111 protein-coding genes and 3 pseudogenes (1 of these 114 only partly in view) are annotated in these 111489 nt (G+C 63.6%); 65 read left to right on the top strand and 49 right to left on the bottom strand.

Annotated features, from left to right (window positions below; genetic code table 11):
- Window positions 1–616 precede the first annotated feature (616 nt).
- A complete protein-coding gene (locus tag CIT37_RS13030) occupies window positions 617–1588 on the bottom strand; it encodes an IS110 family RNA-guided transposase (RefSeq protein WP_049801720.1) in 972 nt (323 codons plus the stop codon).
- Window positions 1589–2085: 497 nt separating this feature from the next.
- On the opposite strand from CIT37_RS13030, the gene CIT37_RS13035 reads away from it, so the two are divergent.
- The 4 genes from CIT37_RS13035 (at window position 2086) to uraD (ending at window position 4694) form a co-directional block, all read left to right on the top strand.
- Entirely contained in the window at window positions 2086–2361 is a 276-nt protein-coding gene (locus CIT37_RS13035) for a hypothetical protein (RefSeq protein ID WP_028142663.1), read from the top strand.
- Window positions 2362–2451: 90 nt separating this feature from the next.
- Entirely contained in the window at window positions 2452–2865 is a 414-nt protein-coding gene (locus CIT37_RS13040; RefSeq protein WP_014493672.1) for a DUF3830 family protein, read from the top strand.
- Window positions 2866–3801 (top strand): allantoinase PuuE, encoded by a 936-nt coding sequence (puuE, locus tag CIT37_RS13045; RefSeq protein WP_028142662.1) that lies wholly within the window; start codon window positions 2866–2868, stop codon window positions 3799–3801.
- A gap of 5 nt (window positions 3802–3806) precedes the next feature.
- Window positions 3807–4694 carry a 2-oxo-4-hydroxy-4-carboxy-5-ureidoimidazoline decarboxylase gene (gene uraD, locus CIT37_RS13050; protein WP_095425731.1) on the top strand — a complete coding sequence of 296 codons (888 nt, stop codon included), beginning with the start codon at window positions 3807–3809 and terminating at the stop codon, window positions 4692–4694.
- 182 nt (window positions 4695–4876) lie between these two features.
- On the opposite strand, the gene CIT37_RS13055 is transcribed toward uraD, so the two are convergent.
- A complete protein-coding gene (locus CIT37_RS13055) occupies window positions 4877–7618 on the bottom strand; it encodes a molybdopterin-dependent oxidoreductase (RefSeq protein WP_095425730.1) in 2742 nt (913 codons plus the stop codon).
- On the bottom strand, window positions 7615–8442 hold the full coding sequence (locus CIT37_RS13060; RefSeq protein ID WP_095425729.1) for an FAD binding domain-containing protein: 828 nt from the start codon (window positions 8440–8442) through the stop codon (window positions 7615–7617). Before CIT37_RS13060 ends, CIT37_RS13055 begins: the two co-directional genes overlap by 4 nt.
- 164 nt (window positions 8443–8606) lie before the next feature.
- Here CIT37_RS13060 and CIT37_RS13065 point away from each other — a divergent pair, with 164 nt between their 5' ends.
- Window positions 8607–9956: an 8-oxoguanine deaminase gene (locus tag CIT37_RS13065; protein WP_095425728.1), complete on the top strand. Its 1350-nt coding sequence runs from the start codon at window positions 8607–8609 to the stop codon at window positions 9954–9956.
- A 111-nt stretch (window positions 9957–10067) separates the two neighbouring features.
- On the opposite strand, the gene CIT37_RS13070 is transcribed toward CIT37_RS13065, so the two are convergent.
- The 4 genes and pseudogenes from CIT37_RS13070 to CIT37_RS13085 form a co-directional block, all read right to left on the bottom strand.
- Window positions 10068–11144 carry a BMP family ABC transporter substrate-binding protein gene (locus CIT37_RS13070; protein ID WP_038949189.1) on the bottom strand — a complete coding sequence of 359 codons (1077 nt, stop codon included), beginning with the start codon at window positions 11142–11144 and terminating at the stop codon, window positions 10068–10070.
- Window positions 11145–11221: 77 nt separating this feature from the next.
- On the bottom strand, window positions 11222–12139 hold the full coding sequence (locus CIT37_RS13075) for an ABC transporter permease (protein WP_028142656.1): 918 nt from the start codon (window positions 12137–12139) through the stop codon (window positions 11222–11224).
- Window positions 12126–13216, bottom strand: a pseudogene (locus CIT37_RS13080) (ABC transporter permease). The gene CIT37_RS13075 and the pseudogene CIT37_RS13080 overlap by 14 nt, the downstream one beginning before the upstream one ends.
- Window positions 13200–14771 carry an ABC transporter ATP-binding protein gene (locus tag CIT37_RS13085; RefSeq protein WP_028142654.1) on the bottom strand — a complete coding sequence of 524 codons (1572 nt, stop codon included), beginning with the start codon at window positions 14769–14771 and terminating at the stop codon, window positions 13200–13202. The pseudogene CIT37_RS13080 and the gene CIT37_RS13085 overlap by 17 nt, the downstream one beginning before the upstream one ends.
- A 584-nt stretch (window positions 14772–15355) precedes the next feature.
- Between CIT37_RS13085 and CIT37_RS13090 the strand changes: the two genes are divergently transcribed.
- Window positions 15356–16459 (top strand): hypothetical protein, encoded by a 1104-nt coding sequence (locus CIT37_RS13090; protein ID WP_038971996.1) that lies wholly within the window; start codon window positions 15356–15358, stop codon window positions 16457–16459.
- A gap of 167 nt (window positions 16460–16626) precedes the next feature.
- On the opposite strand, the gene CIT37_RS13095 is transcribed toward CIT37_RS13090, so the two are convergent.
- Window positions 16627–17112 (bottom strand): nucleoside deaminase, encoded by a 486-nt coding sequence (locus CIT37_RS13095; protein WP_038949187.1) that lies wholly within the window; start codon window positions 17110–17112, stop codon window positions 16627–16629.
- A gap of 362 nt (window positions 17113–17474) precedes the next feature.
- Here CIT37_RS13095 and CIT37_RS13100 point away from each other — a divergent pair, with 362 nt between their 5' ends.
- Both CIT37_RS13100 and CIT37_RS13105 read left to right on the top strand, forming a co-directional pair.
- Complete coding sequence (locus tag CIT37_RS13100) at window positions 17475–18734, top strand: allantoate amidohydrolase (protein WP_095425727.1); 1260 nt, start codon at window positions 17475–17477, stop codon at window positions 18732–18734.
- A 101-nt stretch (window positions 18735–18835) separates the two neighbouring features.
- Entirely contained in the window at window positions 18836–20209 is a 1374-nt protein-coding gene (locus tag CIT37_RS13105; RefSeq protein ID WP_095425726.1) for a hypothetical protein, read from the top strand.
- 12 nt (window positions 20210–20221) lie between these two features.
- On the opposite strand, the gene CIT37_RS13110 is transcribed toward CIT37_RS13105, so the two are convergent.
- Both CIT37_RS13110 and CIT37_RS13115 read right to left on the bottom strand, forming a co-directional pair.
- The gene (locus CIT37_RS13110; RefSeq protein WP_095425725.1) at window positions 20222–21541 is read right to left on the bottom strand and encodes a dicarboxylate/amino acid:cation symporter; all 1320 of its coding nucleotides are present in this window, start codon (window positions 21539–21541) and stop codon (window positions 20222–20224) included.
- Between the two features lie 257 nt (window positions 21542–21798).
- A complete protein-coding gene (locus CIT37_RS13115) occupies window positions 21799–22020 on the bottom strand; it encodes a hypothetical protein (RefSeq protein ID WP_028142648.1) in 222 nt (73 codons plus the stop codon).
- A gap of 351 nt (window positions 22021–22371) precedes the next feature.
- On the opposite strand from CIT37_RS13115, the gene CIT37_RS13120 reads away from it, so the two are divergent.
- Complete coding sequence (locus tag CIT37_RS13120) at window positions 22372–22554, top strand: hypothetical protein (protein WP_028142647.1); 183 nt, start codon at window positions 22372–22374, stop codon at window positions 22552–22554.
- 19 nt (window positions 22555–22573) lie between these two features.
- Here the strand turns inward: CIT37_RS13120 and CIT37_RS13125 are convergent, their stop codons facing one another.
- From CIT37_RS13125 to CIT37_RS13135, 3 genes are all read right to left on the bottom strand, one after another.
- On the bottom strand, window positions 22574–23953 hold the full coding sequence (locus tag CIT37_RS13125) for a vWA domain-containing protein (protein WP_095425749.1): 1380 nt from the start codon (window positions 23951–23953) through the stop codon (window positions 22574–22576).
- A gap of 5 nt (window positions 23954–23958) precedes the next feature.
- Entirely contained in the window at window positions 23959–24906 is a 948-nt protein-coding gene (locus tag CIT37_RS13130) for an AAA family ATPase (RefSeq protein WP_038949180.1), read from the bottom strand.
- 163 nt (window positions 24907–25069) lie between these two features.
- Window positions 25070–25270, bottom strand: a complete 201-nt coding sequence (locus CIT37_RS13135; protein WP_028142644.1) for a hypothetical protein — start codon at window positions 25268–25270, stop codon at window positions 25070–25072.
- 223 nt (window positions 25271–25493) lie between these two features.
- On the opposite strand from CIT37_RS13135, the gene CIT37_RS13140 reads away from it, so the two are divergent.
- Window positions 25494–26468: a quinone oxidoreductase family protein gene (locus CIT37_RS13140; RefSeq protein ID WP_028142643.1), complete on the top strand. Its 975-nt coding sequence runs from the start codon at window positions 25494–25496 to the stop codon at window positions 26466–26468.
- A 14-nt stretch (window positions 26469–26482) separates the two neighbouring features.
- Here CIT37_RS13140 and CIT37_RS13145 read toward each other — a convergent pair whose 3' ends face one another.
- Both CIT37_RS13145 and CIT37_RS13150 read right to left on the bottom strand, forming a co-directional pair.
- Window positions 26483–26758 (bottom strand): hypothetical protein, encoded by a 276-nt coding sequence (locus CIT37_RS13145; RefSeq protein WP_028142642.1) that lies wholly within the window; start codon window positions 26756–26758, stop codon window positions 26483–26485.
- Window positions 26759–26871: 113 nt separating this feature from the next.
- Entirely contained in the window at window positions 26872–27480 is a 609-nt protein-coding gene (locus tag CIT37_RS13150; protein WP_018644790.1) for a S24 family peptidase, read from the bottom strand.
- 163 nt (window positions 27481–27643) lie between these two features.
- Between CIT37_RS13150 and CIT37_RS13155 the strand changes: the two genes are divergently transcribed.
- Together CIT37_RS13155 and CIT37_RS13160 are read left to right on the top strand one after the other, a co-directional pair.
- Window positions 27644–28174, top strand: coding sequence for a GcrA family cell cycle regulator (locus CIT37_RS13155; protein ID WP_028142641.1), 531 nt, complete (start codon window positions 27644–27646; stop codon window positions 28172–28174).
- 42 nt (window positions 28175–28216) lie between these two features.
- Window positions 28217–28792, top strand: a complete 576-nt coding sequence (locus tag CIT37_RS13160) for a hypothetical protein (RefSeq protein ID WP_028142640.1) — start codon at window positions 28217–28219, stop codon at window positions 28790–28792.
- Between the two features lie 46 nt (window positions 28793–28838).
- On the opposite strand, the gene CIT37_RS13165 is transcribed toward CIT37_RS13160, so the two are convergent.
- Window positions 28839–29195 (bottom strand): hypothetical protein, encoded by a 357-nt coding sequence (locus tag CIT37_RS13165; protein ID WP_028142639.1) that lies wholly within the window; start codon window positions 29193–29195, stop codon window positions 28839–28841.
- Window positions 29196–29793: 598 nt separating this feature from the next.
- On the opposite strand from CIT37_RS13165, the gene CIT37_RS13170 reads away from it, so the two are divergent.
- Window positions 29794–29979, top strand: a complete 186-nt coding sequence (locus CIT37_RS13170) for a hypothetical protein (protein ID WP_028142638.1) — start codon at window positions 29794–29796, stop codon at window positions 29977–29979.
- 155 nt (window positions 29980–30134) lie between these two features.
- Window positions 30135–30476, top strand: coding sequence for a phasin (locus CIT37_RS13175; RefSeq protein ID WP_028142637.1), 342 nt, complete (start codon window positions 30135–30137; stop codon window positions 30474–30476).
- 186 nt (window positions 30477–30662) lie between these two features.
- Here the strand turns inward: CIT37_RS13175 and CIT37_RS13180 are convergent, their stop codons facing one another.
- From CIT37_RS13180 to CIT37_RS13190, 3 genes are all read right to left on the bottom strand, one after another.
- Entirely contained in the window at window positions 30663–30980 is a 318-nt protein-coding gene (locus CIT37_RS13180; protein ID WP_095425723.1) for a c-type cytochrome, read from the bottom strand.
- A 302-nt stretch (window positions 30981–31282) separates the two neighbouring features.
- Window positions 31283–32113 carry an alpha/beta fold hydrolase gene (locus CIT37_RS13185; protein WP_028142635.1) on the bottom strand — a complete coding sequence of 277 codons (831 nt, stop codon included), beginning with the start codon at window positions 32111–32113 and terminating at the stop codon, window positions 31283–31285.
- Window positions 32114–32243: 130 nt separating this feature from the next.
- Window positions 32244–34040 (bottom strand): ShlB/FhaC/HecB family hemolysin secretion/activation protein, encoded by a 1797-nt coding sequence (locus CIT37_RS13190; RefSeq protein ID WP_095425722.1) that lies wholly within the window; start codon window positions 34038–34040, stop codon window positions 32244–32246.
- 131 nt (window positions 34041–34171) lie between these two features.
- On the opposite strand from CIT37_RS13190, the gene CIT37_RS13195 reads away from it, so the two are divergent.
- Together CIT37_RS13195 and CIT37_RS13200 are read left to right on the top strand one after the other, a co-directional pair.
- The gene (locus CIT37_RS13195) at window positions 34172–35413 is read left to right on the top strand and encodes a FecR domain-containing protein (protein ID WP_161966390.1); all 1242 of its coding nucleotides are present in this window, start codon (window positions 34172–34174) and stop codon (window positions 35411–35413) included.
- A 59-nt stretch (window positions 35414–35472) separates the two neighbouring features.
- The gene (locus CIT37_RS13200) at window positions 35473–38214 is read left to right on the top strand and encodes an EAL domain-containing protein (RefSeq protein WP_095425720.1); all 2742 of its coding nucleotides are present in this window, start codon (window positions 35473–35475) and stop codon (window positions 38212–38214) included.
- Window positions 38215–39079: 865 nt separating this feature from the next.
- Here CIT37_RS13200 and CIT37_RS13205 read toward each other — a convergent pair.
- The gene (locus tag CIT37_RS13205) at window positions 39080–39337 is read right to left on the bottom strand and encodes a hypothetical protein (protein ID WP_095425719.1); all 258 of its coding nucleotides are present in this window, start codon (window positions 39335–39337) and stop codon (window positions 39080–39082) included.
- A 904-nt stretch (window positions 39338–40241) separates the two neighbouring features.
- Here CIT37_RS13205 and CIT37_RS13215 point away from each other — a divergent pair.
- A complete protein-coding gene (locus CIT37_RS13215) occupies window positions 40242–40997 on the top strand; it encodes an outer membrane protein (protein ID WP_095425748.1) in 756 nt (251 codons plus the stop codon).
- Window positions 40998–41265: 268 nt separating this feature from the next.
- Complete coding sequence (locus tag CIT37_RS13220) at window positions 41266–41781, top strand: Spy/CpxP family protein refolding chaperone (RefSeq protein WP_095425717.1); 516 nt, start codon at window positions 41266–41268, stop codon at window positions 41779–41781.
- Window positions 41782–41923: 142 nt separating this feature from the next.
- Here CIT37_RS13220 and CIT37_RS13225 read toward each other — a convergent pair whose 3' ends face one another.
- Window positions 41924–42136, bottom strand: a complete 213-nt coding sequence (locus CIT37_RS13225) for a hypothetical protein (RefSeq protein WP_095425716.1) — start codon at window positions 42134–42136, stop codon at window positions 41924–41926.
- Between the two features lie 99 nt (window positions 42137–42235).
- Here CIT37_RS13225 and CIT37_RS13230 point away from each other — a divergent pair, with 99 nt between their 5' ends.
- The gene (locus CIT37_RS13230; protein ID WP_244611233.1) at window positions 42236–42754 is read left to right on the top strand and encodes a hypothetical protein; all 519 of its coding nucleotides are present in this window, start codon (window positions 42236–42238) and stop codon (window positions 42752–42754) included.
- Between the two features lie 174 nt (window positions 42755–42928).
- Window positions 42929–44314, top strand: a complete 1386-nt coding sequence (locus CIT37_RS13235) for a TAXI family TRAP transporter solute-binding subunit (RefSeq protein ID WP_174719459.1) — start codon at window positions 42929–42931, stop codon at window positions 44312–44314.
- A 437-nt stretch (window positions 44315–44751) separates the two neighbouring features.
- On the opposite strand, the gene CIT37_RS13240 is transcribed toward CIT37_RS13235, so the two are convergent.
- Window positions 44752–45012 carry a hypothetical protein gene (locus CIT37_RS13240; RefSeq protein WP_095425715.1) on the bottom strand — a complete coding sequence of 87 codons (261 nt, stop codon included), beginning with the start codon at window positions 45010–45012 and terminating at the stop codon, window positions 44752–44754.
- A 261-nt stretch (window positions 45013–45273) separates the two neighbouring features.
- Here CIT37_RS13240 and rocF point away from each other — a divergent pair, with 261 nt between their 5' ends.
- The 6 genes from rocF (at window position 45274) to CIT37_RS13270 (ending at window position 49199) form a co-directional block, all read left to right on the top strand.
- The gene (rocF, locus tag CIT37_RS13245; RefSeq protein ID WP_028142630.1) at window positions 45274–46251 is read left to right on the top strand and encodes an arginase; all 978 of its coding nucleotides are present in this window, start codon (window positions 45274–45276) and stop codon (window positions 46249–46251) included.
- A gap of 286 nt (window positions 46252–46537) precedes the next feature.
- A complete protein-coding gene (locus tag CIT37_RS13250) occupies window positions 46538–46876 on the top strand; it encodes a hypothetical protein (RefSeq protein WP_028142629.1) in 339 nt (112 codons plus the stop codon).
- A gap of 127 nt (window positions 46877–47003) precedes the next feature.
- Entirely contained in the window at window positions 47004–47348 is a 345-nt protein-coding gene (locus tag CIT37_RS13255) for a DUF1236 domain-containing protein (protein WP_018319180.1), read from the top strand.
- A gap of 105 nt (window positions 47349–47453) precedes the next feature.
- Entirely contained in the window at window positions 47454–47876 is a 423-nt protein-coding gene (locus tag CIT37_RS13260) for a hypothetical protein (protein WP_152036332.1), read from the top strand.
- Between the two features lie 258 nt (window positions 47877–48134).
- Window positions 48135–48644 (top strand): PRC-barrel domain-containing protein, encoded by a 510-nt coding sequence (locus CIT37_RS13265; RefSeq protein WP_028142627.1) that lies wholly within the window; start codon window positions 48135–48137, stop codon window positions 48642–48644.
- Between the two features lie 270 nt (window positions 48645–48914).
- Entirely contained in the window at window positions 48915–49199 is a 285-nt protein-coding gene (locus CIT37_RS13270; RefSeq protein ID WP_028142626.1) for a hypothetical protein, read from the top strand.
- A 64-nt stretch (window positions 49200–49263) separates the two neighbouring features.
- Here the strand turns inward: CIT37_RS13270 and CIT37_RS13275 are convergent, their stop codons facing one another.
- The 4 genes from CIT37_RS13275 to CIT37_RS13290 all read right to left on the bottom strand — a co-directional run bounded on the left by CIT37_RS13275 (window position 49264) and on the right by CIT37_RS13290 (window position 52198).
- Window positions 49264–50550 carry an NRAMP family divalent metal transporter gene (locus tag CIT37_RS13275; protein ID WP_028142625.1) on the bottom strand — a complete coding sequence of 429 codons (1287 nt, stop codon included), beginning with the start codon at window positions 50548–50550 and terminating at the stop codon, window positions 49264–49266.
- Window positions 50551–50803: 253 nt separating this feature from the next.
- Window positions 50804–50989 (bottom strand): hypothetical protein, encoded by a 186-nt coding sequence (locus CIT37_RS13280; protein WP_028142624.1) that lies wholly within the window; start codon window positions 50987–50989, stop codon window positions 50804–50806.
- Between the two features lie 236 nt (window positions 50990–51225).
- Window positions 51226–51852, bottom strand: coding sequence for a hypothetical protein (locus CIT37_RS13285; protein WP_028142623.1), 627 nt, complete (start codon window positions 51850–51852; stop codon window positions 51226–51228).
- Between the two features lie 25 nt (window positions 51853–51877).
- Entirely contained in the window at window positions 51878–52198 is a 321-nt protein-coding gene (locus tag CIT37_RS13290; protein WP_038947871.1) for a hypothetical protein, read from the bottom strand.
- A 421-nt stretch (window positions 52199–52619) separates the two neighbouring features.
- Between CIT37_RS13290 and CIT37_RS13295 the strand changes: the two genes are divergently transcribed.
- The gene (locus CIT37_RS13295) at window positions 52620–52841 is read left to right on the top strand and encodes a hypothetical protein (RefSeq protein WP_028142621.1); all 222 of its coding nucleotides are present in this window, start codon (window positions 52620–52622) and stop codon (window positions 52839–52841) included.
- Window positions 52842–53042: 201 nt separating this feature from the next.
- Here CIT37_RS13295 and CIT37_RS13300 read toward each other — a convergent pair whose 3' ends face one another.
- Window positions 53043–53237 carry a hypothetical protein gene (locus CIT37_RS13300; protein WP_152036334.1) on the bottom strand — a complete coding sequence of 65 codons (195 nt, stop codon included), beginning with the start codon at window positions 53235–53237 and terminating at the stop codon, window positions 53043–53045.
- A 126-nt stretch (window positions 53238–53363) separates the two neighbouring features.
- Here CIT37_RS13300 and CIT37_RS13305 point away from each other — a divergent pair, with 126 nt between their 5' ends.
- From CIT37_RS13305 to CIT37_RS13315, 3 genes are all read left to right on the top strand, one after another.
- Window positions 53364–53591, top strand: a complete 228-nt coding sequence (locus CIT37_RS13305; protein ID WP_028142620.1) for a hypothetical protein — start codon at window positions 53364–53366, stop codon at window positions 53589–53591.
- Between the two features lie 433 nt (window positions 53592–54024).
- Window positions 54025–54273 carry a hypothetical protein gene (locus CIT37_RS13310; protein WP_028142619.1) on the top strand — a complete coding sequence of 83 codons (249 nt, stop codon included), beginning with the start codon at window positions 54025–54027 and terminating at the stop codon, window positions 54271–54273.
- 155 nt (window positions 54274–54428) lie between these two features.
- A complete protein-coding gene (locus CIT37_RS13315; protein ID WP_028142618.1) occupies window positions 54429–54698 on the top strand; it encodes a DUF6894 family protein in 270 nt (89 codons plus the stop codon).
- Here the strand turns inward: CIT37_RS13315 and CIT37_RS13320 are convergent.
- The 3 genes from CIT37_RS13320 to CIT37_RS13330 form a co-directional block, all read right to left on the bottom strand.
- Window positions 54692–54898, bottom strand: a complete 207-nt coding sequence (locus CIT37_RS13320) for a hypothetical protein (protein ID WP_028142617.1) — start codon at window positions 54896–54898, stop codon at window positions 54692–54694. The genes CIT37_RS13315 and CIT37_RS13320 overlap by 7 nt on opposite strands.
- Window positions 54895–55095, bottom strand: a complete 201-nt coding sequence (locus CIT37_RS13325) for a hypothetical protein (RefSeq protein ID WP_028142616.1) — start codon at window positions 55093–55095, stop codon at window positions 54895–54897. Before CIT37_RS13325 ends, CIT37_RS13320 begins: the two co-directional genes overlap by 4 nt.
- A gap of 334 nt (window positions 55096–55429) precedes the next feature.
- Window positions 55430–55894, bottom strand: coding sequence for a GNAT family N-acetyltransferase (locus CIT37_RS13330; protein WP_095425714.1), 465 nt, complete (start codon window positions 55892–55894; stop codon window positions 55430–55432).
- 170 nt (window positions 55895–56064) lie between these two features.
- On the opposite strand from CIT37_RS13330, the gene CIT37_RS13335 reads away from it, so the two are divergent.
- The 3 genes from CIT37_RS13335 (at window position 56065) to CIT37_RS13345 (ending at window position 59738) form a co-directional block, all read left to right on the top strand.
- Window positions 56065–56844, top strand: a complete 780-nt coding sequence (locus tag CIT37_RS13335; RefSeq protein WP_028142614.1) for a DUF4261 domain-containing protein — start codon at window positions 56065–56067, stop codon at window positions 56842–56844.
- Window positions 56845–56932: 88 nt separating this feature from the next.
- Window positions 56933–57685 carry an imm11 family protein gene (locus CIT37_RS13340; RefSeq protein ID WP_081494332.1) on the top strand — a complete coding sequence of 251 codons (753 nt, stop codon included), beginning with the start codon at window positions 56933–56935 and terminating at the stop codon, window positions 57683–57685.
- A 415-nt stretch (window positions 57686–58100) separates the two neighbouring features.
- Entirely contained in the window at window positions 58101–59738 is a 1638-nt protein-coding gene (locus CIT37_RS13345) for an AHH domain-containing protein (RefSeq protein WP_028142613.1), read from the top strand.
- Between the two features lie 233 nt (window positions 59739–59971).
- Here CIT37_RS13345 and CIT37_RS13350 read toward each other — a convergent pair.
- A pseudogene (locus tag CIT37_RS13350) lies at window positions 59972–60212 on the bottom strand (transposase); the annotation flags it as partial.
- Between the two features lie 413 nt (window positions 60213–60625).
- Here CIT37_RS13350 and CIT37_RS13355 point away from each other — a divergent pair.
- Window positions 60626–61378, top strand: a complete 753-nt coding sequence (locus tag CIT37_RS13355; RefSeq protein ID WP_028142611.1) for a hypothetical protein — start codon at window positions 60626–60628, stop codon at window positions 61376–61378.
- A gap of 118 nt (window positions 61379–61496) precedes the next feature.
- Here the strand turns inward: CIT37_RS13355 and CIT37_RS13360 are convergent, their stop codons facing one another.
- From CIT37_RS13360 to CIT37_RS13370, 3 genes are all read right to left on the bottom strand, one after another.
- On the bottom strand, window positions 61497–63032 hold the full coding sequence (locus CIT37_RS13360) for an FAD-dependent monooxygenase (protein WP_095425713.1): 1536 nt from the start codon (window positions 63030–63032) through the stop codon (window positions 61497–61499).
- A 241-nt stretch (window positions 63033–63273) separates the two neighbouring features.
- Entirely contained in the window at window positions 63274–63618 is a 345-nt protein-coding gene (locus CIT37_RS13365) for a response regulator (protein ID WP_028142609.1), read from the bottom strand.
- 149 nt (window positions 63619–63767) lie between these two features.
- On the bottom strand, window positions 63768–63968 hold the full coding sequence (locus tag CIT37_RS13370) for a hypothetical protein (RefSeq protein WP_028142608.1): 201 nt from the start codon (window positions 63966–63968) through the stop codon (window positions 63768–63770).
- 516 nt (window positions 63969–64484) lie between these two features.
- Between CIT37_RS13370 and CIT37_RS13375 the strand changes: the two are divergent.
- From CIT37_RS13375 to CIT37_RS13400, 6 genes and pseudogenes are all read left to right on the top strand, one after another.
- Window positions 64485–64682 (top strand): annotated as a pseudogene (locus CIT37_RS13375) (hypothetical protein); the annotation flags it as partial.
- Complete coding sequence (locus CIT37_RS13380) at window positions 64679–64978, top strand: hypothetical protein (protein ID WP_095425712.1); 300 nt, start codon at window positions 64679–64681, stop codon at window positions 64976–64978. The pseudogene CIT37_RS13375 and the gene CIT37_RS13380, both read left to right, overlap by 4 nt.
- A 61-nt stretch (window positions 64979–65039) precedes the next feature.
- Complete coding sequence (locus CIT37_RS13385; RefSeq protein WP_028142604.1) at window positions 65040–65468, top strand: GNAT family N-acetyltransferase; 429 nt, start codon at window positions 65040–65042, stop codon at window positions 65466–65468.
- A gap of 240 nt (window positions 65469–65708) precedes the next feature.
- On the top strand, window positions 65709–66977 hold the full coding sequence (locus CIT37_RS13390) for a CaiB/BaiF CoA transferase family protein (RefSeq protein ID WP_161966391.1): 1269 nt from the start codon (window positions 65709–65711) through the stop codon (window positions 66975–66977).
- A gap of 151 nt (window positions 66978–67128) precedes the next feature.
- Window positions 67129–68334, top strand: a complete 1206-nt coding sequence (locus CIT37_RS13395; RefSeq protein ID WP_244611234.1) for an acyl-CoA dehydrogenase family protein — start codon at window positions 67129–67131, stop codon at window positions 68332–68334.
- Between the two features lie 9 nt (window positions 68335–68343).
- On the top strand, window positions 68344–68907 hold the full coding sequence (locus CIT37_RS13400) for a flavin reductase family protein (protein WP_028142601.1): 564 nt from the start codon (window positions 68344–68346) through the stop codon (window positions 68905–68907).
- Window positions 68908–68932: 25 nt separating this feature from the next.
- Here the strand turns inward: CIT37_RS13400 and CIT37_RS13405 are convergent, their stop codons facing one another.
- Entirely contained in the window at window positions 68933–69841 is a 909-nt protein-coding gene (locus CIT37_RS13405; RefSeq protein WP_161966392.1) for an NAD(P)-dependent oxidoreductase, read from the bottom strand.
- Between the two features lie 168 nt (window positions 69842–70009).
- Between CIT37_RS13405 and CIT37_RS13410 the strand changes: the two genes are divergently transcribed.
- From CIT37_RS13410 to CIT37_RS13435, 6 genes are all read left to right on the top strand, one after another.
- The gene (locus CIT37_RS13410; RefSeq protein ID WP_038947161.1) at window positions 70010–70993 is read left to right on the top strand and encodes an ABC transporter substrate-binding protein; all 984 of its coding nucleotides are present in this window, start codon (window positions 70010–70012) and stop codon (window positions 70991–70993) included.
- Window positions 70994–71067: 74 nt separating this feature from the next.
- Window positions 71068–72762 (top strand): dihydroxy-acid dehydratase, encoded by a 1695-nt coding sequence (gene ilvD, locus CIT37_RS13415; RefSeq protein WP_095425709.1) that lies wholly within the window; start codon window positions 71068–71070, stop codon window positions 72760–72762.
- Window positions 72763–72885: 123 nt separating this feature from the next.
- Window positions 72886–73731 (top strand): ABC transporter ATP-binding protein, encoded by an 846-nt coding sequence (locus CIT37_RS13420; RefSeq protein ID WP_049801790.1) that lies wholly within the window; start codon window positions 72886–72888, stop codon window positions 73729–73731.
- The gene (locus CIT37_RS13425; protein WP_028142596.1) at window positions 73728–74513 is read left to right on the top strand and encodes an ABC transporter permease; all 786 of its coding nucleotides are present in this window, start codon (window positions 73728–73730) and stop codon (window positions 74511–74513) included. The genes CIT37_RS13420 and CIT37_RS13425 overlap by 4 nt, the downstream gene beginning before the upstream one ends.
- A complete protein-coding gene (locus CIT37_RS13430; RefSeq protein WP_246553911.1) occupies window positions 74513–75277 on the top strand; it encodes an ABC transporter permease in 765 nt (254 codons plus the stop codon). Before CIT37_RS13425 ends, CIT37_RS13430 begins: the two co-directional genes overlap by 1 nt.
- A gap of 35 nt (window positions 75278–75312) precedes the next feature.
- Window positions 75313–76359 (top strand): 2,5-dihydroxypyridine 5,6-dioxygenase NicX family protein, encoded by a 1047-nt coding sequence (locus CIT37_RS13435; RefSeq protein ID WP_028142594.1) that lies wholly within the window; start codon window positions 75313–75315, stop codon window positions 76357–76359.
- Here the strand turns inward: CIT37_RS13435 and CIT37_RS13440 are convergent.
- Genes CIT37_RS13440 through CIT37_RS13460 form a run of 5 tightly spaced genes read right to left on the bottom strand, consistent with a single transcriptional unit; the run spans window position 76356 to window position 82065 of the window.
- The gene (locus CIT37_RS13440; RefSeq protein ID WP_095425708.1) at window positions 76356–77348 is read right to left on the bottom strand and encodes a 3-hydroxybutyryl-CoA dehydrogenase; all 993 of its coding nucleotides are present in this window, start codon (window positions 77346–77348) and stop codon (window positions 76356–76358) included. The genes CIT37_RS13435 and CIT37_RS13440 overlap by 4 nt on opposite strands.
- Window positions 77349–77351: 3 nt before the next feature.
- Window positions 77352–78440, bottom strand: coding sequence for an NAD/NADP-dependent octopine/nopaline dehydrogenase family protein (locus CIT37_RS13445; RefSeq protein WP_095425707.1), 1089 nt, complete (start codon window positions 78438–78440; stop codon window positions 77352–77354).
- A complete protein-coding gene (locus tag CIT37_RS13450) occupies window positions 78437–79963 on the bottom strand; it encodes a class I adenylate-forming enzyme family protein (RefSeq protein ID WP_038947168.1) in 1527 nt (508 codons plus the stop codon). Before CIT37_RS13450 ends, CIT37_RS13445 begins: the two co-directional genes overlap by 4 nt.
- A gap of 2 nt (window positions 79964–79965) precedes the next feature.
- A complete protein-coding gene (locus CIT37_RS13455) occupies window positions 79966–81255 on the bottom strand; it encodes an acyl-CoA dehydrogenase family protein (RefSeq protein ID WP_038947170.1) in 1290 nt (429 codons plus the stop codon).
- Between the two features lie 12 nt (window positions 81256–81267).
- Window positions 81268–82065 carry an alpha/beta fold hydrolase gene (locus tag CIT37_RS13460; RefSeq protein ID WP_050995659.1) on the bottom strand — a complete coding sequence of 266 codons (798 nt, stop codon included), beginning with the start codon at window positions 82063–82065 and terminating at the stop codon, window positions 81268–81270.
- Between the two features lie 214 nt (window positions 82066–82279).
- Between CIT37_RS13460 and CIT37_RS13465 the strand changes: the two genes are divergently transcribed.
- The 4 genes from CIT37_RS13465 to CIT37_RS13480 all read left to right on the top strand — a co-directional run bounded on the left by CIT37_RS13465 (window position 82280) and on the right by CIT37_RS13480 (window position 87676).
- Window positions 82280–83041, top strand: coding sequence for an SDR family NAD(P)-dependent oxidoreductase (locus tag CIT37_RS13465; RefSeq protein WP_095425706.1), 762 nt, complete (start codon window positions 82280–82282; stop codon window positions 83039–83041).
- A gap of 43 nt (window positions 83042–83084) precedes the next feature.
- Window positions 83085–83921, top strand: coding sequence for an enoyl-CoA hydratase family protein (locus tag CIT37_RS13470; RefSeq protein WP_095425705.1), 837 nt, complete (start codon window positions 83085–83087; stop codon window positions 83919–83921).
- Window positions 83922–84018: 97 nt separating this feature from the next.
- On the top strand, window positions 84019–86370 hold the full coding sequence (locus CIT37_RS13475) for a bifunctional salicylyl-CoA 5-hydroxylase/oxidoreductase (RefSeq protein ID WP_095425704.1): 2352 nt from the start codon (window positions 84019–84021) through the stop codon (window positions 86368–86370).
- A gap of 55 nt (window positions 86371–86425) precedes the next feature.
- Window positions 86426–87676, top strand: a complete 1251-nt coding sequence (locus tag CIT37_RS13480; protein ID WP_028142585.1) for a flavin-dependent oxidoreductase — start codon at window positions 86426–86428, stop codon at window positions 87674–87676.
- 110 nt (window positions 87677–87786) lie between these two features.
- Here CIT37_RS13480 and CIT37_RS13485 read toward each other — a convergent pair whose 3' ends face one another.
- Entirely contained in the window at window positions 87787–88242 is a 456-nt protein-coding gene (locus CIT37_RS13485; protein ID WP_028142584.1) for a cupin domain-containing protein, read from the bottom strand.
- 28 nt (window positions 88243–88270) lie between these two features.
- Window positions 88271–89446, bottom strand: coding sequence for an ABC transporter substrate-binding protein (locus tag CIT37_RS13490; RefSeq protein WP_028142583.1), 1176 nt, complete (start codon window positions 89444–89446; stop codon window positions 88271–88273).
- A 251-nt stretch (window positions 89447–89697) separates the two neighbouring features.
- Between CIT37_RS13490 and CIT37_RS13495 the strand changes: the two genes are divergently transcribed.
- The 3 genes from CIT37_RS13495 to CIT37_RS13505 all read left to right on the top strand — a co-directional run bounded on the left by CIT37_RS13495 (window position 89698) and on the right by CIT37_RS13505 (window position 92525).
- On the top strand, window positions 89698–90216 hold the full coding sequence (locus CIT37_RS13495) for a MarR family winged helix-turn-helix transcriptional regulator (RefSeq protein WP_018319244.1): 519 nt from the start codon (window positions 89698–89700) through the stop codon (window positions 90214–90216).
- A gap of 137 nt (window positions 90217–90353) precedes the next feature.
- Window positions 90354–92045, top strand: coding sequence for a benzoate-CoA ligase family protein (locus CIT37_RS13500; protein WP_095425703.1), 1692 nt, complete (start codon window positions 90354–90356; stop codon window positions 92043–92045).
- A 21-nt stretch (window positions 92046–92066) separates the two neighbouring features.
- A complete protein-coding gene (locus tag CIT37_RS13505) occupies window positions 92067–92525 on the top strand; it encodes a RidA family protein (RefSeq protein ID WP_028142580.1) in 459 nt (152 codons plus the stop codon).
- Between the two features lie 48 nt (window positions 92526–92573).
- Here the strand turns inward: CIT37_RS13505 and CIT37_RS13510 are convergent, their stop codons facing one another.
- Window positions 92574–93302: a CBS domain-containing protein gene (locus CIT37_RS13510; RefSeq protein ID WP_095425702.1), complete on the bottom strand. Its 729-nt coding sequence runs from the start codon at window positions 93300–93302 to the stop codon at window positions 92574–92576.
- A 207-nt stretch (window positions 93303–93509) separates the two neighbouring features.
- On the opposite strand from CIT37_RS13510, the gene CIT37_RS13515 reads away from it, so the two are divergent.
- Window positions 93510–95363: a PHA/PHB synthase family protein gene (locus CIT37_RS13515; RefSeq protein ID WP_095425701.1), complete on the top strand. Its 1854-nt coding sequence runs from the start codon at window positions 93510–93512 to the stop codon at window positions 95361–95363.
- Here CIT37_RS13515 and CIT37_RS13520 read toward each other — a convergent pair.
- Both CIT37_RS13520 and CIT37_RS13525 read right to left on the bottom strand, forming a co-directional pair.
- Window positions 95360–96331, bottom strand: a complete 972-nt coding sequence (locus CIT37_RS13520; protein WP_095425700.1) for a CHAD domain-containing protein — start codon at window positions 96329–96331, stop codon at window positions 95360–95362. The two genes, CIT37_RS13515 and CIT37_RS13520, sit on opposite strands and share 4 nt — an antisense overlap.
- A 25-nt stretch (window positions 96332–96356) precedes the next feature.
- The gene (locus CIT37_RS13525; protein WP_095425699.1) at window positions 96357–97889 is read right to left on the bottom strand and encodes a bifunctional aminoglycoside phosphotransferase/ATP-binding protein; all 1533 of its coding nucleotides are present in this window, start codon (window positions 97887–97889) and stop codon (window positions 96357–96359) included.
- A gap of 194 nt (window positions 97890–98083) precedes the next feature.
- On the opposite strand from CIT37_RS13525, the gene CIT37_RS13530 reads away from it, so the two are divergent.
- Window positions 98084–98923, top strand: coding sequence for a universal stress protein (locus CIT37_RS13530; RefSeq protein ID WP_095425698.1), 840 nt, complete (start codon window positions 98084–98086; stop codon window positions 98921–98923).
- 67 nt (window positions 98924–98990) lie between these two features.
- Window positions 98991–101684, top strand: a complete 2694-nt coding sequence (locus CIT37_RS13535; RefSeq protein WP_095425697.1) for a bifunctional acetate--CoA ligase family protein/GNAT family N-acetyltransferase — start codon at window positions 98991–98993, stop codon at window positions 101682–101684.
- Between the two features lie 11 nt (window positions 101685–101695).
- Here CIT37_RS13535 and CIT37_RS13540 read toward each other — a convergent pair whose 3' ends face one another.
- Entirely contained in the window at window positions 101696–102184 is a 489-nt protein-coding gene (locus CIT37_RS13540; protein WP_095425696.1) for a hypothetical protein, read from the bottom strand.
- Window positions 102185–102460, bottom strand: a complete 276-nt coding sequence (locus CIT37_RS13545) for an acetate and sugar kinases/Hsc70/actin family protein (RefSeq protein WP_095425695.1) — start codon at window positions 102458–102460, stop codon at window positions 102185–102187.
- Window positions 102461–102635: 175 nt separating this feature from the next.
- On the opposite strand from CIT37_RS13545, the gene CIT37_RS13550 reads away from it, so the two are divergent.
- The 3 genes from CIT37_RS13550 to CIT37_RS13560 are packed head-to-tail and all read left to right on the top strand — an operon-like array spanning window position 102636 to window position 105649.
- Window positions 102636–103772, top strand: a complete 1137-nt coding sequence (locus tag CIT37_RS13550) for an ABC transporter permease (RefSeq protein WP_028142570.1) — start codon at window positions 102636–102638, stop codon at window positions 103770–103772.
- 2 nt (window positions 103773–103774) lie between these two features.
- Entirely contained in the window at window positions 103775–104542 is a 768-nt protein-coding gene (locus CIT37_RS13555; RefSeq protein WP_028142569.1) for an ABC transporter ATP-binding protein, read from the top strand.
- A 3-nt stretch (window positions 104543–104545) separates the two neighbouring features.
- Window positions 104546–105649 (top strand): ABC-type transport auxiliary lipoprotein family protein, encoded by a 1104-nt coding sequence (locus tag CIT37_RS13560; RefSeq protein ID WP_095425694.1) that lies wholly within the window; start codon window positions 104546–104548, stop codon window positions 105647–105649.
- 6 nt (window positions 105650–105655) lie between these two features.
- On the opposite strand, the gene CIT37_RS13565 is transcribed toward CIT37_RS13560, so the two are convergent.
- Window positions 105656–105973, bottom strand: coding sequence for a c-type cytochrome (locus CIT37_RS13565; protein WP_028142567.1), 318 nt, complete (start codon window positions 105971–105973; stop codon window positions 105656–105658).
- Window positions 105974–106126: 153 nt separating this feature from the next.
- On the opposite strand from CIT37_RS13565, the gene CIT37_RS13570 reads away from it, so the two are divergent.
- The 3 genes from CIT37_RS13570 to CIT37_RS13580 all read left to right on the top strand — a co-directional run bounded on the left by CIT37_RS13570 (window position 106127) and on the right by CIT37_RS13580 (window position 108063).
- Window positions 106127–106840: a helix-turn-helix domain-containing protein gene (locus CIT37_RS13570; RefSeq protein WP_028142566.1), complete on the top strand. Its 714-nt coding sequence runs from the start codon at window positions 106127–106129 to the stop codon at window positions 106838–106840.
- A gap of 94 nt (window positions 106841–106934) precedes the next feature.
- Entirely contained in the window at window positions 106935–107060 is a 126-nt protein-coding gene (locus CIT37_RS13575; protein ID WP_256379459.1) for a hypothetical protein, read from the top strand.
- A gap of 274 nt (window positions 107061–107334) precedes the next feature.
- Complete coding sequence (locus CIT37_RS13580) at window positions 107335–108063, top strand: Crp/Fnr family transcriptional regulator (protein WP_028142565.1); 729 nt, start codon at window positions 107335–107337, stop codon at window positions 108061–108063.
- A gap of 10 nt (window positions 108064–108073) precedes the next feature.
- Here CIT37_RS13580 and CIT37_RS13585 read toward each other — a convergent pair whose 3' ends face one another.
- Window positions 108074–108850 (bottom strand): cyclase family protein, encoded by a 777-nt coding sequence (locus tag CIT37_RS13585; protein WP_028142564.1) that lies wholly within the window; start codon window positions 108848–108850, stop codon window positions 108074–108076.
- Between the two features lie 292 nt (window positions 108851–109142).
- On the opposite strand from CIT37_RS13585, the gene CIT37_RS13590 reads away from it, so the two are divergent.
- From CIT37_RS13590 to CIT37_RS13600, 3 genes are all read left to right on the top strand, one after another.
- Window positions 109143–110114 (top strand): TRAP transporter substrate-binding protein, encoded by a 972-nt coding sequence (locus CIT37_RS13590; protein WP_028142563.1) that lies wholly within the window; start codon window positions 109143–109145, stop codon window positions 110112–110114.
- Between the two features lie 64 nt (window positions 110115–110178).
- Window positions 110179–110730, top strand: a complete 552-nt coding sequence (locus CIT37_RS13595; RefSeq protein WP_028142562.1) for a TRAP transporter small permease — start codon at window positions 110179–110181, stop codon at window positions 110728–110730.
- On the top strand, window positions 110721–111489 hold the 5' portion of the coding sequence (locus CIT37_RS13600; RefSeq protein ID WP_028142561.1) for a TRAP transporter large permease. 524 nt of this gene lie beyond the right edge of the window; only the first 769 of its 1293 coding nucleotides appear in the window; its start codon is at window positions 110721–110723; the stop codon falls past the right edge of the window. Before CIT37_RS13595 ends, CIT37_RS13600 begins: the two co-directional genes overlap by 10 nt.

Genomic DNA, 111489 nt, shown 5'->3' on the forward strand with positions numbered 1-111489 from the left:
GGCCCGGGAAAACTGCGGCGAAATGGCGGGCCGCGCGTACGGCAAAACCGTGTGGTCCTGGCCGTCGTTGCTACGGTCAAGTCCTGCGAAGGTGCGAGCGAGCCCAACCGGGCGGACGGCATCATCCAATTCGCGGGGTGAGGGAGGCCAGAAGGAATGGTCGGCTCCCGGGAGATCACGGCATAAGCCGTCCAACCATCGCGCAGGGAAGGCCGAGTGATCGGCGCCACCTGTATGCTGCTGTGCGGTTCTTTCTGCGTGTGCTTTTCGCGCAGCGGACCGCGGGTGCGAGCTGGCACCCGGCCTTCCCTGCGCCCTCTTGGATTAGAGGGTGGAGAGTTGAAGCAAAGCTCGGGCGAAATGCGCCGCGAGGCCGAAGAGGCGTGTCTGCGAGCTGAGCTACGTGCCACAAGCTCGATCTCGTAGCAACCATTAAAGCACGCCCGATTTCCGCGAGCATGACGCCGTGCTTGCGGCCGTCAAGGCGTGGCCTGGCGGCAGTCGACGTGAGGTGAGACGAGCGCGACGGCCATCCTTGACGGCCGCGGCGCGCGGCGTCGTCTTGACGGCAGGTCGGGACGAAGAAACGGTCGCCTGATCGAACAAAGAAACGAGATCAGGTGACGGACACACTCGCGGTTCTGGGCGGTTCGGCGACCCACGGTGTTCCGCGGGCGACGACGGCGTTGATGATGACGATCAGCTTCCTGGCACAGGCGACCAGCGCGCGCTTGTGGCCCTTGCCGGCGGCGATCAGCCGGCTGTACAGGGCCATGAGCTGCGGATTCCAGCGGAAGGATGCCGGAAGAGCTGCGGTGTAGAGCGCCTGACGCAAGCGCTGGCGTCCGCCGTCAATCCTGCGGGCGCCGACATGCTTGCCGCTGTCGTCATCGTACGGCGCAAGCCCGGTGAGGGCTGCGGCTTGCTCGCGGGTGATCTGACCGATCTCGGGCATCCTGATCAAGATGGCAACCGCGGTCGGCAAGCCGCTGCCGCCAACGCTGTAGATCAGATCGAGCCGTGCGGCGAGATCGCGATGCTTGCGGATCGCTGCCACCAGGGCCTTGAACTCGGCTCGTCTGTGCTTGGCCAACAGAGCGATCTGCTCCTTCCAGAACTTCTGGATACGTTCGTCAGGGCAGCTCTCCAGCCGATTCTTGAGCTTTGCGATGTCCTCCTTGATCTGGTCGATCATCGTCAGATGCACGGCAAAAGGCTGCAGCCGGGGGTCTGGAGCGGGATGGATCTTCTTGACCGCGGCGGTGCAGGCCGCAATCAATGCGGCATCCATTTTGTCGTTCTTGGCCCGTTGCAAATGGAACGTGGCATAGGCGCGGACCTGGATCGGCTGAAACACGATGACGACAAACCGCTGGCGTCGCAGTTCGGCGACCGCCGCCTGCTCGTAACCACCGCTTGCCTCGATCCCAACCCGCTTGACCTTGTGGCGCTTCAGCCACTCCACCAGCTCCTGGTGGCCTTCCGCCGTGTTCTTGACCTGCAGCTCCTCCGAACTGCCATCGAGCGCCACGTCGAGCTTATCTTTGCTGGTATCGATTCCAGCACAGATCGTGTTACGTTTGGCCATCTTCCTCGACCCTCCCTTGTGATGCGAACCTGAAGTTCGTTCAACCATGCGGGTCCCGATGAAGTGCCGACCGCGATCTTGCTACAAAACGCAGCCCTCAAGGCTTCGGTGGGCATCGATCCGATCGATCGGCGGCCCAGCTCGGGCGGCCACCCGGGCTGGGCCATTCCTCACGGAACCAGGCCATTCTAATCCGGCGCGCTAATACAAGGGTGGGCAAAGCGCAGCGTGCCCACGCAGAGCCGGGGCACATCCATCCGCATCGCGCCCTATCGCCTTCTGGGTCCCGGCTCTGCGAAGCAGCGCTTCGCGCTGCATCGCGTCCGGGACACGAGAGGGAAGCGATGGAGCTTGCCCCGTCTTTGCGCGCCGGCAGTCCCTTGCGAAGTCGCCCGGCCCAGCCCGGCTAAATATTCGGCAATCGCGCCCTCCGGTGCCGATGGACTTGCCCGCGGCAATCCAGTTCAATGGGCCAATCGAGCTTTCAGGCGACAACGATGTCGAGATATCTGCTGGTCCTGCTGCTGTTGGCGTCACCGGCGGCCGCGCAAGTCAAGTTGGCGCCGAAGACCGCGGCCGGACATCCCGATCCCTGTGTCCCGATCGGGCGTACCGCCGACGGCAAGCTGGTCTACTCCATGACATGCGAGATCCTGCCGGCACCGCCCCCGCCGCCGCGGGCGGAACTGAAGGAAGCCCCTCCGCCGGCCGCCGAGCCGGAACCGGAGACGCGGCGGAGCGGCATTTTCGGCTGGTCCTACGACCGCAGGTGACGCGTCCGCGCCCCTTGCGCGAAACTGTCGGGAGTGCTCTTTGCTTGAAAATTATCCGTGGGGCCACCGGCCCCGATCCAGAGAGATGAGATGAGCAAACTCGTTATCCGTGCCGGCGACTTCACCTTCGATGCCCGCTTCGAGGAGCAGCTGGCACCCAAGACCGTCGCCGCCTTCCGCAAGGCATTGCCGTTCGAAAGCCACATCATCCATGTGCGCTGGAGCGGCGAGGGCGTGTGGATGCCGCTCGGCGATCTCGATTTCGGCGTCGGCTACGAGAACCACACCAGCTATCCCGCGCCGGGCCAGATCATCCTCTATCCCGGCGGCATCAGCGAGACCGAGATCCTGCTGGCCTATGGCGGCGTTCACTTCGCCAGCAAGATGGGCCAGCTCGCCGGCAACCACTTCATCACGCTGACCTCGGGCCTGGAGAATCTGGCGACGCTGGGCAAGAGCGTGCTGTGGAAGGGCGCGCTGCCGATCCGCTTCGAGGAAGTCTGAGTGGCTGACACACGCTACCCGCGCGATCTCCGCGGTTACGGCCGCAACCCGCCGCACCCCGAGTGGCCCGGCAACGCGCGGGTCGCGGTGCAGTTCGTCGTCAATTTCGAAGAAGGCGGCGAAAACAACATCCTGCACGGCGATCGCGCCTCGGAAGCGTTCCTGTCCGACGTGCTCGGCGCGCAGCCCTGGCCGGGCCAGCGCCACGCCAATATCGAATCGATGTTCGAATATGGCTCGCGGGCCGGCTTCTGGCGGCTGTGGCGGATGTTCACCGCGCGCAACTGGCCGACCACCGTGTTCGGCGTCGCCACCGCGCTGAAGCGCAACCCCGAGATCGTCGCCGCCATGAAGGAGGCGGGCTGGGATATCGCCAGCCACAGCCTGAAATGGATCGAGCACAAGGACATGACCGAGGCACAGGAGCGCGCCGAGATCGCGGAAGCGATCCGCGTCCACACTGAGGCCACCGGATCGCGGCCGCTCGGCTGGTACACCGGGCGCTCCTCGATCAACACCAACCGTCTGCTGATGGAGGAGGGCGGCTTCCTCTATCTCTGCGACTCCTATGCCGACGATCTGCCCTATTGGGTCAAGAGCGCGGGCGGCAAGCAGCTCGTCATTCCCTATACGCTAGACGCCAACGACATGCGCTTCATCAACCCGCAAGGCTTTGCCGAGGGCGAGCAGTTCTTCACCTATCTGAAGGACGCCTTCGACGTGCTCTATGCGGAAGGCGAAACTGCGCCGAAGATGATGTCGGTTGGCCTTCATTGCCGCCTCGCAGGCCGGCCCGGACGCGCTGCGGGGCTGATGCGCTTCCTCGATTATATCGGCAAGCACGAACGCGTCTGGGTGCCGACGCGATTGCAGATCGCCCAGCACTGGCACGACAAGCATGCGCATCTCGCGGCCACTGCGTTCGAGATCGGTTGAGGACGATGTCGCAGATATCGCTGTCCGACCTCAATGCCGCAAGCAAGGCCGACTTCGTCGCGGCGCTCGCCAATGTCGTCGAATATTCGCCGTGGATCGCCGAGCAGCTCGCCGACAAGCGACCGTTTGCCGGCATCAATCAGTTGCACACGGCGCTGATGGCGGCGATCCAGAGCGCCGAGCCCGACGTGCAATTGGCGTTGATCCGGGCGCATCCGGATCTCGCCAGCAAGACCCAGCGCGCGGCGGGGCTGACAGTGGAATCGACCGACGAGCAGAACAGCGCCGGCCTCGATAGGTTGTCGGATGCCGAATACGCGGCGTTCGAGCGCGTCAACAGCGCCTATCGGGACAAGTTCGGCTTCCCCTATATCGTCTGCGTGCGCCGCCACACCCGGGATTCCGTGCTGCGCGACTTCGAGACGCGGTTACGCAATATCGCCAAGACCGAGACGCGGCGCGCGATCGAGGAGATCGGCCGGATCTCCGCGCTGCGGCTGGATCAGCTCGTCATGGCCGACGACAGGCTGAAGGTGCACGGCCGGCTCTCGACCCATGTGCTGGACAACCACGCCGGCAAGCCCGCGTCCGGCATCCCGGTCGAGCTCGTGGAGCTCGCAAGCCTCGGCGAGAGCCGTGTGATCGCGCGCGCGGTGACCAATGCGGACGGTCGCACCGATCAGCCGTTGATCGGCGGTCGCCCGCTGCCGATCGGCCGCTATGAGCTCAAATTCAGCGTTGCCAGATACTACGCCGAGCGCAACGTACCGCTGTCGGATCCGCCGTTCCTCGACGAGATCCCGCTGCGCTTCGCCGTCAGCGAGCCAGAGGGGCACTATCACGTGCCGCTGTTGGTCACGCCATGGAGCTATTCGACCTATCGCGGCAGCTAAATGCAAGGCGCGCTCTTCACCTCGCCCCGCTTGCGGGGAGAGGTCGAATTCGATCGTAGATCGAATTCGGGTGAGGGGGACTCTCGACGCGTCCAACTGTCACCGTCCTTGCGGAGACTTCCCCTCACCCCAACCCTCTCCCCGCAAGCGGGGCGAGTGAGAACAGCGTCGCCGTGGTCGAGCTATCGCGTCCCAGTGGAGTTGCCGAACTTCGCGTGCAGCGCCGGAAACAGCCGGTCCGGCTTGAACGGCGGCGCGGTGAAGCGGATGCCGGTGGCGTTCGCGATCGCGTTGCCGAGTGCGGCCGCGACCGGATTGTACGGACTCTCGCTCATCGACTTCGCCCCTAACGGTCCGATCGTGTCGGACGTCTCGGCGAAGAACACCTCGGTGCGGGGCACGTCCGCGAAGGAGGGCAGGTGGTAGTCGCGGAATTTCGGGTTGGTGACGCGCCCCTCGGCGTCGATCACCATCTCCTCGTAGAGCGCGGCGCCGAGCGCCTGCGCCACGCCGCCTTCGACCTGACCGCGGCACTGCATGGGATTGGCGACCACTCCAGCGTCCGCGGCGTGCACGCTCCTGAGAATCCTGAGCTCGCCGGTGGCCTTGTTCACGGCGATACGAAAACCCTGGATGTTGAAGCCGACCGAACGCGGTGTTCCCTCGGAATTGCCGCTGCCTGCGAACGGCTGCCCGCGCTCGCGCGCGAGCTTCACCAGCTCCGCAAAAGACATGCGCCGGACGCCGCTGACGACGGCGTTGTCCTCGAGCGCGCAGCTCCCGATGTCACACAGCCACGCGCCGGCGGCGGCCGCCTTCAATTCGGTCGCAAGCTGCAGGGAAGCCGCATGGGTCGCCTTGCCGGCGACGAACATGCCCGCGCTGCCATAGGCGCCGGTGTCGTGGCCGCCATGGGCGGTGTCGGACTGGCGCAGTCGGATTCTGTCGACGGTGGTCGCGAGCGTGGTCGCGGCGATCTGCCGGTGCACGGTGCTGGTGCCGTTGCCGAATTCGGCGGTGCCGACGGTGAGATCGAAACCGCCGTCATCGTTGAGCGTAATCGTCGCGTCGGCGAGGTGGCCCGCCGGCGGCGCGGTGTCGATCATGGTCAGCGCGACGCCGTCACCGATCAGCCAGTCCGGCGACAGGTCCGGCTGCGGGCTATCGGCCTGCATCGCGCGCTCGACGAGGTCGAGGCACTGGTCGAGCCCGTAGGAGCCGTAGAGCACGTCGTGAAATTCGGACGGCGGCGGCGACAGCATGGGATCGCCATCCCTCACGATGTTGCGCCGGCGCATCTCGTAGGGGTTGATGCCGAGCTGCCGGCCCAGCTCGTCAATCGCGGCCTCGATCGCGATCAGTGTCTGCGGCAGGCCATAGCCGCGAAACGCGCCCGCCGGCACCGTGTTGGTGTAGACCGCGTAACCGTCGACCCGCTTGTTCGGGCAATTGTAGACCGCGATGGACTCCGACAGCGAATGGAACATCACCGGGCCGGCGTGATTGCCGTAAGCTCCGGTGTTGGAGAGCACGTCGAGCTGGAGCGCGGTGAGCTTGCCGTCGGCATCCGCTCCGGCCTTGATGTGGACCCGCATCGGGTGCCGCGTCGAGGTCGCGATGAACTGCTCCTCGCGGGTGAGCTCCAGCTTCACCGGACGTCCCGTCTTGAGCGCAGCGAGCGCCAGAATGTCCTCGACGAACATCTCCTGCTTGCCGCCAAAGCCGCCGCCAACGCGCTCGCAGAACACGCGGACCTTGTCGGGAGGAAGCTTGAAGATGTCGGACAGCGCGCGCCGGGTCAGGAACGGCACCTGGGTCGAGGTGCGGACATTGAGCACGCCCGAGGCATCGAGCCAGGCGAGGCCGCCATGGGTCTCCAGTGCCGCGTGCTGCACGCGATGACTGTGGAAGGTGCCCTCGAAGGTGACGGCAGCTATCGCGAGCGCCGCCGCGACGTCGCCGAACTCGCCATGCGTCTCCGCAGCGAGGTTGCGCTGAGCGTCGGCGATGCGGTTCGCGGTGGTGCGGTCGGGATGAATGACGGGCGCACCGGGCGCCATCGCCTGCTCCGGATCGATCAGCGCAGGCAAAATCTCATAATCGAGCTTCAGCCGGCGGCAGGCCTCCTCGGCGGCGGTTTCGCTTTCGGCAACGATGGCGGCAACCCTCTGGCCAATGAAGCGGACGACGTCGTCGAGAACGCGGGTGTCCTCGGGGTCCATCCAGTCCATCTCGTGCCGCGCGGTCGAGATCAGCATCGAAGGTGCGTCTTCATGCGTCAGCACCGCGTGCACGCCGGGAACCTTCAGCGCCTCCGACTTGTCGATTGCGACGATCCTGGTGTGGGCATGAGGCGAACGCACCAGCTTGACGTGAAGCAGGCCCTCGATGGCGGTGTCGAAGGTGTAGCGCGCGTCGCCGCGCACGATGTCGGGGCCTGCCGGCGCCGGCAGGCTGCGGCCAAACGCGGCTCCGGGCTCGACGCTCGCCTCGACATTGGTCTTGCCGAGCAATGCATCCTCGATCGAGCGATAGCCGGTGCAGCGGCAGATATTGCCCTTCAGCGCCGCGCCGAGATCGGTCCGCTGCGCCTGGTTCAGCGAGGCGCAGGTCAGGATCATGCCGGCGGTGCAGAAGCCGCATTGAAAGCCCTGCGCGTCAAGGAAAGCCTGCTGCATCGGATGCGTGCCGTGGTCTCCGCCCAGACCTTCGATCGTGGTCACACTGCGTCCCTCGACGCGGAACGCCGGGATCAGGCAGCTGTGCACCGGCTCCCCGTCGAGCAGCACGGTGCAGGCGCCGCAGTCACCGGCGTCGCAGCCCTTCTTCACGCCGAAATGGCCGAGCTCGCGCAGGAATGTGCGCAGGCACTGGCCGGCGCGCGGCTCCTGCGCAAACGGTTTGCCGTTGACCTCGAAGCTCATGACGGCATTGCCCCCAGCAGCTCGCGGCGAACCTCTTCGGCGAGCCGCAATGTCATGTGCTTGCGCCAGAGCGGCCGGCCGTGGATGTCGGTGTGGTACAGATCGTCCGTGATCTGCTGGGCGATCGCGTCGCCCAGCGCGCTCGCGTCCGGGGCCCGGCGAAAGGACAGCTGGATCGGCCGCACCGTCGACGCGGTGACCGTGAGCGTCAGCGTGCCGTCGGCATCGAGGCTGCCGATCAGGAGCGCCGCCGAGCGGCCGACCGGCGCCAGCGAGATCTGGCGATATGCCGTGCGGCGTTTCAGCGCGGCAATCCCAATATCGATCTGGCGAAGCAGGTCGCCCGGTGTCAGGCGATTTCGCTGGTTGCCGGTGACGAAGTCGACGACAGGAATCCTCTGCTCGCCGCCGCCGGCCTTCCAGATGGTGCAGACGCCGCCCAGCGCTGCAGTGAGCGAGATCATCGGTCCGGCCGGCAGCGACATGCAGAGATTGCCGCCGACAGTCGCGGACTTCCAGATCTTGAAGGACGCAAGGAAGGCGCGGCAACACTGGTTGATCAGCGGCGCGGCGAGCCAGTCGGGCGGGCAGGCAAGTCCATCGAGCTGCGCGACCGTGCAGGTGGCGGCGATGGAGAGATGTTTGTCCGTGATCGTCAGCGCCGGCCATTTCAGGTCGGTCAGATCGATCAGCCGCTTCAGATGCACCTGCGGCTCCGAGAACAACCACGTGCCGCCCGCGAGCCAGGCGTCGCCTGCCGTCCAGGCCGGCAATTGCGCTCGCGTTTGCGGATGGGCGACCGTCGTGATGGTGTTCAAATCCATGGCTGCGCCAAAGCTTCCGCCGGTGAATCGTGCCGATGAGTCTTGCAAGACCGGAGCCAAGTGGCAACAAACAAGTCGCAATAAAACAAGTCCTGGCGCGAAGGTGGCTGGGCCAGCGTTTTACCTGGCTGGCCTGTCAGCGGATGTAAAGGAGAAGCGGGATCATGAGCGACGCAAAGCCGATCTGGATCAGGGATCCCCTGGCCATCCTCGCCGACGGTGCCGAGCGCGGGATCGTGGTAAAGGACGGCCGCATCGTTGAGCTCGTGCCGGCTGGCGCCGCGCCAGCGACCGCTGATGTCGTGGTGTTCGATGCGAGCGAACATGTCGTGCTGCCGGGCCTGATCAACACCCATCATCATTTTTACCAGACGCTGACCCGGGCGCTGCCGGCGGCGATGGATCGGGAGCTGTTCCCCTGGCTCCAGGCGCTCTACCCGGTGTGGGCGAGGCTGACGCCCGAGGCGCTCGAGCTCGGCGTCACCGTGGCGATGTCCGAGCTGCTGCTGTCGGGCTGCACCACCACGACCGATCATCACTACGTCTTCCCCGCGGGCCTCGAAGACGCCGTCGATATCGAGGTCGCCGTGGCGAAGCGTCTGGGCGTGCGGGTGCTGCTGACGCGCGGCTCGATGAACCTGTCGCAGCGCGACGGCGGCCTGCCGCCTGACAGCGTGGTGCAGGACGAGGACACGATTCTCGCAGACAGCGCGCGCGTGGTTGCCAGGCACCACCAGCGCGGCCTGGACGCGATGGTGCAGATCGCGCTGGCGCCGTGCTCGCCGTTCTCGGTGACGACGTCGCTGATGCGCGCCACCTCCGATCTCGCTGATAAGCTCGACGTGCGCCTGCACACCCATCTCGCCGAAACAGAGGACGAAAACAGATTCTGCCAGCAGATGTATGGCTGCCGTCCGCTCGACTATCTCGAGCAATGCGGCTGGCTCAATGCGCGGACCTGGCTCGCCCACGGCATATTTTTCAACGCCGATGAGATGAAGCGGCTCGGCAAGGCGAAGACGACCATCAGCCATTGCGCGTGCAGCAACCAGCTGCTGGCGTCCGGCTGCTGTCCTGTCTGCGAGATGGAGGAGGCCGGCGTCGGGATCGGGATCGGTGTCGACGGCTCAGCCTCGAACGACGGCTCCAACCTGATGCAGGAGGTCCGCGCCGCCTTCCTGCTGCAACGGGCGCGTTACGGGGTGTCCAAGGTCAGCCACAAGGATGCTTTGCGCTGGGCGACCAAGGGGTCGGCAGCCTGCGTCGGCCGGCCGGAACTCGGCGAGATCGCCGTCGGCAAGGCTGCGGACCTCGGGCTGTTCAGGCTCGACGAATTGCGCTTCTCCGGTCATGGCGACCCCTTGGCCGCATTGGTGCTGTGCGGAGCGCATCGGGCCGACCGGGTGATGGTGGCGGGAAAATGGGCCGTGATCGACGGTGCGATCCCGGGCCTCGACGTGGCAGACCTCATCAGCCGCCACAGTTCGGCGGCGCAGGCCATGCGGGCCGGATAACGCCAAGGCAGGATAGAAAGAGGGGGCGACCACAAGTGCCGGGTGCTTCTGGCCACCCCCTCCGAACCTCCTCCGGGAGGAGCAGGTGATCTAGCCTAAGCAAGAAGCGTGCTACTTGCCCGGCAGCTTGTCGTCGATGCCCTTGACGTAGAAATTCATGCCGAGGATCTGGCCGTCGTCGAGGTGATCGCCGCCCTTGCACTCGACCGGCTTGCCGTCCTGCCCAACGATCGGGCATTTGAACGGATGCAGCTTGCCTGCAGTGATCGCGGCTTGGGCATCCTCAGCCAATTTTTTCACGTCGTCAGGCATGTTGGTATAGGGCGCCATCGCGAACATGTGACTGTCGAGGCCGCCCCAGCTGTCCTGGGACTTCCAGGTGCCGGCAAGCTCGGCCTTGACCCGCTCGATGTAGTAGGGGCCCCAGGTGTCGAGGATCGAGGTCAGCTGGGTCTTGGGCCCGAACTTGATCATCTCGGAATCCTGGCCGAAGGCGAGCTTGCCGCGTTCGCTGGCGATCTGCATCGCGGCGGGCGAATCCGTGTGCTGCATGATCACGTCGGCGCCCTGGTCGATCAGCGCCTTGGCGGCGTCGGCCTCCTTGCCCGGGTCGAACCAGGTGTTGGCCCAGATGATCTTGACCTTGATGTCAGGCTTGATGGTCTGCGCGGCCAGCATCGTCGCGTTGATGCCGGAGACGACCTCCGGAATCGGGAACGAGCCGATATAGCCGAGCACGCCGGACTTCGTCATCTTGGCCGCGATCAAGCCCTGGATGTAGCGGCCCTGCCACCATCTGGCCGAATAGGTCGACATGTTCGGGTTGCGCTTGTAGCCGGTGGCGTGCTCGAAATGCACGTTCGGATATTTTTTCGCGACCTTCAGCGTCGGATCCATGTAGCCGAACGACGTCGTGAAGATCAGCTTGTTGCCGGCGCGGACGAGCTGCTCGATGGAGCGCTCGGCGTCGGGGCCTTCAGGCACGTTCTCCAGATAGGTGGTCTCGATCTGGTCGCCCAGCTCCTTGACCAGCGCCTGCCGGGCGAGATCGTGCTGATAGGTCCAGCCCAAATCTCCGATCGGACCCAGATAGATGAAGCCGACCTTGAGCTTGTCGGCGGCGGAGGTTGCACTGACGCTTCCGGCCAGCAAAAGCCCGGCAGCCAGCGCAAGAAGGGATTTCCTCATCATCGATCTCCAAACATCAGGGGAAAGCCACGATGCGCAACGCGCGCGCCCCATCGCGCGCGCCGCGGAAATGAAATTCAGCGGTCAGGTACGAACACGGTGCCGAGCGCGGCCGGGGCGGTCGAGCCGCCGCTGCGCGCGCGGGAGAGCAGGACCAGCACGATGACGGTCGCAAGATAAGGCAGCGCCGACATGAATTGCGAGGGAATGCCGATGCCCCAGCCTTGCGCGTGCAATTGCAGGATCGTCACTGCCCCGAAGAGATAGGCGCCGACCACGAGCCGGCCCGGCCGCCAGGACGAGAACACCACCAGCGCCAGCGCGATCCAGCCGCGGCCCGCGGTCATGCCGGGTATGAAGAACGGCGTATAGGCGAGCGGCAGATAAGAGCCGGCAAGGCCTGCGCAGGCACCGCCAAACATCACGGCGAAGGTGCGGATGCGCAGCACGGGATAGCCGAGGGCGTGCGCAGAGGCGTGGTTGTCGCCGCAGGCGCGCAGGATCAATCCCGCCCGCGTGCGGTACAGGAACCACCAGACGCCGACGACGAGTGCAATCGAGAAGTAGACGAAGCCGTCCTCGCCGAACAGCACGCGCCCGACCAGCGGGATGTCAGTGAGGCCCGGAATGGCGAGATGGACTGCCGGCGTGATGCGCTCGCCGACGAAGCCGGCGCCGATCAGCCCGGACAGCCCGACGCCGAGGATGGTGAGCGCAAGACCCGTCGCGACCTGGTTGACGGCGAACCCGAGGGCCATCAATGCGAAGATCAGCGACATCATCGTTCCCGCGATGATGCCGAACAGCGCGCCAATGAAGATCGATCCGGTGAGCCATGCGCCGGCAAAGCCGCAGGCCGCGCCAACGATCATCATGCCCTCGACGCCGAGATTGAGCACGCCGGAGCGCTCGGTCACGAGCTCTCCGGTCGCGGCGATCAGCAGCGGCGTTGACGCGGCGAGCACCGAGAGGATGATGGCTTCAATGAGTTCCACGGGCCACCTGACGGTTCGGGAAGCTCAACTTGAAGCGGTAGAGGATCAGGGAATCGCAGGCGAGCACGTAGAACAGCAGAATGCCCTGAAAGACCTTGGTGACATCCAATGGAATCTTCATCGCGATCTGCGCCTGCTCGCCGCCGATAAAGGTCAGTGCAAGGAACAGGCCTGCAATTAATATTCCAAGCGGATTCAGCCGGCCGAGGAAGGCGACGATGATCGCAGTAAAACCGTAGCCCGGGGAGATGCCAGGCTGGAGATGTCCGATTGGACCTGCGACCTCGATGATGCCGGCGAGACCTGCGAGCGCGCCTGATACCGCGAAGGTCAGGATGATCAGCTGATTGGCGTTGAAGCCGCCGAACCGCGCGGCACGGGGGGCTGCGCCCACGACGCGGATCTCGAAACCCTTGATGGTTCGCCCGAGCAGGATTGCGGCCGCCGCGACGACAAGAAGCGCAATGATCGAGCCGAGATGCAGCCGCCCGCCCTCGATCAGCAACGGGACAGTCGCCACCGGATCGAACTCGGCCGTGGTCGGGAAGTTGAAGCCGTTGGGGTCGCGCCAGGGCCCGCGCACGAGATAGTCGAGAAAGAGGTCGGCGACATAGACCAGCATCAGGCTGGTCAGGATCTCGCTGGCGCCGAACTTCACCTTGCAGATCGCCGGGATCAGCGCATAGAGCGCGCCCGCGGCGGCTGCGAGCAGAGCATCGCCGGCAGCACCCAGGCGCCGGCATCGGTGCCCTGCGTCTTCACCGCGATCCAGCTTCCGGCAACTGCGCCGATCAGGAATTGGCCCTCTGCGCCGATGTTCCAGGCATTGGCGAGATAGCAGAGCGACAGCCCGATCGCGATCATCACCAGCGGCGTCGCCTTCACCGCGATCTCCTGGAGCGAATAGCCGTCGGTCAAGGGCGCAATGAAATAGGCGTGCAAGGCGAGCAGCGGATTCTTGCCGAGGATCGCGAACAGGATGACCATGGTGACGACCGTCAGGCCGATCGCGATCAGCGGCGAGACCAGCGCGATCGTGCCCGAGCGTTCGGCGCGCTTCTCAAGCACCAATTGCATGCGCGGCCTCCCTTGGCTCGAGGCTGCTGCCGCCCATGAGAAGGCCGAGCTTTTCGCGCGTCGCCTCGCGGGTCGCGAGCGGTGCTGACAGCTTGCCGTGGAACATCACGGCGATGCGGTCGGCGATCTCAGCGAGCTCGTCGAGATCCTGGCTGGTCACGAGAACGGCGGCGCCCGCGGTTGCCAGATCCAGCAGCGCCTGGCGAATGACGGCGGCGGCGCCGGCATCGACGCCCCAGGTCGGCTGGCTCACCACCAGCACCGCGGGGTTGCGCAGGATTTCGCGTCCCACGATGAACTTCTGCAAATTGCCGCCGGAGAGGGATGCGGCTTCCGGATCGCGCTTGGCCTTGCGGACGTCGAACGTCTCGGTCGCACGGTCGACGGTCTTCAGCGTGGCCGCCGTATTGATGAAGCCGCGATGGACCATGCCGCTGGCGGCGTGTCCGGTGAGCAGCGCGTTCTCCGAGAGCTTCATGCGCGGTGCGGTGCCATGACCGAGCCGCTCCTCGGGAACGAACGCAGCACCCAGCTTGCGCCGCTGCGTGATGGAGAGATGGCCGGCGGCAATGCCTTCGATCACCACCGTGCCCGGGTCCTTCGACAGGCGCTCGCCGGACAGCGCGGCGAACAGTTCGTCCTGGCCGTTGCCGGCGACGCCCGCGATGCCGAGGATCTCGCCGCCCTTCAGCTCGAACGAGATGTGCTCGAGCCGTACGCCGTGCGCTTCGCCTGGTGCGAGCGAAAGATCGTTGACGACGAGCCGCGGAACGGTGGTCTTCCGGCCGGATGCCGCCTTCAGTTGCTTGATCTCGCCGCCGACCATCATGCGGGCGAGCGAGGCCGCGGTCTCGCGCCGGGGATCGCAGGTCTCGACCTTCCTGCCGCCGCGCAGGATCGTGGCGGTGTCGCAGAGCCGCTTCACCTCCTCGAGCTTGTGGCTGATGTAGAGGATGGCGCGGCCTTCGGCCTTGAGCCGCTCCAGCACGACGAACAGTTGATCGGCTTCCTGCGGCGTCAGGACGGCGGTGGGCTCGTCCAGGATCAGGAATTTCGGATCCTGCATCAGCGCGCGGACGATCTCGATGCGCTGGCGCTCGCCGACCGACAATTGCCAGACCTCGCGTTTGGGATCGAGCGGAAGGCCGTAAGTCTTCGACATCTGCTCCAGTCGCGCCGACATGTCCCTGAAGGACTCCCGTCCGTCGAGGCCGAGCGCGACGTTCTCGGCGACGGTGAGATTGTCGAACAGCGAGAAGTGCTGGAACACCATGCCGATGCCGCGGCTGCGGGCTTCGGAGGGACCGGACAGCACGACCTGTTGGCCCTGCCAGCGAATCTCGCCGGCGCTGGGCTGGATCAGCCCGTAGATCGCCTTGACCAGCGTCGACTTGCCGGCACCGTTCTCGCCGAGCAGCGCGTGGATTTCGCCGGGCCAAATATCGATGTCGATGGAATCGTTGGCGAGGAAATCGCCATAGCGTTTGGTGAGTCCGATCGTCCGCAGCAGCGGGGGCTCGCCGGAATTCAGGTCGTCAGGTGTCGAATCCAACATTCGCTGATGCGCTTGCATGGTGAAATGCCGCGATAGTGGGCCAGTTTGAGCCCCGGCGTAAGGTGTGAAAATGCGTCATCCCTTGCTCAACGCTGTGGCAGGCACCTTGTGTCGGTGCGCCTGCGCCGGCCGAGACGAAGCCCCCCTGCTCAAACGCCCACGCTCGGCCATGCCGGCTTGGCTGTCGCCGGCGCCTGTTGCAGATTTGTGACGGTCCAAGCCAAATCGGAACCCGCTATGCAGACCTGACGTCGCAGTGAGCAAAGTTGCGCCATCGCGCTTATGCAATGCGGATCGACGCAACATTGGCTCCCGACCATCGCGCCTGCAATATCCGCTCGGCATGAAAGAAGAGCGAAATCAAACGGGAATGTCCGGCAACAGCCGGCGTCGCCGGCAACAGCCGGCGTCGCCGGCCGCATGCCGGCTGCAGAAAGCCTGCTAAATCCTACGAAGAGACGCCGCCCCTTGCCGAAACAAGCGGCATGCCTTGAAAAAAGTTGAGGCTTCTCCCTCCGGGAGATCGGCGCAAGTCTCGCACCCAAGGGCGTTCATTGACGTGTCCACACTTGGGGGTATTCAGGATGTCGTTTCGTTTCAGGGCAATTGCAGCAGCGGCGCTGTCACTTGCTACGCTCGCCACCGGTGGCTTGGCTTTCGCGGCGGATCTGCCGGTCAAGGCTGCCAAGAAGGCGGCGGATCTCCCGTTCTTCCTGGTGATCGATAACCGCGTCACCTTCTCCTACATCTTCAACGCCTCGCAGCCCGGTGCATGGTCGTTCCGGCCGGATGGATCGATCGACAGCAAGACCACCAAGCAGGTCTACTCGTTCACGCATTTCGATCTCTGGGCATACGGCACGAACTTCTTCACCATCTCGATGTTCAAGTCCGATCACAATGATCCGTCCGGGCCCTGCACCAACGCGGGCACGATCTTCGGCGCGCCGGCAATTTGCGCCGGTGCAACGGAGATCTACGGACTGTTCCGCTCGACGTTCGGTTGGAATGAGCTCTTCGACACCAAGGCCTTCACCGCGGGGCCGCTTCACAACATCTCGTTCGAGGTTGGCATGGATGCCAACACGGAGAACCGGTATTTCGGCGCCGCCAAGCGCGACGTCGTCGGCGGTCTGCAGTTTGCGTTCGATCTGCCCTACAAGGGTTACATCAACGTCGCACCGCTGGTGTACTGGGAGTTCGCCAACCACAACTCGTTCAGCCAGTGCGGACTGTTCGGTGCCGGCGTTCCCGGCGTGACCTGTCTTGCAGACGGCAATACCTCGTTCAAGCCGACCTGGGCGGTCGAGGTCAATTACTATATGGATCTCGGCTTCCTGCCGCCGAACATGCAATATTTCTCGATCAGCGGCCGCGCCGGCTGGTACGGCAAGAAGGGCACCGACACCCAACCGCTTCCCTACAGCCCGGCGAACGGCGTCTACAACACGGCGGTCGAGTTGAATTCGGAGCCCATCCGCCTGACCTTCGATGCCTCGAAGGCCGCCTGGGGTGACAAGTATTCGCACTTCGTGGACGTCTGGGTGGCTTACCGCTACTGGCAGAACAAGTTCGGTCTCGATCACAACCTTGCCGTCGGCTGCACCACGGCGGTCGGTGGCCGGACGGTGAGCACGGGATCGTGCACCGAGTCCTCGCTCTACTCCGGCATCACCGTGAAGTTCTAGCTGCCTGACGCTCGGCAGCTGTAGGGTGGGCAAAGCGACTTGTCCGACGTGGCTCGAAGAGCGAAGGCGGAAGCGTGCCCACCACTTCTGCTTCCGTAGGACTCCGATGGTGGGCACGGCGCAGGCGCGCCTTTGCCCACCCTACGATTTCAAGCTTGTGGTTACGCCTACTTCGTCCAGACACCGTCGTGCAGCGCTGCGGCTTCGTCCTCGAGCAGCGGACCAACGACTTCGGTCAGCCGCTGGCCGCTGGCAAAGACCTCGCGGCACGGCAGGTCGAGGGTCGGGTTCTCCGGATGGTTGCCGGTGACGCCGCGCAGGCGATGCTCGCTGAGGCCGTAGACGACGCGGCCGATGCCGGCCCAGTAGATCGCGCCGGCGCACATCGCGCAGGGCTCTGCCGAGGAATAGAGCGTCGCTGTCGCCAGCACTTCGCGGCCGAGTGTGCGGCAGGCCTGGGTGGCCGCGAGACGTTCGGCATGCGCGGTGCCGTCATGATCCGGCATGTAGCCGTTCTCGGTCTCGATCAGAACCTTGCCGCTCGCATCGACGACGATGCAGCCGAACGGGTGGTTGCCATGGGTGAGGGAGCGGCGGGCGACCGCGAAGGACAAACGCAGAAAATGCTCGTCACGCTCGGATGCGTTGGCCATCGATCCTCCGCCGTCAGTGCCCCGCCATGCGCCGGCCGATCGTCGCATGACCAGCTTCGCTGGCCCGTCCTTCATACACGAATTCGCCGTGGAACATCTCCACCAGCCGGCTGGGTTCATTGACGGTACCTTCCGGATAACCGATTGAAAATATTGATTATGCGGGCCGTTCGGGTCCTGATAAAGGTGAAACTATTGGTGCGCCTGTGCATGACCGGCGTGACGCAGCCTGCCGCGTACGCGCATTCATGCTAACCACGCGCAGGTTGGGACGGGCGCCGGTGCGTGACTGGCCGCCGAACGTGTACCGATGGTCGCCAGACAGCCGCTGCCGCGGTCCAGAGAAGAGAAAGCTCGTCGAGATGAGTGCCGTCAACGCCGTTCAAAATGCATCGCTCGGCGAAGAGATCGTGCGAGGGATCAACGATCTGGCTGCGATCTCGGAAGCAGGCGACAACCTCACCCGCATCTATCTCACCAAGGAGTTGCGCAAGGCGGCGGACCTCCTGCTGAGCTGGATGCGCGATGCCGGCATGAGCGCGCGTCTTGACGCGATCGGCAATGTCTGCGGCCGCTACGAAGGCGAGCGGCCGGGTGCGCCCTGCCTGATGCTCGGCTCGCACTACGACACCGTACGCGATGCCGGCAAATGGGACGGGCCGTTGGGCGTGATCACGGCCATTGCCTGCGTTGCCGATCTCAATCGCCGTGGCAAGCGCCTGCCGTTCGCGATCGAGATCGTCGGCTTCGCCGACGAGGAGGGCGTGCGGTTTGCTTCGACCTTGCTGGGCAGCCGTGCGGTGGCCGGCACCTTCGACGAGAGTGTCTTGAATGCGCGCGACCGCGACGGTGTGTCGATGCGCGATGCGCTCGTGCAGTTCGGCCTCGACCCCGATCATATCGGAGCGGCCGCGCGGACGCGGCGCGAGCTGCTTGCCTATCTCGAATTGCACATCGAGCAAGGGCCGGTGCTGGAAGCGCAGGACCTGCCTGTCGGGGTCGTCACCGCGATTGCCGGTGCCACGCGGCTTGCCGCGCGGCTGACCGGCATGGCCGGGCACGCCGGCACGGTGCCAATGGCGCTTCGGCGTGATGCGCTCGCGGGCGCGGCCGAATGCATCGGGGCGATCGAGCAGTTTTGCCGCACCGACGCGAGTGGGCTTGTCGGCACGGTCGGCTACATCCAGGCGAGGCCCGGGGCGACCAATGTCATTCCGGGTGAGGTGTCCTTCACCATCGACATGCGCGCGCCGACCGATATGCACCGCAAGCGCGCGGTGGCTGACGTCGTCCGCCAGATCGAGGCGATCGCCAGGCGCCGGCACTTGGCCCTCCAGCTCGACGTCACTCACGAGAACCGCACCGCGCCTTGCGCGCCGTGGCTCAAGGGCCAGATCGCGCAGGCGATCGAAGCGGAGGGGTTCTCGGTGTTCGAGCTGCCGAGCGGGGCAGGGCACGACGGCATGGCCATGATCGACATCGCCGATGTCGGCATGGTCTTCGTCCGCTGCCGCGGCGGCATCAGCCACCACCCGGACGAGCATGTGGAGCTCGCCGATGCCGACGCCGGTGCGCGGGTGCTGCTGCGGGTGATCGAGAATTTCAGGCCCCGGGAAGGGTAGGCTGAAGGAGCCCCGCTGGAAGCCGGTGCGTCATCTGGACGAAATACGAATCAGCCATGCTTTGGGTGGTGGCCGCACCGTCGGAGTTACCCTAGCCACATATGAATAGCGATATCTCGTTGCCCTCAGATCGCGGAAACCGATTTTACCAAGGCGTGGCCGCAACCTTTTTCGCCAACGCCCTCCAGGCGGTCAATTTTCTCGGTGATCGATTCCTGAGAAAGTCGCACCATTCGTTGTCGGCCATCGAGGACCTTTACCGGCACTCGATGGACAGCGCCTTTTCGGTGACCGAGGCCTTCCTCGTCACCGGCGCGCCGCACGCATCCGCCTATTATCCCCGTGACTTCGCCTGGTTCTATTCTGATGTCCTCGACCCCGAGACCATCATGGATGCGCAGGACGCGGTGCGGCGGGCCCGGCTGCTCGACAAGAGTATCCGTCTGTTGCTCGAGGCGGTTCGCGCCGATGTCGTCACGACCACCATCGTCCCGGCGGGACGCGGTCGGTACCTCGGCGTGAACTATTTTTCGCGCCCGTCGGATACGCTGCTCGGCATTCTGGCCGGCCTGCAGCAGATGATCTCGGCCGATCAGAGGGCGCCGTCCTATCTGGCGATGGCACAATGCGCGCATGCCGGCCGGCTGCTGCTGGCCGAATATGGCGGTGACCTGAAGCGTGTGGTCCTGCAGCTCGCAAGCGAGCTCGAGCCGTTCGACGATGACGGCACCAGGTATTTGCTGTGCGATGCCCGTGGCCCTCGCTCCGCTGCAACGGATACCCGTGCGGAACGCAGGCGCTTTGTCACCAATGCCTGCGTCTACACAACCTTCCTGTGGAGCGTGCAGCTCGGCATCGTGGACGAGAACGAGCTGAAGCGGCTGCTCGGACGCGGCCTTGCGCAGTACAAGAAGGCCCTGCTCCGTCTGTTCGGCAGGGACGGCTACATCAGGCATTCGCTGGATGGTCCGAAGGGATTGCCGGTGTCCTCGGTCGCGCTGGATTTCGTCAGCGTGCATCGCGGCTTCTGGGAAATGAACGATGCGAGCGAGCGGGCGCTGTTCGCGGCGACGGCGGATCTGATCATCGCGGAGCCGCGCTTTCGCATACCCTCTACGTTCCACTTCCTGGTGTCCGCGGATAATCCGCGGAACAAGATGATCCACAAGATTGCGGCTCCCGCCTATCAAGGGCGCTCGTCCTGGCCGACGTTCAACGTCGAGTTCGCGGACCGGATGCTCGACTACGACGAGGTCTCCGGCGGCGATCACTACCGGGCCTGCGCGCAAGGGATATTGAAGGACATTCGCACCGCGACCGAAGTGCACGGCGGATATCAGGAGCTGATCTCGGAACAGGGGCTGAAGTATCGCACCTGGGCCTACAAGGGCGCCGTGGCCCATTCCTGGTTTCCGCGCTTCCTGTCGGTCTGGAGGAGGGCGTATGGAACGCCGCTCCTGCAATGGAATGACTGATCCGCGGGGGCGCTATCCCGCCGTCACGTCCACCAGCTCACCGCCCTCCAGCACCTTGGCCGCCTTGGCGCGGTCGAGATCGCCTTCCCAGGCCGCGACCACGACCGTCGCGACGCAGTTGCCGACGAGGTTGCCGAGCGCGCGGGCCATGCCGATGAACCAGTCGACCGACAGCACCAGCACGAGGCCGATCGCGGGAATGCTCGGCACCGCATTGAGCGTCGCCGCCAGGATCACGATGGCCGAACCCGGCACGCCATGCGCGCCCTTCGAGGTGATCAGGGAGACGCCGAGAACCAGCAGGAGATCGCCGAAGGACAGCGGCGTGTTGGTCGCCTGCGCGATGAAGACGACGGCGAGCGTCAGATAGATCGAGAAGGCGTCGAGGTTGAAGGAATAGCCGGTCGGAATCACGAGACCGACCACGGAATCCTTCACGCCCATCCGCTCCAGCTTCTTCATGATCTGCGGCAGCACGGCATCGGAGGAGGCGGTCGCGAGCACGATGGTCAGCTCTTCGCGCAGGTAGGCGAGGAATTTGAGGATGTTGATCCCGGCGAGCGCCATCACGCCGCCGAGCACGCCCAGCACGAAGATGGCGACCGAGATGTAGAACAGCATCACCAGCGACACGAGCTGCTTGAGCGAGCCGACCCCGTATTTGCCGACGGTGTAGGCGACCGCGCCGAGCACGCCGAGCGGGGCAACGCGGACAATCAGGCCCATGACGCGGAACAGCACGGTGGAGGCGGCATCGATCATGCTGGTGACGAGCTTGCCCTTTTCGCCGCCGACGAGCGCGAGCCCGACGCCGAACAGGACCGCGAAGAACAGCACCTGGAGCACGTCGTTGCGCGACAGCGCATCGAAGGAGGTGGTCGGGATCACGTTCATCAGAAAGGCGCCGATGCCGCCGCCTGACAGCTTGTGGGCGTTGTCGGCGTAGGTGTTGAGCGCTTTGGCATCCAGCGTGGAGGGATCGATGTTCATGCCGTGGCCGGGCCCGAAGAGGTAAGCAAGCAACAGGCCGACGACGAGCGCGACGGTCGTCATGATCTCGAAATAGACCAGCGCCTTGACGCCGACCCGGCCGACCTTCTTGAGGTCGCCGGCGCCGGCAATCCCGTGCACGACGACGCAGAACACGATCGGCGCCACGATCATCGAGATCAGCTTCAGGAAAGCGTCGCTGAGGATCTTGAGCCCGATCGCGAAGTCCGGGACGGCCATGCCCAGGATGACGCCAAGCACCAGCGCGGCCAGGACCTGGACGAACAGCGAGGTGTAGAGCGGCTTCGGCTCGGCGGCGGGCGCCGCGGTGATGGTCGACATGGTGGATTTCCCCGGTTTGACGCGACTTGGACGTCAAAAAGGAGCAACAACCGTGCCAGATTGTCGCGGTATTTCCGGAAAGCGGCCTGGAGGTCGCCCTGTTATCCCGGGCGGCGCGACGCAACGCTTCAGGAGCGCTGTGTCGGGGGGCGCGGAACCCATCACTCCACGCCTTCGCTATCTCGCCGAACAGTCGCGTGGGGAGGAAGCCGCGGGACCCGTCAGTCGTTATGCCTACGCCGAAACGAAAGGCAACCTCATGCCGCAAGATCCAGCAGCCGGCATGATCCGCGCACGAGCGCCTTGCGTCCCGTGGGCGTCATCACAGGTATGCCGTCATTGACGACAACGAGACCGAACTTGACGAGACTTTCGATAAGATAGGCCTTCGAGAGGCGACCGCCCGACACCGGGTTGCGAAGTGTGCGCAGGGCTTCCCACTGGTCCGGCGAGAGATCGAAGTCGACGTCGTTGCTCATGTTGCCTCAAGCGATAGTACCATTCGCGCGCCTCTGTTAGCGGGGCTGCATGAAGACCATGCGACGACAATGAGTCGGGAATTCGGTGCGCTGTTTAGAACGTCTCTTCACGAATTGCCGCACTTCATTGCGCCACAAGAGTAAAGATCGCTCGTTGGCGAATATTGTCCCGAGCTTCGATCACATATTGATGAATTCGGTTTGATGCTGCACTGCAAGTTGTCGCGGTGCACGGGAAGCGCTGCTGTCCCATTCTGCGTCGCAATAGGCACAGAAATCGTGAAGCGAAAGGTTGAGGATTCTGTTACGGTGATCCCCGGGGAATGACTTCACGCTGCAGGAGTGGAGTGCATGAACAGGCTGGTCAAAATTCGCAGTCAGGAATCCCTGTGCCGGGAGCGCGCCGCGCTCGATTTCGATCGCCGGGTTTTCTGGCTCGCGCAAGCCGAGGAATGGGAGCAGCGCGCGCTCGACGAAATTGCCTATCACTTCCGGGAGTGCAATATCGGCCAGGCGGAGCTTGCACGGAACTGACGCTGGCCGCGAGCAAGACCTACTGATAAGTCGCCACGATATCTGACACCGCGCGCTCAAGCTGCTGCGCGGTGGCGCATTGGCGCACGACCGTACAGAAGGTCGCATAGCGCGGCATCTCGGAATCGCCAAAGCCCCAGGCGAGCCGTCCTTCGGGATTGAGCCAGACCAGCCGCTTCGAGCGTTCGGAGATGCGGCGCAGGATGTCGGCACGCGGGTCGAGGTTGTTGCTGCGGGCATCGCCGAGCACGATCACCGTGGTCTGCGGCGTCAGCGTGCTCATGAAGTCCTTCTCGAAATCGACCAGCGAAGAGCCGTAATCGGACGAGCCGAAGCCGACCTTGGACATGATCTCGGCCATCGCCTCTTCCGGCGATTTCTTTTCCAGGATCTCGCTGACCTCGATCATGTGCGAGGAGAAGGCAAAGGAGCGGACGTCGTCGACCACCTCGTGCAGCGAGTGGATCAGCAGCAGGAAGAAATCGGAGACTTGCGCGACCGATCCTGAGACGTCGCAGAGCGCCACGATCTTCGGCCGGTCGCGATGCTTGCGCTTCCATGCGGTGAGGAAGGGCACGCCGCCCCAGGCCGCATTGCGGCGGAGTGTGCGGCGGACGTCGAGATGACCGCGGCGCTGGCGCTTGCGCGGCTTCGAATAGCGCTCGCGCAGGCGGCGCGCGATCTGGCGGATGAGGGCGCGCATCTCCGCGACCTGGCGCCGCTCGATGCGGGCGAGCGGCGCGTTGCGAAGGATCTCGTTGCGGAGATTTTCGGCCTCCTCGCGGGCGTAGAGCGCGAGCCCCTGCGAGACGGTGTCGCGCACCGCTTCGCGCAAGGCGTCGAGCGCGGCGCGCAGACGCTCGGCCAGTGCCGGGTTGGTCGCGGTCAGCGCGTCGAGATCGTCGCGCAGGCGCTGGAGGCCCATGGCATCGAGGATGCGGCTGGAAAAGATCCCGCGCTGGGTGGAATAGCGGATATCCGACAGGGAGGCCGTGCCGGAAGCGCTGGCAATCGCCGCTGCGATCGTGTTGCGGTCCTGCGACAGCAGCATCTGCGCGAGCGGGCCCAAGCCCTCGGGAGGCTGTCCTTCGCCCGCTTCGCTGGCCGAGCCGGAGGAGGGGGACTGATCCGGATCCTGCGAGGCGGTCTCCTCGCTGCCCGCTTCGGTCTGATCCTGTCGCGGCTCCGGCTGGCTGAAGAACAGATCAAAGCAGTCGGCGAGCGCGAGCTTCTCGTCCTGCGATTTGGCGAGCGTCAGAAGCAGCGCGTCGCGCAGGATGGTTCGATCGGAGAGGCCGACCTGCGCGACCGCGCGCATCGCATCGATGCTCTCGGCAGGCGAGACATGAACGCCGACGCCGCGTGCTGCCCGAAAGAAACGATGGAGGTTCTCGCGCATCGGCGTCAACCGAAGACGTTGGACCGTGCCGCCTTGGCAATGAAGGTCGTCACCTGCGGCGCTGCTGCCTCGATGTCGGCTTCGTATTTCAGCAGCACGTTGAGCGTGTCCTTGACGACCTCGGTATCGAGCTCCGTGGCCTGGAGCAGCACCAGGACACGCGCCCAGTCGATGGTCTCGCTGACCGAGGGCAGCTTCTTCAGATCCAGCGAGCGGATCTCGTGAATGAAGCCGACCATCTGCCGGCGCAGTGCCTGCGAGATGCCGGGCACCCGGCTTTCGACGATGCGCTCCTCGAGCCGCTGCTCGGGGAAGCCGATATGCAGATGCAGGCAGCGACGCTTCAGGGCGTCGCCGAGGTCGCGCTCGCTGTTGGAGGTGAGGATCACCGTCGGCGGCGTGATCGCCGAGACGGTGCCGAGCTCGGGGATCGTGACCTGGAAATCGGACAGGATCTCCAGCAGCAGCGATTCGAATTCGGCGTCCGACTTGTCGATCTCGTCGATCAGGAGCACGCAGCCGCCCGGCTGCTCCAGCGCCTGGAGCAAGGGGCGCGGCTCGACGAATTCCTTGGAGAAGAACACGTCGCCGAAATCGTGCAACTGGTCGAGCGCGGCGTGCAGCGTCTGCGCGCCGCCGAGGACTTCGCCGAGCTTGTCCTTGAGGATCTGCGTATAGAGGAGCTGCTTGGCGTATTTCCACTCGTAGAGCGCCTTGGCCTCGTCGAGACCCTCGTAGCATTGCAGGCGGATCATCTTCATGCCGCGCCAGGCCGCGATCGCCTTGGCAAGCTCGGTCTTGCCGACGCCCGCGGGGCCCTCGACGAGGATCGGCTTCTCGATCTGCTGCGACAAATAGACGGCGGTCGCGATCTGCCGGCTCGCGATGTAGCCCTGCGCGGCGAGGCCGCTCTCCACTGCCTCGATCGAGGTCGAGGCCTTCTGATCAGCCACGAAAGGGCGCTCCCAAAGGTCTTGCTTGGGGCTTGTTCTGCCTGCGTTCCCGGCAAAGAACAAGCCTCGTTTGGGAGGCATCAGACCCGCACGGACGGCGCTTTTTCCGCTCGACGCAAATACGTGTCGGCGCGGATATTTGCGCGGCTCGCCGTTCGCGCGATCAGTGCCGCAGCAGCTCCGGCTTGCGGATCGTCTGTCTGACCTCGGCGCCGCAATCGGCGCATTCATAGACAAAGTCGATCTTGGCAAGGCTCCAATGCGGCTCGACCTCGCGCACATACATCGGCAGGAACCCCATGCATGCCGGGCAATTCACAGGCGCGATCTCGATGTCCTGATGATGCTGTACATAAGCTGGCATCTCGGCTCTCCTTCGCAGGCGACAACCAAACCCCGCGCAGAAGCTACTGCCGGTCGCTCCAGGCACGTCATCAACTCTATCGAACGGAGATGGAACGGCGGACGTTTGTCGCGCGCTGTGACATTCTTGTTACGTGTCTGTACTGTAACGGGCGGACTGAGTGCCTATTTCTGCGGCCGATCCGGTTTTCGGAGCCTCAACCAACGATAAGGGAGTAACGCCCATGACGCATGCCATTCGTTTTCACAAGACCGGCGGTCCGGAAGTCCTGGTCTGGGAGGAGGTCAGCGTCGGCAAGCCCGGACCGGGCGAAGCGCGCATCCGCCACACCGCCGTCGGCCTCAATTTCGTCGACATCTACAACCGCTCCGGCCTGTATCCGGCGCAACTGCCGAGCGGGCTCGGCAGCGAGGCCGCCGGTGTCGTCGAGGAGGTCGGGCCCGGTGTCACCGATCTAAAGCCGGGCGACCGTGTCGCTTATGGCGCCTCGCCGCTCGGCGCCTATTCCGAGGCGCGGCTGATCCCCGCGGACCGCCTGCTGAAGCTGCCTGAGGGGGTCGACGACAGGACCGCGGCGGCGATGATGCTGAAGGGTCTCACCACGCAATATCTGATCCGGCAGACCTATCGGGTGAAGGCGGGCGATACAATCCTGCTGCATGCCGCGGCCGGTGGCGTCGGTCTGATCCTGAGCCAGTGGGCCAAGCACCTCGGCGCGACCGTGATCGGCACCGTCAGCAACGACGAGAAGGCCAAGCTCGCGAAGGCGCATGGCTGCGACCACGTCATCATCTACACCCGCGAGGATTTCGTGAAGCGGGTCGACGAGATCACGGGCGGCAAGAAGGTCCCGGTGGTTTATGACTCCGTCGGCAAGGACACATTCCTGAAATCGCTGGATTGCCTCGCGCCGCTCGGCGTCGCCGCGCTGTTCGGTCAGTCCTCCGGCGCGGTCGAGCCGCTCAATCTCGGCCTGCTGGCCCAGAAGGGCTCGCTCTACGTCACGCGGCCGACATTGTTCACCTACGCCGCCAAGCGCGAAAATCTGGTCGCGATGGCGAACGAGCTGTTCGACGTCGTCAAGTCCGGTGCGGTCAAGATCGAGGTGCACCAGACCTATCCGTTGAAGGACGCCGCCAAGGCGCATGCCGATCTCGCCGCACGCAAGACCACGGGATCGACCGTCCTTCTGGTGTGATGTCCGGGCCTGCGTCACGTCCGTTCATGCTTGCGCACATCGCGGGCGTGATCGAGGTGAATTGCTTGGAGGTCGACGTCTTCGGGCGGGATCCGGGGCAGGGCGGCCTCGGTCAGGATCGCCTCGGTGACGTCCTCGACCGAACTCCCGGCGATCTCGTGTATGAACGAGACATTCCGGTATTCGCCCGAGGCGATGCGGGAGATGACCTCACGCCTTGTGATTTCGGGGTCGACGACCGCCTCGCGGCCCCGCCGTCCATAGTCGATCATCACGACGAAATATTGCATCAAAACGACTCTGCCGCGCCCCCTATTGCGGGCGCGCGGCAGATTATTTCCGAAAAACAGAATCAAGTCAAGGCCGATTTCGAAAAAGCGAAATCGGCGGCCGTGCCGATGCCCTACTTGCCCTTCTTGCGGGGGCGCGCCGACTTGGCGCGCAGCCGCTCGAGTTGGCCCTTGGGCATGGACAGGCAGATCTCACCCACCCAATCGAGCTTCACGCCGACGATCGGCTTGGCGTTGAAGCTGGTGAGATTGACGACGGACGGGCTTTTCCCCCGCTCGATCGTTTTCAAATAACGCTCGCCGGTCTTGAGCCGGACCACGGCCTCCTCGCCGTAGAAGCTCGACAGCGGATGGCGCTGATCCTTGTAGACCACGATCACGTCGCCGCTCTCGTATTTGGGCAGCATCGAATCACCCACGATCTCGAAGGCGACAGTCTCTTCCATGATCGGGAAGGGCAGCGCGATGTCGCCGAGACCCTCCGGGGGGACCTGCTCGTAATCGGGCTCGATCACGGCGCCGGCACCGACGCGGCCCATGATCGGCGCGAGATTGAGCTCGAGATATTCCATGATCGGAATGATTTCCGAGGCCTTCACCAGGCGTTCGCCGCCGAGGATCTCCGAGACCGCGCCGGGCCGCACGCCCATGGCCGCCGCGAGGCCGCCCTTGCTCTTGCCTGTCTTTTCCAGGCCCCGCTCGATCATTGCAACGTCCAACATGGTGATTCCCTCGATTACCCATCGTCTCGCTCTTGTAATCCGAAATTCGGAATTATTGCAATTATGAATATCAGAATTATCGCTTGACTTGTGCTTCGGAATACCGGAATGTCTGTTTCGCCCCGGTCGTGCGATCGGAGGAGACGCATCACAGGACAGCAGCATGGAACCGGGTCATTGGCCGTCGGAGCACTCCGACGCGCTTCGCGACTATTTTCTCAAAGGCATGTCTTATGCGGAAATCGGAAGGCAGATTAACGCAAGGTTTGGAACGGCTTACACGCGCAATGCGGTGATCGGCCGCGCCAAGCGGCTCGGGCTCGTCATGCCGGAATGGATCGTGAGCCCATCGGTCGCGCCATATTTGCCGGGTGAGGCCCCGGTTTCGCCGCGCCGCGCGGTGCTACCGAATCTGAACGTGCCGCCGAAGTCCGCAATGAAGCCTGCGGTGCGGGTGAAGCTGCGCTGCGTCGGCGTTCAGCCGCGCCTGATCCAACTGGTGGACCTCGATCCGGCCGACTGCCGCTATCCCTATGGCGGCGACAAGGACGGGGAGGAGATCGCCTTCTGCGGCCATCCGCGCCAGCCGGGCTCCAGCTATTGCGCCCCGCATGCGGGCCTGACGCGTCGCTCCGGGGCTGCGTCCGCCCGTGTCCCCGGTCCCGTCGTGCTGAAGCTGGTCTTCGCGGCCTGAACTCTCACCCGTTTCATCGTCGATTTCGCAAGGAGTATCCAAGTGGCTCGTGTCCGACGCAACAAGTCCTACAAATTGGCGCAGATCCACGACCGGCGGTCCCGCGACGTGCCATTCAATGCCGAAGTGGCGGAGGTCGAGGTCGACAATCCGCTGGCGCTCGATGCTGGTGAGAAGATCGTGGCCATCCGGTCGATCCGTGGCGATCCGCTGGGACGGCTGCATGCACACCACCAGATCGATGAGGCGCAATTTCTCGGCGGGCGCGCCTTCCAGAACGATTGGGAGAGAGCGGAGCGGGGCCCTCAGGCGATGGACCCGACCCGCGAATATGTCGATGGCGCGCGCACGCGCGAGCCGGTCACCGAGAGCCAGCGCCAGGCGGTGCTGCGGCTGAACCAGGTCGAGCGCGAACTCGGGACCGACGGCGCTGCGCTGGTGCACGACGTGCTGGTGCTGGGCCTGACCATGGATCAGATCGGGCAGCGTCGTGCTGTCCGTACGCAGCGCTGGAACGACTATTTTGCGCGACGCTTTCGCGAGTGCCTCGACCGGCTGGCGCTGATCTACGGTTTTGCGACGGAAACGGGGACACGGCAGGCAGGGCGGCGCAGATGACAACGGCACGCCTGCGGTTTGGGCCGCGGGCGCGCCAGTTTGCCGCTCACGGATGCGGGACGATCTGGTAGGGCGTCGAATAGGGTTCGACGCGGAGCGAGGCGTTGGCCAAAAGCCCGATCCTGGCGGTCGGCGCCTGCTGCAATTCACCGTTCGGGCCGCGATGCACGTTATATTGCCAGACCGTGAGATCGCCCTTCTGCGCCAGCGCGTGCGCAACCGCGCTCGCATCATTGCCGCCGAGCGCCTGAAGCTCCTCCGCCGACAACCCGACGACGATCTCGTCCTTGATGGTGACGATCTTGAACAGGTTCATCTTGGTCTCCTGCGCCCATGCGCCTTGTATCGAGAGGGTGAAAAGCGCGACCGCGGCGCCCTTGATGAGATCGCAGCGAGAAAGCATGCCGTCGTCCTTTGGTGCTGAGGCGCGCCCGAATCGAAGAGTTTTCAGCCATGGCGCCCGTTGTCTGCGTGGCCGTGTCGCAACGGCTTGGTCGTTCGTTCATGGACAACGGTTCACCGGCGGAAACATATCCGGCTTGCGAGATCGATCGTTATTCTGCCGTTAATACAACCGCCGAGGTCGCACTCAACAATTACGTGTAGGCACTGAGAAGGGCTCATTCGCAGCCGAATGTCCGTTCATATCGGAAACAAGCAGAAACGTTGTGCCGATCGACGGCGATTGGAGCTGCGTGCGTGATTGATGACGCTTCTTGACGCAGGTGGGTGACGGCGGTCGATATACCTGTTATCCGGAATTGCCGTGGTGCGATGCAGACGAAGCATCGCTTTAGGCACTGTTGGGCTTGCCGGACGGGTTGTTCCTTGACATAATTGCAACCAGATGGTTGAGCCTGTCGTTTGGACATGTCATTCGGCGTGCCAACCCGCCGGGGCCACCCGGCCGAGAGTTCGTCGCCATGGGTCCTGTATGGCGTCTTGTTATGGCGTTCGGTTCTTGAGCGGGTCACGAAGCCGATGCTTGTCATAGGTGCGAGATGAAAAACCTCAATTTCGCGGCTGAACTGCACCTCAAGCTCGGCGCGCCGGCGAGCGGCACGGTCGAAAGCCTGCGCCTGCTCCGCGCGTTCCTGAAGCTCGCGCCTCGACAGCGTTTCGAGGTCATCAAGCTGGTCGAAGACCTCGCCACCGAAGAAATTCTGCCCGAGCACCCCTTGTCCTGAGCCCGGCCGAGCGCCGGCCTTACGCCGTCTCTCTCGTTTTCCCGTTCGTTTTCCCGCCGGAGCCGGACCGCCGGCGACGTTTCCACGCGGGCTGGCCGCTGGAAGGCGATCCGGCAAGTGTGGTATTCAATTGGGAAAACGGGAGGAGTGCGACCATGATCGAACCGAAGCTCGAAGTTCCGGCCGAACTGCGCGACCTGGCCGAGAAGACAATTGATCAGGCGGAGAAGGCATTCGGCATGTTTTTCGACGCCGCCACCAAATCGATGTCGTCCGTTCCAGGACCGGGGACGGAGGTGTCGAAGCAGGCGCTGGTTTTCACTGAGCAGAACATGAAGTCGGCCTTCGAGCATGCGCGCAAGCTGGTTCATGCCACCGACCTTCAGGAAGCGATGCGAATCCAGTCCGATTTCCTGCGCAGCCAATTCACCAGCGCCGGAGATCACATGCGCCAGATGACCGGCAGTCTCATGCAACAGGGCAAAGGGAAGTCCTGATTCTCCGCGCGCGCAGCATGCCCACAATTGAACTTGCGCGGCGTGGCGATCCGAACCTCGATGCCGGCTCAGATCTATGACGGGCCACCGAATGACCACATTCGCCGTCTGTCGTCCTTCTGCTGATCCCTGCCGGTCCTCCGGCGGGGATTTGCATGTGTGGCGAGCGTCGTGCTCGGCGTGCCACTAGCGCAGCGAAGCGATGTAGGCCGCGATGTCGCCGGCTTCGGTTCGGCTCAGGGGAAAATTCGGCATCTTCGGGTGGGGATCAAGCAGGAAGAAGGCGAGCCTCTCCGGACTGAAGTCCGGCCTGCGCGCGACGGAGGCAAAGGAGGGGACGTCAGCGCTCGCCTGGGTTTGGCCGTTCGCGACGACATGGCAGCTTGCGCACCAGCGTTTGGCGAGGTCCGCACCGTGTTCGGCATTGGCCGCGAGAGCCGACGATGTGCCGAAGCTCGAGGTTACGGCAAGCAGCAGGCAAATTCGTCTCAAATGCTGGTGCATAGGGTAACTTTCATGCATCGATTAGCGGCCGCCATGCTTATCCGCAGCACGATCCCGGAAATTGCGAGAGATCAATCCGGGCGATGATCGACCGCAGCAGCTTGCGGGCCGAACGATAGAGATGCCGTAGGAAAGCCGGCATCCTCGCCGCGGGCAGGCCAAGACTTCTCGTGAGACTTCTCGTATCGAGATTTCTCGTATCCAGACTTTCAATGTAGTGCGACACGTGACTCTCCGAGGCTATATCGCCCTTTTATCCCGGCGCCTCGGAGCCGCCTTGATCTGCCGCAAAGCGTTCCGGGCTAATAGTCGCCCGGATTCATGATCATCGGGGTTTTCGTATCAGCCGGCGCAAGCGCGCTGCTGGCGCTGTCGCGCAGGAAACGGTCGAGCGTTTCCTGGATCTTCTCCTTGACCGAGTTGGGACCGCGATCGCTCATTTCCGTGTGCTGCGCGCCAGTGTGGACGATATCGATACCGCGCGCCTTGGCTTCTTCCGGCGTCGGCAGCACGCCGGGATCGGTCAGGAAATGCGGATCCTTTGACCGGAACGACAGGATCTTCATGCCGTCGCTGACCACGAAGGGCACCCGCAGATTGTCGAGCGTGATCACCTTCGACACCAGCTCCGGGTGCTGATGGGCAACATACATGGAGACATCGCCGCCGTTGGAGTGACCGACGAGGGTGATGTGGTCGTAATCGACGTTTTCGTGCTGCTTCTTCAGCTTGTCCAGCGCGAACAGAATGTTGGCTTCGCAGCGGATATAAACCTCGCGCCGGCCGACATATTGCTGACCGACATGGGTCATCAGCGGCGGATCGCTCGGCAGGTCCTGCTGGATGCTGGCAACCAGATAGCCGCGCGCGGCAAGCACGTTGGCAAGGAAGGAGTATTCGGTGGCCTTGACGGTGTTGCCGTTGCTGATGATGGCGAGCGGGAGTTTCCAGAGGCCGAGATTCGCCTTGGTCTCGTAATCGCGCCGCACCGCCACGTCGACCGAGATCGGCCGCTGCCGCGAGGCGTCGAACAGCGCCAAAGTCTCATGGCGGATCGCGAACCGACTAACGACGAAATATTCCCCGACGCCGAGGACGCAGAGAAACGCCAGGATTGCAAACACCCTCTTCATGGTTTCATCTCAAATCACATTTGACTGAACATGGTCATTGGGAACTCCCGGATCGAGCGATCGTGAGCAGCTTACGGGATTAAATTTAGGCAAGTCTGTGAGCAAGCCCGCAAAAAGGACCGCGGGGTGGCTACGAACAGCCGGACTTGCCGCGTTCGGGGCAGAGCCGGAACGCGCTCGACAGGGTGAACAGGAAGCGGGGGCTGCGGCGCTCGTTGTCCGGTGCCCGGTAGCTCAAGGGCACCGCTACGCCGAGATCGGCCTGGATATCCTCTGGCAGGAAGAAGCGCACACCGGCCCCGGCCGATGCGAGCGACAGGCCGTCACTCAGGCGGTAACCGTCGTTCCAGACGGCGCCGCCGTCGCCAAAGGCGTAGAGCTGATAGCCGGTCCAGTAGCGGAAATTGAGCTTCTGGTCGAAGCGCAGTTCGAGCGAGCCGGCAAGGCCGTTGTCGCCGCTGATCTCGGCTGCGCCATAGCCCCGGCCGAAGGCCACGCCGCCGAGATAGAATTGCTGCGAGGTGAACAGTGGCCGCGATGCGGTCTGGCTCGCCGCGGAGAGCCTGAGCGACCAGGTATCGTTGAGCGTCTGGTAGCGCGTGAACCAGAGGTTCAGCACCGAGAAGTTCGAAGATGCGCCGTCGCGCGACAACAGGTCGTCGTCGAAATGCGAGGCGCCGAAGATGTCGAGGCCCTGGCGGTAGGTCAGCGTCGCAAGATTGGTGCCACCGAAGCGATCCTGTAGCCGGTAGTCGGCGGTCAGGCTCGCGGTCCTGATATGATCGTTGTACCAGGGACCGTAACGGTCGTGCTCGGACACATTGCTGAAGGTCGTCGCCGCAGTCAGCGTGAGCGTGGAGGATTGCGATTGCAGCGGGACGACGCTGGCGCGCAGCTCGAACGCCTCGGTCGTCGTGATATCGCTGTCGAGGCGGCGGGCATCGCCCGGCCGGACCGCGCTGTACAGGGCGGAAGCGCCGAGGCGCACGCCGTCGACGCCGACGGGCGTGTCGTAGGACAGCCGCGCAAAGCCGAGCTGGCGAGGATCGTTGGCAATCGTCGACAGGTTGACTGCCAGCGTGTCGCCGGGCGTGAGGTAGGAGTTGAACGCGCCGGTGGCGTAGCTCTGCCACGGGCCAACGGAAGATGATCCGAGATTGTCCAGACCGAACGAGGAGAAGGCGTGCCAGGTCTTCAAAACGACTGTGAGACGGAAGCGGCCGGTCGTGCCACCGATCTCCTCCAGCGCGGTATCGGTGATCCGGACGCCCGGCCTGCCGTTGATGAGGAAGAGCTGGCGTTCGAGTGTTGCAAGGCGCGACGGCTGCTCGGCCAGAACCGGCCCGAGCATCGGCCTTACGCCGAACTGCTCGGCGCCGTCGCCTTTCAGCTCGGCCTGTACGATGGCGCCTTCGATCACCTGGATCCGTACCCGGCCGTCGGCAATGTCCTGCGGCGGCACGATGGCCCGGCTCAGATGGAACCCCTCGGCGCGGTAGAGATCGCTGATCGCGCCGGCGATCGCGGCGAGATCCGCCTGCGAGACCTGCTTGCCGAGATAGGGCTGATAGATCGCGGCGATCCGATCTTGGGATACGGTGTGTGCGCCGCTGACGTTGACGCCGCGCAGCACGAATTGCGGTTTGGTATCGCCGCCGGTGTTGGGCTGTCCGACACCCGGGAGCCGGACCGGAGGCCGGCTCAGCGATTCCCGCTCGGTTTGGTTATCGAAATATTTCTCGGGCTGGCGCGGATCGAAACCCGGCTGGTTCGCCTGTTGTGCGAACGCCTGGGAAATTCCCGCAAAGATCGGTACCACCATCACCAACGCGGTAATGAGATGCCGCTGCTCAACGTACGTCGCGAATCTCTCTCCGTAGTTTGACGGAGACTTTGCGATGGGGCGGTAAGGGTTCGTTATCCGCATGATTTTTCATAGTTTTTTATGGTCAATGATTGGTTAATGCTGCCACTGCACGGGCCGCTTCCCGCTAATCCTCTCTTGAGTGATTTCCGGATACCCCTCAGCTCCGGCTGTAACGCGGACTGAGGATCGTGATGCTTGGCAGAATTGGAATGCGGTGTGCCCTCGTGGCGGCGCTGACCCTTGGAACGGCTTCCGCTGCGTTTACCGCGGAGGATGGCGTCTGGTCGGTCAGCAAGGCCACCGGCGAGGTGTGGGTCGCGACCGACGGCGCGCAACAGGTCTCGCTGAACCAGGAAGCGACGCTCAAGCCCGGCAATACCATCCGCACCGGACGCAACGGCCGGGTGCTGCTCGTCCGCGGCGAGGAGACCATTCTGATCTCTCCCAACTCCGTGATCGGCTTGCCCTCGGAGAAGAAGGAGGGGCTCTCGACCACCATCATCCAGCGGGCGGGATCGATCCTGCTCGAGGTCGAGAAGCGCAACGTCAAGCATTTCGAGGTCGAGACGCCCTATCTCGCCGCCGTGGTCAAGGGAACGCAGTTCAGCGTCACGGTGGGAGCTGGCAGCACCAAGGTCGGCGTGCTCCGCGGCCAGGTCGAAGTCTCCGACTTCAAGACGGGACAGATTGCCCAGGTCATGCCGGGACAAGCGGCCACCGTGTTTGAGCACGGCAAGCCTGGACTCAGCTTGAGCGGCGCGGGGACGTTCAATCCGATCGAGCATGGCAAGCCGCGCGCCTCGACGATCGAGCGTGTCCCCGTCCCGAAATCGGGCCTGTCGGCGCCGCGCAATGCCGCGAGCGGCCATGCGATCCATGCGCTCGGTCCCATCGACAAGGGGGCCAAGGCGGCTGGCGTGCCGAAGCCGTCGCATCAGGCGGCTGGAGGTCATGTTTCCAAGGCCGGCGTCGTGCGCATCTCGAGCTCGCTCGGCGAAGTCAGGCTGAATGTCCACAAGGTCACGAATGGGCTCGCCCACGGCGCGGTTGCTCCCGGACAGGTGCGCAACGCGAACGCCAACGCCGGTCCTGACACGGTGTGGAGCGACGGCAAATCCAATACGCCGGCATCCAACAGCTCCGTCCAGACTGCGGCAACGACGAGCGGTGCGGCAGCTGCTGGCAACAGCGCCTCGGCTGCGAGTGCGGCGATCGCGGCAGCGGCAGCCGGTGCATCCAGCGACAGCCCCGGCGCCAACAACGGAAACTCCGGCGGCAACGGCAATTCCGGCAACAACGGCAACGGAAATAGCGGGAACAACGGCAACGGCAACCATGGTGCCACCGGCAACGGCAGGGGCAACAACGGCAACGGCAGTGGGAACGGCGGCGGCAACGGCCATGGCAATGCCTACGGCCACAACAGGCGCTGAGGCGGTTTCCCAGGGGATGAGGGGGCGCATCCGTTGAAGCGGGTGCGCGGGAGGATCGGGTGAAACGTTATCGGCCGCATATTCTCGTCGTGATCGCGCTTGCGATCGTGCTGTCCACGGGATGGCATGGTGCGCTTCGCAACGCGCTCACCGATCTGCGGTTCAGCTGGCAATCGCGTGCGGCCAGCGGCAATGTCGTCGTGGTGGCCATCGACGCACCGTCCATCGATCAGATCGGGGTGTGGCCGTGGCCGCGCCGGCTCCACGCGGAGCTGTTGCGCAGGCTCGAGGCGGCGGGCGCGGGGGACATCGCGTTCGACGTCGATTTCAGCACGCCGTCCGATCCGGCGTCCGACGAGGCCTTCGTCAAGGCGCTCCGCGATGTCGGCGGCTCGACGATCCTGCCGTCCTTCAAGCAGCCGACGCCGAATGGCGGCACGGCGCACATCAATCGCCCCCTGAAGGGTTTCAGCAACCAGTCGTGGCCGGCCGTCGTCAACGTCGCGGTCGAACCCGACGGGCTCGTTCGTCGTTATCCGTTCGGCGAGAAGCTCGGCGATGCCTTGATGCCGTCGATGGCCGTCGTGCTGGCCGGGCAGGATGCCAACCGGCGGCCGCCCTTCCTGATCGACTTCAGCCTTCGTGCAACCTCCATTCCGAGCGTCTCCTATGTCGACGCGCTGCGCGGCGATGCCGCGGCTCTCGACAAGGTGAGAGGCAAGAAGATCATCGTCGGCGCCACCGCGCTCGAGCTCGGTGACCGGTTCAGCGTTCCCAACGGCAGGATCGTCTCGGGGCCGGTCCTCCAGGCGCTGGCCGCAGAATCGATCCTCCAGGGCCGGATGCTGCACTGGACATCCGATATCGGCATGATCCTGGGTCTGGGCGTGATCTGCCTGCTGATGATGTATGCGTGGCGTCGCCTCGCGCCAGGAATTCGCGTCGCGGTCCTGATCGCCTCCGGGTTGGCTATCGAGCTGGTCGCGGCCCTCGTGCAGGCAAGATGGCCCCTCGTCATCGACACATCGCTATTTCACATCGCGATCGTCGCCTATCTGGCCGCGATTGCGCTGGACGAAATCGATTTCCGCAGTCTCCTGGGACGCATCGCCGAGAGCCGCTTTCACCGCATCGCGATGTCGCTTGGCGATGGTCTCGTCTGCACCGACGAGGATCACCGGATCACGGTCTGGAATCCCGGCGCGAGCACGATCTTCGGCTACGCGCCGGCGGAGATGATCGGCCGTCCGTTCGAAACGCTATGCGCCGTGCCGGTGGACGGCGATGCAAGGCCGTCCATGCACGACGCCGCGCGCCAGGCGCTGCTGGTTCCGGGCGGGGCGGTCGTCGTCGAGTTCGAGGGCCGGCGCAAGAATGGCGAAACCTTCGCCGTCGAGGCGAGCTTCTCGGGCTGGCAGGGAACGGACGGCTTTCAGTACGGCGCGATCCTGCGCGACATCTCGGTCCGCAAGCGGGAAGCCGAACGCGTCAAATATCTTGCCGAACACGACGCGCTGACCGGTCTTGCCAATCGCAACACGCTGCATGCCGGACTGGCCGGCATGATTGCGAATGCAGAGCGACGGCCTCGCGAAGTCGCGTTGCTCGTCATCGGGCTCGACGGCTTCCAGGGCATCAACGACAGGTTGGGGCATTCGGCGGGAGATCTGGTGCTGCAGGCGGTCGCCATTCGCCTGGAGGGTCAGGCCGGAGATCGGGCGATCGTCGCCCGGCTCGGCGGAGATGAATTCGCCATTGTGCGCGAAGCCGCAGATGGCGGTGAGCCGATCGCGAAGTTCGCCGAGCGGATCGCGCGTGCATTCGAAACGCCGCTTGCGACGGGCACGCGCCAGCATCGTGTCAGGATCAGCATCGGCGTCGCGGTCTACGGCGAAGGCGGACAGAGCGCCGACGAACTCCTCAGCAATGCTCATCTGGCGTTGAGCAAGGCCAAGATGACGCGGCGCGGCAGCCATGTGATCTTCGAGGCTGCGATCAGGCAGGAGCTGGAGAACCGGCTGACGCTGGAGAGCGAGTTGGCGCTTGCGGCGGATCGCGGCGAGTTCGAACTGTTCTACCAGCCCCAGGTTCGTCTGATCGACGGCAGCCTTATCGGGGCCGAAGCGCTGATCCGTTGGCGGCATCCGGTGCGCGGCTACGTCTCGCCCGGAGAATTCATGCCGGTGGTCAACACCTCGGCACTGTCAGAGCGGATCGCGAACTGGGTGATGGAGACCGCCTGCCGTCAGGCGCGTGACTGGGAAATATCCGGCAACGGCGTGCGTGTTGCGATCAACCTGTCGCCCTCGCAGCTTCACTCCGGCGATCTCGCGCATTCGGTTGCGGCGTTGCTCGAAGCGACGGGGCTTACCCCGTCACTGCTCGAAATCGAGGTGACCGAAGACATCCTGATCCAGGACGAACGCCGCGTGCTCGACATGTTCAAGCGAATTCAGGAGCTCGGGGTGCGCGTCCTGTTCGACGATTTCGGCACCGGTTATGCGAGCCTCAGCTATCTGAAGAAGTTTCCGCTCGACGGGCTCAAGATCGACCGCTCGTTCGTGCTCGATCTGCTCGCCGATTCCGACGATGCCGCGATCGTCGGCTCGACCATCGGCCTCAGCAAGCAGCTCGGCCTCACGGTCGTGGCCGAAGGCATCGAGAACCGCGCGACTGCCGACTTCCTGGTCAGCATGGGATGCGCGGAAGGACAGGGTTATTTCTTCGGCCGTCCGATGCCTGCCGAGGCGTTCGAAAAACAGTTCCTGGCGGCTGAACTCCAGACTGTCAGCGCCGCCTGAGCGAGCGGCTTTCGCCTGCGCGTTGACACCAGCATTCCGAATGGAGGTTTGGTGTTTTGGCGAGCGGCGTCCGCGGGTCACCATCGATCTGGTATTCGGCGTCCAGCGACGGTGCGCACATTCCTTGCTTCCTGCGAGGTCGCAGCGCAATTTGAGCGCGGAAATGCTCCACGGGGATTGGCCTCGCATTGTCTGCTTTCGAAAGCTGAGCGGAAAGGCCTCTTGAAGCTGCTCAAGGGCAGCTTTTGACCCGAAGCGGACTCGGCGACAGATCGTCACCAATATCTAAAGCCAAACCAAGCAACCGGTCCTTGCCGCGCCGCCAGAACGATCGGCGGCTCTGCATGCCGTCTTCCAGCATATTTCCTGCTCGGTTGTCGCTTCCGCTGTTCAAGCGATGCTGCGCGATGCGATCCGGGCAGAGGCAGCCGCGCAAATGCGCCGCGCACTCTGGCATCATCGATAGGACCGGCCGGTATAGTGCCAGGCGGAGCCGGAGGGTTCGTGTCCCATGGCGCCGGTGTAGGCGCCGCAAGGATCGCCTGTGTTGTGTCGAAGACGACGAGCGCGGGTAATTTCCGCTCCGAGTGGATGCGTATGACAGGCGGATTAGCTGCCGCTCTTTGGGCGATGGGCGAGGTTGGCAGATAGAAGCCCGCAATCAACAGCAGCGCGAGCAACACCGCGCCGACGCTGCGGAAGTAGGCCAACAAAGGCATCTGTCGCTCCGCGCCCCCAAACTACTCGGGCCCAATGCGCGACGCACGTTGACAAAGGCCGGGCCCTTCCGGGAGCAGGTTGCTCGTCGCCAGACCCGGCTTTCTTCGGCCTGAGCGCGAGTTGCGCTCAACCATCCTGCCTCACCTTAGCGACCAGCCCCAATGCGATTGACGCCGCCATTGGCATTGCCACCGACATTATGACGGACCGCAGCGCGAGCCACCGGTCGGGGCCTCAGCACCACTCCCGCGCGCGCAACGCAACCGGCTGGATAGCCGACGTACGTGCAGTACACGACCGCACCTGCCGGCTCGCTGCTGAACGTTGCGCCCGCAATTCCCAGCAACGCGCTGCATGCGAAACCCGCGAATGTAAGTTTTGTAAGAGAGGGAAACTGCAGCATAGGCGCCTCCTGATCTCATGTAGGCTTGATCGCATGCCGTCGGGTGCGATCAGCGCCTGACATTGGTGGGCTGCCGACGCATAGCCGCCTTTGACCTAGGTCAAGCCCTAAGGCCGATTTGCGAATGTCGGAGACTCGCGAAAAGAAAGACACAAATATTGTCCCATCGGTGCACACTGAGCAGCCGAGGCTACTTCCATTACGAAGACCCCGCGGCGCTGTCCTGCTCCTCGGCAAGCCAAGCGGTAATGCCGGATGTTGGAATGAGCCGCCGGGGAAGGTGGGGATTTATCGTTCCCGCGAAGATAGCAAGGCCTTCGTCTAGCTTTGCACGAGCGAAGGCCTTGGCTTCTGCTTCCGTGGTGAAAGTCCTTGTTTCTCGAGGGCTCCGCTGCTTCGGCAGCGTGCCGCGTTTGCGAATCTCGAAGGTGACGTACCAAGTCGGCGTCATTGCAGGCACCACTTGATCATCCAGCCCCGATTTTGGCCCTCATTGTGGTGTGCTGTCGGGTAGCGGGTTGATCCAAATCAAGATCGAGCGTCGCGCTATGAGACATCAATCAGGGCGACCGGCAAGGAAGACAGATCGCTGCGCTGACGCGTCATTCACCTGATCCACCCGTGCATCGCGTTGTCGGCGCCGACGATCTTGTTTTAGCCTCTAGCAGATATTTTGGCGCTGGCTGTCGCGCTCTGCGATGGCGCTACCCCTTGCCTCTTCCTGACAACGAATGAGCGCTGCGGCTCGCACGCGTGCGCGTCGGATTGCGCTTGGGTGTTGCCATTCTGTTACATGGGCATGAGACGGTCGCGACTAAACTCCCAATTGTTATGAAGTACTTATGCACGATTACGTGCACAAGAGTTGTCGATCAACAATAAGCTTGGATACGGAGACAATCTCATGAGGAAACTCCTGCTTGCCGCTGTCAGCGTCGCATCCATGGGCCTGGCGGCCCCTGCAACGGCTGCCGACATGGCCGTCAAGGCCCCGCCACCAGCACCGGTCGTGACGATCTACAACTGGAGCGGGTTCTACATCGGCGCTAACGGCGGTTGGGGACGAGCCGAAAGCTGCGTGGATTTCGTGACGCTCGCCGGGACAGTGGCGGCCGGTTGTGCTGATCGCAACGGTGGTCTGATCGGCGGTCAGATCGGCTATCGCTGGCAGACCAATCAGTTCGTCTTCGGCCTCGAAGCACAGGGCGATTGGGCCGACATCAAGAGAACGCGTGTGAGCCTGGTCGATCCGCTTATTTCGACCACGGGCAAAACCGATGGCATCGGCCTATTCACTGCCCAGCTTGGTTGGGCGTGGGATGCGTCCCTGTTCTACGTGAAGGGGGGCGCGGCCGTCACTCACAATCGCTTTGACATCTTCAACAACGTCACCGGTGTAGGCCTCGCCTCGGCTGGCCACACGCGCTGGGGCGGTGCCCTTGGTGTCGGCTGGGAATATGGCTTCGCGCCGAACTGGTCGTTCGGCGTTGAATACGACCATCTCTGGATGGGGCGCGACAGCGGTACCTTCGCCGGCGTGGTCACGCCCGGAGGCTTGACGCTTACGGGCAGCGGGGTCAGCCAGGACGTCGATATGATCACCCTACGCCTCAATTATCGCTTCGGCGGTTACACGGCCCCGGTCGCAGCACGTTACTAGTCCACTAGTGGGACTCAGCAGCTGGCCCCGGGTTTCCCCCCGGGGCCTTCTGTTGCTCGTCCGACGAACGCCGCGTCGCGCTGTGCTGCGATGAAAGGTTGAGGGCCGCGCGTCCGAATGGGGGCGCAAGAACGGACATGTCGGAGTTACCGCCTGGCCTGTGCGCCGCAATTCTTTCTCCAAGTCTCTTGATTTGAATCAACGCGACTTCGTCCTGCCGACGATTGTTTGCGCGGTGCCTGGGGGTCACTAACCGAGGAGGTCGCCGATGATGAAGATAGTAGCGATCGGAACAGTAGCACTCCTTCTTGTCGCACCGTCGATTGCCAGGGCGCAAGCTAACTCCGCTGCAACGCCAGAACGGCTAAACGCAGTAGACCGAAATACACTGATGGACATGCGGATCGATTTGACCAAGGCCGCCTTGCAGCTGACACCTGACCAGGAAAAACTCTGGCCGCCTGTCGAGAGCGCCATTCGTGCCAGGGCGGAGGATCGGAAGGCCCGGGTTGCAAAGATTTCGGAAACAGTGGGCAGACGGACCGACCAAAATGCCGTCGAAACCATCCGCAATCGTGACCCCATCGCCTTCCTGCAACGACGCTCGGAGGCATTGGCTCAACGATCAGCCGATTTGGATAAACTCGCCGAGGCGTGGCAGCCACTTTACAAGACCCTCAATCCCGAACAGAGGCAGCGCATGGGGGCCATCGCGGTCCTTGTACTTCACGACATGAGTGATGTCGTGGAGCGACGTCGTGCGCAGGCCGACGACGAAGACTGAGTTTGATTCATACCTGCCGCGTGATGGTCTGAACATGCGCGGCTAACTGACTTAGGCCTGGGCGATGTCCCCTTTGCCAAAGCCGACATCCCCGGGCCAACGTCTACGTGATGGGGCTCTTGGAAAGCCAATGATTGGGAAGTCACCCCATCGATCCGTACGTGCACGGTTCTGACAGGGGCGGCAGGCTCATCCACTTAGCTCTGGCCAACTCTCGCTCCAAAGCTGGGGAAGGTCGATCCGTTGCCGCCCAGACCTTCACCATCCGGCGGGCAAACACCTCCGTCAGGATCGTACTGAGAACGGAGGTAACGACCATCAGCACCAGTTCCGCATTGAAAATTTCCGCGGTCAACAGCCGCTCCCCGGCGGAGGAACCGTTGATCTAGCGCAACGCCCGCCTAGCACGGGAGGGTGCATCATCGAGCGGGCAGGAAACCGTGGAGTAAGGTCCATGATGCAGATGAATGTACGAAACGTTGCATTAGCAGCCTCGACGTTCACTTGTGCGATGCTGCTCTCCTTCAGTTGGTCCGAGCAAGGCGGCGCTTCGCTTTCTACCGATAGCGCACAAGCACGGGTCGGTCGTCCCCTGACACCAGTGAGCGTTGCGGGTGTTGCACGCCGACAAAACCGGCGGGCTGCATATGGATACGGGGCGGGCGTCGTCGGCGCCGGCATTGGCGCGGCAGCGGTTGGCACCGCCGCGGCGGTCGCGGCCACCCAACCCTGGAACTGGGGTGGTACCGGTTACTATGGCAGGCCATACGTGGGTGGCGGCGCGTTGGCGGCCAACGCCTATTATGGCGGTCCGATTGAAACCAGTCCCTACTATCTCCAAAAGGCCTACCCGGCGAATGGTCCCTGGCATGGCTTTAGCGGATGGGCCGACTACAAGGCTCGCGCCGGCATTGTCTGCGATCCCGGCACCATGATCAAAGGCCCTGATGGCCTGATGCATGTCTGCCAGTAAAGCTTGAGCGCGGATGAGGAGGAGGCGGCTCAAGAGCCGCCTCCTGGTGGCAGAAATACAACTCGAGCGAATTTGGAGAGTTCGTCCCGCTGTTCGAGTAGCTAACCTTGACCAATCGGCGGTGCTCGGAAGTCTGCAGGGTCTGCCGTTGGGACGAAAGGCCAGCCGGGTACCATGGATGATCTGTCGAGAATTCGCATTGACGGTGCCAAACTGCCGAGTTGGCTTCGCATCGTCGTCGTCCTGGCGCTAGCACTGCTGGCCGCGGGTGCAAGCCTGTTCGCGTATCGCTGGCACGTCCGACCGGTGACGCTGTCGATCGCAGTTGGGTCATTGGATGGCGACGCCCCCAAAATCGTGTCGGCGCTCGCGAGCAGGCTTGTCCTCAACAACGCGCCGGTCCGGCTGAAGGTGGTGGAGACTACCGGCCCAATTGAATCCGCGGAAGCGTTTTCCTCTGGCAAGACGGACCTTGCTGTGGTCCGCGGAGATGTCGGCGACCTTTCACAAGCGCAAGCCATCGTCGTCCTCGCCGAAGCCGTTGCGCTGCTGTTTGCACCGCCGGGATCGCCGATCAAGGACATGGCTGGCCTAAAGCGTACAACAGTAGGGGTGGTTGCGGGCGACACTAATGAGAAGATCGTCAGCGTATTGACAAAGGCATATGACCTCGACCGCGCCAACGTTGCTTTCAAAAGTGTCGCGCTCGACCAGGTTCGCCGCACTCTCGACACAAAGGAAATACGTGCCGTCCTTCTCGTAGCGCCGCTGAGCGAGAAGTACGTATCATTGGTGCGAGGTTTATTCCCGCAGACTCCGAAGAGCGCACCGGTCCTGATTCCAATCGAGAATGCCGGTGCGATTGCCGAGAAGGAGCGCGCTTACGAGAGCTTCGACATCCCAAAGGGAACACTACGCGGATCTCCTCCCGTTCCTGAGGACGACGTGACCACTTTGAAGGCTTCTTTCTACATCGTCGGCAAGAAGAGCCTGGACAACGATATGATCGCCGGCTTCACGCAAGCCATTGCCCGCGCTCGCAGAGACGTTTTGGCCGAATTGCCGGTTCTCGCGCAATTCAAGGCGCCCGATACGGACGCCGGCGCCTATCTCCCCGTTCACCCCGGCGCCGCAGAGTTCTACAACGGTAGCCAACTGACCTTCTTGGACAAGTGGAGCAACGCCATCTTCTTGGCGCCAATGGCGCTCGGCGCGCTTGCCACGATCCTTGCGGCGGCATGGCAGTTTCTTAGATTCGGCGACCTCAAGCCAAGAGAACCCGCGCTTGATTTGCTCTATGCATTGGGGAGACGAATAAGACACGCCGAGAACGAAGCGAATTTGTTGGAGATCGAGACTGAGATCGACGAGGTACTGAGCGCGCAGCGCACCAGAGCAAACGAGGACGTATCCACCCTCGATACGGCCACACTAAATGTTGCCGCACATCGGCTCGAGAACCTGATACAAGATCGTCGCGCGGCACTCGGCGCGCGACCTTCCAGGGAAGCGCACGATGCGAAGCGGGCAGCGGTCGGGCCAGCATCGAAGGACAATTAGCGCACGGGGCGCCGACCAGCGGGAGATCAGGGATTGCCTCAGTTGGCGGCCTCTTTCGCTCTCAACGCGTGTCCGTTATTGGACCCTTAGCCGAACAAGGCCGGGGGCATTATGGTGTCCGCTATCGGTGGTAGAGCGGGCGCGGGCCGTGCTCACTTCGACCACCGGTTGTGACCCCACAGCAGACGATAGGCTGTTCGCTCGGCATGTGGCTGTGCCGCCTTGCTTAAGCAAGCGGCTTGGCGACGTCGCGAACGCAATTGGCTTGAGCGACCGGGTTCAGCATTCGACCCTTCAAGGTGAAAATTGCCGTTGGCAGGTGCCACCGCGGCAATGCGACGAATAGTGCCTTCAGCACATCGGCTCCGGGGCCGAACCGCAGCGCCGAGCCAGTCCCGATGGTGGACGGTCTCACCGAACGGGCGGTTGCAGAAAAGCTATCGCCGCCGCGCGACCGCGACCCCGAAGAGGAAAGCGACGAACAGGCTCGCAAGCGGCGCCTCGCGCGTGATCGCTGCGACCGTCGCGAGTGCCCCGCCGGGCTTGCGCGATTCCTCGACTGCGGAGGTCAGACGATCAACCGCTGCGTGCAGGCCTCCGGCGACTTCACCCACCGTGCGGGAGACGTCCGCCGCGGTATCGATGGCACGTTCGGCCATGCCGGGTTGCGAGGTGGATTTCGGTATCTCCGTGCTCAACTGCGCGACCTCCAGACCTGACGATGGGCCGGCACCTTTGGCTATCCGCGCGAGCGCTCGTTCTGAACAGCGGGTCTTGATGACCTTTGGCTATCCGCGACAGGCGCCGTGGTTTACGGCGGGTGCCGGCCTTGGATGGGCAATTCAGCGCGCGGGATTTTGTTCCGAACGATAGGACGTCCACGGCGGACCTACCCCGGGAAACGACGGGTGCGAATCTCTGTTAGGCTGGCGGTGGCTCGTTGATGTCAGGAGACAGCCGTGACCGATCGGACCGTGACGGATCGAGGCCGGCGCATCGCCTTGCTCGGCGCTCCCATCGACATGGGGGCTTCGCAGCGCGGCACCTTGATGGGCCCCGCGGCGCTGCGCACCGCAGGCCTTGCGACACTGCTCGAAAGCCTGGATTTCGAGGTCGTCGACTACGGCGATCTTTCCGTGGCCGAAGTCGGGGACCTCACCGACAGGCCGCCGGAAAGGGCCAATCACTACCGCGAGATCCAGCGCTGGACGCGCGTTCTGAGCCAACGAGGCCATGAGATCGCGAGAACCGGCGCGCTGCCGATCTTTCTCGGCGGCGATCACACACTGTCCATGGGTTCGGTCAATGCCATGGCGCGTCATTGGCAGGAGCGTGGACGCGAGCTGTTCGTGCTCTGGCTCGATGCCCATGCCGACTACAACACGCCGCAGACGACGATCACGGCGAACATGCACGGCATGTCGGCCGCGTTCCTGTGTGGTGAGCCCGGCCTCGAGGGCCTGCTCGGCGACGATCCGCGCGCTTCGATCACCCCTGACAGGCTCGATTTGTTCGGTGCGCGCTCGATCGACAAGCTCGAGAACGAATTGATGCGCGCGCGCCGGATCAGGGTCGTCGACATGCGTCAGATCGACGAGTTCGGCGTCGCCGTCTTGATCCGGCGCGTCATCGAGCGGGTCAAGGCGAGCAACGGCGTGCTGCATGTCAGCTTCGACGTCGATTTCCTCGACCCGTGCGTGGCGCCGGGCGTCGGCACCACGGTGCCGGGTGGAGCGACCTATCGCGAGGCACACCTGATCATGGAGCTGTTGCACGATTCCGGCGTGGTGGGATCGGTCGACATCGTCGAACTCAATCCGTTCCTGGACGAGCGCGGCCGGACCGCGCGCACGGCGGTCGAACTGATCGGCAGCCTGTTCGGCCAGCAGATCACCGACCGACCGACGCCGAGCAACGCGATCGCTCCGGGCGAGTGATGCCGTCGCCTTCAAAATTAGGCAGGAACATTCCCTCGGTTGCCAAGTTTTCCCGATGCCCTTCCCCAAGGGCGACCCCGTATGGCCTCAGCTCGAACGCCCCCGATATCCCCGCGAGCTGGGGCCTTTTTTCTGCTCCGGCAGATTGGATATCGATGGTGCACGCAGGTCTCTCTCGTTCGGGGCGCTTCAGTATGTTCGTCAGAGAGATCGGCTGGTGACCCGGCCGGAACTTTGCCGACATAACACCGTTCCCGATGTGCGGGCGCGAACGTAGGCGGACACCATGAAATGGATGCTTGTGGTCCTCGTGGGTGGCGTCGCCCCCGTCAATACCGATCTCGTATTCGACAAGTTCAGTGACTGCCTGTCCGCCGAAGCGCAAATGCGACAGCACTACTCCGATGCGTTCGATGCCTGGGACCGTGTGGCCGCCGCAAGAATCGACCGGCGTAGCGACTACAGGAAGGCCCGCGATCTCGAGGCGAAAAAACTGCTGAGCAACGTGGGCACCTGTGTGCCACACGGCGGGGGAGATTCTGTTGCGCCGGCGGAGCAGCCCAAGCCGCCCGCCGCACCTTCGCAGCAACCCGCTGCGCCGCCGCAGCCGACACCGCGACCTTAGCGAACGCCGCGCGGGCCCTTCGGCCAAATTGGGTCCTGCGACGTCGGGAAAAAGTGGCAACATCTTTGGAACCTTGTCATCGGTCCCTGGGTTCTCGCAAGCCGCATCCTGCGGTGAGGAGATACCCATGAAGAAGCTGATGCTGACGTGCGCGGCTGCTGCGCTGATCTCGACCGGCGCGCTGGCGCAGTCGACCGTCGTCACCACCACCGGCACCGGCCATGCCGCCGCCGTGCAGATCGAGCCGGAATACCGCACAAAGATTCGTACCTACGTGACCGAACACAAGGTGCGCCCGGTGCAGACCCGAGAGAAAATCGTGGTCGGCCAGCCGGTGCCGCGCGAGGTCGAGCTCGAGGCCGTGCCCGCCGATTGGGGCCCCTCGCTCACCAGGTACCGTTACGTCTACTCGGGCGAACGCGTGATGCTGGTCGATCCGTCGACGCGCACGGTCGTCCAAGAGATCGACTAAGTCCCGGGAGGCGGGTCGCTGAGCAGGCGGCCCGCCTCCCGCCAGCCCGGCCCCGCCCAATACCTCACCCTTATTCTTATTTCTTATTCTTGTTTGCGAGCGGTCATGCCGATCATTCGATATTTCGTCTTCGTCGGCGGGCTCCTGCTGACCTTGCTGTTCGCTGCCGACCGGTACTTGCCGGCTCCCGGCGAGCCTGCAGCGATGGCAGATCCTGACAGAACCATCATCCGGATCACGTCGGCAAGAAGATTACCGGAGAAGATCGTATTCGATACGCGTCTGAGCGCCGATGTGCCGAAGATCGCCCAGGCCGATCCAACTCCTGAAGAACCTCGGCAGCAAATGCGTGAAGCCATGGCCGCCATGCCTGCAGCACCGTTCGACCAGATTAAGAAAGAACCGCCCGCGCGAATCTCCGCAGAGGCCCGTTCGCATCCGAAGCGCTCGGCCAAATCATCGAAAAGGGCATCCGAGCGACGGCTTGCCTTCGAGCGGCACGACCCGTTGTCCGGCGGATGGTGGTGAGCGGAAAACTTCGCAAGTGATGTAAAGGAAAAGGCCGCGCCCATAATGGCGGTGGTGCCGATGCCAGTGGCGCCGAACGACCGGATAAGATCCGCCGTAATAGGCGTAGGCGGGGCGCGCGATGCGGCGATAGCGATAGCCGCAGGAAACAGGCGCTGTGAGCCGCCGCCCCAGTGCCCAACCGGGAACAAGTGGAACATTCACGCGTTGGCGGGCGGGCATCCCATCTGGATGCTGGTTCACTGGAGGAGACGATCGATGAAGACAATTTTTGCCGCAGCTCTGATCACCAGCACGCTGATCAGCGGCGCTGCGTTGGCGCAATCCACCCCGCCTGCTGACCGAGCGGCTCCTGCTGCTACCGCACAGCCGGCCGATAAGATGATGCTGAAGGACAATTGGCGCGCTTCGAAGCTCATGGGCCTGAACGTCTACAACGAAGCCAACGAGAAGCTCGGCGACATCAACGAACTGCTCGTCGACAAGAGCGGCAAGATCAACGCGGTGGTGATCGGCATCGGCGGCTTCCTGGGAATGGGCGAGCACGACATCGCCGTCTCGATGGACAAGCTGAAGTTCGTGGAAGAGCCTGTGCGGACCAGCTCGACCAGCACTTCGACCACCTCCCGCGAGACGACGACCGGCGCGGCTTCGACCAACGCCACGACCCGCAACACCAATGATTGGGTCCCCGATCACGCCGTCATGAGCGGAAACAAGGAGCAGTTGAAGGCGCTCCCGCAGTTCAAATATTCGGACTACAACTGACAGGACGAAACGTTATCGAGATCGAGGGCCTCCATTTGGAGGCCCTTTTCATGCCGACCCACACCGGAGCCGCTTGCAGCGGCGCTTAACACTCAGCCACGTGTATTGAAGCTATTCACTCGGTTCGGCAATGCGGTGCCGGGCCGGGTCGATTTCCCGACCGCAGGATCGTGGCCTCTGCAGGCTGGAACCGCCCGTCCCGAAGGAGGCGGGGAACCGGGAGGGGCGCCATTGAATTAACCCTGCATGAGGACAACAGCGGATCTTTCGATGACAAACACTCGTTTCGCGAGCTCCATCTCTGCCGCCCTCCGCCATCCCGGTGTGATCGCGCTGATCGTCGCTGGCGTGACGATTGCGGCAATGCTGATTGTCGATCACGGCCCCTGGAGCCGCGCCAAGACCCAGCCGGCCCATATTGCGATGTATGCGACCACGGGAGAAGCGGCACGGGCCGCCGGTGCCGCGGTGCTCCCGACCAACCCGAAATCACCGATCGAGCCGTCACGGCCGGGACCCAAGACGTCGCCGACCGTCAACCCCGTGACGCCGTAGCTTCGCTGCTCACGATGAGTGGAGCCGCCTCGCAGATCTCGGCGGCGTTGTCGCCGCTCTAACCTCAGCCGATCACCGACGAGCCGAGCAAGGCGAGCACGGCCAGCGCCATCAGCGCGGTGCCGAGCCAGCCCAGCGCGATCAGCCATGACCGGGCCCTGAAGCGGCCCATGATCGCGCGGCTCGAAACGATCAGCATCATCATCGCCATGATGGGCACAGCGACGATGCCGTTCAGCACTGCGCTCCACACCAGCATGTGGATGGAGTCGATGCCCGTGAAGCCGAGGCCGAAGCCGATGATGGTTGCCGCGGCGATGATGGTGTAGAAGCCGGCGGCTTCGTCGGGCTTGGCCTCCAGCGTGGCACGCCAGCCGAAGATCTCCGCGACGCCGTAGGCGGCCGAGCCCGCCAGCACCGGGATCGCGAGCAGGCCCGTGCCGATGATGCCGATCGCGAACAGCGCGAAGGTGAAATCGCCGGCCAGCGGCCGCAGCGCTTCGGCCGCCTCCGTTGCCGAATTGATCTTGGTGACGCCGTTGGCATGCAGGACCGACGCGGTGGTGAGGATGATGAAGAAGGCGATGCCGTTGGACAGCAGCATGCCCGACAAGGTGTCGATCTTGATGCGGTCGAGCTCGTGGGTGCCTCCGCGCTTGAGCTCGCGCAGCGGCTTGTCGCGCTCGCCCTGATTCATCTCCTCGACCTCCTGCGAGGCCTGCCAGAAGAACAGATAGGGGCTGATGGTGGTGCCGAGCACGGCCACGACCATCATCAGATAATCGGCGCTGACATCGGCCTTGGGCCACACCGCGGCGAGCAGCGCCGTGCTCCACGGGATCTTGACGGTGAAGGCGGTCGCGACATAGGCGAACAGCGCCAAGGTGAGGAATTTCAGCACCGGCGAATAGCGGCGATAGGGCAGGAACACCTGGAGCAGGGTCGAGCCCGCCGCGAAGATCAGCGCGTGCTCGTGGTTGAGGCCGCCGATGACGAGCGAGAGCGCCTCGGCCATCGCGGCGATGTCGGCGGCGATGTTGAACGTGTTGGCGGCAACGAGCATGGCGACCAGGCTCAGCACCGCCCAGCGCGGCGCGAGCTTCATGACGTTGGCGGCAAGTCCCTTGCCGGTGACCCGGCCGATCTGCGCGCTGACGAGCTGGATCGCGATCATGAACGGTGTGGTCAGAAATACCGTCCATAGCAGCCCGTAGCCGAATTGCGCGCCGGCTTGCGAATAGGTGGCGATGCCCGAGGGATCGTCGTCGGCAGCTCCGGTGATGAGGCCCGGCCCCAGCCTTTGCAGCAACGTCGGCGCGGATTTCGTCGGCGTGAGAGCGCGGTCGCTCATGAACGGGGTCCTCGTCGGGGCAGATGCTTTCACAGCAAATGCTAATCAGGGAACGAAAGTTCCTCGCCGCGCAGGCGTCCTATCTATTTCTGATAATGCTAAATCGACTTGACTGTCGGGCAAAACAGGTGTAGATTGCCATCATCGCAAAAATTCCCGCAGCCCAAATTCTCGCAAGCTCAAGTCAGCCCGCGAGGCTGCTTGCCGCCGGCGGCGGGCCTTTGAACGTCGGGGATGAAGGAAGTCGGCCGCGCTACTTGACGCTGACGAACATGCCCCAGGCGGCGGCCAGTGCGGCGCCGGAAAAGACGATCAGCGGATTATCGCAGAATGCGCTGCCATAGCTGCACATGGTGACGCCGAACGAGCCGATCTCGTGATGGCTCGCGGAGTAGAACAATCCCGACAGTACCAGCAATGCAGCGGCGACGTAGTACATGGCAATCTCTCCGACGCTTTCCCGATTGCATTCGCGCAAGCACATGTCCCAGCATGGCGCGAAGAGATTTCATTTCGCCAAATCCGCTTTGCTGCATTTGAGTTAAAGTTTGATCTGTCGGGCAAAGCATCCGCAGGATGAGAGAATCGGGACGTGATAGCGCTGCGCTGACGGCGCATTCCCATCAAAAAAGGCCCCGCGTCGCGGGGCCTTTGTCGTGGCGGGTGTGGGATGGCCTATCGCCGCGTGCCCACGCCGTAGAGCTCGCGCTCGCGGCCGATGTCCTCGGGAGACAATGGCGGGCTTGCGGCATCGAAGTCGCTCCAGCCGGCTTTCTGCCAGGCCGCGCTGCGATCCTGCAGGTTCACTGACTTCTCGTGGAGAAGCGCATCGAGGCGCGCGCGGTCCTGGTCGGGCACCCTCGCGGACACCAGCGTGCCGCCGCGGCGAATGCCCTCGGCATAACGCGAGGCATCTTCCTTGGAGACGCCGGCCTGCGTCAGGGCGCCGACGATGCCGCCGGTGGCCGCGCCGGCAGCGGCGCCGACGGCGGTCGAGGCGAGCCAGCCCGCCGCGACGACCGGTCCGAGGCCGGGGATCGCCAGCAGGCCGAGGCCTGCGAGCAGGCCCGCCGCGCCGCCGAGGCCGGCGCCGATGCCGGCTCCGGTCCCGGCGCCTTCAGCGCGATCGTCGACGCCGTCGCGATCACGGTCGACCTTACCGGACCGCGAGCCGTACCAATTGTCCGAATTGTTGGCGACGATGCTGATATCGGAATGCGCCACGCCGGCGCCTTCGAGCCGGGTCACGGCGCGTTCGGCATCGGAGTAATTGTCGTAAAGGCGTGAGATGGTGACGGTCATTGTGAGGTCTCCTGGTGATTGCTTGTTACTTGGTGGGGTTCACGTTGCCCTGGAAGTCCAGGCTGACGTCGGTTTTGGTGCCGGCCTTGTCGGCCTTGCCGCGCCAGACGCCCTCGTTGTCCTTTTGCAGGCCGGAGACGTTGGAATATCCCGCTTCTTCGATCTTCGATTTTGCCTGTCCCTCGGTGAAGCTGTTGCGGCCGGCGACCGGCTTGTTCGAGTTGTTCTGGTCCGAGCTGTTGACGGCGTTGTTGCCCGGCCCGCTCTGAGCAGGCTGTGACTGCGCGCCAGCGGGTACCGCTCCGAGCAGCAACATGGTCGTGGCAAGTAGAGTGAGACGTCGCATTTTTTTGTCCTCCAGCAGGTGAATGTGCCGGCGACAACAAGTGAGATTCGAATTGGTTGCTTACGTTTGAAGCTGCCGAGTGCCGCAGCCTGTCTCGCGCCAAAACGCGCGGGTGCATCGAACCAGTTTAGGAACGTCTGCCGGTTTGTCCCGTTTATGCGCGCCTTGCGGATGCCGTTGGCAGATTTATTCCAGCCGACGCATCAATTGATACGGCACGAAGGCGCGAGGGGCGGATGATGGCCGGAGCGTGCGCGTTGAGTTGGCGCGCTGGCGGCCCCGGCATTTTCGCTCCCCACGTCCAGCCCCGGAGGTGCCTGGGGTCGCTCCCGTGCTGCTCGGCTGGTTTTTCGATTTCGGAACTTCAACTGCGCCGGTCCATTGTCGCCGGAATCATTGAACAGGCGAGACAGCTCCCATCATGCAATCCCGCTACCCGCTGTTGAAGAAATGGACGGCGCAAGACCACGAGCGATTGAAGGCATTGGCCGCAGCAGGCCGGCGGCCGGACGAGATTGCGAGCGAGCTCGATCGAAGCGAAGCGGCGGTGAGGGTGCGTGCCTGGCAGCACGGCATCGCCTTGCGGCTTGTCATTCAGAGGCGCAAGCCGTTGAAAACGGCTGGTTCGAAGGCCCGCATGTGAGCGAGGCGATCTACCCGGATGCGTCGAAGCTCAGGATCCACTCACGACGCCGCCCTGCGCAAGATAGGAGATGACCGTGCCGTCCGCGGACGGCTGGAAGTTGTCGAGGGTTGCTTCCGAGACGGTCGAGCATCGCGTTGTCGCAGGCTCGTCGCGCGTGCCGAACAACGGCACGCGGAAGTCATTGGGAAAGCGGCCGCGTCACTTCGACGATGGTGCGTCGGCTTGCGTCCTGGCGGGCTCCCAAGGCGCGGGAAGGATGACGCGGATCGGACGCGCTTCAGTGGTGCCTTGACCAGCGGGCCGGGCTTGCTCCCTGGCAGGCTCGGCCGAAGCCACGGACAGCAGTGCGACCAGCATGGCCAGCGAGGTCGTCACAAGTCTCACATCCAGCATCGAAGCCTCCGTTTCCGCGTCAACGCAGCCTGCGGGACTTGGTTCAGACGAATTCGGGAACAAGTGGTAATTTTGTAGGTTTGAAGAAGACAGATCCGGATGACCGGACTGCTGGAGGAGGACACGATGAACATCAAGACCATCATTGCCGCTGCCCTGTTGACGTCATTTGCGGCTCCCGCGTTCGCGCAGTCGTTCTACGTGGTGCAGGACGTCAAGACCAAGAAGTGCACGATCACCGAAGCGAAGCCGACGAGCACGGAAACCACCGTCGTCAGCGGCGACACCGTGTACAAGACCAGGACTGAAGCCGAGGCCGGCATGAAGACCGTCAAGGTCTGCACGTCGAACTGAGGAGAAGGACAGATGCCTGTACTTCTGCTTTGGGCCGTCCCTGCCGTGATCGTGATCGGTGGCGGCGTTTATCTGATTGGCCACATGCACTGAACCTTGATGCCGAGGGTGCCTGGCGCGCCCACGGCCCCTCTTGCGAGTGAAGTTGCGCAAGCGTCAAGCAAAGCCCGCGTGGAGCGATCCGCGCGGGCTGATTGTATATGAACCGCTCTCCGAGAGCCCCCGACGAAACACGGCTGAAACATTGCTGAAACCAGATCGTCCTGAACTCCGCGCCCGCTCGTGCCGACCAACGGAGCGAAGAGGAGAGACAATCATGATCCAGATCGGTTCGAAGGAAGAAGTCGCGTTCCTGCTGGCGCTGTTCGGCACCCACACCCAGCCGGTGAAGCGGCCGAAGCCGAAATCGCAGAAAAGGTGAGAGGCTGAACCCATGCCAGGTTTGGCCGAATGCCAGAGCCTGCTCAGGCTCCTGATCGCCAGGGGCGATCCCAAGTCCATCCCGCTCGCCAAAGGCGCCATCGATCAGTATTTGAACACGGCGCCGCTCAGCGCCCGCGGCCGCGGCCTGCGCGTGCTCCAGCGCGACGCACTCGACCAGCACGATGTGGCGGTCGGCGTGCAGCGCTCGTTCGCCGAGACGGTGGATGCCTATATCGAGCACAAGCTTGCGGAAGAGTAGGGCGCTGCGCAAGCAGGCATGGTCCGTGTCTTGCCGGATCGATCCTTGCCAGCGTTCCTTGGACGGTGTTCCCGGAACCCGTTGATCCCCAGCGAATTTTCGTCTTATTGGAAACCTTTGCCGTTCTCGGGCCTAATACGGCAAAGGATGCAACAATGCCGCGTTACTACTTCGACCTTCGCGACGACAACGGAATTGCCCTCGACGAGGAGGGGCTGGAATTGGCAAGCCCGCGCGCCGTTCGGGCCGAGGCCGCCAAGTCGCTTGCCGATATGGCACGCGATGCCGTCCTCTCGGCGCCGCCCACGGGCGGCAGGCAGACGATGGCGATCGACGTTCGCGACGCCAGCGGCCCCGTCATGCAGCTGACATTCTGGTTCGAGATCGAGACTCCGGCATCGCGATCGCAATCAGGCGATCATTGACGCGTCAACGACCTCGGCAGCGACTCTTCGGGATCCAGCACGGCGATCTTCCGGCCAAGCTGCCATACCTCGACCTTGCCGTGGCGTGTGAACTGCCGCGCGAAGCTGAGGGCGGAGGAATCCGACGGCGCCTCGAACGCTTCGGCGGAGCGGAAGATTCCGTTCTCGCCGATCAGATAAGCGCGATATTGCTGCATCATGTCGGTGCCCTCAGGCCGGGGGAGCGCAGCCAGGCCTCGATCTGCATGGCCGTTTCGTCCTGCCGGGCCCGGCGCAGCAGCATTTCGCGGCGGCGCCCCGGCGAGAGCGCGCGCGCTTCCTCGCGACAGCGCGTGGCTTCGTCGGCGAGTCTTTCGGTGAGAGTCTTGGTCTGTTTGAAACGACGGCGCGTCAGCATGGCGCTTCTCCCTGTTCGAGGAGGCGGGAGCGCGACTTGGCGTTCTCATCACCGATAAATGCCAAGGGCCTCGCGATGATGAGTGACCCTACGCCGCCGTCGGCGCCGAGTCTGTATCATTTGGTACGCTCGCAAATTAAATTTTCGGGAGAAAATTCAGACGCTTGAGCCACTTACTCAATTTGAGTGCGACACGAAACCCAGGTCACTTTCGGACCAAAGCCGCCCCTCGGGTCGTTGCAAGACACCACCAAGGCTTGTTTCAAGGCTTTGTCTCAAGAAGCGCCTCCGAAGGAGCCGGCTGATGCGTTGCGGCGTGGCGTCCGCGCGCGGCTCAGGCGCGAAGCGCAAGGTGCAGGAATTGGTTGAAGGCGCTCGCCTGGTAATCGGCGAACGCCTCGCCGTTGACGAAGCCTCGCTTGCGGTACAGCGCCAGCGCCGGCTCGAACGCCGGGCCGCTTCCGGTCTCCAGGCTCAGCCGGGTCAGCCCGCGCGCCTCGGCCTCGCGCACGATGTGGTCCAGCAGCAGCGCCGCGACGCCGCGGCGCAGGTGATCGGGGTGGGTCCGCATCGACTTCACCTCGGCGCCGCCGTCGCCCAGCTCTTTCAGCGCGCCGATCCCGACGACGTCGTCGCCCTCGCGCACCGACCACACGGTGACATCAGGCACCTGCAGCCCCGACAGGTCGAGCGCGAACACATGGCCCGGCGGCGAGCTCGCATGCATGCCGGCGAGATGCAGCGCGAGCAGGCGGCGGGTCGGTTCAGAGGTGAGATCGTCGGGGTGGATTGAGAACATGGGGGACCGTTTGGGAGCTATGTCGGCACTCGGATTGCGCCCGCACAATATGAAGCACAGAAGCGCTGGTTGACAACGTTCCCGTTTTGTTCTAGATTTCAAAATACTTCAACTGTTGGGCGAGCTAGGCAGAGGATCGCATCTCGTCCAAAAATTTCCGCGGGTCGTCGATGAGTAGCTCCCTTCTCGCTTTGGTCTTATTGAATAATCCGGTGACGCCGGACATGTCAGCGGTTGCAAAGGTCCTTCACGCCCGACATCCGGAGTTGGCAACGGAGACGATGGACGACGGGCGTGCTCAGCAGGCTCAAGCAGACTCGCCGCTCATTCGCTGCGGCAACGAGCTCGTCGCCGTCATGTCGATGCCGGCGCCCATCCCGGACGACGAGGGACTTTGGGCGCGCGCCGCCACGACATGGCCGGAGAGCAAGGCGGTGGCCCTCCGGCATCGAGGTCATGTGATCGTATCGATGCTCGGTAAGAGCGAACAGCCGCTGGTCGCCGCGCGCATCACGACCGCTGTCATCGGTGCGTTGATTGCGACGATGCCTGAGTGTTGCGGCGTGGTCTGGGCGGGCCGGGTCGCGCGGCCTGCCGATCTCTGGCGCGAAACGTCTCGCGATTCATTCGCACCATATCCTAATTACCCCTTTAGGCTATGGGTCGACATTCTTCCGTTCCGGACAGGCGCGAAGATCGCCGCGGTCACGATGGGACTGTCCGCCTTCGTCGGTCGTGAGATCGAGTTCGTGACCGGCAAGCTCACGCTTTCGGCGTTGTTCGACAAGGTGGCTGGGCTTGCCGTGTATCTGATCGAGCATGGCAGCGTGGTGAAGGACGGCGACACGATCGGCGCAAGTGCGAGCGAACGGATCCAGGTGCGTCACAGGAATTCCGACGCGTTTGGCGGGCTGCCGGTGTTTTACTGTGTGGATGAGTTCAAGCACTGATGTAGATGAGCGACTTACCATCGGTACTTGCCGCCAGATTCGTTGCCCGAGACCGAAGGTTTGACACGTCGGGCAAAACACATGCAGAATGGCATCATCGGAAGAGTCCGATAGCTCGCGGGAAGCCGCGGGCTTTTTTGTTGAGCAGTCGATCGTGGTCTCCGCCGCGCGTCATTGCGGGCACGCTTTTCAATGGGTTCAAGTCATGAGTGACGATAAAGCAATTTCTGCTGCAAAGCGGCCCAGAGCGCGAAAACGCCGCTTCTACGAAATGGGTCCCGATTTTAACGGAGGGCGACCGGGCTTTTGGGTTGCGGACGAGAGCGTCCTTCCCCCCCACAGAGTATATCGTCTGCCCGCTTCTACACCGCCCGTGCCTTACATGTTTGATAAATCCGATGGCAGTTTGCCCTATGACCTGGAGGTCTGCTTTCGCTGGTGGCTCGTTTCGGACCGGACAAAGGCTGTCTTCGAGCGGGTTGATCCGGAGGCATTTGTGTTTGTGCGGTGCGACGTGCGAGTGCCGCAAGGTCGCTATCATGGACCGGACTATTGGCTCTGCGATGTTGTTCGCGTCCTCGACGCGCTGGACGAAACGGAGTCCTGCTTGCGCATCGGTGTCCGGGACGATGTTCGCTACATAGACCACGGTCAGAAATACTACGGGTTCATTCCCGGCTACAAACTGGTCTTCAGAGAGGCCGCGATCGGTAACGCGCACATCTTCCGCATGGCCTACGACGAGGCGACTGTCATATGCGATCAAGAGTTCAAGGACGCTTGCAAGTCGGCGGGGCTGAGGAGAATTCGGTTTCGCGATCCCTCAAAAAGCCGATATTGATTCGCGCCATCCTGAGAAATGAAGTCTGTTCGCTGGTGGGCGGCAGTGCATACTCGGAACAGGTGAGAAACGCCGGCCGCCTTGGCTTCAACGATGACCAGTTCAGACTTAGCGATTTCTGCTAGCGGACAAGGCTGGCGCCTGCGAGCGGATGGCGGCGGGGCGCGCCAGTACTTCTTCCCGATAAAATAGAACGAAATAAAGCCCACGCTTTGGGGCCGGTAATCAATTCGCGCTCCATGGGCGTCGACTGCGGGCGGTCTGATCGAGCGATCGCCTGCACGCCATAGTACTTCAGGAAAATTGCAACCTTGTTTGACGAACGCGCGGGCGTTCCCGCCGCGGCAGCGCTTGCGCGCCTAATCCACTCACCTTGCCAGCTCCCATACTCAATGAAACCCCTTTGTGAGGGTGCATGTCGATTTTTTTCGATCACCACATCATTCCAGAGCGCTTTAGAGACTACCCCGCGTTTCGCGGTATCGACAAGAAGACGTTCGATATCGACGCGCCCGCAAACCGAATCTATTTGCCAGCAAATCGGGAACTCGCTGCAAAGTTGGAGGTGTCGCCCCATCCGAGCAGACACGTGGGGCCGTATGGCGACCTCATTTGTAAGAGGCTCAAAGAGATCGCAACGATCGGGAGTCCGGCCGAGCGACTTGTGGAGATCAAGACTCTTATCGATGCTATGCGCGTTGGCTTCCTTAACGGCCATCTCTACACCAATGTGCCTATCGGTAAAACACAAGAGGAAGTCTACCAAGGGGTCGAGAAAGTTTTGACGGACCCCAAGGCTTACCGCGATCAATACCCGGATCAATTGAGGACCATCAGAGATGTCGAGCGAAGGGGAGCGGACGCCGGTCAGGACCACCTGATCAAATGGCTGCTCTACCTGGACGATCCGGAGCGGCAGAAACTGATAGATGAGGCAATTGCTCGCAATCCTGACGTCAACATCACCGCTGGCAATCGCGACCTGCGCGGAACGAATTGGTCCAAGTTCGAAGCGTTGGATCCCTCTTCGGACCCTTTTCGCGTACCCGGCTCAACATCGGCCAACCCGAGCGACTTTCCGCCGCTGCCGGGCTACAGCTCACCTCCGCGTGCCGGTCTGAACGAACAGGAAGGGTTTGCGCGAAGTGATCCCCGCTTCACACGTGCGCTGCCACCGTTTCCCACGCTAGATCCCAATGAACGGATCGGTCAATTGCCTCCGACAACGGCCGCTCCATCAGATCCGCTTGTGCTCCAGTCCGATCCGCACTCCGGAGTGACGTATCCGTACTACGAGAATCCGTTGGCTGGAGGCGCATCTCCGGAGCGTGATGTTCTTCCTTTGTTGGCCGGAGGGGCCGCCCTCGGCTTAGCGGCGCCTTCTATCCTCCCATGGCTGTTCGGTATTGGAGGCATCTTGGCGGTCACGCGAACTGCCAACGCGCAGGAGAGTAGTTCCGGCGGCACGATGGGCGCGGCTACTCCTGGCGGAGGAGTGTTCTCGACAGGAGCGTCGCCGCTCAACATCATCGGCAATGGACTTAACGTCGACAGCGCGGCCAGTGGCCGCGGCTCTTCGGCTTCATCGACATTTGGGCGGCAGGTGGGCGGAGCTTCCTCGATCGATCCAGAGACTCGCGCTAGCACTTTTGCAGATCGCTTTGGCAGCTGGGCCGGCACGCCAGACGGCACTGCACCTGCCGAGCCGGCAAACGTGGATAGATTACCAGACGCTCCTGCAGGCGGATCGGTCGCGCCCGAAAACGTTCGGCGCCTCGCCCGCGTCAATGAGTCCAACGCGGGCAGCGTGTTCACGTCCGGCAGTGCGCCGGTCCCGCATCTGCTGCCTTCCACGGAATTCAACGAGCGGTTCGGCAACTGGACCGTGCCGACCACTGGCAGCGCGCAACCGCAACCCAGCAAGCCAATCGGTCTATTTGCCGACGAGCCGAGCTACGTCATTCCACCCCCGATCTTCGGAGTGGACGGTCCAGGCAATCCGCATAGTGACGCTGAGGAGTGGTTTTCGCGGTGGATACGGCCGTTGCTTTGACCAGAGTAAAGGTTGCGGAGCGGCGAGTATGCCCGTCGGATCGTTCGTTTGACACGTCGGGCAAAACACCGGCAGAATAGCATCATCGGAAGAGTTCGGATCGAGCCCGCGGGATGCCGCAGGCTTTCTTTTGGCTGAGCAGTAGGCCGTATATTCATTAAAGAGTGTCTGTTCATGAGGGCCAACCGGAAATCTTCTAGTCGGCCAGAGCATTACTGCTTCTGACCGATTCCGTTGAGGTGAACCTCATCGCACAGGCGCCGCTCTGACCGGATGCCGAAGCAGTAACCAATCAGCAGCATCCGGATCATCAGCTCCGGATCGATCGAAGGCCGACCGATGTTGCTGTAGAAAGGTGCCAGGTCCCGCTTGATCTCTTGAAAAGTCGACAAACCTGTCGATCGACCTGAGCAGGTGATCGGCGGGAATATGCTTCTCAAGTGAGAACTCGTAGAACAAAGCGGCCCGGCGCATATAATGCCTGGCCGGAATCCCTGCGCTTATCACCGGAGTAATTGGCCTTTTGGCCCGAAGGCGAGGTTCGGGCGGCGTCCTCCGTTGTCGGCTCGTTGGGTAGACCGGAAGCAACCGGCCGACCTTCCAAGCAGCGCCAGTGACCCGTAGCAGACTTTTGGCATATTGAGCGGATGCAGCCACATTGCTATGCTTCGTTCACATCGTGCCTTAGGTCTGATGGGCAGGCTTGATCAGGCTTACGGACTGCAGCCTGCAATTTGGAAATTGGAATTCTTGAAGCCATAGGCCCCGCCTCCGGACGCATTTCAAAATCGGCCGGGGAATGTTCATGGACGTCATTTCCCTCCGTTCTTCCCCTTGACTCGGAGGCGGGCTTTTTCTGTCAGCTTGATCGAAAAAGTGATTCCGCCATGTCCATTCCAAAAAACATAACCCAATGCACTTCAGTCAATCGCCACAACAGAAGCACGGCGTGCCACTACTTAGTTGTTTTAATGCTTTCAGTTTGCATCCTTCAGCTCGCAAGCAGTACGGCGCAGACCCAGTGCGCAGCTCGCGATGTTTTGGAGAGACAGCTGAAATTCAAGACACGCGCGTCCGAAGCGCCTCAACGGCTTATTGAATCCGAGCGTGACATTGCGATATGGAAGACAATTGCAATAGGCACGTTCGCCGACTCACTTAAGCTGCGCGATGCACTGGACAGCATGCGATGCAGTGTGGGCAGCCAAGCGGGCGAGATCCTTGCCCGACCGTCCTTTATTACTGCTTCTCAGAAGACAGACATGGAGCTTGCACTCGTCTCCCCGACGCAACTTGGGTTCACGAGCGATAGTGTGACGTTAGCTGACCTTTACTCACGGGCTCGAAAACTCGGCCTTGAACTCGCACCGGCAGAGGTCGGACCACAATTGCGCATCCAATATTTCGACCAGCCCGTGGGCGAGTTCCTCATCATCGGAATGGAGCCGATCATGACCTGGAGCGGGGACCCGATTATTCTGAATGTAGCAAATGGCGGCGCCGGATTGATCCTCATCGGCCAAGACGGTAGAGCCGAAGCCGAGATACCTGCCACGTCTCGGATCGTTTTTGCGCGCTCGCATAAACTTGCGGCCAATACCAATCTCGTCGATCAAGCTGCTGCAGTTCCGCGCGAGTAAGGAGGGTGAACTGGCCCATCGGCGACCTTCAAATGATGTCCGCTGTTTGTGCTCCTCTGGAGAGACGAGCGGACATCAGGGGCCGCCGAACCAGGCGCCCAATTCAGGAGTACGGGCGCTACGCCGCCGCAGGCGGCCCGAACCACCGCAGCAATGTCTCCTCGAGCGCGTGTTGGTTCTCGTTTCCGACCCAGGCCACGTGGCCGTCGGGCCGCACCAGCACTGCGTCTGGCGCAGCGACCTGCCCGATGACCGGAAGCTCCCACACGCCATCGGTGCCGGCGTCGACGACATTGATGCAATCCACCCAGGGCGTTGCGGCAATGCCGCCTCGCTTGCCGAAATTGAGCAGCACGCCCCGCGCGCCGTGCAGCAGCGTGAACAATTTCAGCTTCCGTCCTTCGACCGTCAGATCGAGATCCGGCATGCGCCGCCCCAGCAGCGCGTGGCCTCCGCCGAGATCGTAAGCGATGTCGAGCCCGCTCATCATGGCGCCAAAACGTTTGCGCGGCTCGTCCATGCCGAGCAGTTCGGAGACGGTGTCGCGTGCGGCCTTGAGGCCGTCCTCGCCGCGGCGGAGCAGGGCGATCTGCGCCCTGGTGTTCTTCAGCACGCGCGCGCCAACGGGATGGCGCTCGGCGTGGTAGCTGTCGAGCAGGCTGTCCGGCGAGATGCGATGGACCACCTGCGCCAGCTTCCAGCCGAGATTGACGGCGTCCTGCACGCCGATGTTGAGGCCTTGCCCGCCGACGGAGTGATGGATATGCGCGGCATCGCCGGCGAGCAGCACGCGTCCTTTGCGATAGGTGGTGGCCTGCCGTGCCGCATCGGTGAAACGGGAGATCCAGGCGGGATTTTGCAGTCCGAAGTCGGTGCCATAGGCCGCGACGAGGGCATCGCTGAGATCGCGCAAGGAGGGCTCGCCGGTGCGCGTGAGCGTTGCTTCCGTCACGACGACCAGCACGCGTCCGCTCTCGGTCTTGCTGAGGCCGTGAAAGCCGAGCGCATCATGACGCAGGCCCCATGCCGGCGCCTCGCGCATCTCGACCTCGGCCATGAGGTTGCTCAGCGTCGGTGAGGTGCCGGCAAAATCGATGCCGGCGGCCTTGCGCACCAGGCTGCGACCGCCGTCGCAGCCGACGAGATAGTCTGCGCGCAAGGTCTCGCCGCCGGCGAGCGTCACGTCGATGCCGGTTTCGTCCTGTGCGAAGCCCGTGAGCTCGACATTGCGATAGATCGGCACTTTGAGCTCTTCGACCCAGTCCGCCAGGATGCGCTCGATGTGGCTCTGCCGCAGCGCCAGCCCGTAAGCGTGCCTTGTGGGGAGATCGCTGATGTCGAGCCGCGTCCAGGCAAAGCCCGCGAGCTGGACGATCTGTCCCTCGCGCAGGAAGCGATCCGCAACGCCGCGCTGATCGAGGATCTCGATGCTGCGGGCATGCAACCCGCCGGCGCGCGTGCCGACGAGATCCTGGCTCGCGCGCCGCTCGAGGATGGCGACATCGACCTTTGCGAGCGCGAGCTCGGCAGCCAGCATCAGCCCGGTCGGGCCGCCGCCGGCGATCACCACGGCATGGTCGGGCGGCATCTGGTTCCGCGCGTCGGCTCCCTGTGGCTGACGGCGTGAACGGGACGTCGGAAGCAATGCAGGCATGTCGTGACCCCTCGGCTGGTTGCTTTGGATGTTTGCTGGGTCGGGGGTTCTACGGCAGAGGCGGGGACTTGAAGCAAGCCCGTTGCGCACCACATATTGAGTTGGGAGGAGGGGCTTCCTCTTCCGCGTTCGCCGCGTTGACACGTCGGGCAAAACACCGGCATGATGGCATCATCGAAAGAGTTTGGTTCAGCCCGCGCAGAGCGATCTGCGGCGGGTTTTGTTTTGCGGGATTGGACGGTCAGCAAACGCCGGTGGTCCGCTGCATGATGTCGGCGAGCTCCTCGAACGAAAACGGCTTCCTGATCATCGGAAGGCCGCCGCGCCGGGGCTCGCGACCCGACAATTGCAGCATCTTCAGCTCCGGGCGGACGCGCTTGGCCAGCTCGGCCAGTTCATGACCATCCATGCCGGGCATGTTGATATCGGTGATGAGGATGGAGATGTCCTGGTTCTGCTCGAGCCGGCCGAGTGCATCCGGGCCGCTTTGGGCGCTGATCACCTCGCAGCCGAGATCTTCCAGCATGCCCACGATCACGTCGAGGACGGCGGGATCGTCGTCAACAACCAGGACAGTGTGGCTCATCGCAGGAACATTCCTTCTGACGAAGCATTCAACGCGCCTCTCGCCGGATAAGTTCCAGCAAAGGCCCGGCCGCGTAAACGGATGTCGAGACTTCGGGCAAAACATCGGCAGAACGGCATTATCGAAACGCCCGCCGGGCGCCGGTCCGCCTAATCGTCCTTCGACAAATCGCCCGGTTTGGCGGGAATGTCGATGGTGCCGCCATCGCCGTGCACGAGATCGCGATTGCTCTGCTTTGTCTCGCCGGCGTCTTCGATGATCGCCTCCTGCGGCTCGCGCTCCTTGTCGATGCGCGGCTTGGCTCCGGGCAATTCTCGCGATGTCTCTGGTGACGTCATCTCAAATGTCATCTCACCGATCCTCCTGATCGGCTAACTTTCGCCGGGCCGGTAAGTTCGTTTGACGCGTCGGGCAAAACACCGGTATGTTGGCATCATCGAAAGAAGTTTGGTTCAGCCCGCGCGGAGAATATCCGCAGCGGGCTGTTTCATTTCAACGGGGCTTTGACACGTCGGGCAAAACACCGGCATAGTGACATCATCGAGACGAGTTTGGTTCACCCGCGCGGAGCACATCCGCCGCGGGTTTTTTCGTCTCGGTTTTCGAGATCGGACGGCGGCGGCGCATTACGGCCACGCACTCGTCAAACCTGGAGCGCCGATCGGCGCGCCGTCGTCCGTACCATTGCCGGCCGTGCACGCGCGAACGTGCCGGCCCGCGGCGCTGGGGCCAATTGCCCGCGCCGCTGCGGTCTCCGGAAGACACGGAGATAGGGTTCGCGCCCGAAACGATCGCGCCTCGCCTGGCGCGATCTGCCGCGCATTTTCTTCGCTGGGAGGATCGATGACTGCCTATCTGATATCGCTCGCGCTTACGAGCCCGACAAGCTGATGGGCTATTGCGTGGCGCTCTACTTCGCAAAGCTGCTGGTCTGGGACAAGGTCCTTGGACTTGGCTCGACTGACGCTTTGGCGGGATTTGCGGCGATCACGGCCAATCTGGTCGTCTCTTTCTATTTCGCCAAGCGCGGTTTCGAGAATGTTGCGAGGATCATCAAGCGGTGAGGATTCAAGACGAGGAGATTCGGGCGATTGTCGCGGAGACACTGGCCGAGCAGCACCGAGTTCAGCAGGAGAGCGTCGATGCCATCGTATTGAAGGCGGTGGCATCGGTCCTGGCCTCGTTCGGGATCGAAGACGATGACCGGAAAGAGCTCAGAGCTGACTTCCAGCACCTGCGGCGCTGGCGAATGAGCGTGGAACAAGCGCAGAGCTACACCTTCAAGGCGGTGATCACAGTCATTGCGACCGGGCTGATGGGTGCGGTCTGGCTCGGTGTCAAGGTCGTGCTGGGCAAGTGAGCCTCGACCGCTACGGAGTCGCAGGTCGCGCACTCCCGATTACCCCGCCAATAGGTATTCCATGTACAGAATTCGTATCGTCGATGCGGACGATGATGAGACTGCCGAGATTCTCGGCGATTTGCACCGGCTGACATTCTTCGGTGGGGCGGCCCTGCCGCAGTTCGAATCGGGGTCGTGGTGGCTCGCCTATCACGATGATGACGCGGTTGCCTTCGCCGGCGTCGTGCCGTCGACGCATGCGCGAAGAAGTGGATATTTTTGTCGGGTCGGCGTCTTGCAGCGGCATTGGGGACGGGGACTTCAACTCAGGCTGATGCGAGCGATCGAGGCGCGAGGGCGGCGTCTGGGATGGGACAGCATCGTCTCCGATACGACGGACAATCCCGTATCTGCCAATAATTTCATCCATGCGGGTTATCGGCTGTACGAGCCCGAATCGCCCTGGGCCTGGTCGCATACGCTTTATTGGCGAAAGTGGCTGCGCTGAGCAATTGGAGTGGTTTCCCGTGATGCGGAACGTGACCTTCTCGGACTAGATTTGCTGCGCAGGATGCGCGCAGCCTCCATACGCTCAAATATCTGACGGCCCGGCAGCTTGACGCTGCCGGGCCGTTTTTGCGTTTCAGGTGAAGCGAGCGAGGCCCTTGCGAAGTTGGCGGCGCCGGGCTTTAAGTTTGCTCTTGCAGGAAATTCGGCGGCCATAAGCCGATGTAAGGGAGCGCTATCGATGCCGACCAAGCCTCAATTGCCGGAACGTTCGTCGCGAGCGATGGAAGGGCCGAGTGCGCTCGACGGTCTGCTGGTCATCGATTTCACGCGTGTCGTCGCCGGCCCGGCCTGCACGCAGACGCTTGCCGATTTTGGCGCGCAGGTCATCAAGATCGAAAATCCCGACGGCGGCGACGACACACGCGCCTATGAACACGCCGAAATTGGCGGCGAAAGCGCCGCCTATCTCAGCCTGAACCGCAACAAGCGCGGCATTGCGCTCGACCTTGCCGTGCCAGAGGCCCGCGAGATCGCGCTGGATCTGATCCGCAAGGCGGATGTGGTCGTGGAGAATTTTTCGAGCGGGGTCATGAAGAAGTTCGGGCTCGACTATGACGCGGTCGCCCCGCTCAATCCCCGGCTGGTCTATTGCTCGATCTCCGCCTACGGACGCTCCGGACCGTTCGCCTCCCGCCCCGGCTTCGATCCCATCACGCAGGCGGAGAGCGGCTTCATGTCGCTCAACGGATTTGCCGACGGTCCGGCGGTTCGTACCGGCCCTCCGATCGTGGACATGGCGACGGGGATGTCTGCCTGTAACGCCATCCTGCTCGCGCTGTTGGCCCGGGACCGGCTTGGCCGCGGGCAGCATGTCGAAGTCGCCTTGTTCGACGTTGCGATGGGGATGACCGGCTTTTACGGCATGGCGTATCTCATCAATGGCGAAAACCCCGGCCGGTTCGGCAATTCGCCGAGCGGGTCTCCCACCGTCGGCGTCTATGAGGCCTCCGATGGGCCGCTCTACATGGCCTGCGCCAACGATCGGCTGTATCGCCGGCTCGTGGTCGAGGTGCTGAACCGGCCTGATCTCATCACCGATCCGCAGTTTGCCTCGCGCAAGGCCCGTTCCGAGAACAAGGAGCTTTTGCGGGCAGCCATTGCGGAGGTCTTTGCCAGCGATACGCTCGAGAACTGGATGGCGAAAATGAAGCTGGCCAATATTCCGGTCGGCTATCTCCGGACGGTCGAGGAGGGGTTCAATGCGCCAGAGGCTCGCGAGCGCCATCGCTTGAGCCGCATTCCGCACCGTACAGCGGAATGGGTGCCCAACATCGAGCCGCCGATTACCATGAGCCTGACCGCCGCGATCGATCCCGTTGCGGCCCCGCTGTTAGGTGAGCATACCGAGGACGTCTTGCGCAGCATGCTCGGTTATGACGAGCGTCGGATCGCGGAGTTTACCCGGAAGGGCGTCTTTGGCTCGGGCAAGCCCTCTACTCCGGTTTAAGCCGGAGCCGTCAGTCCCTGGCAACAGGCGTCGCGCGGTATGTGAATCGATGCTTCGTGATGCCTGCTGCATTGGCTTGATTTGGTAAGGGGCCGGCCGCATAAATACGCCAAAGTGAGGGAAGCGAATGGCGCCTGGTCGAAAGCCGAGCATGGGTCAGCCCACCGGGCCGGAAGCCGGCGAACGCGCCTATGCGGCGATGATCGCGAAGGCCCGGGCCCTCATGCCGCGACTACGAGAGCGGGCGGTGCGGACGGAGGAGCTGCGGCATCTCCCGTCGGAAACCGAGATGGACCTCCATGAAGCCGGCCTGTTCCGGATGCTTCAACCGGCACGGATCGGCGGCGCCGAGCTCGACTATGTCGCTCTTGTCGACTGCGCTGAGCTGCTCGGACAGGCGGATGCATCGGTGGCCTGGAATCTCGCCAATCTGGCGAGCCACCACTGGATGCTCGGCATGTTCGAGCAGAAGGCGCAGGATCTGGTCTGGGGCCGTGATCCGGATGCGCTGATCGCATCCTCATTCATTTTTCCCGCCGGACGCGCCACGCGGGTCGAGGGCGGTTATCAGCTGCGCGGCAGCTGGCCATTCTCCTCCGGGGTTGCCTCCTGCGAATGGAACATGCTTGCAAGCGTGGTCTACTCCGACGACGAGGCCGACGGCATCGAGTATCGCATCTTCCTGCTGCCAAAAGGCGACTACAACGTGCTGGACACATGGAACGTCGCGGGATTGCGCGGGACCGGGTCCTGCGACGTGGAGGTCAGGGATGTCTTCGTGGCTGACCATATGACAGTCGCCGTCGGCGACCTCTCAGGCGGCCCGACGCCGGGGAGCACGGTCAATCCAAATCCGCTTTATGCGCTGCCCGTGTTCTCGCTGTTCCCATACGTCCTCTCCGGTGTCGCGCTGGGGAATGCGCAAGCGTGCCTCGACGATTATACGGAGGTCGCACGTCATCGTATTTCAACCTACAACCGGGCCAAATTGAGCGATTTTCAAAGCACCCAGATCAAGATCGCGGAGGCCTCGGCGAAGATCGATGCCGCGCGCCTGATCATGCGCTCGGCGTGTCTCGATGCCATGGAGGACGCGCGGCTTGGTCACATCCCCGGCATGGCGACCAAGACCCGTTATCGGCGCGACGGATCTTTTTCGGTGAACCTGTGCACGGACGCGGTCTCGATGCTGTTTGCCGCGAGCGGCGCGCGCGGTCTGTTCACGACAGGCGTGTTGCAGCGGCAATTTCGCGATGCGCACGCGATCAACTCGCATCTCGCATTCAACTTCGATGCGGCCGGGACCAACTATGGACGGGTGGCGCTGGGCCTGCCGTCCGAAAATCTCACGCTGTGAGGCCGGCCGATGAATGATCTGCCGCAGCAGCCCGGCGCTCCCGATCCCGCCAACGAGTTCGCGAGCGACAGCTCGTCGATCGATCCTCGCGACTTTCGCAACGCGCTCGGAACCTATGCAACGGGCGTGACGATCATCACGGCCGCAGCGCCTGACGGCAAGCCCTACGGGCTGACTTGTAATTCGTTCGCCTCCGTCTCGCTGAACCCTCCGCTGGTGCTATGGAGCCTGGTCGTCTATTCCTCCAGTCTGACCATCTTCCAGAATGCCAGCCATTTCACCGTCAACGTGCTTGGTGCTTCGCAGCAGGCGCTTGCGACAAAATTCGCCAAGTCGTCGGACGACAAGTTCACAGGTGTAGACTGGGCGCCGGGCCTCGGCGGAGCGCCGGTGCTTGCGGAGAGCGTCGCCAACTTTCAATGCCGCTCCGTGAATCGCTATTATGGCGGCGACCACGTGATCTTTCTCGGCGCGGTCGAGGCCTATACCTACGGTGCGAAGGAGCCGCTGCTCTTCGCGCGGGGGACGTTCGGCCGATTCCTCGCAGACGACGAGCGCAAGACGTCGCCTTGACGTGCTTCAGATCTCGCTCGACGGCTTAGCGCTCTGCCGCTGAAAGTTTGTAAATCTCCAGTGCGTCCGCTCCCGCGCCGCGCGCGGCCTTGGCGAGCCTGAAAAGTTGTCCCGCAAGAGAGGCCATCGGCACCGGTGTCGATGTCGCCTGCGCGACGTCGGCGACCGTATCGAGATCCTTGAGCATCGTGGCAATGTGACCGAGCGGTGGCGAGTGAATGCCTTGCACCATTCTGGGCACGAAAAGCTGGAGCGGGATCGAGTCCGCAAAGCCGCCGGCGAGCGCTTCGGGCAGGCGATTGGCGTCAATACCGGCGTTGACGGCCAGGCGCGTGGCTTCCGCGAGGACGGCCATCGGGCATCCCACGATCACCTGATTGCAGAGTTTCGTGGTCTGGCCGGCTCCGGTCGGGCCCATGTGGGTGAACCTGCGCGCCATGGCCAGCACGTAAGGGCGTACCCTCTCGATCTCGTCTGCTTCTCCGCCGGCCATGATCGCAAGGGTACCCTCCTCGGCGCCTTTCGTTCCGCCGGAAACCGGTGCATCGATCCAGCCGGCGCCATTGGCGGCCTTCAGTCGCTTTGCCAGATCGCGGGCGGCGTCGGGATGTATCGACGAGAAGTCGACGACAAGCTTGCCTGCGCCGGGCGCTGCCGCGAGCCCGTCAGGCCCGAAGATCACCTCCTCGACGGCCGCGGCATCCGTCACGCACATGAAGGCGATATCGGCGTTCGTCAGGAGATCACGAGGCGTGGCTGCGCGCCCGGCTCCGGCCTCGGCGAGCGGAGCCACCTTGCCCTCCGAACGGTTCCAGACAGTGACCTGATAGCCGGCCTTGAGCAGGCGTCGGGTCATCGGCGTTCCCATCAGGCCAAGGCCGAGATAGCCGAGCCTCTCGACGCCTTGCGGGTTTGCCTCGCTCGCATCAGCCATAGGTTGCCTCCTTCTGCCGCAGCGCGACGTGGCTTTACCATACATTGCGCGTCGGACGGCAAAACCGCCGGGCTCGCATGGCTTGCCTGATTGTTTGAACCATGAAAGATTTGAGCCCGGTCGGGGTTGGGTGGCGCCGGTCGGCGCCGGAGCAGCGGAGTGGGCACGATGCGAACCGTTTCGAAATGGATCCTGGCTTTGGGGGCGGCGGCCGCCGTGAGCGCGGGGGCAAGCCCGTCATGGGCGCAGCAGACGATCCGCGTCGGTTGGACGATCCCGGCCGAGGAATCAAAGTACTGGATGATGCGCCGCCCGGCTGAATTTCCCAATCTCGGCAAGACCTACAATATCGAATGGACCCAATTCCAGGGCACCGCACCGATGACGCAGGCCTTGGCAGCCGGCGCGCTGGACTGCGCGACGCAGGCGCCGCTGTCGCTCGCCAATGGTGTGGTCGGCGGCAATCTCAAAGCCTACATCGTGGCGCAGCACGTGTTCGAGAAGCCCGGCGGCTTCTCGGTCTATTGGGCTGTCATGGATGACTCGCCCATCAAGACGATCGCTGATCTCAAGGGCAAGACGGTCGGCATTTCCGTGATCGGCGGCGGCACGCAAGGCCCGTTCAACCTGCTCCTGAAGCAGAATGGCGTCGATCCAACCAAGGATATCAAGCTGGTCGAGGTCGGCTTTGCCGTCTCCGAGGATGCGCTGCGTCAAGGCCGCGTCGATGCGGTCAACATGAACCAGCCGTTCGCCGCGCGGGCAGAGGCAAAGGGCGGCACAAGGAAGCTCTTCTCGCTGTCCCAGGCCATGCCGAACATCGTGCATATCCTGGAAGCTTGCCGTGCCGATTTCGTCGACAAGAACCCGGAACTGGTCAAGGCCTATGTCCGCGATATCACCTCGGGCATGAAGAAGGCGCTGGCGAACCGCGAGGAGACTCTCAAGGTCGTCAATGAGGTGCTGAAGGCGCCCATCCCGGTGCTCGAGACATACCTGCTCAAGGACAACGATTTCGGCCGTGATCCAGGTGCGGCGCCGAACTTCCCGGCGATCCAGAAGATGCTGGACATCTACGCCGAGACCGGAATGCTGCCGAAACTGGATGTCGCGCAGTTCAAGCATCCGACGATCGTCGCGCCGCTGCAATAGGCGAGCGAACGATCCTAACGAGGAGCGTGCGGCGTCCTGGATGATCCGGGACGAAGCACGAAGAAGATGCACGTATGAAGAAGTTGCGATCACGCGTCACCACAGACGGCCTCGACCGGGCTCCGCATCGCGCATTCATGCGCGCGATGGGGCTCGACGACGCTGCGCTTGCCAAGCCGATGGTGGGCGTCGTCAGCATGAAGGGCGAGCAGACGCCCTGCAACATGACACACGATTTTCAGGTGACGGCGGCCAAGACGGGTATCGAAGAGGCTGGCGGCACGCCGCGCGAATTCTCCACGGTGTCGGTCTCTGACGGCATCAGCATGAACCATGAGGGAATGAAGTTCTCGTTGTTTTCGCGTGAACTGATCGCCGACTCGATCGAGGCCGTCGTCCACGGTCTGGCCTACGACGCGCTGATCGGATACGGCGGATGTGACAAGACGCTTCCCGGCGTGATGATGGGCATGGTTCGCTGCAACGTGCCCTCAATCTTCATCTATGGCGGCAGCGCGCTGCCGGGCCGCGTGGATGGGCGCACGCTGACGGTGCTCGATTCCTATGAGGCCGTCGGCAGCTTCATGACTGGTGAGATCGACGGCGCCGCGCTGGAGCGGATCGAGCGTGCCTGCTTGCCGACGATCGGCGCCTGCGCCGGCCAGTTCACCGCCAACACCATGGGAATGGTCTCGGAGGCGATGGGCCTGACCATTCCCAACGTCTCGATGGTGCCCGGTGTCTATGCCGAGCGTGCGCAGATATCGCGGCGCGCCGGACGCCTGATCATGGAGATGGTGGAACGCGGCGGACCGTTGCCGCGCGACATCGTGACGCGCAAGTCCCTGGAGAACGGTGCGGCGATCGTTGCCGCGACGGGTGGCTCGACCAACGCCGCGCTGCATCTGCCCGCAATCGCCAACGAGGCCGGCATTGCATTCACGATCGATGATGTGGGCGAGGTCTTCGCCAGGACGCCGTTGATCGGAAATCTGCGGCCCGGGGGCAAATACACGGCAAAGGATGTCTACGACATCGGCGGTGCGGCGGTCGTGATCCGTGAGCTGATCCAGAGCGGGCATGTCGATGGCAGCTGCTTGTCCATCACCGGCCGCACACTTGCCGAAGAGTATGGCGCCGCCAACGCACCCGATGGAGAAGTTGTGTATGCGGCCCGCGCGCCGATCATGCCTGACGGCGGCGTAGCGGTGCTGAAGGGAAATCTCTGTCCCGACGGTGCGGTGATCAAGGTCGCAGGTTTGAAGAGTCAATTCTTCGAAGGCGTGGCGCGCGTTTTCGAGGATGAGGAAGCCTGCGTCGCGTCGGTTCGTGACCGCAGCTACAAGGCAGGCGAGGTCCTGGTCATCCGCAATGAGGGGCCGGTCGGCGGTCCGGGCATGCGCGAGATGCTTGGCGTCACTGCGCTGATCTACGGGCAGGGCATGGGTGAAAAGGTCGCGCTGATCACCGATGGCCGGTTCTCTGGCGCGACCCGCGGCATGTGCATCGGCTACGTAGCCCCCGAAGCATTTGTTGGTGGTCCGCTTGCACTCGTTCGCGATGGTGACAGGATCCGGATCGATGCCGCAAACCGGCGGATGGATGTGCTGCTCGATGAGCAGGAACTCACAGCGCGGCGACGAGATTGGAAGCAACGTCCGCCGCGTCACCGGGCAGGCGCGCTTGCAAAGTATGCGCGGCTGGTTGGGCAGGCGCCGGGTGGAGCCGTGACGCATGAAGGCCCGGCAGAATGGCCGTGGTTCGAATGACGCACCGCACGGGACCGAAAACGACCGCCTGTCTGGCAGGTTTCTTGCTAAGCTCGTGCCGCTGACCGAGAACGTTCAGCGGGTTCGTCGAGAAATGTTCGCGCGAGTGAGGCGAGAGACGGGATGACGGTAGTGCCTGCGAGATCGAGCGAATGGGTGAGACCGGTGAGATCACAAGAGCCGGCTTCTGCGATCATCGAGATCGACCGCGTCTCGCAGGTCTTTCAGACCTCGGCGCGCAAGGATCATGTGGCGCTTTCCGACATCTCGCTGACGATCGAGGAGGGCGCCTTCGTCTCCATCCTCGGGCCGTCCGGCTGCGGCAAGTCGACACTGCTTTATATCGTCGGTGGTTTTGTCAGCCCGACCAGCGGCTCGGCGAAGATCAAGGGACATGCGATCACGGGGCCCGGTCCGGATCGCGGACCGGTGTTCCAGGAATTTGCGCTGTTCCCCTGGAAGACCGTGCTGGGCAATGTGATGTACGGCCCGCGTCAGCAAGGTGTGCGCGCCGCCGAGGCGGAAGCGCAGAGCCGGGCCCTGATCGAGATGGTTGGCCTCAAGGGCTATGAGAGTTTCTACCCCAAGGAATTGTCGGGCGGCATGAAGCAGCGCGTGGCGCTGGCGCGGACGCTCGCCTACCATCCCGAAGTTCTGCTGATGGACGAGCCGTTCGGCGCGCTCGACGCGCACACAAGGACGCGCCTGCAGAACGACCTTCTCAACATCTGGGAGCGCGACCGCAAGACGGTGCTGTTCGTCACCCATTCGGTAGACGAAGCCGTCTTTCTCTCGGATAAAGTCGTGATGATGTCGAAATCGCCCGGCCGCATCCGCGAGGTCATCGACATCGATCTGCCGCGACCGCGCCGCCGCAACGAGCTGTTGCTCGACCCGCGCTATCAGAAATACGTCGTCGATATCGAGCGCATGTTCGATGAAAGCGACGAAGCCGGGCCTGCCTCATGATGTCGTCAGCCACCTTGATCAGACGGGCCGCTCCGGTGCTGGCCTGCATCGGGTTGCTGGCCGTGTGGCAGGTTGCGTCGCTTGCGCTGAAGAACGACAGCTTCCCGACGGCAACCGAGGCGATCCGGGCAATTCCGGATATTCTCGGCGACAAGGAATCCCTCATCAACATCCTGGCCTCGCTTCGCCGCATGGCGATCGGGTTCGGTGTGGCGGTGCTGGTTTCGATTCCGCTGGGCCTGTTGATGGGACGCAGCCGCGGCGTCGCGGCCTTTTTCAATCCGCTCCTGATGGTGATTTATCCGGTGCCGAAGGCCGCCTTGATGCCGATCATCATGCTTTGGCTGGGCGTCGGCGACGTCACCAAGACATTGGTGATCTTTCTGGGCGTCAGCCTCCCCGTGATCTATCACAGCTTCGAGGGTGCCAAGGCTGTCGAAGAGAAGATGCTGTGGTCGGGTGCCGCGATGGGGCTTTCGCCGGCGCAACGCCTGGTGCGGATCGTGTTGCCCGCGGCGCTGCCGGAGATCCTGACCGGCTGCCGCACGGGACTGGTGCTGGCGTTGATCACGATGATCACCAGCGAGATGATCGCCCGCCAGTCCGGCGCCGGCAACATCCTGTTCAATGCGCTCGACATGGGTCAGTACGACACCGTCTTTGCGATGATCATCATCGTGGGCGCGATGGGAATCTGCCTCGACGCGATTTTTGAAAGGGTTCGTGCCAGGCTCGTGCGTTGGTCCGAGCCTCAGTTCGACATGCCGCTGAGCTTTTCGTGATGTCGCGCATTCTCTCCGCAAACGTCCTTCTTGGGATTGCCCCGATCGTGCTGGTCATTGCGTTGTGGCAAGGCCTGGTGTCGTTCGGCTTCGCGCCCGCGGTCTTGCTGCCGCCGCCGGGCTTCGTCTTCGGCCGGCTGCTCCAGCAGCTCGTGACGTGGACGTTTCAGCAGGAGATCGCGGCAACTCTGATCCGGCTGTTTGCAGGGTTCGCGATTGCGGTCGTGCTGGGTGTCAGTATCGGCATTGCCGCCGCCGCCAATCCGGCGATCAACGCCGTGGTTCGGCCGATCGTGCGCGTATTGGCCCCGCTGCCCAAGGTCGCGCTCTATCCGGCACTCCTGCTTTTGCTCGGATTCGGCCACGGGTCGAAGATCACATTGGTGGCCGCGGACGCGCTCTTTCCCATTCTGCTCTCGACCTATTACGGTGCATCGACCGTCGAGCAGAAGCTGATCTGGTCGGCGATGGCGGCGGGAACGCCGCGCTACGAAATCCTCTTCAAGGTGGTGCTGCCGGCGGCGATGCCGTCGATCCTGACCGGATGCCGGATCGGGCTTGTCATTTCCTGCATCGTGGTGTTTCTGGCCGAGATGATCACGTCGACGGACGGATTGGGGCATGCGCTCGTGACAGCGGCGCGAACTTTCCAGGCCGTCGATATGTTCGTACCGCTGATCACGATCTCGCTGCTGGGCCTGATCCTGAATGGCCTGCTCGGGGCGCTACGCTCGTACCTGCTGCGGGGCTTTCCCGAGGCGTGAACTGACCAAGAAGAACAGAAGACCGGGAGTGAACCATGCTGGCTGATCGCATCGAGGCAAAATGGATCGACGCATTCTGCGAGATCTTTGAACGTTGCGCCGTCAAGGCCGGCGATACCGCGGCGATCCTGTCGGAAACCCAGTCGCGTGCGTTGAATGTGCATCTGGCGGAGCTCGCGCTGCTGCGCATGGGTGCGCGGCCGTTTCACGTGGTCATGCCGACACCGCGCAATCGGAATATCGTTCCGGTTCGCTCGACAGGGGCGAGCGAGGCGATCCAGAAGCTTGGTCCGGTCATTACCGCGCTTCAGCAGGCCGGCTTCGTGGTGGATTGCACCATCGAGGGCCTGATGCATGCGGTGGAGACGCCGGAGATCCTCAAGGCCGGCGCGCGGATCCTGGTGATCTCCAACGAGCATCCCGAGGCGCTGGAGCGGATGGTGCCGGATCCCGCGCTCGAGAAGCGCGTTCGTGCGGCGGCCAAGATGTTGCGGGGGACCAAGCGGATGCGGGTGACGTCGAAGGCCGGCACGGCGCTGGATGTCGACATGGTCGGCGCGTCCACGGTCGGTGTGTGGGGCTGGACCGACAAGCCCGGCACGCTGGCGCATTGGCCCGGTGGAATCGTCGTCAGCTTCCCCAAGAGCGGGACGATCAACGGCACGCTGGTGATGGCGCCGGGCGACATCAATCTCACTTTCAAACGCTACCTCACGTCACCCGTGAAGATGACCTTGAAAGATGACTATGTCGTCGAGCTGGAAGGCGAGGGCACGGATGCCGCGATGATGCGCGCCTATCTTGCTGCCTGGGGCGATCGCGAGGCTTATGCCGTCTCGCATGTCGGTTTCGGCATGAACCCCGGTGCGCGCTATGAAGCGCTGTCGATGTACGACCAGCGCGACACCAATGGCACCGAGATTCGGGCCGTCTCCGGCAATTTCCTGTTCTCGACCGGCGCCAACGAATTCGCCGGCCGCTACACGGCGGGGCATTTCGACCTGCCGATGATGGGAACGACCATCGAGCTCGATGGCGTCGCGGTCGTTCGCGAAGGCGTGTTGCAGGACGTCTTCGGCTAGTTGCGGTCGAGCACGGGTGGGCGAGCCAGGTCGAAGTGGCGGAGCAGATCCACCATGGCCTGAAGCCGTTTTACGCGATAGGCGTCAACGTCCATACCCGAATAGTCGAGGAAGCCGGCACCCGTGCGCAAGCCGATCCTGCCTTCATGCATGTTGCGTGAGATGACGTCCGGCGCGCGGTAGCGGTCGCTGCCGAGCGCGCCTTCGAGATAGCGACTGGCGTAGTACAAGATATCGCCGCCACCCCAGTCGATGAACTCGAGCAGTCCGAGCACGGCGTAGCGGAACCCAAAACCGTAGCGGATCGCCTTGTCGATCTCCTCGGCACTGGCCACGCCTTCCTCGACCATGCGTGCGGCCTCGTTCATCGCCAGCGCCTGGATGCGCGGAACGATGAAGCCGGGCGTCGCCGCGCAGACGACCGGGACCTTGCCGATGCCTTCGAGCAGTCCCTTGACCTCGTCGACGATGGCGGGGTCGGTGGCTCTGCCGGGCGAAACCTCGACCAGCGGGATCAGGTAGGCTGGGTTGAGCCAATGCACGTTGAGGAAGCGGCGAGGATTCACGATCGCGCCGGAAAGATCATCGACCAGGATGGTCGACGTCGTCGATGCCATGATCGTGTCGGGTCGGACCTGCCGTGAGGCTGACCCAAGCACCTCGCGCTTGAGCTCGACGACCTCTGGAACCCCTTCGAAAACCATTCCGGCCTCGGATAGCGCTGCCCCGCTCTGGCTGGCGGGCACCACCGAGACGCGCGCGATGAGCGGATCGACATCGGCCTCCGTCAGCAGCCCCAGCTTGGACAGGCTGGCAAAGGTCTTCGTGACCTCGCCGAGCGCGTCGGCCTCAAGCTTGGCGAAGTCTTCTGCGCTACGGGCCTTGACGTCGATCATTGTGACCTGATGGCCAGCGTAGGCAAACGCGACCGCGATGCCGCGTCCCATGCGGCCCGCCCCCAGACAGACGATATTGGCGCGATTGGTCATCGGTCAAAATCCATTGCGAAGCAGCGTCTGCAATTCAGCCTTGCTGAGATTGTCGAGCCCCAGCGTCTCGAGCGTTCGGCCACCTTGCGCAAAATCCTCGCCGCAGACCGCGCCGCCGATTGACAGGAACGCTTTGGCCAGCGGCGTGGCCACGCCCGCCAGGCCTGCGACGGAGACCAGCAGCGACAGCCCAAGCCGCAGGTCCTCGCGCATATAGCGATGCTCCGTCAGCACGATCCGCTCGCGCCAGTCCCCTGAATCCGTCAGCCGGTCGTGCGAGCCGCGGCCATACATCCAGATCTCGCCCTCTTTCGCATAGTGATGAGCGAGCGGGAAATGCGGTGCACCGTAACCAAGCGCCTCGCGCACCGCGATGCGTTCCGCGTCGAGCGCGTCGGTCACCCGCCGAATCGCGGCTTGTGTGCCTTCCTTATGGATGTCCCAGCGCTCGAAATGTTCGATTGGACCGGCATTCATCACGATCAGCGGCGGATGGATGATGGGTCCTGCATTCATCAGCGCCCCGGACAGCGCGTCTCCGCACGGCTCGATCGTATCGGGGAAAGCGCGTCCGATGACTTCGAGCGCATGCGGTGCCCGTTCGAGCGGGAACACGCCGACTGGAAGCCGCTTGGCGCGGATGGTGATCGCGACCTCGAACGGTCCGTGCTTGCGGGTGAGCCACGGCAGTGTACCGGTTTCGGCAAAGCTTGCCCTGGCCTGGTTCCCAGCTTCCCGCGCAGCCTCTGCGAAGATCATCGAGCCGAATGTCGCCGGCGGCAAGAATACGACCTGACCGTCCCGCAGATGCGGGGCGAGCAGGCGAGCGATATCAGTCTGTGCGAAGGCAGGAGCGGGGCACAGGATCAGCTCCGTGCCGTTGACGGCCTCGGCGATATCCGTCGTGACCAGCGCGAGCGTCACGTCGTGGCGGCCGTTGTGATCCTTGACCAGGATGCGCGAGCCGGCGGCGCGATGTGCCGCGACCTGACCGGCATCGCGGCGCCAGAGCCGCACCTCATGCCCCGACAGCGCAAAATCGCCGGCGGCCGCGAAGGAGCCGTTTCCCCCACCGAGAACTGCAATCTTCAAGATGCTTCTCCTTGCGCGCGGGACTGCGCATCAAGCTGCTTCAGCAGGAAATGCTGGACCTTCCCCAGTGCGGTGCGCGGCAGGTCGGCGACGAAGACGATATCGCGTGGCACCTTGTAGCGGGCGAGTTGCGCCTGGAGATGGGCTCTCAGCTCGTTCGCTTCGGGCCGGCAGCCGGATCGGGGGATGACATAAGCGATCGGCACCTCGTCCCAGCGCGGGTCCGGCCGGCCGATCACGGCGCATTCGCTGACATCGGGATGTTCGAGCAGGACGCGCTCGACCTCGGCCGGGTAGACGTTCTCTCCCCCCGAAATGATCATGTTCTTCTTGCGGTCGCGGACCCAGAAATAGCCGTCGGCGTCGCACAGGCCGATGTCGCCGGTGCGATACCAGCCGTCGTGCAATGCGTCGCGCGTTGCCGCCTCGTTGCCCCAATATTCGAAGAACACATTGGGTCCGCGTACCGCGATCTCGCCCGGCGTGCCTGCCGGCACCTCGTTGCCGGAATGATCGACCACCTTCGCTTCGCAGCACAGGCCGGCAAGTCCGGTCGATCCCGCACGCGAGAGGTCGCCGCCAAGCCGCGTGTAGACGGCGATCGGGCAGGTTTCCGTCGAGCCGTAGACCTGAAGCACCGGCACATCGCGGGCGACGAAACGCTCGATCAGATGGGGAGGCACGATGGTCGAGCCGGTGGCGACGGCTTTGAGTGACGAAAGATCGGTGGCGGCCCAGGCGGGATGCTCGCTCACCGCCTGGATGATCGCAGGCACCATGACCGTGAGTGTCGGCCGCTCCTGTTCGATGGCCGCAAGCGCGGTCTCCGGCGCGAAGCGTGCATGGACCGTGACGGTCGCGCCGAGCTGCAGAGCCGGCGTGGTCTGGATGTTGAGGCCGCCGACGTGGAAGAACGGCAGCACGGTCAGCACATGATCGTCGGACGTCATGTTGTGCATGTGCTGGCTCATGACGCCGTTCCAGAACAGCGCCTCCTGGCGCAGCACCGCGCCTTTCGGCCGCCCGGTTGTCCCCGATGTGTAGACGATAAGCAGGGGGCAGGAGAGATCGGTGTGCGGATTTCGGCCGGCGCCGTCGCTGCGCGCGAGCAGGCTTTCGAATGTCGTGCCGCGAGGTGGCGTGAAGTCGAGGCCGACAACGGACGTCCCCGGCGCAAGCTCGGGGAGAACTCCCTCGAAGGCCCGCTCGAGCACCAGCACCTTGGCGCTCGCATCGGCGAGAATGAAGAGTTGCTCGGCGACCGCCAGCCGCCAGTTCAGCGGCACGAGCATCGCACCCAGCCGCGCGCAGGCGTAGAGCAGAATAAGATAGTCGGGTCGGTTCAGGCTGAGGATAGCGACGCGGTCGCCGCGGCCGACGCCGAGCTCCTGTTTCAATGCCGTCGCGGTGCGTTCGATGCGCGCGGCGAACGCCGCATAGCTCAGCCGTTCCCCTTCGAAGGCAATGGCTGTCTTGTCTGGCGCGAACGCCGCGTTGCGATCGATCAGACTGCAGAGGTCCACCGTCAGTCGTCCGTCTCGCCGGTCTCATACAGCGCCTCGCGTCCGATCCGGTCGAGGCAGAGCTCGGCGGTCCAGGGCAGCATCAGCGAGCCGCAGCGGCTGTCGCGGTAGATCCGTTCCAGCGGCAGCGAGCGAAGCATGGCCTGACCGCCGCAGGTGCGGATCGCGAGCGCGGCAAGCTCATTGGCGCCTTCCATCACCGAATATTGCGCGGCATAGGCCCGCAACACCTGCTCCTTGCTCGGATTGGCGCAGGCTTCGGTGACGGCCTGGAACCAGATCGCCTTGACCTGCTCGAGCTTGATCTGCATCTGCGCGACCGCGATCTGCTTGGTCGGATACATCCGGCGCTTGACCGGCGGCATGCCCGGCACTTCGCCGCGCAGATAACGCACGGTGAAATCATAGGCCGCTTGGGCCAGGCCCATATAGGTCGGCGACAACGTGAGGAACATGTGAGGCCAGCGCATCGCGGCCTGGAAATAGACGCCGCGCGGCATCAGTGCAGAGTCGGCCGGCACGAACACGTCCTTGAACAGGAGCGTCCGCGAAACCGTTCCGCGCATGCCGAGCGGGTCCCAGTCACCGACGACAGAGACGCCTTCCGATTTGGCGGAGATCGCGAGGTAAAGCGTGTTGCGGCGCGAGGCCTTCTCGCCTTCCTCGATCTCAGTGCAGAGCACGCCGTAATAGTCGGCATGGCCGGAGAGCGATGCAAAAATCTTCTTGCCGTTGACGATCCAGCCGCCCTCGACCGGCCTTGCTTCCGTGCCGAAGGCGACGCCGCCTGCGGCGGCCGCTCCACCCTCGGAGAAGGGTTGCGAATAGATCGCACCATCCTCGACGATGCGCTTGTAGTGGACTGCGCGACGCCGCTCGTGCTCGGCCCGGGTCCCGGCGTCCATGTCGAGATCGTCGGCGAGGGGCCCCGACCAGAGGGTCGAGCACACGTGCATGTTCCAGGTCAGCGCGGTCGCGCCGCAATAGCGGCCGATCTCGGCGGCCGCCAAAGCATAGGTCTGGTAGTTCGCGCCGAGCCCACCGTGTTTCTTGGGAACGGCAATGCCGAGCAGACCGACGCGGTGCAGGTCGCGATAATTCTCGATCGGAAAGGTCGCCTCGCGATCGTAGGTGGCGGCGCGAGCGGCGAACACGCTCTGACCGATCTCTCTTGCCCGCGTAACGATGCCAGCCTGCTCGTCGCTGAGGCGGAATGCAACGGGATCGAAGATCGGCGCATCCAGCGCCACCTTGTCAGTCGTGCCGATCGTCTTGCTGACTTGCATGGTCATTGCGCGGTCACCTTACGCTTTGGTCGCGAGAGAGTTCAGGAACCGGCCGAGGGCCTCGTCAAAGGCCTCGGGGCGCTCGAGGTTGGCGAGATGGCCGACGCCAGCGAGCTCGACATATTCAGCACCAGGGATGTAGTTCGCAGTCTTTGCCATCATCGGCGCGGGCGCATTGTTGTCCTTGGAACCCGACAGCAGCAGCGTTGGGACGGAAATATTCGCAAGCGTGCTGCGCTGGTCGAAGCCGATGAGAGCCAGCATCATGGCACGATAGCTTGCCTCGGGCACGCTCCCCATGCATTCGCGTGCAAGCACCATTCCGTTCGGATCGGGATCGTCCCCGACAAGCTCCTTCACCAGCGAGGGCGCCAGCGACTTCATCGTCTCTCCGCGATCGAGCGGCCCGAGCCGCGCCGCGATGAACGATTTCTGCCAGTCGCCGTCGGCCTTGCCGAAGGCCGGGCTGGTCTGCGCCAGTACGACCGCGCGCGCCAGCTTTGGCGATTGCACCAGCCATTTCTGCACGATCATGCCGCCAATCGAGTGACCGACCAGAATGGGTCTGGTTGCATCGAGTTGCTCAATGAACTGCTGGAGCGCCTCCGCCAGGGTAGCAATGCTGACGCTGGCGAGCGGTGCCGATCTGCCGTAACCCGGCATATCCCATGCGATCGCGCGGAAGCGGCCGCCGAACGTGGCAAGTTGCCGCCGCCAGGCCCGCGCTGCGCCGCCGATGCCATGAAGGAAGATCAGAGGTATCGCATCCGGATCGCCCGCGGCTTCGTAGGCGAAGCGTCCGTCCTTTGTTATCATTGGCGCAGGCTGCGACACGCGACATCCTTTTGCTTGGCCCTTGATGCTAACAGGCCTGTGGGGGATGGGAAGCGATAATTTTATACTTAAAGCAATTTTCGGGCCGCCCTCTCGTGCCCCGACGTTCGCGGCCGCGAGGCGCCGCTTTCGTTGCAAAAATTTGAAGGTTAAAATATATCGGAGGAACGATCATCGGATCCGAGGGAGCCAGCGCATGTCCGGATTGCCGCACTCGCCGCACGCACTGGTGACCGGTGGTGGCCGCGGCATCGGCCGTGCGATCGCGGCGGCCCTCGTCGGCGCCGGCGCCACTGTGACGATAGTCGGTCGGAACTCCGCGGTCCTCGAAGAGGCGGTCAATGCAGGCGCCGCGCATTTTGCGGCCGTCGCCGATGTTTCGGACGAAGCGTCGTTGAAGGCCGCCATTAGCGAGGCCAGCGCGCGAAAGCCGATCGATATCCTGATCGCCAATGCGGGCGGCGCCGAATCCGCACCATTCGTGAAATCGGACAGTGCCCTGTTTGCGCGCATGATGGACATCAATTTCATGGGCGTCGTCCATGCCATTCACGGCGTGCTGCCGGGCATGAAGGATCGCCCGTTTGGCCGCATCGTCGTGATTGCGTCGACCGCGGGGCTCAAGGGCTATGCCTATGTCAGCGCATACACTGCGGCCAAGCACGCCGCGGTCGGTCTCGTTCGTTCGCTTGCGCTCGAGCTGGCCGGTAGCAATGTGACCGTGAATGCGGTTTGCCCGGGCTTCACCGACACCGACCTCGTAGCCGGCAGCATCGAGAACATCATGACCAAGACGGGACGAAGCCGCGAGCAGGCGATCGCCGAACTCGCCAAGCACAATCCGCAAGGGCGCCTGATCGCGCCTCGGGAAGTGGCAGACGCGGTTCTCTGGTTGTGTGGCGAGGGCGCCGGCGCGATCACCGGGCAGGCGATTGCCGTGGCCGGGGGCGAGGTCTAGCGTGAATGCCGCAGGCGCGGAACGAACACACCAAGGAGATCGCATGAGCAGACCAGCAAATCCCGTCACCATTCCGCTCGCGGACTATTCGCCGCAGCACTTCGTGCTGGCGGTGGTCGACGGCGTCGCGACGGTCACGCTCAACCGGCCCGAACGAAAGAATCCGCTGACGTTCGAAAGCTACCGGGAACTGACCGATTTCTTCCGCGCTTGCGCCTTCGACGACGAGGTCAAATCCATCGTAGTCACCGGCGCGGGCGGCAATTTCTCGTCCGGTGGTGACGTGTTCGAGATCATCGGCCCGCTGGTGAAGATGGACACCAAGGGGCTGACGGCCTTCACGCGGATGACCGGCGACCTCGTCAAGGCGATGCGGGCCTGCCCGCAGCCGATCATAGCCGCGGTCGAGGGAATCTGTGCCGGGGCCGGTGCGATCGTCGCCATGGCATCGGACATGCGCCTCGCGGCAAGCGGGACCAAGGTTGCTTTCCTGTTCAACAAGGTGGGCCTTGCCGGTTGCGACATGGGCGCCTGCGCGATCCTGCCGCGGATCATCGGGCAGTCCCGCGCCTCCGAACTGCTCTACACCGGCCGGTTCATGACCGCGGAGGAGGGCGAGCGCTGGGGCTTCTTCAGCCGCATCGTGACGCCGGTGCAGGTGCTGCCCCAGGCGCAGGTCCTGGCCAAGCAGATCGCGGAAGGGCCGACCTTCGCCAACACCATGACCAAGCGAATGCTGGCGATGGAATGGGCAATGTCGGTGGAGGAGGCGATCGAGGCGGAAGCCGTTGCCCAGGCCCTGTGCATGACCACAGCCGATTTCGAGCGCGCCTTCGAGGCCTTCGCCAACAAGGTCAAGCCGGTATTCAGGGGCGACTAAACGGCGTCTCTGTCCGAGCCGGCCAGCAAGGGGGACTTGCGCGAAATTATTTTAGGCTTAAAATAGTTTCATGGCCGGGTGAATTGGCGAGGCTCCCATGAAAGTCGCGATCATCGGTGGCGGACCTGCGGGTCTCTACGCTGCGATCCTGCTCAAGAAGCAGCGCCCGGGCGCCGACATCACGGTGTATGAGCGCAATCGGGCCGACGACACCTTCGGCTTCGGCGTGGTCTTCTCCGATGCCACGCTGGACAATTTCGAAAAACACGATCTGCCGAGCTACCGCCGCATCACCCAGGAGTTCGCATACTGGGACGACATCGCCGTGCATTTCCGCGGCACGGTCCACCGGGTCGGCGGTAACGGCTTTTGCGGCTGCTCCCGAAGCAAGCTGCTCCTGATCCTTCAGGAACGGGCCCGCGAGCTTGGCGTCGTCCTGCACTTCGAGGTGGACATCGACGACGAAACCCGGTTCGCCGACGCCGATCTCGTCCTGATCGCCGACGGCATCAACAGCCGCTTCCGCGAGAAATACATCGATCATTTCCAGCCGGAGGTCGACCTCCGCTCCAACAAGTTCGCCTGGATGGGCTCGACCAAGCCGCTCGATGCCTTCACCTTCATCTTCCAGGAGACCGAGTGGGGGCCGTTCATCGCCCACGCCTATCAATATGAGGCCGGACACTCGACCTGGATCTTCGAGACCGATCCCGAGACGTTCGAGCGGGCTGGCCTCACGGGGCTGGACGAGACGCAGTCCGCCGCGCGGATGGCCGAGATTTTTGGCTGGTTCCTCGATGGACACAAGCTGCTCATCAACCGTTCGATGTGGCGCAATTTCCCGATGATCCGCAGCAAGCGCTGGGTCAAGGACAACATGGTGCTGCTCGGCGATGCCAAGGCGAGCGCGCATTTTTCGATCGGCTCCGGTACCAAGCTCGCGATGGAAGACGCGATTGCGCTGGCCGAGGCGATGGAGAAAGCTCCCAGCATCGAGGCGACGCTTGATGTCTACGAGCAGGGCCGCCGTGAGGAGGTCGAGAAGACGCAGCATGCCGCCGACGTCTCGCTGGTCTGGTTCGAGCATGTCGACCGCTTCTGGGATTTTGATCCCGTGCAGTTTGCCTTCGGCGTGATGACGCGCTCGAAGGCGATCACCTATGACAATCTCAAGCTCCGGGCGCCCGATTTCGTGGCCGAAGTCGAGAAGTCATTTGCCAGACAGGTTCGCGACAGCGGCTTTGACGTCGACACCAAAAAGCCGGCGGTGCCGTTGTTCCAGCCGTTCCGGCTGCGCGAGATGGAGATCGCCAATCGCGCGGTGATGTCGCCGATGTGCATGTACTCGGCCAAGGAGGGCGTGCCGACCGACTTCCACCTCGTGCACTACGGATCGCGTGCGATCGGTGGCGCCGGCCTGATCTTCACGGAGATGACCTGCGTCAGCCGCGACGCCCGGATCACGCCGGGCTGCACCGGCCTGTGGAACGACGAGCAGGAGGCGGCGTGGCGGCGCATCGTGGACTTCGTCCACGGCAATTCGGCCGCAAAGATCTGCCTCCAGTTGGGCCACGCCGGCCGCAAGGGCGCGACCAAGCTGATGTGGGACGGCATGGATCGCCCGCTGGACGAAGGCGGCTGGGACGTGTTCTCCGCATCGCCGCTCCCCTATTTTCCCGACAGTCAGGTGCCGCGCGAGCTCGATCGCGCCGGCATGAACGCGGTGAGGGACGCTTTCGTTGCGTCGGCTGAGCGCGGCGAGCGCTGCGGCTTCGACATGCTGGAGCTGCATTGTGCCCACGGCTATCTGCTCGCCAGCTTCATCTCGCCGCTGACGAACACCAGGACGGACGAATACGGCGGCTCGCTCGACAACCGTCTGCGCTTCCCGCGCGAGATCTTCGAGGCGCTCCGCGCGGTCTGGCCGTCGCACAAGCCGATGTCGGTACGCATCTCCGCGACTGACTGGGCCGATGGAGGCATCACCGGCGACGACGCGGTGGCGGTTGCGCGCGCTTTCGCCGAAGCCGGCGTCGATCTGGTCGATGTCTCGACCGGGCAGACCGTCCGCGATGCGCAGCCGATCTACGGCCGCATGTTCCAGACGCCGTTCTCGGATCAGGTCCGCAACGAGGCGCGCGTCGCCACGATGTGCGTCGGCAACATCACGACGGCGGACCAGGCCAATACCATCCTGGCCGCTGGAAGGGCGGATCTCGTCGCGCTTGGCCGGCCGCATCTGGTCGATCCGTTCTTCACCATGAGGGCGGCGGCCTGGTACGGGGCAAAGGACGCGTTCTGCCCGCCGCAATATCTGCCCGGAATGGATCAGATTTTCCGCAACAGCGTCCGCGACCGGCAGGATCTGGAGGAGCTGCGCATTAAGGCTAAGCCCAAGACCCGGGCCGAGCTCAAGGCGGAGACGACAAAGCCGCTTGCGGCGGAGTAACCGCCCGTGCGACGTTAACCTCATTGCCTGGCATGTTTCGAGTGGAGTAAGGGCGATGAAGGCGATTATCGTCGGTGGCGGTATCGGTGGCCTCACCACGGCGCTGATGCTGCGTTCTCGTGGCATCGGATGCGAGATTTTCGAGCAAGCCGACACCATTCGTGAGCTCGGCGTCGGCATCAATACGCTGCCGCATGCCATGCGCGAGCTCGCCGGACTCGGCCTGCTTCAGAAACTCGACGATGTCGCTGTTCGCACCGACCAGCTCTATTATCTCAACCGCCATGGCCAGGAGGTCTGGCGCGAAGCCCGCGGCATCGACGCCGGTCACGACGTGCCGCAATTCTCGATCCATCGCGGCCGCCTTCAAGGCGTCATCCATCGCGCCGTCGAGGAGCGGCTCGGGCACGAGGCGATCCACACCGGCTGCAGGCTCGGCGCTTTCACGCAGGACGAGGGCGGCGTCACCGCTTACTTTTTCGATCGTGCCGGCGCGCATGTCCACACGGCGCGCGGCGATATCCTGATCGGCGCCGACGGCATTCATTCCCGCGTCCGAGAGACGTTGTTCCCGAACGAGGGACCGCCGTGCTGGAACGGCCTGATGCTGTGGCGCGGTGCGCGCGACTGGCCGCTGTTCCTCACCGGCAAATCGATGATCGTGGCCGGCGGCCTCAATGCCAAGGTGGTGATCTATCCGATCGCGGAGGGATCGAGCCCGGCGAGCCGCCTGACCAACTGGGCCGTGCTGGTGAAGGTGGGCGAGGGCAATGCGCCACCACCGCGGAAGGAAGACTGGTCGCGGCCGGGCCGCCGCGAGGAGCTGATGCCGCACGTCGCCCGCTTCTCGGTGCCCTATGTCGACGTGAAGAGCCTGATCTCGGCGACGCCCGAATTCTACGAATATCCGACCTGCGACCGCGATCCCTTGCCCTATTGGTCGTCGGGACGCGTCACGCTACTCGGCGACGCCGCGCACCCCATGTATCCGGTCGGCTCGAATGGCGCCTCGCAGGCGATCCTCGACGCGCGTTGCCTTGCCGACGCGCTGGTGCGCGCCGAGCATCCGCGCCAGGCGCTACTCGAATACGAGAAGAAGCGCCTGCCGATGACGGCGGATATCGTGCGCTCCAATCGCCGGGGCGGCCCCGAGGGCGTCATCGACGCCGTCGAGCAGCTCGCGCCCGACGGCTTCGACAATGTCGACAACGTCCTGAGCTATTCCCAGCGCGAGGCCATCGTGCGCGGCTATGCGACCAAGGCGGGCTTCGCCGCAGTGCCGGGGCTCGCGGCGGTGCGCGCCTAAGACTCGCGGCTAGAGCATGATCCGGAAAAGTGCGAGGCGGTTTTCCGAAAGGATCATGCTCAAACAATAATCTAAAGCGCGATGACGGTTCATCGTGATCTCATCGCGCCTTAGCCACCGGGAGGCGGCGGCAGGAAGTGGATGTTGAACTCGGCCGCCATCGCCACCACGTCCTCCGGCTTCTGTTCCTTCATGTTGTGAAGGCCCCAGAACAGGTCGAACAGCCTTTTGGTCGGAGACACCCAGAACAGCACCTTTGCGGTCTGCTCCGACTTGTTGAAGATGCCGTGCGGCACGCCCATGCCGAGGCGGATCAGGTCGCCGGCGGTGGCCTGCGACTCCGAATTGCCGAGCATGAAATCGAGCTTGCCCTCAAGCATGTAGAGATATTCGTCCTGGTCGGGGTGAATGTGCGGCGGCACGAACGTGCCCGGCGGCAAGGTCGCATGCCAGGAGAAGCTGTGCTCGGTCTTGCTCTTCGGCACGTAGGTTTGACCGAGGATGTTCCAGGAAATACCCTGGATCCCCTCATTGGCGCGCGTGATGCCGGTGATTTCGCTGCTCATTGAAGTCCTCCCGTAACCCGTCGCGGCTTCAGTTCGCCGCCTTACAGTCCTTGGCGTAGCGGTCGCCGTAATTCTCGAAGACCTTCTGCACGATCTCCGTCTGGAACTTGCCGTCCGGACGCTTGGCAACCTTGGTCAGATAGAAATCCTGGATCGGATAGCCGTTGGTGTTGAACTTGAAGGTGCCGCGCAGCGAGGTGAAGTCGGCTTTCTTCAGCGCGGCCTGGACCGCGTCCTTGTTCGACAGATCGCCCTTCACGGCCTTGACCGCGCTGTCGATCAGCATCGCGGCGTCATACGCCTGGAAGGCGTAGGTGCCAGGCACGACGTTATAGGCGGCCTCGTAGGACGCGACGAACTTCTTGTTCGGGGGATTGTCCAGATTGGGCGCCCAGTTGGCGCCGCCAAACATGCCGACAGCGGCGTCCTGCTGTGCCGGCAAGGTCGATTCATCCACCGTGAACGCCGAGAGCACCGGAATGCTGTCAGCAAGGCCCGCCTGCCGGTATTGCTTGACGAGATTGACGCCGAGGCCGCCCGGCATGAACGTGAACAGGGCATCGGGCTTCTGCGAGGAGATCTTGGAAAGCTCCGGCTGGAAGTCCAGCGTGTTCAGCGGCATGTAGGATTCCTCGACGATCTCGCCCTTGTAGTCGAGCTTGAACCCCGCCACCGAATCCTTGCCGGCCTGATAGTTCGGGACCATCAGGTACATGCGCTTGTAGCCGCGATCCTGCGCGACCTTGCCGAGGATCTCGTGCACCTGATCGTTCTGGTACGAGGTCACATAGAAGAACGGGTTGCAGTCCTTGCCGGCAAAGGTCGACGGGCCCGCGTTGGGGCTGATCAGGAAGGTCTTCGACTCCGTCACGGGCCGGTGGATCGCCTGCAGGATGTTGGAGAAGATCGGGCCGATCACGAAGTCGACCTTGTCGCGTTCGAGCAGACCCTTGACCTTGGTCACCGCCGCGTCCGGCTTCAGTTCGTCATCGACCACCACGACCTCGACGTCACGGCCGCCCATCTTGCTGCCGAGGTCCTTTACGGCGAGCGCAAAGCCGTCGCGAACTTGCTGGCCAAGCGCTGCGGCTGGTCCCGACAGAGTCACGATCACCCCGAGCTTGATCTTCTCCTGGGCGAGGGCAGGGGTCATTGCGGTGCCGACCAGCAGGGCAGTTGCGGCCAAGGTCAATTGCGTCTTCATGATCTGTCCCCCGTGACATCAGGGCTTGCGCTGCAAGCCACGTACTTTAATCCAAGCTTATGCCGATGATGGTGGCCGCGGCAAGGAGCGCTCAAAGTGTCGCCATCCCGCGGCAGCGGCGCATGCAAGCGGCGCGCCAATTATTTGAAGCCTAAAGAAAGTCGCGTGCGGTCGATTGTTGCAGCTTTGGACTTGCGGCCGGCGTCGATTTATTTGAAGCTCAAAATGTTGGGGAATCCGTGCCGGCGCCAATGCCCGCCGAGAGTGAACGCACCGAGATGCTCGATTCCGAGACCAAGGCCGTCGAAACGCCGGAGGACCATGCCGACGAGCTTCGGCTGTGGCTGCGCCTTCTGACCTGCACCACCCTGATCGAGGGCGAGGTTCGCGGCCGGCTGCGGCAGCGGTTCGACGTCACGCTGCCCCGCTTCGATCTGATGGCTCAGCTCGACAAGGCGCCTGACGGCATGACGCTATCCGATGTCTCCAAGCGGATGATGGTATCCAACGGCAATGTCACCGGCCTCGTCGAGCGCCTCGTGGAATCCGGCCATCTCGATCGTCGGACCTCGGAGACGGACCGCCGTGTCCAGGTGATCCGCCTCACGAAACTCGGTCGCGCCGAGTTCCGCAAGATGGCTGCGGAGCACGAGACCTGGATCGCCGATCTCTTCGCCGACCTCTCGCCGAAGGATGTGCGCGAGTTAATGCGGCTGCTTGCCAAGACCAAGGCGTCGGCGCAGAAATCGGCCGCGCGCCGCCGGCCGTAAGAACCGCCGCCCAACCCCTTTTGCCGCAGGAAAAAGCACGGGTCGCCCAAAATCCGCTATTGCGCCGAATTGTTTTAAGCCTAAAATGTTTCCCAGATCGTGCTGCCGGGTGCAATCCATGCTGAAAGGAGCGTGCGATGGCCAACGCCGCCAAGATTCAAGTGTCGGGCTCGCATGACGGCAACGCTGCGACGGCCCATGTCGATACGTTTGCGCGGCAGCATCTGCCGCCACGCGAGCTCTGGCCCGAGTTTATCTTCACACGGCCGGAGCTGCGCTATCCGCCGCGATTGAACTGCGTCAGTTATTTCCTCGATCGCTGGGTCGAGCAGGGACATGGCGAGGCGCCCTGCGTCATCAGTCCCGCCGTCAGTTACACCTATCGCGAGCTGCAAGCGCTGGTGAACCGCATCGCCAACGTGCTGGTCGGCAAGCTTGGTCTCGTTCCCGGCGGACGCGTGCTGCTACGCTCCGCCAACAATCCGATGATGGTCGCGACCTATCTCGCGGTCATCAAGGCCGGCGGCATTGTCGTGGCCACGATGCCGCTCTTGCGCGCCAAGGAGCTGTCATATCCGATCCAGAAGGCGGAGATCACGCTGGCGCTGTGCGACGGAAAGCTCGCCGAGGAAATGGAGAAGGCGAAAGCTGCGGCGCCGAATCTCAAGCGAGTCGTTTATTGGGGCAATGGCGCGACGGACTCGCTCGAAGCGCTCAGCGCGGACGCGAGTCCGGAGTTCAAGGCCATCGATACCGCCTCCGACGACGTCTGTCTGATCGCCTTTACGTCCGGCACGACAGGCGATCCCAAGGGCACCATGCATTTCCACCGCGACATGCTCGCGGTCTGCGACGGCTATGCGCGCAACATCCTGCGAGCCGAACAGAAGGATCGCTTCGTCGGCTCGGCGCCGCTCGCGTTCACCTTCGGCTTCGGCGGTGTGCTGTTTCCGATGCATATCGGCGCCTCTTTCGTGGTGCTGGAGAAGACGACGCCGGACGATATCCTGACGGCGATCGAGCAATACAAGACCACGGTCTGCTTCACGGCGCCGACCGCTTACCGGGCGATGATCGGCAAGCTGGCTGGCCGCGACATCTCCTCGCTTCGCAAATGTGTTTCCGCGGGCGAGACGCTGCCCAAGCCGACCTTCGACGCCTGGCTCAAGGCGACGGGGATCAAGCTGATGGACGGCATCGGCTCGACTGAATTGCTGCACATCTTCATCAGCGCGACCGAGGACGAAATCCGTCCCGGCGCAACGGGCAAGCCCGTGCCGGGCTATGAGGCCAAGATCGTCGACGATGACGGCCATGATTTGCCGCCGGGCACGATGGGGAACCTCGCGGTGCGCGGGCCGACCGGATGCCGCTATCTCGCCGACGAGCGGCAGCGCAAATACGTCAGGAACGGCTGGAACATCACCGGCGACACCTACCTGATGGATAATGACGGCTATTTCTGGTACCAGTCGCGCTCCGACGACATGATCGTGTCGGCCGGCTACAATATCGCGGGCACGGATGTCGAGGCGGCGCTGCTCACGCATCCGGCGGTCGCCGAGTGCGGCGTGGTCGGCGCCCCCGACGAGGCGCGCGGCATGATCGTGAAGGCCTATGTCGTCGCGACGCCCGGCGTGACGCCGGACGCTCAGCTCGTGACCGAGTTGCAGGAACATGTCAAACGCGAGATCGCGCCGTACAAATATCCGCGTGCCATCGAATTCGTGAAGCAACTACCCAAGACCGAGACCGGAAAATTGAAGCGCTTTGCCTTGCGGCAACTGGCGCAGGCCGCGGCAACGTCCTCAGGCGTCGCGGCGGAATGAGAGAGGGATGAAGAATTGTCTGTGACGACGCCGAAAGGCCCGCAGCTCGCGGTGCTGCCGACAGCAGCCGAGGATGACGCCCGTTCGCGGGTGCAGGTGCTCCAGCCGTCGGGGTGGCCGATGCCGAAGGGCTATGCCAATGGCATGGCCGCTGAGGGCCTCATCGTCGTCACCGGCGGGGTGATCGGCTGGGATGCCGAAGAGCGTCTTGCCGACGGCTTTGTCGCGCAGGTGGGGCAGACCTTGAGCAACATCGCCGCGATCCTGGCTGAGGCAGGCGCGAGGCCCGAGCACCTCGTGCGGCTGACTTGGTACGTCGTCGACATGGACGAGTACCTGTCCAACCTGAAGGAGCTCGGTAAGATCTACCGTGCCATCTTCGGCGCAAATTACCCGGCGATGGCGCTGGTGCAGGTGGTGCGCCTCGTGGAGAAGGCGGCGCGCGTCGAGATCGAGGCCACCGCCGTCATTCCGCGCTGAATCGCGTCTGGTTCAGCTTGCCTTAGCTCGCCTTGTCAGCTTGCCTTATCAGCTTGCCTTGGCGAGCTCGTCGTCCTCGGGCGAGTTCAGATAGACGCCCGACATGGTGTCGACCCAACACAGATGGTCGTGCACCTTCTTCACGCCGTCGACGTTCTCCGCTGCGACGATCGCGGCCTGCCGCGTGCGCTCTTCGGTGATGACGCCGCTGAGGTGGACGATGCCGTCGCGGACGATGACGTTCAGCCCGAACGGGCACCAGTCGTTCTTCTCCATGGTGTCGATGATGCGGTTGCGAATGTGGTCGTCATCCGCCGTCGGATCACGCACTTCACGGGCGAGACCCGCCACCGCCTGCAGCAGATTGGCGCGGGATACGATCCCGACGACCTTGTCGCCGCGCACCACCGGAAGCCGCTTCACGTTGTTCCGCTCCATCAGGTCGACGATCTCTGCGAGCGCCATGTCCTCCGTGATGGTTACGGGCGAGTCGGTCATCACCTCCGCAACCTTGCGGCCGTGCTCGTGGACGAAGTCGCTGGCAGACTTGCCCGGCCCCAGGATGAACCGCAGCCAGCGCCCGCGCTTGCGCCCGGTGCCGATTTCGCTGCGGCGGATGAAATCCCCTTCCGAGACGACGCCGACCAGCTTGCCGGTATCGTCGACCACGGTGAGACCGCTGACGTGCCGCTTCAGCATGATATTTGCCGCCTCGACGATGCTTGTGTCGGGGGTAACCGAGATGACCGACCGGGTCATGATCTGGTGGGCGCGCATGGACAACTCCGCTTGTCGAATTTCGATGCGCGAAAACTAGCTCGGGTGTCAGGGTGCGGTTTGACTCAGGTCAATCGGACGAAGCCCGTCCGTCCTGATTAAGCAATCGTGATCCGCGCCCCGGATTTGATGCAGCTCAACGCCTCTGCGAAGCCTCGCCATATCCTGCCGCCGACGTCAAACAGCAGCCCTCGGGAACATTGAGCCATGAGCGTCGTGCAGATCTTTCCACGGGCCGAAGAGCCGGCGGTCCAGGCTCTCCCCATCAGTCCAGCCGCTGGTCCCGAAGCCGCGACGGTGAGCCCCGAAACACCCGCAGGAGCGCCTGCCGCTGCCGATCCTGCGCCTGCATCGGAGCCATATCCTCTCGATCGCGCGTTTCACGCGATGCTTGCGCGGTTTACGGGCGGGATTTCGCCACTGGCCTTGTCGCTGGCGTGGCTCGACTGGAGTTCGCATCTCGCTACGGCGCCGCAGCGCCAGATGGAGATCTCCCGCAATGTCCTGCGTGACGCCGGCCGGTTGGCGGAAGCCGCCGCGCACGCGGCGTCACCGGGCCAAAAGCCGTGGTCCGTGATCCAGCCGCAGGGGCGGGATCGCCGCTTTAGTGGACCGCAATGGGAGACCGCGCCGTTCAATCTGCTGGCGCAGGCATTCCTGCTCGGAGAGCGCTGGTGGCACGATGCCACGACCGGCGTGCGCGGCGTGTCGCACGCTAATGAAGCCATCGTCGAATTCTCGATGCGCCAGATGCTCGACATGCTGGCGCCGTCGAATTTCGCGGCGACCAATCCGAAGGTGCTGGAAAAGGCGTTCCAGAGTGGCGGGGAAAACTTCGTCTTCGGCTGGCAAAACTGGTGCAGCGACCTGATGCGCCTGCTCTCCGCCTCAAAATTGGCGGGCAGTGAGCAGTTTGTGGTCGGCAAATCGGTGGCGGCTTCGCCCGGCAAGGTCGTCTACCGTAATGAGCTGATCGAGCTGATCCAGTACCAACCGACCACGGCGCAGGTGCGACCAGAGCCGATCCTGATCGTGCCGGCCTGGATCATGAAGTACTACATCCTCGATCTCTCGCCGCAGAACTCGCTGGTCAAATATCTGACCGGTCAGGGTTTCACGGTGTTCGCGATCTCCTGGCGCAACCCGGATGCGACAGATCGGGATCTCGCCTTCGACGACTATCGCAAGCTGGGGGTCATGGCGGCGCTGGACATGATCGGCCGGATCATGCCGGGTCGGAGGGCCCATGCGCTCGGCTATTGTCTGGGAGGGACATTGCTGTCGATCGCTGCCGCTGCGATGGAGCGCGACGGTGATAACCGCTTTGGCACCGTTACTCTCCTTGCGGCCCAGACCGACTTCACCGAGGCCGGGGAGCTGACGCTCTTCATCAACGAGAGCCAGGTCGCCTTTCTCGAAGACATGATGTGGCAGCGCGGCTATCTCGATACGACCCAGATGGCCGGCGCCTTCCAGCTGCTGCGCTCCAACGAACTGATCTGGTCGCGTCTGTCACACGACTATCTGATGGGCGAGGGCGCGCCGCTGAACGACCTGATGGCGTGGAACGCGGACGCAACGCGGCTGCCCTATCGCATGCATTCGGAATATCTGCGAAAGCTGTTCCTCGACAACGATCTGGCCGGGGGGCGCTATCGCGTCGGCGGCAGGAACGTTTCGCTGTCCGATATTCACGCCCCGATGTTCGTGGTCGGCACGCTGGCCGATCACGTCGCGCCGTGGCGATCCGTCTACAAGATCCACTATCAGGTCGATGCCGACGTGACGTTCCTGTTGACCAGTGGTGGCCACAATGCCGGCGTCGTCGCGCCTCCCGACGAGCCCGGCCACAGCTATCAAGTGCTGAGCAAGGCCGAGGACGCGCCCTATGTCGGTGCGGACGAATGGCTGAAGCTGGCTCCGCGCATTGAAGGGTCGTGGTGGCCGGAATGGACCAAATGGCTGGCGGCGCGCTCCGGCGCGCCCTGCGATCCGCCGCCGATCGGGCTTGGAGACGCTCCCGGCCTGCCCGATGCGCCGGGGGACTACGTCCACACTTAAACCTCCGGCTCGGAACTCGGTGCGAGATCCGAGGAGCGGAAGGGCTTCGTCTTGTCCAGTTTGCGGTAAGCCGTTGACGCCGTCCGCAACAGCTTCTTTTCACGCTTGCGGTTGCGGAATCGATTGCTGGCTTCGAGGCCGGCGCCGTTCAACGACGCGGCCAGCGCATGTCCCCGCGCATCATCGTTCAACCGTCCGAGCGACCGTTGCGCCTTGCGCAATTTCTTGAGGATCGATTTCTGTTTGGTCAGCGATTCCTCGGCGAACAGGTCCTGGAGCGACTCGATCGAATAGGTCAGCCGCTTGTTGAGAATCCGCAGCTTGTGTCGTTTCTCGACGTCGAGCTTGCGGAGTTTGCGCGCCTTCTTGAGCAGCGTCGTCTCCCACTCGGCCAGCCGCTCCGTTGCGTGTTCGGCGAGCGTGCAGCGGCGCAATCGCATGGCTTCCTTGCTGCGCCGGGTTGACCAGGGGCCGCTCTCGATCCAGATCGAGGTCTGCTCGACAAGGCGGCGATACCGCGCGGATTGCAGCGCGCGAGCCAGCAGGCGGTGGCTCTCGGTGCGCTTTTCGTCCCAATGCTGAAGCTCGGCGACCACCGCAAGCTCTTTGCCACTCTCCGCGACGATCCGCTCGATCGCCACGTCGAGATCCCGCACCATGCCGAGCTGGCCGTTCAGCCATTTCAGTTCGGCCCAGACGTTCGGGCGCAGGGCGTCGTCGACCATCGGCGAGAAGAAGCGGATGGCAGTTCGCAGATGGGTCAACGCGATCCGGATCTGGTGTAGCGCGTCGGGATCGCCGCGGCAGGTGCCGTCATGCTGGGCGAGCACGGCATCGAGGTGACGGCGCGCGATGATGCGGAAAGCCGTATCGCAGGCCATGCCGGGGCTGAGGCGGCCGGGCAGGGCATTGCGCCGCGCCGCCGGCGTGGTGCGAACGGTCGTCGAGGTCGTGGTGGGTCGCGCCATCTTTGCCCGCGCCAATCAGATTGCCCTATTTGCCTTCAGCGATCGCGTCCCGACAGTTCTGGAGCGTCTGCTCTTGTGTCCCGGATGCATCGATGGTCGCCCAGCCGACGTGACCGATATTATAGTGCTCTTGCTGCGCAGCAACCTCCTGCGTGGCGTCGGATGCGTCTCCCCGGCGGCTTCCGATCCGCATCTGCCGGGTCGCGAGGTCCGCAACCAGGAACAGGCCGTTCAGCGGCACATTGCGCTCTCGCGCCAATGCGGCGATCGCATCCCGTTCGTCCTCGCGGGCGAATACGCCGTCGATGATCGCCGAATGGCCCTGCGCCAACACCCGCCGGGCGTGCTGAGCCAGCGTGTCGTAGACGCGGGCCGCGTGCTCTGGCGTGTAGGCGGACGGCGGCAGGCGGTGCGTGTCCTCGACCCCGAACATCTGCTTGCGAACGAGGTCGCTGCGCAGCACGACGGCTCCCGGGGGCGGCGCGACGACGGGCGCGAGCGCATTCGCCAGGACGGTCTTGCCGGTGCCTGACAGGCCGCCGACCGCAACCAGGCGCGGAGCAGGGGGATGGATCAGCGTCCTGGCAAGGTCAAAATAATGCTGTGCCTGGTCAAGGATGCTGGGGTCATCGGAATGCGGCGGCTTCAGCCGTGCCAGGGCCACCTGGGCGCGGATCGCCGCCCGGATGGACATCAACAGCGGCAGGGCCGAGAGCGCGTCGAGATTGTCGGCTGGCGTTGCGGCGAGATAGCGGTTCAGGACGATGTTGGCGGCGCGGGGCTGATCGTGGTGCAACAGGTCCATCATCGTGAATGCGAGATCGTAGAGCACGTCGACGGTTGCCATCTGCGCATCGAACTCGATGGCATCGAACAGCACGGGCCGGTCGTCGAGCAGGACGATGTTTGCGAGATGCAGATCGCCATGGCAGCGGCGTACGAAGCCCATCCGGCCGCGCTCCGCGAGCAGCGGACGAACACGCAGGAATGCCTCGTGGGAGGCTTTGCCGAGCTTTTCGATGTCTTCCGCGATGAAATGGCCGCCGGCCCGCAGACCGTGACTGTTGCCGTCGATCAGGGCGGGGATGGAGGCGACCCATGCTTCGCCGTCCGCGCGTGTCGCCGCGCCGTGGGAAGCCACGATCGCGTCGGCGGCAGCCGCGGCAAGGGTCGCATCCAGCGGGCCGGCCTTTGCCAGATGATCGAGCGTCCGGTTTTCGTCGAAGCGCGCCATCTCCACCGCATATTCCACCGGCAGGCCCTGTCCGTCGACCTTCAACGATCCGTCCGCCTCTTCGGTGATCGCGACGACCCGGTGGTAGATCTGTGGCGCCAGCGGCCGGTTGATCCGGATTTCCTCCTCGCAGGCCGCCTTACGTTTCTCGAGCGTCGAATAGTCGAGGAAGGGAAACTGCACAGCCCGCTTGATCTTCAGCGCTCGCTTGCCTTCGAGAAAGACCGAAGCTGCGTGCGTGTCGACCCGCTTCACGCCCGGATGCCTGCCAGAATCGGAGAGCGCCGCAAAGATCCGGTCCTGGGTCGCAGAATCGTCTGTCATTCCCGCTGGCACATCCAGATGCGTCGGAAGGCGGCCCGTCCGCCGACCAAGGTAACCCTTAGAAGCAGATCGCGGCCAGTCCTTGACGTCGGTTAACCCCTGTTACTGGTGAACTGGACGAGGTTCCCTTGGCTTGACCAGGATCAAGCATCCGGGCGAACGCGGGCGTATTCTGACGACCAAGGAGAATCCCGATGCCCATCAAGGATGTCTTTCTGCCGCTTGTCGGCCAGCCCCGCGGATCGGCCCTGATTGCGATCGAGAAATGCGTGGCCGTCGCCGCCGACCTCGGCGCCAGGATCACGGGGCTCGCGCTCGAGGAAGACATTTTCGAGCGGCCGAAGGTGATGCTGTCTCATGATCGCGATTCCGCGGAGGCCGGCGTTTCGCGTGAGGCGAACGAGACGCAGCAGCTCCTCGATGCCTTCACCAACGCGGCGTCCCGCGCCGACATTCGCGCCCAGAGCCGAACGGGCAAGGTACCGGCGGACCAGATCGCGGCGATCCTGGCCGAGCATGCCCGTTTCAGCGATCTCACGCTGTTTCCCGTGAAGCCGCACGACAGCCGATCGGAGCACATCATCGAAACTCTCCTGTTCGAATCCGGGCGGCCGCTGCTGCTCTGCCCGGAGCAGCGTGCGGAGCAGCTGCGGCCGGAATTCGAGAACGTCATGATCGCCTGGGATCATTCTGCCCGCGCTGCGCGTGCGGTCGGCGACGCTTTGCCCATTCTTCAGGCTGCCACCGTGGTCCGCGTGGTGACGGTCGCAGAGGACAAGGCTGACGCGGTCGCGCAATCCGGCGCGGCTCTCGTCGACCATCTGAGAGAACACGGGGTCTATGCCTCCTTCGAAACGGTGACCGGCAACGGCAGCTCGATCGGCAAGGCACTGGGAAGTTGGGCGAATTCCCATGGCATGGATGCGATCGTGATGGGCGCCTACCATCATTCACGCCTGAACGAGATCGTGTGGGGCGGTGTGACAAAGACCGTCATTGGCCAGCCACCATGCTGGGTTATGATCTCGCACTAGGCTCGCCATTTTTCCCGGCCTGATCGTCAACCATCGGAACCGCCGTTGACCCGGCGCATTTGCTTTCATGTCAACCTATCGTCTCAACAATCTGCTGGCGCCGCGTTCAGTTGCGCTCGTTGGAGCGAGCGCCCGTCCGGTCTCAGTCGGACGCGCCGTTCTGGAGAACATTCACAAGGCCGAATTCAAGGGGCGGTTCGGCCTGGTCAATCCACGCCATGCCGAAATCGGCGGCGTCGCGGCGGTGAAGAGCCTGGACAGCTTGGACTTCGTGCCCGAGCTCGTGGTCATCACCGCGCCGGCGCGCGAGATTCCCGGTATCATCGACCAGGCCGGGCGTCGCGGATCGGCGGGCGCGCTGATCGTCTCGGCCGGGCTCGGCCACGGACCGGGCTCTCTGCACGAGGCTGCAATCGCGGCGGCCCGCAAATACGGCATGCGGCTGATCGGACCGAATTGCCTCGGCATCATGATGCCCGGGGTCAGCCTGAATGCCAGCTTTGCCGCGCACATGCCGGGGGCGGGCAGCCTCGCGCTGATCTCGCAATCGGGCGCGATTGCTGCCGGCATGGTCGACTGGGCTGCACAGCGCGGCGTCGGCTTTTCCGGCATCGTCTCCATCGGCGATCAGATCGACGTCGATATCGCCGATCTGCTCGACTATTTCGCGATGGATCACAAGACTCGCGCGATCCTGCTCTACATCGAATCCATCAAGGACGCGCGCAAGTTCATGTCGGCAGCGCGTGCCGCCGCGCGCGTGAAGCCCGTCGTCGTAGTGAAGTCGGGGCGCATGGCGCAGGGCGCAAAGGCGGCCGCCACGCATACCGGCGCGCTCGCCGGCGCGGACGCGGTCTATGACGCGGCGTTCCGCCGCGCGGGTGTCCTGCGGGTCTCCGATCTGCGTGAGCTGTTCGATTGTGCCGAGACGCTCGGCCGCGTCGAATCGCCGACGGGAAAGCGTCTCGCCATCCTGACCAACGGTGGCGGCATCGGCGTCCTCGCCGTCGATCGATTGGTCGAACTCGGCGGAATCCCGGCGACCATCTCGCCGGAGGTGCGCAAGACGCTCGATGCGGCCCTGCCGCCGACCTGGTCCGGTGCAAATCCCGTCGACATCGTGGGCGACGCCGACGCCTCGCGCTACGCGGCGGCGCTCGAGGTGCTGCTGGCCGATTGCGACAATGACGCGGTGCTGGTCCTCAACGTGCAAACGGCGATCGCCTCGGCCGCCGAGATTGCCACGACCGTGACCGAGCTCGTCGCTAAATATCGCGAGAAGCACCGCCGATGGGCCAAGCCCGTATTGGCCGCCTGGGTCGGGGCCGATCAGGACATCATCCAGGCGCTTTCCGGCGCCGGTATGCCCAACTATCCGACCGAGGACGACGCCGTGCGCGGCTTCATGCATCTGGTCCGGCACCGAGAAGTGGTGGAGGAGCTGAGCCAGGTTCCTCCCGCGATGCCCGATACGTTCGTGCCGGATGCCCGGGGGGCGAGGCAGATCGTCACCGCCGCGATCGCCGATGGCCGTGAATGGCTCGAACCGGTCGAGATCAAGCACCTGCTCGAAGCTTACGACATCGCGATGGTGCCGACCTATGCGGCGACCGATGTCGAGCAGGCGGTGGCCTATGCGAAGGAAATCTTCGCGCAGGGCGGCACCGTGGTGCTGAAGATCATGTCGCGGGACATCATCCACAAATCCGATGTCGGTGGCGTCGTGCTCAATCTGACGACGCCGGAGGCCGTGCGAGCGGCCACCTCCGACATTCTCGCCCGGGCGAGAAAGCTGCGGCCCGAGGCCCGCATCGGCGGCGTCATCGTCCAGGCGATGGTCGTCAAGGCGAAGGCGCGCGAGCTGATCCTGGGCCTCGCCGACGATCCCACCTTCGGCACCGTCGTCGTGTTCGGCCGCGGTGGCACGGCGGTGGAGATCATCAACGACAAGGCGCTGGCGCTGCCCCCGCTGGACTTGCAGCTCGCTCGCGATCTGATCGACCGCACCCGCGTGTCGCGGCTGCTAAAGGCCTATCGTGATGTGCCGGCGGTCAAGCAGGACGCCGTCGCCATGGTGCTGGTCAAGCTGGCGCAGATGGCGGCCGACATTCCCGAGATCCGCGAATTCGACATCAATCCGCTGCTGGCGGACGAAACCGGCGTGACCGCGGTCGATGCCCGCGTCGCGGTCGGGCCGCCGCAACGAAAGTTCGTCGGCTCAGGCCCGGCCAATTTCGCCGTTCGCGCCTATCCGTCGCAATGGGAGCGGCGCCTCAAGCTCAAGGACGACTGGCGCATCTTCGTGCGGCCCATGCGCCCCGAGGACGAGCCGACCATCCACGAATTCCTGCGTCACGTCACGCCGCACGACCTTCGCCTGCGGTTCTTCGCACCGATGAAGGAGTTTACCCACGAGTTCATCGCGCGCCTGACCCAGCTCGACTATGCGCGCGCGATGGCCTTCATCGCCTTCGACGAGGCCACCGGCGAAATGGTCGGCGTGGTCCGGCTCCATTCGGATTCGATCTACGAGAGCGGCGAATACGCGATTTTGCTCCGGTCCGATCTCAAGGGCAGGGGGCTCGGCTGGGCCCTCATGCAGCTGATCATCGACTACGCGCGGTCGGAGGGACTGAAGATCATATCGGGCGACGTGCTCAAGGAGAACAGCGTGATGCTCGAGATGTGCCGGCACCTCGGCTTCGAGGTCAAGCCGGACCCGGCCGAGCCCGATATCTGCGACGTCAAATTGAAGCTGTGAGCGCGCCTGCTTCACGAGCGCGCTTCAGCCGAATTCGCCGCGGCGGATGATTTGGCCGTGGTCCGCAAATTCCTGATGATGATCGCGATCAACGGCACCAGCACCGGCACGATCGTGCTGAGCGGATGATGTACCGCGCCTGACACCTGGGCCTGGAGCGCGCGCGCCTCGAGCTGAAGGGCTTCGATGGAGGTGTCGTGAATTTCGTTGGCGAGCTCGATATCGCGGCCTGACGGAGCGCGGCCGGCGATTGCGAACAGAGCGGCCGCGATGGCGAAATTGACGGCGCCGAGGATGGCCGCCGCGGCAATCGCGCTCCAGATCTGCACCAGCGCGAAATAGGTCGACAGTTCCAGCATCAGAAGCCCGAACGCCGCGATCAGGGCCGCAAAGGCACGCAGGCCGAGGCCAACAAGCAGATGGCGCAGCCTGATGTCCGCGATGATCCTGTCGGTGCGCCACAACGCGCGCAGATGTTTGACCACATTCTCGGTATTCACCTAGTGTCTCCTCAGCATGAAGCCGACAGCGACGCCGAGCGCGAAGGCGGAGGCGAGCGATGTGATCGGACGGTCCGCAATGAGACCCTGAAGCTGCGCCTGCTCTTCGTCCACGGTCTCGCCGAGCTCGGTCAGCGCCGCCCTGATCTGATGGGCGAGGGCCTCGGCGCGGTCCTTCGAGCTCTCGAACATTTCCTCGCCGGCGGTCCTCAGCAAGCGTGTGACGTCAACCTTCAGTGCCCGCAATTCTTCGCTCATCCTGTCTCTGTCGAACATGGACTTGATATCCCCATTGAATGGACGCAAGCCTAGGGCCCGCGCGCGCGATCGCGCTTGATTTGCGTCAATCGGGCAGCGCAGTTCAGCTCTTGAGACAGGTCAAGCGGGCCGCCATATGCTGGCCTAGAAATGCCGTCTGAATGGGGACCGATTGTCCCGATGAGGTGGAAGCGTGAACCACGAACCGCTGTTGCTCGCGACGCCGTCCGGCGACGTGCTGAACCTGCGCCCTGAAGGGCCCTGGACCGCCGCGAATGTGGTCACGCTCGAGACGTTGTCCCGGTCGGTCGGTGCCGACGTCGATCGCTCGCGCGTCGTCACCCTGGACATGTCGGGCGTCAGTGCGCTCGACACGCTCGGTGCCTGGGTCCTGGAAAAGCTGTCGCGCAGGGCCGCAACATCGGGCAGGTCGGCCGAATTCGTCGGCGTCGCCGATCATTTCAGCGGGCTGCTGGATGAGGTGCGCCAGGTCAACCGCCACACGCCGGCCCCGACGGCTGCGCCCAATCCGGTGCTGGCGAGGCTGGGCGATCTCGGCAAGTCCACGGCCGACGCGCGGGAAGACGTCACGATCTTCCTGCAGATGCTCGGCGCATTGTTCATGGCCGTGATAGGCGTGCTGCGTCGGCCGCGTTCGCTGCGGCTGACCTCGCTGGTGTATCAGCTCTACCGCATCGGGTGGCAGGCGATCCCCATCGTCGCGCTGATCACCTTCCTGATCGGCGCCATCATCGCACAGCAGGGCTTCTTCCACTTCCGCAGGTTCGGCGCGGAGTCCTACACCGTCGATATGGTCGGCATCCTGGTGCTGCGCGAGCTCGGCGTGCTGATCGTCGCCATCATGGTCGCGGGACGGTCGGGAAGCGCCTACACCGCCGAGCTCGGCTCGATGAAGATGCGCGAGGAGATCGACGCGCTCTCGACCATGGGGCTCGATCCCGTCGACGTCCTGATCCTGCCGCGCGTTGCGGCCCTGGTCATTGCGCTGCCGATCCTCACCTTCATCGGATCGGTCGCCGCGCTCTATGGCGGCGGTCTCGTCGCGCAGTTCTATGGCGACATGGGGCCGGCGATCTACATCGCGCGGCTGCACGAGGCCATCTCCGTTACCCATTTCGAGGTGGGCATCCTGAAGGCGCCGTTCATGGCGCTGGTGATCGGAATCGTGGCCTGCAGCGAGGGCTTGCGCGTCAAGGGCAGCGCGGAGTCGCTGGGGCGGCAGACCACGACGTCGGTGGTGAAGTCGATCTTCCTGGTGATCGTGCTCGACGGCCTGTTCGCGATCTTCTTTGCCTCGATCGGAATGTGACGATGGACGTATCGCAGGACGAGTTCGCGATCCGCGTCCGTGATCTCGTGGTCGGATTCGGCCGCCAGACCGTGCTCGACCATCTGTCGCTCGACGTTCGCCGCGGCGAGATTCTCGGGCTGGTGGGGGCGTCCGGCGGCGGCAAGTCGGTGCTGATGCGCACCATCATCGGCCTCATCCCGCGCCAGGGCGGGACCATCGAGGTCATGGGCCAGCCCACCGGCGGCCACGGCCGCGGCGCAGCCACGACATGGGGCATCCTGTTCCAGCAAGGCGCGCTGTTCTCCTCGCTGACGGTCCGCCAGAACGTCCAGTTTCCCTTACGCGAAAATCTTGTCCTGTCGCAGGAGCTGATGGACGAGATCGCGATCGCCAAGCTCGAGATGGTCGGCTTGCGCGCCCAGGACGCCGACAAATATCCGGCGGAGCTGTCGGGCGGCATGACCAAGCGCGTGGCGCTGGCGCGCGCGCTCGCGCTCGATCCGCCGATCCTGTTCCTGGACGAGCCGACCTCCGGCCTCGATCCGATCGCCGCCGGCGATTTCGACGCGCTGATCACGACGCTGCAAAGAACGCTGGGGCTGACCGTGTTCATGGTGACCCACGACCTTGCGAGCCTGACCACGGTCTGCGACCGCGTCGCCGCGCTGGCCGACGGCAAGATCGTGGCGATCGGCCCGATGCGCGAATTGCTGCAATCCGAGCATCCCTGGGTGCGCGCCTATTTCCACGGCAAGCGCTCGCAGATGCTGCAACACGAGATGAGATGAGACATGGAAACCCGCGCTCCCTACGTGCTGATCGGCAGTTTCGTGCTGGCCGCGATCCTCGCGGTGTTCGGCTTCGTCTATTGGCTGAACAACACCGGCGGCATCGGGCCGCGTACGAACTACCACGTGCAGTTTCAGGGGCCGGTCCCGGGCCTCCTGGTCGGCGCCGGTGTGCTGTTCAACGGCATCCGTGTCGGTGAGGTGACCCAGCTCGCGCTCGCGCCGGATAACCCGCGCTTCGTCAATGCGACGATCTCGGTTGCGACCGCCACGCCGGTGCGTTCCGACACCAGGGTCGGCCTCGAATTCCAGGGCCTGACCGGCGTGCCGGTGGTGACGTTGGAGGGCGGGGTTGTCGTTGCCAAATCCGGCGAGCCCGTGACCTTGATCGCCGAGGCCGGCGCCGGCCAGAGCATGACGCAGGCGGCGCGCGATGCGCTGCGGCGGGTCGACACGGTGCTTCAGGACAATTCCGGCCCGCTGAAGGACACCATCGCGAATTTCAGGACGTTCTCCGACGGCCTCGCGCGCAACACCGGCAAGCTCGACGGCATCATTGCGGGCCTGGAGAAGATGACCGGCGGTGGGACGCCCGCGCAGAAAATAACCTACGACCTGCGCACGCCGAAGAATCTCGGGCCGGCCGGCAAGACGCTCTCCGCTTCCCTGGCCATTCCCGAGCCGACCGCGGTCGCAATGCTGCAGACCCAGCGCATGCTGTTCGCGCCCGTCGGGGACAGACCGGGCTTTGCGGATTTCCTCTGGGCCGACAGCATTCCAAAATTGGTGCAGGCACGCCTGATCGACAGTTTTGAGAATTACGACATCGCCCACGCCCCCCTACGCACGACCGACCTCGGTCAGGCGGATTACCAGCTCCTGATCGACATCCGGCGCTTTCGGATCGCCACGGAGGGCGAGGCACGGGTGGAGATCGAACTGTCGGCGCGGATCGTCGACAAGAACGGCAAGGTGGTGGCATCCCGCCTGGTCGAGACCAGCGAAAAGCTCGACAAGGTCGAGCCGGCCGCTGCAGTCGCCGCCTTCGATGCAGCCTTTGCCCGCATCGCCAAGGAGCTGATCGGGTGGAGCGTGCAGGCAGTGTGACGCCGTCTATTCCAGCGTCTTCAGGTAGGACAGGAGATCGTGGATCTGGTCCGGACTGAGCTCGAAGGCCGGCATGTCGTCGTGACCGGTGTAGATCCCTTCGGCCAGCGCCTCACCAAGGGTCTCGATCGGATAACGCCGGTGCAGCGTGCGTAGCGGAGGCGCGCCCTCGAGCGGGCTGTGGGAGACGCGGTCGATCGCGTGACAGCGTGCGCAATTGGCCCGTGCGAAGGCCTTGCCGCGTTGTTCGGCGGTCGGGGCCGCCAGCGCAGGCGTCATCAGAAGCAGCCCAATCAGGCCGTGACGCAGGGCGGCTTGCAGCATGGAAAGTGATCCCGTCGAACTCTGGAAGCAGAATATGACGGGGATGCCACTCAAATTTGATCTCTGTCAATTGGCTTTGGCGCAGTGCAGTAAAATGCACGGGCGCGGTGGACCCGACCCGGTGTCGGGAGCAGCCGGCGCGGGGAGCGGTGGATGAAGCCTTCCGTGGTCACGATTGAGCCGAACGGGCATTTTTGCAGCGATTGCGCCGTACGCGGAGCGGCGGTTTGTTCGTCGCTGGATGCGGCCGAGCTCAGGGAATTCGAGCATCTCGGCCGCCGCGTTCATTTTGACTCCGGCGAGACCGTGTTCTCCGAGGAGGACATGACGACCTCGTTCTACAACGTCCTCGAAGGCGTCATGCGGCTGTACAAGCTGCTGCCCGACGGCCGGCGGCAGATCGTCGGTTTTGCCTTGCCCGGCGATTTCCTGGGGATGAACATCTCCGGCCGGCACAATTTTTCGGCCGATGCGATCGGCGCGGTGACCGTGTGCCAGTTTGCCAAAGCGCCCTTCGGCCGCTTCATCGAGGACCGGCCGCAGCTGCTCAGGCGGATCAACGAGCTGGCCATCCGCGAATTGAGCCAGGCACGCGACCATATGGTCCTGCTCGGCCGACGCTCGGCCGACGAGAAGGTCGCGACCTTCCTGCTCGGCTGGCGGGAAAGGCAGGTCGCGCTCAAGGGTCTGTCCGACACGGTCCCGCTTCCGATGAGCCGTCAGGACATCGCCGACTATCTCGGCCTGACCATCGAAACCGTCAGTCGCACCTTCACCAAGCTGGAGCGTCACGGCGTGATCGAGATCATTCACGGCGGCATCAGCCTGCTCGATCCTGTCCGTGCCGAGGCGCTGGCCGCAGCCTGATAGCCCATCCGCAACGCCCCCGACGTTTTTGATCTCGATCAATGACGCTGGCCTGCTGCAGCAAAATAATGCCCCAGACCTTTGGGAGGGGATAATGCCCGCTGATGCGTTGCTGGTGACCATCGTCGTCGTCGCGATCTTCGTCGCATTCGCCGCAGCTCTGGCTTGGGCAGACCGGCAAACCAGTGCGGGCCGGCTCGATCCGGATTCCAAGCGCTGACCTCCTGAGGTCTTGATCCGCTCAGACGCGCCAACAGCCGACGCTTGGCCGGCTTGGCCTTCGCCAGCGCCTCAACGCAAGCGCGGCTTGCGCTGCCTGCAACTCTGCATCGACCGGACCGCATCGGCGCATCCTTCGGATGCAGGCTTTCGGCTTGAACGCGGCCTTTTCGGGGCATTTGCCACAAATCGCGCGGGTGCTTTCCGGTTGAAAAGCCTGATAACGTTGACTACGCAGGAACCTCAGTGCCTCGCAGTCTTAGGAGCCCCGCGGCGTGCCTCAGGACAAGACCGGCGACCCCCGACAGTCGGCGGGCAATAAACTATCGGTCCTGCGCAAGCACCCGATCTTCGCGGATCTGGAGCCGGAAGCGCTCGATCAGCTTTGCCGCTACGCCAAGCACACCACCGTGAAGCGCGGCGCGACGATCGCTGCCAAGGGCGATCCCGGCAACAATCTGTTTGCGGTGATCACGGGGACAGTGAAGATTTCCTCCTCGTCGCCCGACGGACGGAACGCCATTCTCAATCTGATCGGTCCCGGAGAAATCTTCGGCGAGATCGCGGTGCTTGACGGCGCTCCCCGGTCAGCCGATGCGACCGCCAACACCAATTGCGAGCTCTACATCATCGATCGCCGGGACTTCCTCCCGTTCGTGAAGAGCCAGCCGGCGCTGGCGATGAAATTCATCGAGCTGCTCTGCGCCCGTCTGCGCTGGACCAGCCAGCAGGTCGAGCAGGTCATCCTGCAAAATCTGCCGGGGCGGCTGGCGAGCGCGCTGCTCGGTCTCACCGAGGAGCGCAAGTTCGACTCCGGCAGCGGCACGCTCGCCATCACGCAGCAGGAGATCAGCGAGATGGTGGGGATGACGCGCGAGAGCATCAACAAGCAATTGCGCGCCTGGGCCGGCCGCAACTGGGTTCGCCTCGAGCACGGCGCCATCGTCGTGCTCGATACGGATGCGCTGCGCGAACTCGCCGAGAGCGGCCTCGACGGCGAGTGAGCGCGTACGCCTAGCCATCGATGATGGCGACTGCGCGGGTCCAGCCCGCGGAGGCGCGTTCGATCTTCACCGGAAAGCACGAGACCGTGAAGCCGGTCGAGGGCAGCTGGTCGAGATTGTGCAGTTTCTCCAGATGGCAATAGCCGATGTGCCGTCCCGCCTTGTGGCCTTCCCAGATCAGGCCGGCATCTTTTGTCTCGGCATATTTCTTCGCGGTGTAGAGGAACGGCGCGTCCCAGCTCCAGCCGTCCGTGCCGGTCAGCCGCACCCCGCGTTCGAGCAGATACATGGTGGCCTCATAGCCCATGCCGCAGCCGGAATTGACGTAGTCGGCCTTGCCGAATTTGGCGCCGGCGCTGGTGTTGACGACCACGATCTCTAGCGGCGACAGCGCGTGCCCGATGCGCTTCAGCTCCTTCTCGACGTCCTCAGCACTCGCCACGTAGCCGTCGGGCAGATGCCGGAAGTCGAGCTTCACGCCGGGCTGAAAGCACCATTCCAGCGGCACCTCGTCGATCGTCCAAGACCGCTCGCCGCGGTTCATGGTCGGATGGAAGTGCCAGGGCGCATCGAGATGCGTGCCGTTATGGGTCGACAGCGAGACCTGCTCGACGGCCCAGCCCTGGCCATCGGGCAAATCCTGCGCCTTGAGGCCGTCGAAAAACTGCAGCATGCGCGGCAGGCCCTGCTGGTGATCGATGTACTGGATGGTCGGATGGTTGCCCGGCGGATCGGCCGTCACGTCGTTTCTGAGCGGCACCGAGATATCGATCAGCTTCCGCGGCATGGGCATTCCTTCGAAATAGTCCGCTGTTTCGGACATCTTGAGGAGCCTCTCTTGGTCGCGTCAAGTCACGTGCCGGCGACGCAAGCCGTCCCGCCGGCTTCCACGACGACGCGAATTGCGCCAGATTGATCGATGCAACTGCTGCATCGATCAATGCCGGATTTGGCTTGGACATGGAATGCCGCGCGCCCTAGGGACGACATTGGCGCTTGACTTCACACCTGAAGGGGAGCGACCCAAGGCGGCCTGCAGCCTGCCGACAACGACATAATCAACCCAGGAGGAAGCCCAGATGAAGACACTCACCGGTATCATCGCAGCCGTTGCATTGGTGCTCTCAGCGCCGCTGGCGACCGCACGCGACTTCCGCTCCGCCGACATCCATCCCGCCGATTATCCGACCGTCGAGGCCGTCAAGTTCATGGGCAAGCAGCTCGCGGCGGCGAGCGGCGGCAAGCTCGGCGTGAAGGTGTTTCCGAACGGAGCCCTGGGCTCGGAGAAGGACACCATCGAGCAACTCAAGATCGGCGCGCTCGACATGATGCGGATCAACGCGTCGCCGCTCAACAACTTCGTGCCGGAAACGATCGCATTGTGCCTGCCGTTCGTCTTCCGCGACACGCAGCACATGCGCACCGTCCTCGACGGGCCGATCGGCGATGAGATCCTGGCGGCGATGGAGCCCGCAGGCCTGGTCGGCCTTGCCTATTACGATAGCGGCGCCCGGTCCATTTACACCGTGAAGGCGCCGGTCAAGTCGCTCGCGGACCTGAAGGGTCTGAAGATTCGTGTCCAGCAGTCCGATTTGTGGGTGGGCATGATCCAGAGCCTCGGCGCCAACCCGACGCCGATGCCGTATGGCGAGGTCTACACCGCGCTCAAGACCGGCCTGGTGGATGCAGCCGAAAACAACTGGCCTTCTTACGAGTCGTCGCGCCATTTCGAGGCCGCCAAGTTCTACAACATCACCGAGCACTCCCTGGCACCCGAAGTTCTGGTGATGTCCAAGAAGGTCTGGGACACGCTGAGCAAGGAGGATCAGGCGATGGTCCGCAAGGCGGCCAAGGAATCGGTACCAGTCATGCGCAAGCTCTGGGACGAGCGTGAGCAGGCGTCCCGTAAGACGGTCGAGGCCGCCGGCGTTCAGGTCGTGACGATCGCCAACAAGGCGGAATTCGTCGACGCGATGAAGCCGGTGTACCAGAAGTTTGCGGGTGACGAGAAGCTGCAGGGCCTCGTCAAGCGTATCCAGGACACGAAGTAACGCCACAGCGTCGGGTCCGGCGTCGCCGCGAAGGCGACCCGGACCCTTGCAAGGAGACGCGGGAATGACAGACCCACACGTCGCAGACCACGAGCAGGGGGCGGTCGCCGTACGCCCGGCGACCGGCTTGCTGTCGCGCGTCAATGCCGTCGTCGCGCGCGCGGGCATGTATCTGTCCGTGAGCGGACTGCTCCTCATCGTCACCGTCGTGTTCTATCAGGTGTTCGGTCGTTACGTGCTCAATTCGAGCCCGACCTGGACGGAGAACCTTGCGCTGGTTCTCATCCTGTATGTCACGCTGATCGGCGCCGCCGTCGGCGTGCGCGATGCCGGACACATCGGCATGGACAGCCTGCTGGTGATGCTTCCGGATCACGCGCGAGAGAAGATCGAGCTCGTCATCCACGTCCTGGTGGCCGCGTTTGGCGTCGCGATGGCCTATAACGGCTGGATTCTCGGCGCATCCGTGGGGACCGTGAAGATTCCCAATCTCGGCCTCCCCGAGGTCATCCGCTACGTCCCGCTGATCGCCTCCGGCGTCCTGATCGTCTCCTTTTCAATCGAGCACATCATTGCTCTCCTGCGCGGCGAAGAGGTCGTCCCCTCATGGAACTGATCATCCTCGGCGCCACGTTCTTCGGCTTCCTGATCCTCGGCGTCCCGGTTGCCTTCGCGATCGGTCTTTCGGCGATCTGCACCATCCTCTACGAAGGTCTGCCGGTCGCCGTCATCTTCCAGCAGATGATGTCGGGGATGAACATCTTCTCGTTCCTTGCGATTCCCTTCTTCGTCTTCAGCGGTGAGCTGATGCTGCATGGCGGGGTCGCCGACAAGATCGTGCAGCTCGCCAAGAATCTCGTCGGTCACATCCGCGGCGGGCTCGGCATGTCGAACGTGGTCGCCTGCACCCTGTTCGGCGGCGTCTCCGGCTCGCCCGTGGCCGACGTGTCGGCGATGGGCGCGGTGATGATCCCGATGATGAAAAAGGAGGGGTTCGACACCGACTACGCCGTCAATGTCACGACCCACGCTTCGCTGGTGGGCGCCTTGATGCCGACCAGCCACAACATGATCATTTATGCCCTGGCAGCCGGGGGCAAGGTATCGATCGGCGCGCTGATCGCCGCGGGCCTCCTGCCGGCAATCGTGTTGATGGCGTGCATGCTGGTCGCCGCTTATGGCGTTGCCGTGAAGCGCGGCTATCCGGCCGGCAAGTTCCCGGGCTGGGCCGAGGTTTTCCGCTCGCTCGCGGCCGCGCTGCCGGGCCTTCTGATCGTCGGCATCATCCTGGCGGGCATCCTGTCCGGCGTCTTCACGGCAACCGAATCTGCCGCCGTCGCGGTCACCTATACGATGCTGCTGACGTTCTTCATCT

It is taken from the genome of Bradyrhizobium ottawaense (assembly GCF_002278135.3).
GTDB lineage: Bacteria > Pseudomonadota > Alphaproteobacteria > Rhizobiales > Xanthobacteraceae > Bradyrhizobium > Bradyrhizobium ottawaense.

Excerpts from the sequence above, each read along its gene's own strand:
- CIT37_RS13030 (WP_049801720.1), bottom strand. The coding sequence starts at position 1,588 with ATGGCCAAACGTAACACGATCTGTGCTGGAATCGATACCAGCAAAGAT.
- CIT37_RS13035 (WP_028142663.1), top strand. The coding sequence starts at position 2,086 with ATGTCGAGATATCTGCTGGTCCTGCTGCTGTTGGCGTCACCGGCGGCC.
- CIT37_RS13040 (WP_014493672.1), top strand. The coding sequence starts at position 2,452 with ATGAGCAAACTCGTTATCCGTGCCGGCGACTTCACCTTCGATGCCCGC.
- uraD (WP_095425731.1), top strand. The coding sequence starts at position 3,807 with ATGTCGCAGATATCGCTGTCCGACCTCAATGCCGCAAGCAAGGCCGAC.
- CIT37_RS13055 (WP_095425730.1), bottom strand. The coding sequence starts at position 7,618 with ATGAGCTTCGAGGTCAACGGCAAACCGTTTGCGCAGGAGCCGCGCGCC.
- CIT37_RS13060 (WP_095425729.1), bottom strand. The coding sequence starts at position 8,442 with ATGGATTTGAACACCATCACGACGGTCGCCCATCCGCAAACGCGAGCG.
- CIT37_RS13065 (WP_095425728.1), top strand. The coding sequence starts at position 8,607 with ATGAGCGACGCAAAGCCGATCTGGATCAGGGATCCCCTGGCCATCCTC.
- CIT37_RS13070 (WP_038949189.1), bottom strand. The coding sequence starts at position 11,144 with ATGAGGAAATCCCTTCTTGCGCTGGCTGCCGGGCTTTTGCTGGCCGGA.
- CIT37_RS13085 (WP_028142654.1), bottom strand. The coding sequence starts at position 14,771 with ATGTTGGATTCGACACCTGACGACCTGAATTCCGGCGAGCCCCCGCTG.
- CIT37_RS13090 (WP_038971996.1), top strand. The coding sequence starts at position 15,356 with ATGTCGTTTCGTTTCAGGGCAATTGCAGCAGCGGCGCTGTCACTTGCT.
- CIT37_RS13095 (WP_038949187.1), bottom strand. The coding sequence starts at position 17,112 with ATGGCCAACGCATCCGAGCGTGACGAGCATTTTCTGCGTTTGTCCTTC.
- CIT37_RS13100 (WP_095425727.1), top strand. The coding sequence starts at position 17,475 with ATGAGTGCCGTCAACGCCGTTCAAAATGCATCGCTCGGCGAAGAGATC.
- CIT37_RS13105 (WP_095425726.1), top strand. The coding sequence starts at position 18,836 with ATGAATAGCGATATCTCGTTGCCCTCAGATCGCGGAAACCGATTTTAC.
- CIT37_RS13110 (WP_095425725.1), bottom strand. The coding sequence starts at position 21,541 with ATGTCGACCATCACCGCGGCGCCCGCCGCCGAGCCGAAGCCGCTCTAC.
- CIT37_RS13115 (WP_028142648.1), bottom strand. The coding sequence starts at position 22,020 with ATGAGCAACGACGTCGACTTCGATCTCTCGCCGGACCAGTGGGAAGCC.
- CIT37_RS13120 (WP_028142647.1), top strand. The coding sequence starts at position 22,372 with ATGAACAGGCTGGTCAAAATTCGCAGTCAGGAATCCCTGTGCCGGGAG.
- CIT37_RS13125 (WP_095425749.1), bottom strand. The coding sequence starts at position 23,953 with ATGCGCGAGAACCTCCATCGTTTCTTTCGGGCAGCACGCGGCGTCGGC.
- CIT37_RS13135 (WP_028142644.1), bottom strand. The coding sequence starts at position 25,270 with ATGCCAGCTTATGTACAGCATCATCAGGACATCGAGATCGCGCCTGTG.
- CIT37_RS13140 (WP_028142643.1), top strand. The coding sequence starts at position 25,494 with ATGACGCATGCCATTCGTTTTCACAAGACCGGCGGTCCGGAAGTCCTG.
- CIT37_RS13145 (WP_028142642.1), bottom strand. The coding sequence starts at position 26,758 with ATGCAATATTTCGTCGTGATGATCGACTATGGACGGCGGGGCCGCGAG.
- CIT37_RS13150 (WP_018644790.1), bottom strand. The coding sequence starts at position 27,480 with ATGTTGGACGTTGCAATGATCGAGCGGGGCCTGGAAAAGACAGGCAAG.
- CIT37_RS13155 (WP_028142641.1), top strand. The coding sequence starts at position 27,644 with ATGGAACCGGGTCATTGGCCGTCGGAGCACTCCGACGCGCTTCGCGAC.
- CIT37_RS13165 (WP_028142639.1), bottom strand. The coding sequence starts at position 29,195 with ATGCTTTCTCGCTGCGATCTCATCAAGGGCGCCGCGGTCGCGCTTTTC.
- CIT37_RS13170 (WP_028142638.1), top strand. The coding sequence starts at position 29,794 with ATGAAAAACCTCAATTTCGCGGCTGAACTGCACCTCAAGCTCGGCGCG.
- CIT37_RS13175 (WP_028142637.1), top strand. The coding sequence starts at position 30,135 with ATGATCGAACCGAAGCTCGAAGTTCCGGCCGAACTGCGCGACCTGGCC.
- CIT37_RS13180 (WP_095425723.1), bottom strand. The coding sequence starts at position 30,980 with ATGCACCAGCATTTGAGACGAATTTGCCTGCTGCTTGCCGTAACCTCG.
- CIT37_RS13185 (WP_028142635.1), bottom strand. The coding sequence starts at position 32,113 with ATGAAGAGGGTGTTTGCAATCCTGGCGTTTCTCTGCGTCCTCGGCGTC.
- CIT37_RS13190 (WP_095425722.1), bottom strand. The coding sequence starts at position 34,040 with ATGCGGATAACGAACCCTTACCGCCCCATCGCAAAGTCTCCGTCAAAC.
- CIT37_RS13195 (WP_161966390.1), top strand. The coding sequence starts at position 34,172 with ATGCTTGGCAGAATTGGAATGCGGTGTGCCCTCGTGGCGGCGCTGACC.
- CIT37_RS13205 (WP_095425719.1), bottom strand. The coding sequence starts at position 39,337 with ATGCTGCAGTTTCCCTCTCTTACAAAACTTACATTCGCGGGTTTCGCA.
- CIT37_RS13215 (WP_095425748.1), top strand. The coding sequence starts at position 40,242 with ATGAGGAAACTCCTGCTTGCCGCTGTCAGCGTCGCATCCATGGGCCTG.
- CIT37_RS13220 (WP_095425717.1), top strand. The coding sequence starts at position 41,266 with ATGATGAAGATAGTAGCGATCGGAACAGTAGCACTCCTTCTTGTCGCA.
- CIT37_RS13230 (WP_244611233.1), top strand. The coding sequence starts at position 42,236 with ATGATGCAGATGAATGTACGAAACGTTGCATTAGCAGCCTCGACGTTC.
- CIT37_RS13235 (WP_174719459.1), top strand. The coding sequence starts at position 42,929 with ATGGATGATCTGTCGAGAATTCGCATTGACGGTGCCAAACTGCCGAGT.
- CIT37_RS13250 (WP_028142629.1), top strand. The coding sequence starts at position 46,538 with ATGAAATGGATGCTTGTGGTCCTCGTGGGTGGCGTCGCCCCCGTCAAT.
- CIT37_RS13255 (WP_018319180.1), top strand. The coding sequence starts at position 47,004 with ATGAAGAAGCTGATGCTGACGTGCGCGGCTGCTGCGCTGATCTCGACC.
- CIT37_RS13260 (WP_152036332.1), top strand. The coding sequence starts at position 47,454 with ATGCCGATCATTCGATATTTCGTCTTCGTCGGCGGGCTCCTGCTGACC.
- CIT37_RS13265 (WP_028142627.1), top strand. The coding sequence starts at position 48,135 with ATGAAGACAATTTTTGCCGCAGCTCTGATCACCAGCACGCTGATCAGC.
- CIT37_RS13270 (WP_028142626.1), top strand. The coding sequence starts at position 48,915 with ATGACAAACACTCGTTTCGCGAGCTCCATCTCTGCCGCCCTCCGCCAT.
- CIT37_RS13275 (WP_028142625.1), bottom strand. The coding sequence starts at position 50,550 with ATGAGCGACCGCGCTCTCACGCCGACGAAATCCGCGCCGACGTTGCTG.
- CIT37_RS13280 (WP_028142624.1), bottom strand. The coding sequence starts at position 50,989 with ATGTACTACGTCGCCGCTGCATTGCTGGTACTGTCGGGATTGTTCTAC.
- CIT37_RS13285 (WP_028142623.1), bottom strand. The coding sequence starts at position 51,852 with ATGACCGTCACCATCTCACGCCTTTACGACAATTACTCCGATGCCGAA.
- CIT37_RS13290 (WP_038947871.1), bottom strand. The coding sequence starts at position 52,198 with ATGCGACGTCTCACTCTACTTGCCACGACCATGTTGCTGCTCGGAGCG.
- CIT37_RS13295 (WP_028142621.1), top strand. The coding sequence starts at position 52,620 with ATGCAATCCCGCTACCCGCTGTTGAAGAAATGGACGGCGCAAGACCAC.
- CIT37_RS13300 (WP_152036334.1), bottom strand. The coding sequence starts at position 53,237 with ATGCTGGATGTGAGACTTGTGACGACCTCGCTGGCCATGCTGGTCGCA.
- CIT37_RS13305 (WP_028142620.1), top strand. The coding sequence starts at position 53,364 with ATGAACATCAAGACCATCATTGCCGCTGCCCTGTTGACGTCATTTGCG.
- CIT37_RS13310 (WP_028142619.1), top strand. The coding sequence starts at position 54,025 with ATGCCAGGTTTGGCCGAATGCCAGAGCCTGCTCAGGCTCCTGATCGCC.
- CIT37_RS13315 (WP_028142618.1), top strand. The coding sequence starts at position 54,429 with ATGCCGCGTTACTACTTCGACCTTCGCGACGACAACGGAATTGCCCTC.
- CIT37_RS13320 (WP_028142617.1), bottom strand. The coding sequence starts at position 54,898 with ATGATGCAGCAATATCGCGCTTATCTGATCGGCGAGAACGGAATCTTC.
- CIT37_RS13325 (WP_028142616.1), bottom strand. The coding sequence starts at position 55,095 with ATGCTGACGCGCCGTCGTTTCAAACAGACCAAGACTCTCACCGAAAGA.
- CIT37_RS13330 (WP_095425714.1), bottom strand. The coding sequence starts at position 55,894 with ATGTTCTCAATCCACCCCGACGATCTCACCTCTGAACCGACCCGCCGC.
- CIT37_RS13335 (WP_028142614.1), top strand. The coding sequence starts at position 56,065 with ATGAGTAGCTCCCTTCTCGCTTTGGTCTTATTGAATAATCCGGTGACG.
- CIT37_RS13340 (WP_081494332.1), top strand. The coding sequence starts at position 56,933 with ATGGCATCATCGGAAGAGTCCGATAGCTCGCGGGAAGCCGCGGGCTTT.
- CIT37_RS13345 (WP_028142613.1), top strand. The coding sequence starts at position 58,101 with ATGTCGATTTTTTTCGATCACCACATCATTCCAGAGCGCTTTAGAGAC.
- CIT37_RS13355 (WP_028142611.1), top strand. The coding sequence starts at position 60,626 with ATGTCCATTCCAAAAAACATAACCCAATGCACTTCAGTCAATCGCCAC.
- CIT37_RS13360 (WP_095425713.1), bottom strand. The coding sequence starts at position 63,032 with ATGCCTGCATTGCTTCCGACGTCCCGTTCACGCCGTCAGCCACAGGGA.
- CIT37_RS13365 (WP_028142609.1), bottom strand. The coding sequence starts at position 63,618 with ATGAGCCACACTGTCCTGGTTGTTGACGACGATCCCGCCGTCCTCGAC.
- CIT37_RS13370 (WP_028142608.1), bottom strand. The coding sequence starts at position 63,968 with ATGACATTTGAGATGACGTCACCAGAGACATCGCGAGAATTGCCCGGA.
- CIT37_RS13385 (WP_028142604.1), top strand. The coding sequence starts at position 65,040 with ATGTACAGAATTCGTATCGTCGATGCGGACGATGATGAGACTGCCGAG.
- CIT37_RS13390 (WP_161966391.1), top strand. The coding sequence starts at position 65,709 with ATGCCGACCAAGCCTCAATTGCCGGAACGTTCGTCGCGAGCGATGGAA.
- CIT37_RS13395 (WP_244611234.1), top strand. The coding sequence starts at position 67,129 with ATGGGTCAGCCCACCGGGCCGGAAGCCGGCGAACGCGCCTATGCGGCG.
- CIT37_RS13400 (WP_028142601.1), top strand. The coding sequence starts at position 68,344 with ATGAATGATCTGCCGCAGCAGCCCGGCGCTCCCGATCCCGCCAACGAG.
- CIT37_RS13405 (WP_161966392.1), bottom strand. The coding sequence starts at position 69,841 with ATGGCTGATGCGAGCGAGGCAAACCCGCAAGGCGTCGAGAGGCTCGGC.
- CIT37_RS13410 (WP_038947161.1), top strand. The coding sequence starts at position 70,010 with ATGCGAACCGTTTCGAAATGGATCCTGGCTTTGGGGGCGGCGGCCGCC.
- ilvD (WP_095425709.1), top strand. The coding sequence starts at position 71,068 with ATGAAGAAGTTGCGATCACGCGTCACCACAGACGGCCTCGACCGGGCT.
- CIT37_RS13420 (WP_049801790.1), top strand. The coding sequence starts at position 72,886 with ATGACGGTAGTGCCTGCGAGATCGAGCGAATGGGTGAGACCGGTGAGA.
- CIT37_RS13425 (WP_028142596.1), top strand. The coding sequence starts at position 73,728 with ATGATGTCGTCAGCCACCTTGATCAGACGGGCCGCTCCGGTGCTGGCC.
- CIT37_RS13430 (WP_246553911.1), top strand. The coding sequence starts at position 74,513 with ATGTCGCGCATTCTCTCCGCAAACGTCCTTCTTGGGATTGCCCCGATC.
- CIT37_RS13435 (WP_028142594.1), top strand. The coding sequence starts at position 75,313 with ATGCTGGCTGATCGCATCGAGGCAAAATGGATCGACGCATTCTGCGAG.
- CIT37_RS13440 (WP_095425708.1), bottom strand. The coding sequence starts at position 77,348 with ATGACCAATCGCGCCAATATCGTCTGTCTGGGGGCGGGCCGCATGGGA.
- CIT37_RS13455 (WP_038947170.1), bottom strand. The coding sequence starts at position 81,255 with ATGACCATGCAAGTCAGCAAGACGATCGGCACGACTGACAAGGTGGCG.
- CIT37_RS13460 (WP_050995659.1), bottom strand. The coding sequence starts at position 82,065 with ATGATAACAAAGGACGGACGCTTCGCCTACGAAGCCGCGGGCGATCCG.
- CIT37_RS13465 (WP_095425706.1), top strand. The coding sequence starts at position 82,280 with ATGTCCGGATTGCCGCACTCGCCGCACGCACTGGTGACCGGTGGTGGC.
- CIT37_RS13470 (WP_095425705.1), top strand. The coding sequence starts at position 83,085 with ATGAGCAGACCAGCAAATCCCGTCACCATTCCGCTCGCGGACTATTCG.
- CIT37_RS13475 (WP_095425704.1), top strand. The coding sequence starts at position 84,019 with ATGAAAGTCGCGATCATCGGTGGCGGACCTGCGGGTCTCTACGCTGCG.
- CIT37_RS13480 (WP_028142585.1), top strand. The coding sequence starts at position 86,426 with ATGAAGGCGATTATCGTCGGTGGCGGTATCGGTGGCCTCACCACGGCG.
- CIT37_RS13485 (WP_028142584.1), bottom strand. The coding sequence starts at position 88,242 with ATGAGCAGCGAAATCACCGGCATCACGCGCGCCAATGAGGGGATCCAG.
- CIT37_RS13490 (WP_028142583.1), bottom strand. The coding sequence starts at position 89,446 with ATGAAGACGCAATTGACCTTGGCCGCAACTGCCCTGCTGGTCGGCACC.
- CIT37_RS13495 (WP_018319244.1), top strand. The coding sequence starts at position 89,698 with ATGCCCGCCGAGAGTGAACGCACCGAGATGCTCGATTCCGAGACCAAG.
- CIT37_RS13500 (WP_095425703.1), top strand. The coding sequence starts at position 90,354 with ATGGCCAACGCCGCCAAGATTCAAGTGTCGGGCTCGCATGACGGCAAC.
- CIT37_RS13510 (WP_095425702.1), bottom strand. The coding sequence starts at position 93,302 with ATGCGCGCCCACCAGATCATGACCCGGTCGGTCATCTCGGTTACCCCC.
- CIT37_RS13515 (WP_095425701.1), top strand. The coding sequence starts at position 93,510 with ATGAGCGTCGTGCAGATCTTTCCACGGGCCGAAGAGCCGGCGGTCCAG.
- CIT37_RS13520 (WP_095425700.1), bottom strand. The coding sequence starts at position 96,331 with ATGGCGCGACCCACCACGACCTCGACGACCGTTCGCACCACGCCGGCG.
- CIT37_RS13525 (WP_095425699.1), bottom strand. The coding sequence starts at position 97,889 with ATGACAGACGATTCTGCGACCCAGGACCGGATCTTTGCGGCGCTCTCC.
- CIT37_RS13530 (WP_095425698.1), top strand. The coding sequence starts at position 98,084 with ATGCCCATCAAGGATGTCTTTCTGCCGCTTGTCGGCCAGCCCCGCGGA.
- CIT37_RS13535 (WP_095425697.1), top strand. The coding sequence starts at position 98,991 with ATGTCAACCTATCGTCTCAACAATCTGCTGGCGCCGCGTTCAGTTGCG.
- CIT37_RS13545 (WP_095425695.1), bottom strand. The coding sequence starts at position 102,460 with ATGTTCGACAGAGACAGGATGAGCGAAGAATTGCGGGCACTGAAGGTT.
- CIT37_RS13555 (WP_028142569.1), top strand. The coding sequence starts at position 103,775 with ATGGACGTATCGCAGGACGAGTTCGCGATCCGCGTCCGTGATCTCGTG.
- CIT37_RS13560 (WP_095425694.1), top strand. The coding sequence starts at position 104,546 with ATGGAAACCCGCGCTCCCTACGTGCTGATCGGCAGTTTCGTGCTGGCC.
- CIT37_RS13565 (WP_028142567.1), bottom strand. The coding sequence starts at position 105,973 with ATGCTGCAAGCCGCCCTGCGTCACGGCCTGATTGGGCTGCTTCTGATG.
- CIT37_RS13570 (WP_028142566.1), top strand. The coding sequence starts at position 106,127 with ATGAAGCCTTCCGTGGTCACGATTGAGCCGAACGGGCATTTTTGCAGC.
- CIT37_RS13575 (WP_256379459.1), top strand. The coding sequence starts at position 106,935 with ATGCCCGCTGATGCGTTGCTGGTGACCATCGTCGTCGTCGCGATCTTC.
- CIT37_RS13585 (WP_028142564.1), bottom strand. The coding sequence starts at position 108,850 with ATGCCGCGGAAGCTGATCGATATCTCGGTGCCGCTCAGAAACGACGTG.
- CIT37_RS13590 (WP_028142563.1), top strand. The coding sequence starts at position 109,143 with ATGAAGACACTCACCGGTATCATCGCAGCCGTTGCATTGGTGCTCTCA.
- CIT37_RS13595 (WP_028142562.1), top strand. The coding sequence starts at position 110,179 with ATGACAGACCCACACGTCGCAGACCACGAGCAGGGGGCGGTCGCCGTA.